We start from the raw sequence: 104694 nt of genomic DNA, 5'->3' as shown, positions 1-104694 counted from the left end.
GCGGGGGGCAACGGGGTCGAGGTCGATCGCTTCTGCCGGACCTCGCTTGCCGACATCTACGCGATCGGCGACTGCGCCTCGCACGAGAACGACTTTGCCGGCGGCCAGCGGATCCGGCTCGAATCGGTGCAGAACGCCAATGACCAAGCCAATGTCGTGGCGAAGGCGATCATGGGCGATCCGCAGCCCTATCATGCGGTGCCGTGGTTCTGGTCGAACCAGTATGACCTCAAGCTCCAGACCGTGGGCCTCTCGATCGACCATGACGCGGCGATCGTGCGCGGCGATCCCGCGACGCGCTCCTTCTCGATCGTCTATCTGAAACAGGGCCGCGTCATCGCGCTCGACTGCGTCAACGCCACCAAGGACTATGTCCAGGGCCGCAAGCTCGTCACCGAACGGCTGTCGCCCGACGCCGCGAAACTCTCCGACGTTGGCGTGCCGCTCAAGGAACTCATTGCCGAGTAGGCACGCTGCGTCAGCGACGCCCTTCGATATAGTCGTTAAGCACCTCGTGGAAACGCCGCACGCGTCCCTCCTGTCCGCTCAGATATGGGTCTGAATAGCCCCGCGAGTGGAAACCCTGCTGCTGCGCCACCGCGACGCCGAGATCCTGATCGATGAAATCGCCGAGATGATGGCCGCCCTGGCCGTCTCCATAGGTCGAGACCTCGTGCTCGGCCTCCTCATAGGGCCGCATGCCATAGACCGTCGCGACCTCGTCGCGTCCCTCAATGCGCGGGACCATGTACCAATAGTCGAAGGTGCACCATTCGGGGTCGGTCGCGAGCGGTTCGGTGCGGAAGAAATGGACGCCGTCGGGCGTGCCCGTGATCGTCACGTTGGGGAAGAGCGTGTTGGTGGAAGTAATCGGTCAGCTCATCGTCGAGCAGCCGGTCGAAATAGCGATGGCCGCGCTCCGCACCCAGCCGCCTTTTCGCCTCCTGCAGCGCGCGCCGCCCCTCGCGTGATCGCCCCTCGAATTCGGCGGGATCGAGTCCCCAGTCGGCGAGCATCATTTCCCATACCGGTTCGACCATGTTGGGGAAGTCTGCACGCATCGACGGCTGGCCCTGCTCGATCATGCGATTGTGGCCGGCGGGGAACATGTCGAAGACCGTGTTCCTGTAATCCTCGTCGATCATCTGCCGCATCTGCGGATGCACCGTCGGCAGGTGGTAGCTCTCGTTGAAATTGTCGGGCGAGAATTTCCAGTTGGTGTTGACCGTGACCGTCTTCCACACGACGCGGACGAGATCGTCCATGCCGCGCCCGGCGAGCAGCTCGGGCATGGGGTGGAGATAATCGGCGAGCGGCTTGGCCTCTGGGTCCATCGAGTACCAGACGAAGCCGCCCCAGCTGGCGCAGGGAATTTCCTTGAGTTTGAGCTTGCCGCAAGGATTGCCCTGCGGAAAATCGTCGGGGTCCTGCGCATCGAGCAGCACGCCATCGAGGCCCCAGAGCCAGCCGTGATAGGCGCAGGAGAGCCCGCGCGCGACCGCGCCGGCATCGGTCCAGACGAGCCGGTTCCCGCGATGCTGGCAGCTGTTGTAGAAGGCGCGCACCGATCCGTCCTGCTGGCGGACCAGCACCACCGATTCCTTCAGGAAATTGTGGACGACGAAATCGCCCGGCTCCTCGAGCTGCGCGAGGCGGCCGCCGACGTGCCAGACGCGCGTCCACATCCGGTCCCATTCGGCCTGCGCCCAATCGCGCGAGTAATAGCGTTCGGACGTGATCGGATCGCCGCGAAGCGCGATCTGCCCGCATTCGGGGACGACGGGATAGGTGCTTGTCTGTGGCGGTCTGGTCTGCAGCATGTGCCTCTCCATCCGGGCGGCTGACGCAAAACGCCGCGCGAATTTCTTATCGGCGCTGTCCCTTGTCCACAAAACTGGCGGAATCCGCAGCTTTCGCTGCGTTCCTATTTATGACAGCTGTTTTAAATAGATCGATTCCACAGGAGAGTGACGATGGACATTGCCGAACGGCCCCTCGCCCGAGGTGAAGCGCGCTGCCCCGGTGCGCCGAGCGTGCAGGACGTGATCCGCGCCGATGCGGACGCCGAGCGCCAGCCCGCATCCTATCAGATCGAATCCTATCGCTTCCTGGGCGACCGCGACATTCCGTTCGAGCGCTATGCCAGCCCCGAATTCTTCAAGGCCGAGATGGACCTGATGTGGCCGCGCGTCTGGCAATGGGCGTGTCGCGAGGAGCACATCCCCGAGGCGGGAGACTTCTATGTCTATGACATCGGCCCCTATTCGCTGGTGATCACGCGAAGCGACGATGGATCGATCAAGGCCTATTACAACGCCTGCCTGCACCGCGGCACCAAGCTCAAGCCCTCCTTCACCCAAGGCTGGAGCCCAAAGCTCGCCTGCCCCTTCCACGGCTGGACCTGGAGCCTCGAGGGCAAGCTGGTCGATCTCCCCTGCGCGTGGGATTTCCCGCATGTCGACCGGGAGGAATTCAGGCTGCCCGAGGCGCGCGTCGGCGCATGGGGCGGCTTCGTATTCGTGTGCATGGACGAGGACGCGCCGTCGCTCGAAGAGTATCTGGCGCCGCTCCCCGAGCATGCGGCGCATGCCGAACTCGAGGACCGTTATGTATCGCTCCATGTCCAGAAGGAGCTGCCGTGCAACTGGAAGGTTGCGTCCGAAGCCTTCCTCGAATCCTATCATACGCATGTGACGCACCCGCAGCTCCAGAACGGCACGGGCGACATCAACACGCAGTACGACACATTCGGCCCGCACATTAACCGGCTGATCAGTCTTGCCGGCGTGGCGAGCCCCTATAGCGGCGATACCGTGTCCCAGCAGGAAATCCTCGACACGATCGTGCTGGGCGATCGCAGCGCGGTGGGCGACGCGCTTACGGTTCCCGAGGGCGTTTCGGCGCGCAAGGTGATGGCCGATTATTTCAAGTCGGTGATCAAGGCGGGCGGCAAGGACCTCGACGACCGCAGCACCTCGGAGATCATCGATACGGTCGGCTATTTCGCCTTTCCCAACGGCCACTTCTTCCTCGCCCCGTCGTTTCCCATCATCTACCGGTTCCGCCCCCTGGGCATGGATCCGACCAGGGCGCTGTTCGACCTGCTGCTGCTCGCCCCCCTGCCCCCGGGCGGACGGCCCGAACCCTATGAACCGGTGCGGATCGGGATCGACGACAGCTATTCGAGCGTGCCCGGGGTCGATCTGAGCCTCGGCGACATTTACGACCAGGACACGGGAAACATGGGCTGGATGCAGGAAGGCATGGGCGCCGCGAAGAAGAAGACCGCGACATTCTCCAACTATCAGGAATCGCGCATCCGCCACATCCACCAGACGCTCGATACCTATCTTGGCCTTCAGGGCACGCCGCTCGCGGCGGAATGAGCCATGCCGCTGATCGTCGATCATGAAGCGCGCCGGCGCGAAGTGGGGGCGATCGCGGCGCGACTGATCGCGGCCTCAGGCCTCGAGGGCGTCACCGTCCGCGATGTCGCCCGGATCGCGGGGTTCAGCACCGCGATCGTCTCGCACTATTTCGAGAACAAGCGCGCGTTGCTGCTCTTCGTCTATCGCATGGCGATGTTCGACACGATCGCGCGCGTGCAGCGTCGGCGCGACGCAGGCGCCGACCTGCAGAAGTGTCTCGAGGCGATCCTGCCCCTCGATCGCGACCGGCGCGACCGCTGGAAGATCTGGTTCGCCTTCTGGGGCATGGCGATGGAGGATCCGCAGTTCATGGCGGAGCAGCAGCAGCGCGGCCGCGAGGCGCGGCTGATGATCGTAGACTTGCTGGAAAGCGCGTCGGATATACCGGCAGCGTCGCCCGACGCGCGCGACATGCAGGCGCGGCGTCTGCTTGCGGTGGTAACGGGCCTTTCGGGTCAGGCGACCTATGACCCCGCCGATTGGCCACGGGCGCGCCAACGCGCGCTGCTGGCGGCGGAGATCGAAGCGCTCGGCTGATCGATCTCCCAAACCGCCACACACTCCCCGTCAGAACGAGAATTTCGCGGTGACGCCATATTCGCGCGGGTTGAGGTAGCTCACCAGCCCGCCATAGCCGACATTGTCGAAGACACTCTGGATATAGCGCTCGTCGAAAATGTTGCGCGCCCAGACCCCAAGCTCCCAGCCATCGCCGCCGACAAGGTCGATATTGGCATCGACCAGATGCGTCGACTGAATCCTGGAGCGCGGCGAATTGTCGATCGAGGATAGGAACTTGGAATCGGTGTAGCTGTAGAGCGCGTGCAGCCGGATCGAATTGTCGCCGCCGACCGGAAATTCGTATGTGAAGCCCGCAGTGGCCGCCCATTTGGGCGAGTTCTGGAGCGGATTGCCCTTCAGATCCTGCGGGATGCCCGTCGGGTTGGCGGGGCTGACGGTAAAGGGGCTCGTATAGATGAATTCCTCATATTGCGCGTCGAGATAGGCGAGCGAGCCCGTCAGCGTCAGACCGTCGACGGGAAGCGCGGTCAGCTCCGCCTCGAAGCCCTTGATCTCGGCCTTGCCCGCGTTGAGGATGGTGTTCCCCTGCACCGGCAGCCCCGTGACGGGATCGTTGACGAAATAGATCTGCGCGATCTGGAGGTCGCGATAGTTGGTATAGAACCCGCCCAGGTTGAAGCGCACCCGGCGATCGAAAAGGTCGGTCTTGATACCGAGCTCGAAGGTGTCGACTTCCTCGGGATTATAGGGGCCAAGGTCGGACGCGATGCCGATGCGCCCCGTGAAACCACCCGACTTGAAGCCGCGCGCCCATGAGCCGTAAAGCAGGATATCGGACGTCGCCTGATAGTCCGCCCCCAGCTTCCAGCCCACCTTGTCCCAGGATTTGGTGCCCCGCGGCGGTGCAACGCCGCCCAGCGACACATTGCCCGTGCCGTCGAAATCGGTCATGCCGCTCAGATTGATCGAATTGAGCGTCGCGGCGAGCATCGACGTCTTTTCATGCGTGTAACGGATGCCGCCCTGCAGCCGCAGTTCGTCGGTCACGTTCGCATAGACCTGAGCAAAGCCCGAAAGCGACCAGTTGTCCTGATCCTGCGTGTTGACCTGGAGCAGGCCGGGCGCCGCGAACTGGATGCGGAAATCCTGTTGATGCGTGTAGTGCGTCTTCAGGTAAAAGCCGCCGAGGATCACGTTGATCGCGTCGGTGATGTCGATCGCGGAGCGAAGCTCCTGGCTGAATTGCCATCCCTTGGTCAAACGGCGCGTGTCGTCGAGGAACACCGGGGACTGATCCTGATCGGTATATTCGAAGACACGGAAGTCCTTGTATCCCGTGATCGAGGTGAGATCGCCGACACCCGAGCTGCGCCAGTTCATCGTCAGCGTCGCGCGATAGGTATCGAGATTGCTGATGTCGGGAACCGTGTCATTGGCGGCAAGCAGCTTGTCGGTCGCCTTGCACGGCTGGAACCGCGAAGGACAGGGGTTGGGGTATCCCTTGATGTCGGGCGGGACGAACAAGTTCTCGTCCGGATATAATTGGGTCGCGTCTCCATCGGTTGGATCGAAGGTGGGCCCAACCTCGGCGGGCGATGCGCCGATCTGGAACACCGGTGCGCCGTTGCGCCCCCTCGTATATTCGCCGATCAACGTGGCGTCGAAATCGGCGCTCGGCGTCAGCTTCAGATAGCCGCGAAAGATCGTCGTGTTGCGGCGGCCCATATCGCTGCCGTTGACGACGTTGGTGAAGAACCCGTCGCGCTGGTTGTGCGAGATCACGAACTTGGCCGCGAGAACGTCGTTGATGATCGGGAGATCGAAGGCGCCGGCGGCGTCGAAACGGCGGTAGTTGCCGATCGTCGCCTCGAACTTGCCGCCGAGCTCACCCGTCGGCTGCGCAGTCACGATGTTGACCACGCCGCCCGTCGTGTTGGCCCCGAACAGCGTGCCCTGGGGCCCACGCAGCACCTCGATGCGCTCGATATCGTAGAGGTCGACGAGCGCGCCCATCGAGAAGAATTGCGGCACGCCGTCATAGACGATCGACACGGTGTTCCCCGCATAGGGATCGGGTTCGACGACCCCGATACCGCGGATGCTGATGACTGCGGAATTGGGGGTGTTGGAGAAGTTGTTGAGCTGGATGTTGGGGATGGTGCCGTTGAGGCCCTGCAAGGTCGATGCATGCATGGATTCGATCGCAGAGCCGTCGATCGCGGTGACCGAGATCGGCACCCTTTGCAGGCTTTCCTCGCGCTTCTGCGCGGTGACGATGATGTCGCCGAGCCCCTCGCTCGCCTGGGGCTCCTCGGCCGGTGGCGGCGGCTCTTCCTGTGCGTAGAGCGGGGTAGCAAGGACCAGCCCGAGCGCTCCGCTCGAAGCCAGTAATCGCGTCATCGTCAACACGCAGCGCGCCATTTTATCCTCCCCAGAATGCCGGCAGCAGCCGGTTCTGTTCTGACCGGCTTCCCGGCCTCTCCCACGGCGACGCAGGATGCAGTCCAGCGTTCCGCCGGGCACGATGCCGCGGACGGTGAGCTGCGCTCCAGCACCACCCAAAGTGAATTTCGCTGCCGTCAGGCAGCCGTCTCTCCATGCTTTGATCCTAGGAGCGGGTGCGGCAACAAGGCACCTGTCATTTTGCGTAGGAGCCGCTTACGTAGCGGCGCCGGAGCGTGTGCGCGAATGCAGGCGCGGGGAAATATCCCCCGCTCTGTGGAGCAATTCCATGCACCAAAGACCGCGGGCTGACCCGGCAGCTCAGCGCACAATGATCGGATCACCGCTCCACGGCATGATCGGCCCGGCGTCGCGTGCGCGATAGGCGTCGGGCAGCTCCTCGACCATATCCCAGCTGGCGCCAAGCCGGCCGAAGCCGACGCAGAACGCCACCCAGCAGCCGAGTTCCACGAGTTGGCCCTCGTCGAAATGCCGGCGCAATTCGTCATGCACGGCGTCGTCGATCGACAGATGATCGGTTGCGAACCGGTCGGCATAGTCGAGCGCCGCACGCTCCGCCGCGGTCAGATCCGGCGCCTCGGCCGGCCGTTCGAGCGAGCATACCAACGCCTCGTCAACCCCATCCTCGACCGCGTCACGATAGCGGATCGCCATGCAGCTGCGACACTGGTTGTGCCAAGCGATGCGCAGCCGGACGAGCTCGATCAGCCGTTCGGGCAGCGTACGATCCTGCTTGAGCCCCGCGCCGAGCGCGACAATGCCCTTGGCGATCGCCGGCCGGTGCGCAAACATCCGCATCGCGCCCTGTTCGAGCGGCGTAGCCTGATCGGCAGCGAAGACGGCGCGCAGCTCGGCATCCCAGTCGGCAACGTCGAGCTTGGCGATCCGGCTCACCGGCGGCCTTCGATATAGTCGTTGAGCACCTCGTGGAAGAAGCGCACGCGCGTCTCCTGCCCCGACAGATAGGCGTCGCGATAGCCGCGCGAGTGCATGCCGCGCTGCTGGCCGTCGGCGAGCATCATGTCCTGAAAGACGATCTGCCCCTCGAGTTCGGGGATGCCCTTGCCGTTGTCGAAGTCGCGGTGATCGAACTCGGCCTCGCGGAGCGGCTTGGGGCCCGCCATGATCGATTCCACCTCGGTCTGCCCCGCTACGGGATAGGCCATGCACCACAGGTCGAAGGTGCATTTGTTGGGATCATCCCGATGCGGCTCGGTCCGGAAGAAAATGAGATTGTCGGGCAGGAACGACAGCGTGACGTTCGGGAAGATGACGGTGTGCGGGCTGTCGGTCAGTTCTTCGTCATCCAGATGCTCGTAATGCACATAGCCCCGTTCCTTCCAGAGCCGGCGCTTCGCCGCCTTCAGGTCGAGCCAGCCCTGCATCGTCTTGGTCTCGAAATCGGGATAGGCTTCGGGATCGATGTCCCATTCCCTCAGGATGAAGTCGAAGGGATGCGGCACGCCCTCGGGCAACCGGTCGGACAGCGAGGGGCGCATCGGCTGGACCGTCCGGCCATGGCCGCCCGGATACATTTCGTGGCGCGCGGTATCGACGTCCTGGTCGATCCAGGGCGGCACCTGCGGATGTGCGGTGCGCGTGTGGTAGGATTCACTGAAATTGTCTGTCGAGAATTTCCAGTTGGTGTTGAGATCGATCTTCATCCACAGCACGCGGACTGCGGTATCCATCGGATAGTTCTTGTAGATCTCAGGGATCGGATCGAGGAACTCCATCAGCGACGGCGCATCGTCGCTCATCGTGTACCAGACGAAGCCGCCCCAGGTGTCGCAGCGCAGCTCGCGCAGCTTCAGCTTGCCGCACGGATTGCCACCCGGGAAATCATGCGGGTCCTGCGCGTTTCTGAGAACGCCGTCCTTGCCCCACAGCCAGCCATGATAGGGGCACTGGAACCCCTGGCTCACGCTTGAGCTGTCCCAGACGAGCCGCTGCCCCCGATGGCCGCACGTGTTGTAGAAGGCCTTGATCGATCCGTCCTCCTGACGAACGCAGAAGACGGATTCATGCATGAAGTCGTGGACGATATAGTCGCCCGGCTCCTCGAGCTCGGCGGTCCGGCCGGCGACATGCCAGATCCGCGTCCACATATGGTCCCATTCCTTTTGCGCGAACTCCTTGGAGGTGTAACGGTCACCGGTGATCGGATCGCCGCGCAGATTGCTCGGGTCCCGCCCGTCCATGGTGAGCGGATGGGGAATCGGATTGTTCACGGCATCTCTCCGGGGGAAATGAGGTCGCGCCCATCTTGCTCCCGGCACGCATTGCGAAAAACTAGCGCTTCGGCCAGCGTCGGGCCTGCTGGTCAGGCGACGACCTTGCCCACGGCGCGGACGATCGCTGCCGTATCGAAATAATAGGGCGTGATGCCGCAGATCTTGTCGCCGCGCAGGTGAAAGACCTCGGCGACCTTCAACGCCATGCGCTCACCCGTCTGCCGGGCGGTCGCATGGATGGTGAGCAGCCCGATCGCGTTCGATTCCGAGACGACGATGTCGTGCATCTCGATCGAGGGGTCGTCCCAATAGCCGAAGACAACGGTGTAGAGCCGCTGAAGCGCATCCTTGCCTTCATAGACCCCGCCATAGGGCAGGCTGTCGGCCTCCACGATCCTGAAGTCGTCGGTCAGTTGCGCCTCGACCTCATCCCATTTGCCGACCGCGGTCAGCGCATAGAGATTCTCGATCCTTGTCCGGGTATCCAATCCACTTCTCCACCTAGAACTTCGCCGTGAGCTGAAGCTGCACCGTGCGCGGCAGCGTTCCGAAGCCGAGTTGGTCGGCATGCGCCGGAACAAGCCCGCCCGAGGCACCGCCCGTGGACGGCCCGTCGACCACGCCGGTCACATAGAACTCGTTGGTCAGGTTCTTGCCGATCAGCGCGACCTCCCATCGATCGTCCTCCGCGCCGAAGCGGATGCTCGCGTCGAACGTCACATAGCTGTCCTGGCGCGAGTCCGGATTGCCGAAGGCCGAGGCCAGATAGCTGTCGCTGTAGCGCATGTCTGCCGACAGCCCGAGCTTGAAGCCATTGCCGACGGTCGTGTCGTAGCTGGCACCGAACGCCCCGGTCCATTCGGGCGCCACCGACAGCGGTTTTCCGGCAAGATTCTGGCGCGTGAAGGTGCCCGAAGGCGTCGTCACCAGGACATTGCATCCCTCCGCCTGGCTTTGCCCCGCATAGCAGGGTGCATCGGGGAAGTCGGTGTAGCGCGCGCGGTTGTAGTTGATCGAACCATGCACGTTGAGGCCCTGAACCGCATGGGGCGCGTATTCCACCTCCACCTCCACGCCCTTGGTGCGCGCATCGGCGGTCAATGTCTGAAAGGCGAAGATCGGCGAGTTGAAGAAGTCGACCTGGAGGTCCTTATAGGCATAGGTGTAGGCACCGACGTTAAAACGGAGCTGGTTGTCGAGCAGCGTCGTCTTCACGCCGGCTTCAAAGCCACGCGCGTTTTCGGGATCGAAGGTAAGGTCCTCGAGCGGGGTCAGCGAAAACTTGGAGTTGATGCCGCCGTTCGAGAAGCCACCCGATTTATAGGCGGTCTTGTAGGCACCATAGACCAGGATGTCGTCGGTCGGCTTCCACGTGATCGTCGCTTCGGGCGACCAGTCGTTGAAGGTCTGGTTCGCGAACACCTCACCCAATCCGTCGGGATCGAGCTGATCGCGGAAGATGCCCGTCACACCGGGGTTATTATAGGGTTGGGTGAAGAAGCTGTCTTTGGTTTCGTGCGTGTAGCGAACACCCCCCGCAAGTTCGACGGTTGGAATCACCTTCCAGGTGACCTGGCCGAAAGCGGCGAGCGTCTCGCCATCGGTGAAACTCGTCTTGGTCGTCGCCAGATAGCGGTTCTGCGGCGACGCGGCCGAGTTTTCGAGGTTCGCGAACATGATGAATTGCTCGAAATCGCGGTTGGTTTTCTGGTAGAGACCACCGACCATCAGATTGATCGGCCCGTCAAAGGTCGTCAACGCGCGTAACTCCGAGGAAAAGGCATCATAGCTCGAATTCTCGGTTGCCCAGGTTCCTATAGCGCTCGACTGGAAGTCGCAGGCGCAGGCCCACCGGTTGTTGTTCCAGTTATAGTTGCTGACCGATGTGAGCGTGACGTCGTCCAGTTCGTAGTTGAGGTTCGCCGTCACGGCGAAGGATCGGTATGTGTTGAACAATTGTCCGTCGGACTTGGAGAACGGGAAATTCACTGCGATGTCCGACGGGATGTTGTTCTGGTGCGTCACGAAATCGCGCTTGCAGGGAAAGCCGTTAAGCTGTGACGATCCGGTCGGACAGTTAAAGGCGACATAGTTCCAGGACGAATTGTTGACGGTGTTGTAGTCGCCCGATGCCTTGAGCGTTGCGGTAAACCGATCATCGGGCTGCCACTTCAGCGTTACGCGGCCCAGAAACTCCTCCTCGCCCGGCGCCTCACGCGCCGCGGGCGAAGCGACATGGCCAACGGGCGTCGGCGGGCGGCCCGCAAGAATGTCCTGGATATCGACCGTAGCATAGGTCACCGGATCGGCGACATTGCGGTAGTATCCGCCGAACATCTTCGATCCGCGCAGCGCAACACGAAGCCCGAGCGTGTCGCTCAGCGGACCGGAGCCGATGACCTCGCCCTGGACCTGTTCCGACTTGAACTCGTAGGATGCGCGAACGCGCCATTCGAGTTCGTCGGTGGGATCGGCGGTCGTCAGCGAGATCACGCCTGCGGTTGCGTTCTTGCCGAAGAAGAGCGCCTGCGGGCCCTTCAAGATCTCCATCCGGTCGAGATCGAAGAACCCTTCCTGGATGATGCGACCCTGGCCGTAATAGACGCCATCGACGACGATCGCGACGGATTGCTCGATGCCGATCGACGTCGAGGACGAGCCAATGCCGCGCAGCGTCAACTGCGCGCCCGATCCGTTCGACGCCCGACCGACATTGAAATTGGGCGTGCGTGCTGCGAGCTTTTCGAGACTGCTGATATCCTGGCGATCGATCAGCTCGGCTGAAAGAGCGGTGACCGCAACGGGAATGTCCTGCACGCTCTCCGCGCGTTTGCGCGCGGTGACCACGATGTCGGCAACGCCGCCTTCGGCGGGCGGCTGCTGGGCAACTGCGTCAACGGGTGCAGGCGGTGGCGCGGTTTCCTGGGCTTGCGCCGGTGTCGCGATGGCAATCGACATGGCCAGCAGGCTGCACGTTGCCACCCGCGCCGTCACGAGAGACTGTTTGGTCATCTTTCAGGCCCCTCTATGCTGTCGCGCGCCGCAGCCGTGGATCCAGCCAGCAGTCGGACGACACTCCTTTTCCGCACAAGCCAATCGCTCCCCAATCGCGAAGGCTCGACACAATGCTTCATGCGCGCGAGACGACGGGTGCGTCACCCTGTGAAAAGATGCAGGTGTGAAGCACCGAGGCAGGGGTGAAAACAGCGCGATCCGAGTGCCGCCGGGATCCAGGGCACCACGCGAGAGGATGGGAACGATGGCCGGAGCAAGGCTCGAGGGAAGGATTGCGCTTGTTTCCGGAGCGTTACGAGGCATCGGCCGCGCCATCGCCGAATGCCTGTCCGCTGATGGCGCGACCACGATCCTCACCGATCTCGATATCGAGGACAGCGCCGATGTGGGTTCTGTCACCGAGGCTATCAAAAACGCCAGTTACATCCGGTTGGACGCGACATCGGAAGAGGACTGGCAGGCCGTCCGCAGCCGTGTGGAGCGGGATTTCGGCGGCCTCGATGTCCTGGTCAACAATGTCGGCGCCGATCTGACGGGCAAGGTCCAGGATCTCGCGCTGACCGACTGGCGGCGCCTCATGACGCTCAACGTCGACAGCGTGTTTCTGGGAACCAAGACCTTCCAGCCGCTGCTGGCGAAAAGCGGCGCGAAGACACCCTATGGTTCGAGCATCATCAACATCAGCTCGATCATGGGGCTGGTCGGCATGGGCGAGGTCTCCGCCTACAATGCTTCCAAGGGCGCGGTCCGGCTTTTCTCCAAGTCGAACGCGCTCGAATTCGCGGACGCCGGCGTGCCGATCCGCGTCAACAGCGTCCATCCCGGCTTCGTCGAGACACCGCTGCTGCACAAGGGCATGGAGCGATGGGCGGAACGCGACGGCACGATGACCGCGCAGCAGCTGATCGACGCAATGGCCGAGACGACGCCGATCAAACGGCTCGCGCAACCTGTCGAGATCGGCAAGGTCGTGGCCTTTCTCGCAAGCGACGATGCAAGCTACATGACGGGCAGCGAGGTCGTCGTCGATGGCGGCTGGACCGCGCGCTGACAGGAGAGGAACGATGTCGCCCTTCGATCTTTCAGGCACGGTCTCGCTCGTCACGGGCGCCACCGGCGGCATCGGCCGGGCGACGGTCAAGGCGCTCGCGGACGCCGGCTCTACCGTGATCGCCTCCGATATCGGACGTGAAGCCGCCGTCGAGGGCGCTGCCGAATACCGCCAGCTCGACGTCACCGACGAGAGTGGCTGGACTGCGCTGATCGGCAGGATCGGCGCGGACCATGGCCGGCTCGACAACCTCGTCAACAATGCCGGCATATCGGTCACCAACAGCATCGCCGAGACCAGCCTTGCCGAATGGCGCCAGTGCATGGCGGTCAATGTCGAGGGACTGTTCCTCGGAACCAAGGCGGCGGCGGAACTCCTCCGAACGAGCGGCGAAGCGCGCAAGGGCGGCTCTTCGATCGTCAACCTGTCATCGGTCGGCGGTCTCAAAGGCGCCGCCTTGATGGCGGCCTATTGCACGAGCAAGGGCGCGGTTCGCCTCTTCACCAAGAGCGCGGCCGCCGAATATGCGATGCTGGGCTGGCCGATCCGCGTGAACAGCGTCCATCCCGGCGGCATCGACACCGACATGATGCACACCATCTACGCCCGCTATGTCGAGGCCGGGCTCTTTCCCGACCTCGAGACCGCGCGCGAGATCGTGACCGCGGGCCACGCGATGAACCGCATGGGCGAACCCGAAGAAATCGCGGCCGGAATCGTCTATCTCTGTTCGTCCGGAGCCAGCTTCATGACGGGATCGGAACTGGTGATCGATGGCGGCATGACCGCAAGATAAAAGGGAACGGATGGGATGGCGGGCAAGCTTCAGGACAAGGTCGCACTGGTCACCGGCGGCACCAATGGCATCGGCGAAGCCGCGGTGCGCGGGATGGTGGCGGCGGGCGCCAAGGTCGTCTTCACGGGCAACAATGAGGATGCCGGCACGAAGATCGCGGCTGAGACGGGCGCGGTTTTCGTGCGGCACGCGGTGCAGGACGCCAAGGGCTGGGGGCGCGTGATGGCCGCGGGGCGCGACAATTTCGGCCGGCTCGACATCGCGTTCGCCAATGCGGGGGTCAATACCGGGGACAGCGATATCGAAACCATCGCGCTCGACGCGTGGAAGTCGATCGTCGACATCAACCTGACTGGCTCGATGCTGACCTGCCAGAATGCGATCGCGATGATGAAGGAGAATCCCGGCGGTGCGGGCGGATCGATCATCATCAACAGCTCGATCAACGGCATATTGGCGCTTGCGGGCGACGTTGCCTATTCGACCACCAAGGGTGCGCTCCGCCTGCTCGCCAAGTCGGTCGCGATCCATTGCGCGAAGAGCAGGCTCAACATCCGCTGCAACACGATCCATCCCGGCGTGGTCGAGACCCCGCTCATCAAAGGCGCGATCAACGGCGCCCCCGATCCCAAGGCCGCGCGTGCGATGCTGGAGAACATTGCGCCCATGGGACGCATGGGCGAGGCGGAGGAGATCGTGGCGCTCGTGATCTATCTGGCATCGGACGACGCCCGTTTCGTGACGGGCGCCGAGATGGTGATCGACGGCGGCTCGACCGCGGGCCTGCCCGGGGTCTGATCGCGATCAGACCCCCATCTTCTCCGACGCCGTCACGTCGTGGATCTGGACGTCGTTCGAAAACTTGCCCTCGAAGTCCGCGAGCAGCTTTGCGATCGACGGCAGTGACAGGTGCTTTTCCAGCGCCGCCCTGTCGCGCCATCCCTCAGCCGCCAGGATGACCCCCTTCTCCTCGTCCTCAAGCGCCATGTGATAGAAGTGACAGCCATCCTCCTGCCGCGATGGCTCTACGAGCGCCTGCAGCCGTGCGTAGAGCGCGGGCAGCGTTTCCTTGTCGGTGAAGATCTGGCCGGTGATGACGATCATGCTTTTGGCTCCCTCGATGACGTATCAGGTCTGGTGGATGATGTTGAAGACGCGGCTCTGGAGGAACCACTTGCCGTCGCGCTTGACGAGCTTGTCGTTGTAGCAGGCCCGCGCGCGCTTATCCTTGAGCGTCCCGGGTTCCTCATAGACTTCCGAAAAATAGGTGCGCGCGTCGGCGCGGTCACCATCGACCCTGATCGAGCCCACGCTGAGGATGAAGCTGAGCTTTGGATAGGCGGGCATCGCGCTCCGCCAGAGCTCGACAATGGCGGCCTTGCCATCGACGATGCCGAGTTCGGGATAGTGCGACAGGTCCCAATGGCTGTCCTCGACCCAGAGCGAGGCCCAGAGCGCCTCGTCATAGCGATTGACCGCATCGGCATAGGTTTCGAGCACCTCGCGGATCGCGACGCGATCTTCGAGCGGCCCCGTGAAATTGGCTGTCATGTCCCTCTCCGATGCTGTGTCAGACTTGAGGCTAGGGGCTTCGTTCGCGCGATTGACCTGCCGAAAGAGCGAGGTCAGCGATATTCGTCGCGCAGCAGCCGGCGCAGGATCTTGCCCGATGGATTGCGTGGCAGGCTGTCGCGGAAATCGACGGACTTGGGCGCCTTGTACCCGGCGATGCGCTCGCGCGCCCAGGCGATCAGCGCCGCCGGATCCGGCTGCTCACCGTCGACGGGAACGACGATCGCCTTCACCGCCTCCCCCCATTTCGCGTCGGGCACGCCGATGACGGCGACATCGCTCACCTGCGGGTGGCTGTAGAGCGCGTTCTCAACCTCGGCCGGGTAGACGTTCTCGCCTCCGGTTATGATCATGTCCTTGATGCGGTCGGCGAGGTAGATATAGCCGTCCTCGTCCATGTAACCGGCATCGCCCGTGCGCAGCCAACCCTCGGCATCGATCGTCTCGGCCGTGGCCTCGGGCCGGTTGTAATAGCCTGCCATGTTGGCGCTCGATCGCGACGCGATCTCGCCCACCTCGCCGCGCGGCACATCGTTTCCGTCCGCGTCGAGGATCTTCACCTCGACCCCGGGAAGAGGAATCCCGACGCTGCGCATCCGCTGGTTGCCTGCTGGATCATGATCCTCGGGCGGAAGCGCGACGATCGTTCCCGCGGTCTCGGTCATGCCGTACATCTGCACGAATCCGCAGTTGAAGACCGCGATCGCCTGGCGCAGCAGATCGAGCGGGATCGCCGACCCCCCGTAGCACATATATTTGAGGAAGCTGAAATCGGTGCCCGCCGCGTCGGGGTGCTCGCAGACGATCCGCATCGCGGTCGGCACCATCATGATCTTGGTGATCCCGTATCGCGTGAGCAGTTCGAGGACCTGATGCGGATCGAATTCCCGAACGATCACGCCCTTCGCGCCGTGCTGGAGCGTCCAGAGGCCCCATCCCGATCCGCTGATATGGAAATTGGGCATCGCGATCAGGCTGACATCCTCCGCGCTCCAGCGGTGCCATTCGGGAAGCTGATCGGGTGGCGTATCCGCACGCAGCGAAAGCAGGCTGCGATTGGTCAGCAGCGCACCCTTGGGATTGCCCGTGGTGCCCGAGGTATAGAGCTGAAGCACCGGCGCGTCATGCGCGGCGTCGCGGTGCGGGTCTGCATCGCTCTGTATTTTCCGCCAAGATGCGAAATCTTCGGTCGAGAGGATACGGTACCCCGCCGACGGATCCAGCCGATCGAGAAACTCAGGCTCCGCAAGAATGAGCCTCGGCGCCGAATCCGTGAGCACATAGGCGATCTCGGGCGGCGCGAGCCGCCAGTTGACGGGCACGAGCACCAGCCCCGCCTTGGCCGCGCCCAGCCAGTACTCGAAATAATGATCGCTGTTCTTGCCGAGATAGGCGACGCGTTCGTCGGGCTGCAGCCCCGCGGCGATCAGGCCCTGCGCCACGCGGTTCGTGTTGCGATCGAACATGCCGTAGCTTGTTTCGCGATCTTCGAAGATCAACGCGACCGCATCGGGCCGCTCGCCGGCGTGGGCGCGGATCATGTCGGCAAGGACGGGTTGCTCCATGGACGCTGCGCCTCTCCCTCATCGCGATGTCCCAGGGATACCGGAGACGCTGTCACGGCGCCCCTGTCAATTTGGATAAGTCCTCCGGCCACTGATGGAAACGCCAGTGCAGAATGCCGCGCCGCCGATTAAGCTGCGCCGAAAGCTGGAATGGAGACGGAAGATGGACCTGGGGCTCAAAGGCAGAAAGGCCGTACTCGTCGGCGCGAGCCACGGCATCGGGCTTGCAACCGCAAGGGTCCTGGCGAGCGAAGGCTGCGACATCGCGCTCTGCTCGCGCTCGCAGGATAGCGTCGACGCTGCCGTGGGTGCCCTTGGCGATTACGGCACGAAGATTTTCGGCGGCGCGGTCGACGTGACCGACGCTGCTGCCCACTCGGACTGGATCGGCAGCGCCGCCAGCGAGCTTGGTGGTTGCGACATCTTCATTTCCTTCACCTCGGCCAATACCGGCGTCGACGACGAGGCCGGCTGGCGCGCGGTCTTCGACGCCGACATCTTGCCGCTTGTGCGCGGCGTCCAGGCGGCATTGCCGGCGCTTCAGAAATCCGATGCCGGCGCGATCGTGACGATTTCCTCCACCGCAGCACTGGAGGAGTTCATGGGCCCCGGCGCCTATAACGCGCTCAAGGCGGCGGTCATCAACTACACCGCCGCGCTTGCCCAGAAGCTCGCACCCGAAGGCATCCGCGCCAATTGTATCTCCCCCGGCCCGATCGAGATGGAGGGCCGCGCCTGGGACCAGATCAAGACCGCCATGCCCGATTTCTACAAGGGCATATTGGGACAGATCCCGATGGGGCGCATGGGCTCGGGCGAAGAGGTCGCGCGCGCGATCGCATTCGTCGCGTCGCCCGCGTGCCGTTTCATGACCGGCGCCAACCTGCTGGTGGACGGCGGCTTCACCAAGGGCGTACAGTTCTAGCGGAGGGATGGAGATGGGCGACGAGCCGCAGAAGCGGATAAACTGCGTGCTGATTGCGGGCGGGCTTTACCACGATTTCGATTTCGCGCGCCTCGAACTCCTCAAACTGCTCGCCGAGGACGAACGGATCCGGACGCGCGTGTTCGAAGACTATACGAATATCGACGCGATCCGCGCCGCCGATTTCCTGATCACCTATACCTGCGACGTGATTCCCCCGCTCCACGTCCAGGAGGCGCTGCGCGATTATGTGAGGGGCGGCGGGCGCTGGTACGCGCTGCACGGCACCAACTCGGTGCTGCGCCTGTTCGACAACGGCCTCTATGGCAGCCCGCGCTGGGCGCCGCTCTTCATGGAAACGCTCGGAACCCAGTTCATCGCGCATCCGCCGATCGCGCCCTATCCTGTCACCGTCGCAGATCCGGATCACCCGCTCACGCGGGGGATCGAACCGTTCGAGACCACCGACGAGCTCTATCTGATGGAGCGGCACGGCGACCTCCATGTCCTGCTCAAGACCGAGTTCGGGGGGGAAGCAACGGGTTTCGACGAGGACCAATGGGCGCATGACGTCCACCCCGTGCTCTACATCAAGAAGCATGGCGACGGCGCGGTGCTCTACAACACGCTCGGCCATTGCCGCGGCCATTACGACATGCAGCCGCATCTCGAATTCTGGCCGACGGTCGATCGCTGTGCGTGGGACCTGCCGGTCTTTTACGATCTGCTACGCCGCGGCATCGCCTGGGTGAAGGAGCCCGCACTCAGCTGAGCGGCTTTACCGGAAGATGCTCCGCGCCCGGCGCCGCGTCGGGTACCGCGACCTCGATCCAGCCATCCTCGGTCTCGCGCCACGGAAAGAGCGTCAGCGACTTGTAATTGACGCCGCCCAGACTTTCGCCTGTGTCGAGCTTGAAGCGCGCGCCGTGGAGCGGGCACATAACTGATCCGCGACGAACCTTGCCCTCGGGCGCCAGCGCAGAGGCGGCGTGGGTGCAGCGGTTGATGAGGACATGCAGCTTGCCCTCCTCACGGCAGATGAAGACGGGCCAGCGGTTGACGATGAAGGGGAGCATCGCCCGCTCCTCGACCTCCGAGGCCTTGACCACACGATGATAGGTTTCGCTCATTCCGGGAAGATCCTGCCTCTTCGCCTCGTCTTTGCCTGCAGGCTGTCTTTTCTCCGGCCTGCCAGCAATTGATGCTTGTAATAGCTGCCCTTCATTGCGCGACCGACCATTGTCGCGTCCGGAGAACGAGAATGGCCGAGACCAACCGCTATTGGCAATTGCAGTCTTACCCCGAGGGCACCGACTTCGCCGCGTCGATCAGGCTCGTCGAGGAGCCGCTGCCCGAAATCGGCGAGCGGCAGTTGCTCGTGCGTAATCTCTGGCTCTCGCTCGACGCGGGCACGCGCATGTGGATGACCTCCAGGACCGACAGCTACATGGATCCGACCCCGCTCGGCAGCAAGGTGATCGGCTTCGTGCTCGGGCGCGTCGTTCGATCACGCCATCCTCGTTTTGCCGAGGGCGATCTGGTGCGCGCCTATGGCCAATGGGCCGATCATTCGGTGCTCTATCCCGATATGGGCGACATCTGGAAGCTGGAGACGATCCCCGACATGCGCCAGCATTTCGCGGTGCTCGGCCCCAATGGCTGGACCGCCTATGTCGGCCTGACCGAATATGGCCGTGTCCGACCGGGCGAAACCGTTCTCGTCTCGGCCGCCGGCGGCGCGACCGGGCTGCTCGCCGCCCAATTCGCGCGTGAGATGGGGTGCCGCGTCATCGGCATTGCGGGTGGCGCCGAAAAGGTCGAACTGCTGACGGGAAAATACCGGCTGGCCGCGGCGATCGACTACAAGCGCGAAGATGTCTCCGCGCGTCTGGCGGAGATCGCGCCCGGCGGGATCGACTGCTATTTCGACTGCGTTGGCGGGCCGATGCTCGATGCGGTGCTTCCCAACATGGCGATGAACGGCCGCGTCGCGGTCTGCGGGCTGATCTCGACCTATGACAAGGCGGAGCGAAAGGGGCCGGTCACGTTCGATCTCGTGCTGATGAAGCGGCTGACCATCGCGGGCTTCTTCTCGCCCGACTTCTATTTCCGCGGGGAGGAGGTCAACCGCCTCACCCGCCCCTGGCTCGAGACGGGCCGTGTCGGCATGGAGTTCGACGTCACCGAAGGGCTCGAGCAGGTGCTGGATGCCTATGGCAAGCTCTTCACGGGCGGGAACGTCGGAAAGACGATGGTCCACCTGACCGATTAAATTGCTCACACCGCGGATTCATGCTCCTCGACAAAGAAGTGCCGGTGCTTGGAGCGGTCAAAAAGCCGCTCCTCGTCTTCCGCAATTTCGGCGGCGATCTCAGATGACACCAGTCGCGCCATCGTCGCCTCGAAGGTGGCGCGATCGGGAAACCAGATCTCCATGATCACGTCATGCTCGGGCTCATCCTCCTGTCCGGTGAGCGGATTGGGAACCGGGAGCAGATAGCGTCGGAAATAGCGCTGCGCGGAACCCTTCAGATATTTGATCCCGATCCGGCTGTGATGCTGTTCATAGTAATCAACGAACGCCTCGCGGCTCATGCCGGGGCGGCGCTTCAACAGCGTCACGAACTTGAACATCAGTGCGTCCGCCCCGCCGAGAGCTGCACGTAGCGCCGAAGCTCCCAGTCGCTGTCGCCGAAGAGCGAGGAAAGCAGTACGACCCGCTTGAAGGCCTGGCCGACCATCAGCTCCTCGGTCGTGCCGATGCCGCCATGGAGCTGGATCGAATCCTCGCCCAACGCCACGGCGTTCTCGCTGATAAAGGCCTTTGCAGCTGCAAGCGTGTCCGGGTGCGCGGGATCGTCCGCCCCTATCGCCGCCGCGCGATAAAGCTGCGACCGGCTCAGTTCGAGCCGCGTGTAGTTGTCGGCCATGCGATGCTGGATCGCCTGGAAGCGCCCGATGGGCTGGCCAAACTGCTCACGCGTCTTCACATGCTCCAGCGTCGCGTCGAACATCATGGTCATCAGGCCGAGCAGTTCGGCACAAATCGCAAGCCGCACTTCAGCGAAGGTCGCATCAAGCGCGGCCTTGCCCCCGGCCATCGGTTCTGCCGCGACCTGCACCAGCGTGATGTCGCTCGCCAGTGAACCGTCGGCCAGGCGGTAATCCCGCCGTGTCAGGCCGTCCGCGTCGGCCGGGACAGCATAGAGTCCCAGAGTGCCCGTCTCGCACCTTGCCGATACTACGAACATGTCGGCGAAAGGTCCGCCCAGCACCATCTGCTTGGCACCTTCGAGCCGGGGAGAACCGCCATTGCCAAACGCTCTGGTTGAAACCGCGTCGAGGTTGAATCGCTGGCCGCGCTCCACATGGGCCATGGCGGCAAAGCCGCGTCCTTCGATCAGCCGCGGCAGCCATGCCGTTCGCTGAGCCTCCGTCCCGCCGCGCTCGATCAAACCGCCGGCGAGCAGCAGGACCGGCAGCACCGGCTCGGTCATCACCGCACGGCCCAGCGCCTCCATGACCGTGATAAGCGTGTCGCTCCCGCCCCCAAGTCCTCCAAGATCACTGGAAAAGGGAAAGGCGAGCAGACCGGTTTCGGCCAACAGCTGCCAGCCCTCGCCGGAGAAGCCCCTGGTCTCGCGAACATATTCCAGCCGCCGGAGGGGGTCGTACCGGTCGCTTGCATATCTGTCGAGGAGATCGCGAAGCAGCCGTTGCTCTTCGCTCAGATCAAAGTTCAAACGCCCTTCCCCTGGATTTCACCGTCTGCTGCGCAAGGTTCGCACTCCCACGATAGATAACCGGCCCGATTGCCGCAGAACGCCTGCGCTTTCCGCTAGTTCGCCGATTAGGGGGACTCGCGGACCTATCCTAATTGATAGGTTTGCGGCGCCTTGCCCCTACGGCGTCCTCGGAGTAGCTTCAGGATATGGAGAGAACAGGCGAAGCCAGGAGCGCCTGCGTGGATCGAGACGCAACAACAGAACAACAAAGCGCCGTTCGGATCAGCAGGACCGTTCCCACCGAGATCGCATGCGCGGCGGATATCCGCCCCGCGGCGGAGGCCCTTCGCGATATTGCACGGGAGCTGGGCAATTTCCGCGTCGCTGCGTGCGACAACATCGCATCAAAAATGCCGATGCACGATGCGGAGGGCAATATCCTCGCCTCCGACGTGTTCGGCTGGCCCGGCTCCAAGGAGCAATGGTGGAAGAAGCCCTTGCTCGCCCTCAGTTCACCGCTTCCGATCGCGTGCCGTTACGAAAGCGATCCGTTCTGGGCCAATGCGAAGGGCATCCATACCCGCGCGCCCAACCCCCTGCTCGAGTCGATCGACCTCACGCATTTTTCGGAGATGGTGAACGCCAGCACGGTGATCGTCGTGCCGATCCACCTGCCCTTCGGCCAGATCGGCGTCATCAGCTTTTCGCCGATCGATGATGGACGCGACGACCTGTCGCGCGAGTTCGAACTCTATTCGGACCAGCTCGAATATCATTCGCGGCGCTTCATCAGCGGCTATTCTCGCGTCACCTGTCGCAGGCCCTGGATTCCGAAGGACTGCCGGCTTTCCAAGCGCGAGGTCGAATGTCTCCGCTGGGCGGCGGTCGGCAAGACCGATGTCGAGATCGCGATGATCATCCGGCGGAGCTGCGCCACGGTGCGCTTCCACATTCACAACGCCGCGACAAAGCTGGAGGCGGTCAATCGCAGCCAGACGGTCTTCAAGGCGACCCAGCTCGGCTATCTGGGCAGCGTCGCCGTGATGCATTCGGCAACCGGGGGCATACCCGCCCACGCCTGAGCGCGGGCAACCTATGCTTTCTTACAGAAGAATTCGCAGGTGGCCTTTCCCATAGTCGATCGCACAGTATCGAGACGGGAGCAGTGTCATTTCCAACCATGTCGCCATTGCGAAAGGCGTGTTCGTCAGCAGCGCGGAACCGCACCTGATCGGCGGGCGCAATCGCGAGACGGGCAAGATCGTCTTTCCCTGCCCTGACGACAGCGAGCGGTTCGAGGAGGTTGCACTGCCGCGCCGGGGCCGGCTCTGGTCCTGGACCGTCCAGCGCTTCCGCCCCAAGAGTCCTCCCTATGTGGGGCCCGAGGAATTTGAACCCTTCGCGGTCGGCTATGTGGAGCTGCCGGAGAGCGTGATCGTCGAAACGCGGCTTACCAATGTCGACTTCGGCGATCTCAGGATCGGCATGGAGGTGGAAACCACGCTCCTGCCCTTTGCAACCGACGAACGGGGCAACACGCTCATAACCTATGCCTTCCAGCCCGCCGCGAGCGGGACCGTGTGATGGCGGACGTTTACATCATCGGCATCGGCATCCACCCCTTCGGCCGCACCGAGGGGCGCAGCGGACTGCAACAGGGCGCCTATGCGGTGCGCCAGGCGCTTGCCGACGTCGATCTCGACTGGCGCGATATCCAGTTCGGCTATGGGGGATCGGACGCGGCGGGCGCCGCCGACACGATCGTCAACGAGCTGGGCCTTACCGGGCTCCAGTTCATCAACGTCAAGAATGGCTGCGCAACCGGCGGGTCTGCGCTCTTCGGCGTCTATAGCGGCATCGCGTCGGGCCAGTACGATCTCGGCATCGCGATCGGCTTCGACAAGCATCCGCGCGGCGCGTTCAATGCGCTTCCTTCCGAATACAGCCTGCCCGACTGGTATGGCGAAACCGGCCTCATGCTGACGACCCAGTTCTTCGCCATGAAGCTCCAGCGCTACATGGAGATGCACGGGATCACCCGGACAGCGCTCGGCCGCGTCGCGGAAAAGGCGTTCTCCAACGGCGCCCGAGCCGAGCATGCGTGGCGCCGTGAAGCGGTCGGCCTCGACACCATCCTCGAAAGCCCGATGGTCAGCGATCCGCTATCGAAATTCATGTTCTGCTCGCCGGCCGAGGGCGGCGTTGCGCTCATCCTCGCCAGCGAGGCGAAGGCACGCGCGCTCGGCCGCGACCAGATTCGTGTCCGCGCGGCCTGCGTGCGCAGCCGGCCGCCCGGCTCCTTCGAGGTCTTCGCGCCCAGCCTCGATATCGAACGCGGGGGATCGTCGACAATCCTCGCCTCTCGTGCAGCGTTCGAGATCGCCGGGATCGGCCCTGAAGACATCGACGTGGCGCAGATCCAGGACACCGAGTCGGGCGCCGAGATCATGCACATGGCCGAAAACGGCTTTTGCGCCGATGGCGAGCAGGAGCAATGGCTTGCCGAAGGCCGGTCGAGGATCGACGGTGCCCTCCCCATCAACACCGATGGCGGCTGCCTCGCCTGCGGAGAACCGATCGGCGCATCCGGCCTGCGCCAGGTCTATGAAAATGTCGTGCAGCTCCGCGGCGCCGGCGGCGGACGTCAGGCGCAGAACAATCCCAAGACCGCCTACACGCATGTCTACGGCGCGCCCGGCGTCTCGGGCGTGACGATTTTGGAGCGTTAGGCGCGATGGAACTCGGATTCTCCCCTCAGGACCAAGCCTTTCGCGACGAGGTTCGCGCCTTTCTCGACGACAACCTGTCCGATTATCTCCGGGCGGGGATGGAGGCGACGCCGACGGTTTTTGTCGAACCCGATATCGGCGGCGAGTGGCAGCGCATTCTGAATGCGAAGGGCTGGCTTGCCTATCACTGGCCGGTCGAGTGCGGCGGCACCGACTGGACGCCCGTACAGCGCTATATCTTCGAGAAGGAATGTGCCCTGGCGGACGCGCCCGGACTACCGGTGCTTGGACTGAAGTTGCTCGGCCCGGTCATCTGCCGCTTCGGCACCGAGAAGCAGAAGCGGGAAATCCTGCCGCGTATCCTGAGCGGTGAGGACTATTGGTGCCAGGGCTTTTCCGAACCCGGCTCCGGATCGGATCTCGCGAGCCTCAAGACACGCGCGGAACGCTGCAGCGCTCACTATGTCATCAACGGCCGCAAGCTGTGGACGACACATGCGCACCACGCCACGCACATGTTCTGCCTCGCACGCACCGATCCGGACGCACGGCCCCAGCGAGGCATCAGCTTCATCCTGATCGATATGCGCCAGCCAGGCATCGAGGTCCGCGAGATCCGGGGGCTGGCGGGCGATCACGAAGTCAACGAGGTCTTCATCGACGACGCGGTCGCGCCGCTCGAAAACCTTGTGGGCGAGGAAGGCAGCGGCTGGACGATCGCGAAGTTCCTGCTGGAGAATGAGCGCGGCGGATCCTGCCATGCGCCCAAGCTGCTTTGCGATCTCGTCAAGATCCGCGAGGAAGCTGCACGTGAACCCGACGGGCTGGGCGGCGTCATGGCGCATGACCTGGCATTCATGACCGAGCTGGCGCGCACCGAGCTTCAGGCGCAGGCGCTCGAGACGACGGAGCTGCGCATTCTGGCGGAGCTTGCCAAGGGCCTGCCGCCCGGACCGCAGACATCGCTCGTCAAGCTCGTCGCCTCCAACCTGCGCCAGCGCGTCGACGGGCTCTCGCTTCGGCTGTTCGGCTATTCGGGGCTCGCGCTCGAGGGACAGCGCCCGCTCTATGGCAATGGAAGCCCTGAGCCGCTCTACAGCAAGGCCGCCCAGCTTGCTGCGCCGCGCTATCTCAACAGCCGCGCCTGGTCGATCTTCGGAGGGACCAACGAGGTCCAGCGCGGGATCATCGCCAAGACCGTGCTCGGACTATAGAATTGGTGGAAACGAGAAGACAATGACGACGGGAGAGAAACATGCAGCTCAGCCGTGACGCGCTGCTCAGGGCATACCGCCAGATGAAGACGATCCGCACCTTCGAGGACCGGCTGCATGACGAGATCCAGACGGGCGAGATCGCGGGGTTCACGCATCTCTATGCCGGGCAGGAAGCCTGCGCCGTGGGGGTATGCGAGCATCTGGGCCCGCAGGACTACATCATCTCCACGCATCGCGGCCACGGTCACTGCATCGCCAAGGGCTGCGACGTCCTCGGCATGATGAAGGAACTGTACGGAAGCCGCGAAGGCCTGTGCAAGGGGCGTGGCGGATCGATGCACATTGCCGATATCGAGGTGGGCATGCTCGGCGCCAACGGCATCGTCGGCGCGGGCGCCCCGCTTGCCGTCGGCGCCGGGATTACCGCGAAGAGCAATGGCACGGTCTCGATCGCCTTTTCGGGCGATGGCGCGTGCAACCAGGGGACGACCTTCGAGGCGATGAACCTTGCGGTGGTGCTCAAGCTTCCCGTGATCTTCGTGTTCGAGAACAACCATTATTCGGAGCATACCGGGGTCGCCTATGCGGTCGGCGCCGAGAGCATGGCCGCGCGCGCCGCGGCGTTCGGGATGCGCGCCGAAATGGCCAATGGCATCGATTTCTTCGCGGTCTATGACGCGATGCGCGAGCTGATCGAATATTGCCGGGCAGGCAACGGCCCCGCCGCGATCGAGCTCGATACCGAGCGCTTCTTCGGCCATTTCGAGGGCGACCCGCAACGCTATCGCGGCAAGGGCGAGCTCGACCGTATTCGCGAGCAGCGCGACTGCCTCAAGGTCTTCCGCGCCAAGGTCGCTGACGCCAAGCTGCTCGACGTCAGCGATCTCGATGCGGTCGACGAGGAGGTGATGGCGCTGATCGATCGCGCGGTTGCCGAGGCCAAGACCGCCGAAAAGCCGCGTGCCGAGCATGTCACCGAAGACGTCTATATCAGCTACTGAGCCGAGGGGATCGACAATCATGGCGAGCAAGATGATCCGCGAGGCGATCCTCGAGACGATCGACGCGGAAATGGCGCGCGATCCCAATGTGATCATGCTGGGCGAGGATATCGTTGGCGGCAACGGCGCGCCGGGCGGCCCCGAAGCGATCGGCGGGATCTGGAGCACCTCGACCGGACTCTGGGCCAAATACGGCTCCGACCGGGTGATCGACACCCCGATTTCGGAAAGCGCGATCATCGGCGCGGCGGCGGGCGCGTCGCTCACCGGCAAGCGCGCGATCGCCGAGATCATGTTCGCCGACTTCATCGGCGTGTGCCTCGACCAGATATGGAACCAGGTCGCGAAGTTCCGCTACATGTTCGGCGGCAAGACGCGTTGCCCGGTGACGATCCGGATGGTGTATGGCGCGGGCTTCAACGCCGCCGCCCAGCACAGCCAGGCGATCCACGGCATGGTGACCGCGATGCCCGGCCTCAAGGTCGTGATGCCCGCCACCGCCGCCGACGCCAAGGGGTTGCTGACCAGCGCGATCCGCGACGACGATCCGGTGATCTTCCTCGAGCACAAGGCGCTCTATGCCAACAAGGGCGAAGTCCCGGACGGCGAATATCTCGTACCCTTCGGCCATGCGCGGCAGGTGACGCAGGGAGACGACATCACGGTGCTCGCGACCGGGCTGATGGTTGGTTTTGCCGAAGCGGCGGCGAACAACCTCGCCGAGGAGGGCATCGGCTGCGATCTGCTCGACCTCAGGACCACGAGCCCGCTCGACGAGGAAGCGATTCTCGATAGTGTCGAACGGACGGGGCGGCTGATGATCGTTGACGAGAGCCCGCCGCGCTGCGGGCTCGCCGCGGACCTTGCGGCGCTGGTCGCGAGCAAGGCCTTTGCCTCTCTGAGGGCACCGGTCGAACTGGTTACCGCGCCGCATAGCCCCATCCCCTTCGCGCGCGAGCTGGAAGGCGCCTATCTCCCCTCAGCCGACAAGGTCGAGGCGGCGGCGCTCAAGCTCATGTCCTACAGGCGAGGATGACCGCGATGGCCAAATTGCGCGCGTTCACCATGCCCAAATGGGGCATCGAGATGACCGAGGGTGTGGTCGCCGAATGGATGGTCGAGGAGGGCAAACCCTTCAGCAAGGGCGACCTCATCGCGCTCATCGAAACCGACAAGATCACCAACGAGGTCGAGGCCGAATATGACGGCGTGTTCCCCCGCCTCGTTGCGGTGGCGGGCGAGACCTATCAGGTCGGCGACCTGATCGCGGTGCTCGCCGATGCGGGCGACACGCCCGATGCTGCCGAGGTCGACGCCTTTGTCGAGGGCTTCAGGCCCGCCGACACCAGCACCGCCTCGAAGGGCGGCAAAGGCAAGCCGCCGCCAAAGGCCGCTGAGCCAGCGCCCCCGCCTCCCCCGCCCGCGCCCAGGGTCGCGAGCATCCCCGACGACGCCAATATCAGCCCCGCCGCACGGGCGCTGGCCGAGGAACGCGGCGTCGATATCGCAGCGATCGCCGGATCGGGCCGCGACAGCCGGATCACCTATCAGGACGTGCTTCAGGCGACCCTGCCGCCGGTAGCGGCGGGCGGCGGCGAGCCCGTCGATATCAGTCCGACGGGCAACCAGCTCGACGGCTGCTATGCGAGCCCGCTCGCCAAGCGCCTTGCCGTCCAGCATGGCGTCGATCTTACGCGGATCAGCGGGACCGGCCCGCGCGGACGCATCTGCAAGGCCGATGTGCTCGCGCTGGTCAGGGAACCCGAGCCGGCCGCTGCGCCCGTGATAGCATTCGAACGCCCCGCCGCCGGCACCGCCGAAATCATCAAGATGTCGCCGATGCGCAAGGCGATCGCCAGGTCGCTGAGCCTCAGCAAATCGACGATCCCGCATTTCTACCTGCGCAGCCGGGTGCGCATCGACGCGATCCTCGGCCTGCGTGCACAGGCCAAGGCGGCGACGGGCGAGGCGCCCAGCGTCAACGACTATATCGTGCGCGCCTCGGCGATCGCGCTCGCGCGGCATCCCGACGTCAACGTCCAGGTCCATGGCGACGAGATCCACCGTTTCGGCAGCGCCGACATCGCGGTTGCGGTCGCGACCGACAAGGGGCTGATCACGCCGATCGTGCGGGGTGCGGACCGGCTTTCGGTCGCGGCCATCTCGCGCGAAATCAAGGCGCTCGCCGAGCGTGCGCGCGCGGGCAAGCTGCAGCCGGACGAGTTCCAGGGCGGCAGCTTCTCGGTCAGCAATCTCGGCATGTTCGGGATCGACCAGTTCGACGCGATCATCAATCCGCCGCAGGGCGCGATCCTGGCGGTAGGTGCGGGCACGCGCCAGCCGATCGAGATCGGCAACGCACTCGGCTTCGCGACGATGGTCGAGCTCTCCCTGTCCTGCGACCACCGGGCGATCGATGGCGCGGTAGGCGCGCAGTTCATGCAGACGCTCAAGGCCCTGATCGAGGATCCGGCACTGCTGACGGCGTGACGGGAGCCGGGCGGAACCTTGGTCGGAACCCGCCATCAGGGCGGAGGAAACCTGACAGCAGCTTTCCATACATCCGCTCCTTAAGGCCGATCGACCACTGTCGGCGACGGTGCAGCCGCTCGCAAGCCACCGCTGCGCTCTAAGCGGACATTTCAATGAATGTCCACGCAGCGCATGTCGGCTCAGCGTTGATGATCATGGCCCAAAGCATCGCCGCTCGTCGGTTGCGATGCGCAAGGGGACAAAAGGGAATAGGCAGGCGGCCAGCCGGGTTGTTTCCGCCCAAATTCTTGCGTGCGTCAATGCCGCCAAGTTTGAATTTCGGGTACGATCGACCTGGCGTTTCTTGGCCGAGAAGTCCGGGGTGGGCAAAGCCCACCCCGCGCGTCTTACAGACCGTCAAGGCCCTTGCTGACCAGCACGTTCACCGCAACGCGGCGGTTCTGTGCCTTGCCTTCGACGGTGGTATTGTCCGCCGCCGGGTCCGCTTCGGCCATCCCGGTGGGGGTCAGCATGCGATAGGGCTTCCAGCCGCAGGCCTGCTGAAGATAATTGACGACGCGACCGGCTCGCTTTTCGCTAAGCTCCTGGTTGAATTCCTGGCTTCCCGTGGAATCGGTGTAGCCAACGACCAGCAGCAGGGCGTTGTCCATCCCCTCCGCTTGGGTAGCCGCGGCGCAGAGATCGGCTTTCGCCTCAGCGGACAGCACCGCCTTGCCGGTGTCGAAGTTCACGTTCGTCGTGCTTTTGACATTGTACTGGTCGATATCACCCATGCGGCCGCGCAGCGCCTCTGTTGCCGCCGTCTGTTCGGCAAAGCGCTGGTCGGTGCCGTTATGGATCATCGTCGCGGTCTTGAGGTCCTTGTTCTTGAGAACGATCTGGCTCGCCACCAGGTCGCTGCCGCCCTGCAATGTATCGACGGTGACGGGCAGGCCGTTGAGCAGCGACGTTGCGGCAAGATTGCTGCGATTGAGGCCCAGGAATCCCCCGCTGGCCTTGATCCGGGTGCTGTCGTTGATGGCGATGATCGTCTTGGTGCCGTCGGCGGCCGTGACCTGCATCTTGTCGCCGCTGCGCGCGGAGATGATGCCTTCGACCTTGGGCCCCTTGGTCATTTCAGCCGCTTCGGGCGAAGGCTCGCTATATACGGTCGCCGAGACGTCGGCCTCGGGCGGGGCCTGCTCCTGCGCAGCCAGGCTGCCCGACGCTGTCCCGGCAAGCATGGCAAGCAGCAAGAGAACTCTTGGGCTTTTGGAAACGACATTCATTACGTTACTCCTTGTCAGCCCCCCCTCCATCTGGCTTCGTTATGATGTGCGGCATGTAGCCGTACCTGAGCACCATGGATTTCCGGCGTGTTCGGACAAACCTTTCGCGCAGATGAACAGGCCCGGTGACAGGCGCGGTTGTATGGTTAATTCGAGCGTGTCGTGCGGTGAACCGATCGGAGTGCGCCGTATAGACGAAGCTCATTCAGGTAAAATTGAGTATCCGCTTCCGCCCCATCTGAAACATTGGTCTGGCGCCGGCTTCGCGTGTGCTTTCGGTGAGCCCTGAAGCAGCCTTGAATGACCGGAATGTCGCGCCCAGCCGTCGTTGCGCCGAACGTCCGCAAGCGGGTCAAAGCCGCCAATGCTATCGATAGGTTCGATCGAGCCATTCGCGGCTGACGTGGAGGACCTCCGCGGCGCGCGCGTTCAGGTCGGGGAAGGCGTCACGCAAAGCCTTTGAGCGCTGCTCGATCGCGAAGGGCAGGCCGCTCGGCAGGACCGCGGCCAGCGCTTCCAGCGGCAAACCGCCCTCACCAAGGAACAGGCGCCCGTCGATCGCTTCCTCGAGAATCCCCGCCACGTCCGCCGGATCAGGCCCCTTGGCGGGCGCGTCGGCGAACTGGGCGTAGCTCAGCCAGCGCCGCGGTAGCGCGGCGATATCCTCGAGCGTGCCCCCCGAGCGGTTCCAGTGGAGGCTGTCGATGAGCAGCCCCGCCGCGGGCGAGTCCACCTGCTCGAGCAGTGCACTCGCCTCGTGGATCGTCTTCACCTCGGTGAACAGGCCGAATTCGAGGTTGATGCGGATGTCGTTGGCGCGGCCCTTTTCCATCAGCCGCCCGAGCTTGTCGCGCGTCGCCGAGCGGTCGGGATCGCTGCTGACGCACAGCACGTTGCGCGCGCCGAGCTCGGCGCCGATCTCGACGATGCGATCATGGTCGGGATTGTGCGGGCCGGGCTTGATCCACACCACCTCGACATCGAGCAGGCTCAACCCCGCGTCGCGCAACGCCGCCTTCACGGCGCGCGTCGTCTCCAGCGTCCACTGATCGGGCTCGATCCACATCCCGCCATAGTCGAAGCCCGCGCGCGCCGCGGCTTCGACGAGCTGGAGGGGAGTCGCTTCGGGCATGATGCCCGAGGCCATGGCGATCGGATGACGTTTCGCCATGCGTCAGGCAGCCGCTGCCGAGGTGGCGCGGATCACCGATGCCTCGATTTCCTCCTTGGTCGGATTGCGGCGCAGCGTGAGCCCACCGTTCACCTGCAGGTTCTGCCCGGTCATGAAGCACTCGTCGCTGGCGAGGAATACGCAGCCTGCCGCGATATCGTCCTTGGTGCCATAGCGTCCGAGCGGATAACCCGGGATGAAAGCCTCCATGACCCCGGGCACCGCCCCAGCCTCGGCGGTCATCGGCGTTTCGGTGACGCCCGGCGAGATCGAGTTCACGCGGATGCCGCGATCGCCGAACTCGTTGGCGACGCAGCGGACGAGATGATCGGTGCCCGCCTTGGTCGCCATATAGGCATAGTGGTCGTGGAACTGGATCGTGGCGGTCGCCGAGCTGATCTGGATGATCGAGCCGCCCTTTTCCATCGCGGGGATGAGCGCCTGAAAGAGCTGGAACGGTCCGCGCAGCTGGAGCGCGTACATCCGGTCGAGCTCGTCGTCGGTGGTCTCGAGGAAGGGCTTGAGCAGCCCCCAGCCCGTGGCGTTCACCGCGATGTCGAGCCCGCCGAGCTTGCGGCTCGCCTGATCGACCATCGCAAAGATGCTGTCGCGCGCGGTCATGTCGCCCTCGACCGCGACGCCGCCGATCTCGCGCGCAAGGTCTTCGAGCACGTCCATGTGCCGCCCCGCGACCGCGACCTTCGCGCCCTCGGCGGCGAGGCGGCGCGCGATCACCTGACCCATATTGTCGCGCCCCGCGGCGCCGACGACGAGCGCCTTCCTGTCCTTCAGCCGATCCATCGCCCCTGCTCCTTCTCAGACATATTCGCTGGCCAGCGGCACGCGGCGCAGCGCCTGTCCCGCGGTGATATCGATGCGCTGCCCCGTCACGAAGGCCTCGTCGCTCGCGAGCCACAGCGCGACCTCGGCAATGTCCTCCACGGTCGGGAAGCGCCCGAGCGGCATTTCCTTGATGAAGGCGCGGGTAACGGCCTCCATCGCGAAATAATCCTCGGTCATCGCGCTCTTGGTGAAGCCCGGGGCGATGCTGTTGACGCGGATATTGCGTTCCCCCAGCTCGTTGGCCGCGATCCTGACCGCGACATCGGCCCCGCCCTTTGCCCCGGCATAGGCGGCATAGCCCGGCGCCTGCGCGAGCACGGTCAGCGAGGACGTGGTGATGATCGAACCGCCGCCGGTCATCGCCGCGGCCATGTGCTTCATGAACAGCACCGTGCCGACGAAGTGCACATCGCTTGAAAGTTTGAGGTTCTCCGGCGTCGATTCAAGGATCGTTTCGCTGACCGGAACCCCGGCGTAGTTCACCGCAGCATGGAGCCCGCCATAGGTATCGACCGCGGCCTTGGCGAGCGCGGCAATATCCGCCTCCTTCGTGATGTCGCACCCGACACCGATGCCGCCGAGCTTCTTCGCGATCTCCTCCACCGCCTCCTTGCGGCGCGCGGCAAGGACGAGCTTCGCGCCTTCCCCGGCAAAGCGCCGCGCGGTCGCCGCGCCCATGCTGCGCTCGTCGGATGCGCCGAGAATGACGGCGACCTTGCCCTCGAGACGTCCCATAGCTGCTCCTCTCTTGCCGCCCGGGGCGGTCAATATTGCTCGTTCCTCAGGATCGTGAACTTGCGGCGTGAAAAGCCCCAGCGGCCGTCGCGCTTGCGGTAGCTGTCTTCATAGGTGCCGAGCACGCGGAGTTTCTTGCCGTCGGCAGTCTCGGCGGTCTCGCTGGTATAGGAACGGCCCTCGGCGCGATCGCCGCTGACCGTCACCGACCCCTGTGTCACGCGCATCACGACGAAGGGGAAGCCCTCCATCGCCGCCTTCCACGCCGCGACGATCGCGTCCTTGCCCTTGACGGGTTCGGGATCGAAGAGGAACCATTCGGCCTCCTCGTCCCACGCGCTGCCCCAGAGTTCGGCGTCGCGCCGGTTCACGCCGTCGCCATAGCGGGCAAGCACGTCATTGATGGCGACGCGGTCCTCCCATTCGCTCATTCGATTTCGCCGTGAATGCCGCAGGCATCGTTGAGCAGTTCATGGAAGCGCTGGATCCGCTTTTCCTGCCCGGAGATGATCCCGCCCTTGTAACCGAGGCTGTGCAACCCCTGCTGCTGCCCGACCGCAACCGACATATCCTGGTCAGCGACATAGCCGAGCGTCGCCTCGCCATAGATCACGGTCTCCCGTTCCGCATGCGCGAAGGGGCGCACGCCCACCGGCGTCACCACTTCGGTCCGGTCCTTCGCGGGCGGCATCAGATACCAGTGATCGAAGATGCACTGTTCGGGGTCGGTCGGATGCGGCTCCGAACGGAGGATCTGGAATCCGTCGGGGCTCATCGTGATCGTGGTGTTGGGCCAGAGCGTGTAGTGATAATAATCGGTCAGCTGGCTGTCGGTCATCGTGTCCAGATTGACGAAGCCGCGCTCGGGGCCAAGCCGCCTTTTCGCTTGCTGGACCGCGACCCGCGCCTGCGTCGCGCGCCCCTCGAAATCGGCGGGGTCAAGATCCCATTCGCGCAGCAGGTCGTCGAGCGGCGCCTGCATGGAGTCGGGGACGTCGAGCCGTTTGGAGGGATGACATCCCTTTTGCACCATCCGGTTGTGGCCAGTGGGATACATCTCGAAGCTGGTATCGGTATATTCGTCGTCGATGAAGCTGGCGAGCTCGGGATGCAGCGTCGGCAGGTGATAGCTCTCGTTGAAATTGTCGCGGATGATCTTCCAGTTGCAGGGAACGACGCAGCGCACGTCGAGCACCTTCTTCATCGTCTCCATCCGGTAGCCCTTGAGCTGGTCGGGCAACGGCGCGAGCCATTCGAGCAGGGGCTGCGCCGTCCTGTTCATGTTGAACCAGACGAACGGCCCCCAGGTCTCGCACGCGATCTCGGTCAGATGCGCCTTGCCGCAGGGATTGCCGCTGGGGAAATCCTCCGCGTCCTGAGCGAACAACAGCGTGCCGTCCCTGCCGTACTGCCAGCCGTGATAGGAGCAGGTGATCCGTTCGCTGCTGCCCATGTCGGACCAGAGCAACCGGTTTCCGCGGTGGATGCAGGCGTTGAAGAAGGCGCGGATCGAGCCGTTCTCCTGGCGGATCATGAGGACGCTGTCCCGCCCGAGATTGTGCGTGACCCAGTCGCCCGGCTCTTCGAGATCGGCGAGGCAGCCGCCGATGTGCCAGACCTGAGTGAAGACGTGCTTCCACTCGGCCTTCATCCATTCCGGCGAATAATAGCGCTCGCCCGTTATCTTATCGCCGCGGACCGGCGGGTCATAGGCTTCCAGTGTGCGGCCGAGAAAATGCTCTTTCGTCACGGGGTATCCTCTCGATTTCCTGCGCAAGGGAGTCGGTGATCCAGCCAAATCTACCGTGCTGTGCAGCCGAACAAACTCGGCTTTCTGCTAGTGCGACCTGTGCGAAATCGCAGGAGGTGACGGTGGCGTGGACGACTAGGATCGCGGCCGAAGGAGACGATCGATGGGATTGCTCGACGGAAAGGTGGCGCTGGTGACGGGCGCGGCGCAGGGGCTGGGCGAAGCCGATGCGCGGTTGTTGGCGGCCGAGGGCGCGCGTGTCGTGCTGACCGACGTCAAGGCCGAGGTCGGGCAGCAGGTGGCCGGCAGCATCCCCGGTGCGCTGTTCCTCGAGCACGATGTGACCAGCGACGAGGGCTGGCAAACCGTCATCGCACGCGTCGACAAGGAGTTCGGGCGGCTCGACATTCTCGTCAACAATGCGGGAATGGTGCGCTTCGCCTCGATCGAGGACTGCACGCTCGCCGATTGGCAGCTGCACATGCGCGTGATGGCCGACGGCACCTTCCTTGGCTGCCATCACGCTATCCCGCTGATGGCGCGATCGGGCGACGGGGGATCGATCATCAACATGTCGTCGGTCGCCGCGATCAAGGGCGTGGGCGTGATCCCCGCCTATACCGCCGCCAAGGGCGCCATCCTCGCGATGACGCGCAGCATCGCGGTGCACTGTCAGGAAAAGGGCTACAACATCCGCTGCAACGCGATCGTCCCAGGCGCGCACGAGACCCCGATGACCGCGTCCGCGCTCGCCCAGCTGCCGCAGGGCGAGGCGGGGCTCGACCAGATCCAGGCGCACGGCCAGGGCAAGCCCGAGGATGTGGCGAACCTCGTCGTCTTTCTCGCATCGGACAAGGGCCGGCAGATCACGGGGACGCATATCGTCATCGACAATGGCGAGACGATGGGGTGATTGAAGCTTAGCCGGAGCCTAAATTCCTCCCCGAGCTTGTCTCGGGGAGGGGGACCGTCCGTAGGGCGGTGGAGAGGAAGGAGACCCGGTCAATGCCGCAACCTGCCCCTCCACCATGCTGCGCATGGTCCCCCTCCCCAAGCGAGCTTGGGGAGGATCTTATGGTCACCAGACGTCGGAGTTAGGCATTCACGCGCTTGAGGAAGCACTTGATCGCGCGCGCTGAAACGGAATCGCCGAGCTTGCGAGCATAAGCCCGAAAATGTCGGTCAGCGCGCCCTGCAACATAAGCAATGTGCCCGTCCGCGGCAGTGCGAGCGCAATCAAGAGGCCGGCGCCCACAACGATAAGGAGCAACGATCCCTGACCCGCAGGCTCGGATTTGCGAATTGCGCGGGGAGAAAACACGTTAACCATGACGAGGAGGATCGCCACCACTGCAAGGGGGAGGATTACAGCGATCCAATGCGGTTCGCGAATGTACCAAAAATATTGAACAAATGGCATCGCAAGGAAGGCGCTCGCCAACAGGTAATGGAACCAGCGCGCCGGCATCGTCTCGTACGCGTCCAGCGTAGACTGGGCTACGCGCACGCTTTTCCCGCTGACATCCGGATTACGCTTGACCTGCCGCGCATACACAACTGCCACCGCGATTGGTCCAGCGGTTGCTCCCAAGAGCCCCATCGTCATATCCGTCCCCCGTTATTGGGACTGCGATACCCAGAGAGTCATTTCTTAGTTGTTATCGCTGCCGAAAATCTACGTGAGTTCACCTCCTACCGGCTTTCCGCAATCACCCACTCGATCGCATTGCGCAGAATCTTCCGGAAATGCGGATTGTCATAGGCGGCCGGGGCGTCGCCGGGCTGGAGATAGACGAGCGGGCTGTTGATCGCGCGCTTCGCCCAGCCGATCAGGTTCGAACCCGGCGGGTGCGCCCAGCCCTTGTTGTCGTACATCCGCCCCTCGAGCGCCGCGGTGGCGCTGTAGAAACTGGCGGCGACGAACTCATGCGACGAGCGGAGCAGCGGGGTCACGTCACCCTCGAAGACCTCCGCGAGATAGAGTTCGTCGGTCATCGCGAAGCGCGGCGGAATGCCCGCCATCACGGGATGATCGGGGGCGACGTTGTTCGCTTCATAGTCCACCGCATGCGCATAGCCGCTGTCGAGCCGCTCCTCGCCGCGAAGCCTTGACGCGCGATAGAGGAAGCGGCCGCCGAGCCATTCGCCATATTCCGGCCAGCCGGGCCAGCCCGCGAGCGCGTGGTGGAGCGCGACGACGCCCTTGCCTTCGGTCAGCAGCGCCTCGAATCCCGCCTTGAAGGCAGGGTCGGGCTCGACGATCCCGGGCCTTTCGGTCGGATGTTCGAAGTCGAGGCCGGGCATGTCGTAGAGCACCAGCGCGTCGAAACCGCGCATGCCCTCGGGGTTCATCAGCAGCGCCGCCGCGGGCTGGTCGACCATCGTTGCCGAGACGCCGTCCATGTCCTGGAAGATCGCGTCGAACGCGCTGCGGTCGAAGGGATGGCCGCGCACCGCGACCAGCAGGCGCACCGCGGCGTGATGATGGATGATCGGCATCGCTCCTCTCCCTGCCGCCCAGCATATCGGCCGGCCCCGACGGACAAGCACCTAGCGGAAACGCAAGTCGCGCGCCCCATCCGCGCTCCATAGACTGGCAATGGGTGCGGGATTCTGTGCCGCAACGGAGAGCGATTGTGAACAAGCCAGTCCAGATGCCGGTCATGCCACGCGACGGATTGGCGAGGGCCGGGGATCCGATCAACCCATGAGCGGTGACGCGCTCACCATCGCCGGGGTCGCCGATCTTCAGGCCATCCGCACAAAGCTGGCGCAGCACAGCCGCGGCATCGATCGCACCGATTTCAACCTGCTCGCGGACTGCTATCACGCCGACGGGACGGTCGATTACGGCTTCTTCAGGGGTTCGGCGCGCGAATTCGCGGAGATCCTGGTGAACGCGCAGCGCGGCCAGCCGGTCACGCTCCATCGCACCTCGCAGATGTGGATCAGGCTCGACGGCGAGCGCGCGACCTCGGAAAGCTATGTCGTCGCATATGCCCAGAGCCCCGATGCCGACGGAACGGTGAAACAGCGGCTGATCTGTGGGCGCTATCTTGATCGCCACGAACGACGAGACGGCGAGTGGCGACTGGCGCACCGCACCTATGTGCTCGATGCGAATGCCAACTGGCCCGGCGAATATACGCCGGGCCCGCCCGGCCCGCTTGCGGCACATGTGCCGCAAGGCGGACAGGGATCCGCCGATGCCGGTTTGGCGCTGCTGGCGCTCGCAAGCGCGCAAAAGGAACGAATTTCAGAAGGAGAAAGCGGGATGCGGAACGAACTTCCCGATCCGGCGACTGTCGAGGCCGTACTTGCGAAACAACAGATCGCCGATCTGACCATGGCCTATTGCCGCGGTGTGGACCGCGCCGACGAGGCGCTGCTCAAGACGATCTTCCACGACGAAAGCACGGTCGTGAGCGGCGCCTTCAACGGCAGTGGCCAGGACTTCGCGACCGAGATCTGCAAGATCGTGAAGGCCGTCTTCAACCAGACCTTCCACAGCATCGCCAACCAGTGGGTCGAGGTGACCGGCGATACGGCGGCGGGCGAAACCTATGTCGTCGCTGTCGCTACTATGACCGAGGAAGACGGCACCCGATCCGAGATGCTGACGGGCGGGCGCTATATCGACCGGTTCGCGAAACGTGACGGCACATGGAAGATCGCGGAACGCAGCTTCGTCATGGACTGGAGCATCAAGCAGCCAAGCACGCAGGTGATGGACGAAGGCATGTATTCGGCGCTGGAACTCCAGGGCAAGCAAGGGCCCGACGATCCGGTCTACGGCATGTGGCACTGAAGGGCATTTCGAGGAGAAAAACGGGACATGGCCTTCGACCTTGAACGCGAGGTTCGCGACCTCGCCGCACGGCGCGATATCCAGAAGGCGATCTTCGCCTATATGCGCGGACAGGACCGGCTCGACTGGAAGCTGCAGCGCAGCGCCTTTCACGATGATGCCGATGTCGATTGCGGGCTGCTGCGCGGCGGACCCGAAGCCTATACCGACTTCGCACAGGGCTTCCTCGCCGATCTCGTCGGCAGCCAGCATGTCGTGGGCCAGGTCGATCTCGAGGTTGATGGCGAGCGTGCGACGGGCGAGGTCTATTTCTTCGCCTGGCACCGCGTCGTCGAGGACGGCGCGGACAAGGATCTGCTGATGGCGGGCCGCTATGTCGACGAGTATGAATGTCGCGGCGGGAAATGGGCGATTTCGAAGCGCCGCGAGCTGATCGACTGGGCGCGCACCGATCCCGCATCCGACGACATCCTGAAGCAGATGAACAAGATCCATCTCTCGGGCCGCAAGGGTAGCGATTTCAGTCAGACGCGCGACTGGGCGTCGGGCACCTCGGGGCGCTGAGTCGATGCCCGCCAACCGCCGCTTCGTCCTGATCGCCCGGCCGGGCGGGCTACCCAAGCCCGGCGATTTCGAGCTGCGCGACGAACCGACGCCCGAACTGGGCGACGGCGAGTTCCTGATCCGCAATCACTATGCGTCGCTCGACCCCGCGATCCGCGGCTGGCTCGACGACGCGCCGAGCTACCTGCCCCCGGTCGCGCTGGGCGATGCGGTCCGCGCGACCACCGTCGGCGTCGTCGAGGAGAGCAGGGCAGAGGGCTTCAAGCCCGGCGACTGGGTGATGGGGCTCAACAAGATCGAGCATTATTCGGTGGCGCAGACGGGCGGTTTCACCAACCCGATCGACGTCGATGCGGTCCCCGAGGTCACCAATTATCTTTCGGTGCTCGGCGCGGTCGGCCTCACCGCCTATTTCGGTGTCAATGAGGTGCTGAAGCCGCGTGCGGGCGAGACATTCCTGATCAGCGGCGCAGCGGGCGCGGTCGGCTCGCTTGCGGGGCAGCTCGGCAAGCTCGCGGGCGCGCGCGTCATCGGTATTGCGGGCGGCGCGGCGAAATGCGCGCGCTTGACGCAAGACTACGGCTTCGATGCGGCGATCGACTATCGCGGCAAGGATGTCGCCGCGCTTGCCGCCGCGATCGCCGAGGCAGCGCCCGACGGTATCGACCTCGTCTTCGAGAATGTCGGCGGCATTGGGCTCGATGCCACGCTGCTCAACATCAACCGCGAGGCCCGGATCGGGCTGTGCGGCCTGATCTCCGAATACAACACCGGGCATTACGGCACGCGCAATCTCTGGCAACTCATCGTCAAGTCCGCACGTATCCAGGGTTTCCTGATCAGCGACTACCTCCCGCGCTTCGCCGAGGGCGCGGCGGCGATGGCGAAGCTCGTCTCCGAAGGAAAGCTTCGCTTCGACGAGCATGTCGAGGAGGGGATCGACAATGCCCATGCCGCCTTCATGCGGCTGTTCGAGGGCACCAACCAGGGCAAGCTGATCCTGAAGCTCGTTTGAAAGGGATTCGATGCGCGGACTGAAGGGCAGGATCGCGGTCGTGACGGGCGCCGCATCGGGCATCGGCGCGGCGATCATGCGGCGATTGAGCGAAGACGGCGTCAATGTGATCGCGGTCGATCGCAACGAGGGCCCCGGAATCCAGCTTGCGATCGACGTTTCCGCCGAGAATGCCCCGGTGCGCATAGCCGCGCTCGCCGAACAATCGGGCGGCTGCGACATCCTCGTCAACGCCGCGGGGATCAGCGCCTTCGGACTGTTCGACGACCCCGACCAGACGCTCTGGGACGACACGCTTCGCATCAATCTCGACGCGGTCGCACGGATCACGCGCGCATTGCTTCCACAGCTACGCGCTTCGGATCAGGGCCGCATCATCATGATCGGATCGACCTGTTCGCAATTCGCCTCACCCGGGCTCTCGGCCTATGTCGTCTCCAAGCACGCGATCCTCGGCCTCACCCGCGCGCTCGCCTCGGAGCTCGGCAAGGACGGGATAACCGTGAACTGCATACAGCCGGGCGCGATCCTGACAGGCATCACCGGCCCCGTCTTCGAACAGGATCCGTCCTTCCGCGATTATTGGACCAACAAGGCCGCGCTCGGCCGCATCGGCACCCCCGACGACATCGCGCCGCTCGCCGCCTTCCTCGCGAGCGAAGAGGCGCGTTTCATCACCGGTCACGGCATCTATGCCGACGGCGGGGCGATGCAGCAGAATTAGGGCGCTAAGTTCAATTGGAAGTCGTGGAGCAACTCATATCAGCCCCTCCCTTTCAAGGGAGGGGTGAAAGGGAGGTCAGCGATCGGCAAAGAGCAGCCGCGTCGGCGCGCAGGATCGGGTAGCGGCCATCGCGACCGGCATCGCGCGATAGGCATCCGAGAGGAGCTCGACGCCGTAAAGTCCGTCATAGCCGCTGGCGTCGAGCGCATCGAGAAAGGGCAATAGCGGGAATTCGCCTTCCCCCGGTGCGACGCGGCAATTTATCGTTTCCTGCAAATAGTCCCCCCGCGCCTCGATCGGGCCGTCATCGAGCTCCACATGGTTGACGATCCCGCGCGGCAGCGCCGCGATGCCTTCCATAGAGATCCGTCCGCGCATGACGTGCCAGATGTCGAGCAGCAGCCCGCCATTGGCCCTTCCCGCACCCTCGACCACCGCGCGACCCGCCTGGAGCTCGCACAGGTTGGACGTCGGGAACAGCTCGATCGTGACCGCTGTGCCCGCCTCGGCCGCCTCGTCGCATAGCCGTGCGAACTCCTCGATCAGCCGGTCCATGGGCCAGGTCGCTCCGGTCAGGTCCCCCGCGACCTTGATGTGCCGCACGCGCAACTTTTCGGCGGCGTCGAGCAGGATACGCCGCTGCACATCGGAAACGGTGCGGCGCTCGCCGTCCGCGAACCAGTCGAGCAAGACCTCCAGTTCGCGGTGGACAAGGCCGTTGCTGTCGAGGATCGCGTTGATCTCCGCTGCGCCGTGCCTTTCAAGCAGGTGCTGCACGTCCTGCACGCCCAACCCGATCCCGCGATAGCCCGCATCCGCCGCGGCACCGGCGCGCGCGGCAAGCGAGTGGGGGCTGACCGTGAATTCGTCGAAGGGGCCGATATTTCCCGCCAGCGTGAAATAGGTGGCGATGAGTTCGGGCCTTGCCATCGGCTAGCGCCGGTCTTCGAGGATGATGTCGGCCGCGCGCCATGCAAGCGCCATTGCGGGCGCATTGGTGTTGCCGGTCACAGGCCCGGGCATTACCGAACAGTCGACCACGCGCACACCTTCGACACCGCGCACCCGCAGGCGCGGATCGACCACGGATGCCTCATCACCCCCCATCCGGCACGTGCCGGTGCCGTGGAGCCCGCAGGTGGAAAGCGTCCGGAAGCTTTCGAGCAGCGCCTCGTCGCTGCGTACCTCGGCGCCGGGGAGCAGCTCGGCCGCGATCTCGCGCGCCAGCGACGGCTGCGCCATGAAGCGGCGCATGTACCGGATCGAGGCGACCGCGGCCTCCTGGTCGGCAGGGGTGGAAAGCCAGTTGGGCGCGATCGCAACCCCGCCTTGGGGTTCGGCCGACCGGACATGCACCGAGCCCTCGCTCTCGAGCCGCAGCAACTGGCCATAGATCGAGATGCCGGGCTGGCGATCGATGTTGTTGAGCGGCACGGGGTGATTGTCGTCGCTCAGCGCAAAGGTGTAGCCGCCGAGATAGAGCTGCAGGTCGGTGCGGCCGTCAGGGTGCGCCGCATTGACGAACGCGCCGACCTCGAAGGGGCCGGTCGCCAGCGCGCCGCTGCGCGTCAGGTAATATTGGAGGGCCGAGCGCGCGAGGCCGATCCCGAAGAAGCTGCGGTTGATGCCGTCCTGGCGCTTGAGCCTGTGAGGCATGGCATAGGACAGGTGCTCGCGCATCCGGTTGCCGACATCGGGGCTGTGCGCAACGGTCGCGAGACCGAGGCCCGAGAGCAGCGCGCCGTCGCCCACGCCCGAGCGCTCGAGGATCTGCGGGCTTTCCATCGTCCCCGCCGCAAGGATGACCTCACCGACGCAGCCGACGTCGCCGTTGATCGCGCCGCTCAGCGTCACACCCGAAGCGCGGTTGTTCGAGAAGCGCACGCGCCGCGCGATCGTGTCGGTCACGACGTGCAGATTGAGGCGCGATCGGGCTGGCTTCAGAAAGGCCGTGGCCGAACTCTGCCGCCGGCCGTGGCAAATATTGTGGCTGTAATAGCCGACGCGTCCGCCCGTGCGGCTGTTGAGATCTTCGGTCTCCGCAAGGCCGAGCTCGACGCCCGCGGCGATCATACGGCGTGTCAGCGGGTAACGGAAGGTCCCCGGCACGACATGGACGGGGCCACCGCTGCCACGCGTCGCGCTCGCGCCGAGGGCATGGTCCTCGATCGCGCGGAATGCCTCGGTCATCGCGTTGCCGTTCCAGCCGGTGCAGCCCATCGCGCCCCAGGCGTCGTAGTCGGCGGGCTCGCCCCGGCTCCAGATCATGCCGTTGATCGACGAGGATCCGCCGATGCCGCGTCCCCTGATCCACACCTCGTGCGCATCCTCGCCGGCGCGGCGTGGCTGCTCGACCTGATAGGCCCAGATGTGCGCCGGATCGACCACCAGCTTCGCGACGCCCTTGGGCATATGGATCCAGCGGCTCGTGTCCGGCCCGCCCGCCTCGACCAGCAGCACGCGGTTGCGCGGATCGCGCGACAGCTTTTCGGCGAGCACGCACCCCGCCGAACCCGCGCCGAGGATGATATAGTCATATTCGCCTGCACAGTCGGCGCGTTCGCCCACCAGCCTCTCCCGCGATATCGCTTTTCTGCCCAAACCATCGCGGCCGCCGAACGCCCGGCCTACTCTCACTTGCGCTAGAATCGCGCACCGCTCGCCTAGCCATTGTCGCAGCTGGCGCCGGACAGCCGCCTTCTTCAATATCGCTGCATGAATACGCCGTTGCCCCCTTTTCCGGGGAGACTTGAGGGCCGGATTGCACTCGTCACGGGGGCCGCGTCGGGCCTGGGTGCCGCAATCGCGACCCGGCTCGACGCCGAGGGGGCGCACGTCATCGTTGCCGACATCGATGAGGCAGGAGCCCGCGCGCACGCGGCGACGCTCAAACATTGCAACCACGCCATCGCGCTCGACGTCACCGTATCCGCGCAGTGGCAATCCGCGATCGACGAAATCGCCGAGCGCCACCGCCGGCTTGACGTTCTGGTCAACAATGCGGGCATCACGACCATGGGTTCGATCGAGGTGCTCGACTATGCGGCGTTGCGCCATGAGCTCGACGTCGATGTCGGCGGCGTGTTCCTCGGCTGCCAGCACGGCATTGCGCTGATGAAGGAGACAGGCGGCTCGATCGTCAACATGTCGTCCGCGGCCGGCCTCAGGGCCGATCCCGACCTTGTCGGCTACAATGCGGCGAAGGCGGCGGTTGCGCTTATGACGAAGTCGATCGCGCTGCATTGCGCGCGGGAGCGTTACGGAATCCGCTGCAACAGCGTCCATCCGGGCGCGATCCGGACGCCGATCCTCGACAAGGTGCTGGCGCAGGTCGAGGATCCCGAGGCGACGCTTGCCGGTTTCATGGCGGCGCATCCGATCGGCCATCTGGGCCATCCCGACGATATCGCGGCGATCGTCGCCTATCTCGCATCCGACGAGAGCCGCTTCGCGACGGGTGCGGCGTTCAGCATCGACGGGGGAATGACCGCGCTGTGAGCGCATTTCGCGCACTGTGGCACTTTCGCCGCATGCGCGCGCCGATATGCCCGACCTACGCAAAGTCGCAGGTCGTTTCGGCCGTGCAGAACATCTAGATTCGCACGCGGAACATGCGTTCCTGACAGAGCCTTGGGAAAACGCCCGGGCCAATGGCTTGGAGGGGAATGTGGGGAAGATTCTGATGAAGCGCCCGATCATGCTCGCACTTGGAACAGGCACGCTGTGGGCGATGCCCGCCATGGCGCAGGACACCGCCGAGCCCGCGCAGCCCGCGGCGGCACCCGAGGCACCGGAAGAAGTCGGCGTGGCGGATATCATCGTTACCGCGCGCCGTCGCGATGAAACGCTGCAGGACACGCCCGTCGCCATCACCGCGATCTCCCCGTCCCAGCTGGAAGGCGCTGCCGCCCTCAACATCGGCGACCTGCAGGGTGCGGCACCCAACGTGCTCATCACCGTCCAGTCGACAGGCGCATCCACGGCCAACATCTCGATCCGCGGCATCGCCTTCGCCGATGTCGACAAGTCTTTCGACCCCGCGGTCGGGGTCAACATCGACAGCGTCTATATCGGCACCTCGACCGGCCAGATGCTCGATTTCTTCGACATCGAATCGATCGAGATCCTGCGCGGCCCGCAAGGCACGCTGTTCGGGCGCAACACGATCGCGGGCGTCATCAACGTTCGGCGCACCCGTCCCACCGGCGAATGGGGCGGCAAGTTCGAGGCGGGGATCGCGAACTACGACCTGTTCACCGGACGCGCCGTGGTGAACGTGCCGATCGTGCCCGAGGTTCTCGCCGCGAAGTTCTTCGAAATGCACAGCGACGGATCGGGCTATTACAAGCAGCTCGGCACCGGCAAGTATCGCGGTGCATCGAACAGCGAGAATTTCGGCGCAAGCTTCCTGCTCACGCCCGGTGAAAGTTTCGATGCGCTGCTGACGCTCGAAAAGCAGGTGCAGGATTTCGATCCGGTCAATGGTTCGCTGACGCGCACGGGCGACGTCTTCTGCCCCCTGCTGCCGATCTGCGATGGCAGTATCACCGATGACATCTATACGGTCTTTCCCGTCAATCCGACGATCGGCCGCTATCGCGCGCCTGCCGCCACGCTGGAGATGAACTGGGACACCGGCCCGGTAAAACTCACCTCGATCACCTCCTATCGGGAATCCAAGGAGCTTCAGCAGCAGGATTTCGCCACGGGCGGCCTCTATCTGGCAAACCGTCGCCAGAAATATCACCAGTTCAGTCAGGAGCTTCGGGGCGCCGGCAACATTGGCGACAGCTTCGATTATGTCGCCGGCCTCTATTACTTCGACAGCAAATATAACCTCATCCAGAACACGACCGTCTTCGGCGGGCCGACGCCAGAGCAGGATACGACGGGAAGATCCGAATCCTATGCCGCCTTCCTCGACCTGAACTGGGAGGTCTTCGAGGGCGTCCGGCTTTCGGGCGGCGGCCGCTATACCCATGACAAGAAAGAGATGCAGACGACGCTCGAGGGCGTCTTTGTCGGGCCCAATGCCAGCAAGAGCTGGAGCAAGTTCACGCCCAAGGTGGGGATCGACTGGCGCCCGAGTGACGACCTCATGCTCTATGCCTCCTGGTCGCGTGGGTATCGCTCGGGCGGCTTCAACGGCCGCGGTCTCTCGCCCATATCGGCGACGACGCCCTATGATCCAGAGACCGTCGACTCCTATGAAGTCGGCCTGAAGAGCGAGTTCTGGGACAACAAGGTCGCGCTGAACATCGCGGGCTTCTACACCGACTACAAGGATATCCAGCAATCGACCACGATCACGCTTGCGGGCGGCGTCGGCAACGAAACGATCGTCACGAACGCCGCGTCGGCCAAGATCAAGGGTATCGAGGCCGACCTTACATTCCAGCCGGTCCGCAACCTCATCCTGCGCAGTTCTCTGGGCTATACCGACTCGAAATTCGGCGGCTTCGTGACCAGCCAGCCGGTCGCCGGCTTCACTTTCCCGGTCCAGTTCGATCTTTCGGACGTCGATCTGATCTATGCGCCCAAGATCACCTGGTCGATCAACGGCGAATATACGCTGCCGGTCGATTTCGGCCCGTTCGGCGGCGACATCAAGTTCAACGCCGGCTATCGTTACCTTGCCCGCTACGACCAGCAGATCGCTGCCGACCCGGCGACGCCGATACCCGCAGGAACCACCGCGGATACGGTCATCATCGTCGATCGCAACGACCCGCGGCTGCGCTCGGACAAGCAGAACCTGCTCGATGCCAGCCTTTCATTCATCTGGAACATGAACAGCGCGGGCGCCAAGGGCCGGCTGACTATCTTTGGCCGCAACCTGCTCGACGATCGCGGGCCCAACACGGCCTTCACCGTTGCGGCATTCCCCACGCTCTGGGCCTTCGCCGCGGCACGCGAGCCGCGGACCTACGGCGCACAGCTCGGGTTCGAGTTCTAGCAGGCGCCGGGACGCCTCTCCTCCCTGGGGCGGTCGGGCTATCCCGGCCGCCATTTTTTGATGAAAGGAGAGGGTTCGCGGAGGCCGTAATCGGCCCAATTTCAGCCCCTCCCTTGAAAGGGAGGGGTGAAGGGTGGCCTCCCACCCCATGGTGACGTTCGCGCCTACCTATGCGCGTGTCGGCAGGGCGCCCCCGGCTGCGGGCGCCGCCCCTCCAGCAATCCCGACGATCACGCGTTGATGTATTTCATCAGCGTGTTCTGGAACTGACGGAGCTGGATCTCCTGATAGTTCGCCAGATTGACCTCGTTGTTCTTCGAGGCCTTCAGCCCCTCCTGAACATAGGGCAGGTTGTCCATGTCCTGTTCGAACACATCGCCGAGGATCTTGCCAAGTTCGGTCGCCTCGGTCCATTTCTGTTCCTTGGTCAGGAACCTCATCGGAACCGAGCGGGGCCTTTCCTGCCCCGGCGGCACGCGCGTCAGGACGCGGACCTCCATCAGCGTGTGATCCTGATCGGGCCATGGCCGCCAGCGATAGACGAGATTGGGCTGGAATCCCGCCCAGGGGCTGAAATTGGGGAAGACGTCGTAGAGGATCGCGTCCATCATCTCGCTGTCCGACGCGAAGCTGACGTCGTGGCCGAACATCTTGCTCGTCGTCTCGCGCAGCTTGGCGCCAAGCGCGGCGCGCGCGGTCGCGCCTTCGGGCACCTTCACGTCGAAACCGTCGCCCTCACCCTCGTAATTGTCCGTGGAACGGCCGTTATATTTGACGAACTCGTCGACGATCCATTGCTGTTCCCTGCCCTCGGGATCGAGATGGGGAGACATCACGCCGAAGGGCGTGACGGTCAGGTTCACATTGTCGCCATAGATATTGTAGAGCGAGTTGCAGTCACCCGTGAACGGCAGCAGCTGGGGATGGGTGATGACGGTGTGCCAGCTCTCCATAAAGGCTTCCATCACCGCCTTCCAGTTGGCGGGGATCACCTTGCCCACCCACACCGCGGTCACGCATTCCTCGTGTTTCCAGCGTTTGAAATGCTCGGGCAGCGGCGCGAGATATTCCTCGAGCGTCGGGCCGTCCGCGCTTTCACGGATGAAGATATAGCCGCCCCAGCGCCCCACCTGCGCCTCGGGCAGCCGCATCTTCTCATCGGACAGATGCGCGAAATCCCAGCGACAGGGCATCCCCTTCAGCGTGCCGTCATTGTTCCAGGTGAAGCCGTGGAAGGGGCATTGCAGTTCGGCGGTCCAGCCATCCTCGGTCTTCAGCTTGCGGCCGCGATGGAGGCAAACATTGTAGAAGGCGCGGATCGAGTCATCCGCCTGGCGGACGAGGATGAACGAGCGGCCGACATTCTCGTAGACCACATAGTCGCCGGGCTCGGGCAGTTCCTCCTCGCGCGCCGCGAATTGCCAGACCTTGGGCCACATCTTCTGCTTCTCGAGCTCGAAGAAGGCGGGGTCGGTGTAGCGCGAGGCAGGAATCGGCTCGGATCCCAGATTCTCGTAGACGTCCTGATAGAGGAATTCGGGAACGGGATTCGTGTCCGCAAGCGCCATATCGCGGAAGCTCGGACCCGGGCACCGCGCCAGGGGTTCGCCTTTGATTGCCGGATCGCGGTCGGCCATATGATGATTCTCCTCTGCCTTGACGGCAGGTTAGCCGATTCAATTTGCCTTCGGACCTATGGAATGCGTCAGGCGATATCCCAGTCGAGCGGCAGGCTTTCGACGGTGCCGACGATCCCGCCGTGCATCCGGACCGGTCCGTCACCAGCATAGCGGAAACGCGGAATTCGGGAAAACCACTCGTCCAGCGTTATCAGGATCTCGGTCCGCGCAAGATGCGCGCCGGGGCAGCGATGCGGGCCGTTGCCGAAGGTGGAATGCGCCCCGTCGCGCCGGTCCAGATCGAGGTCCATCGGACGGTCATTGGCGGCCGGGTCCAAGCCGTGGGCCATGGTAGGCATCGCGACGACATCGCCTGCACGGATGGTGACGCAATCCACGAAAATGTCCTCGCGTGCCACGCGCGCGATCGAGACCACGGGAAAGCGGCGAACGATTTCCTCGATGATGCCCGCACGGTTCTCCATCGCCGCGATCCGCGCCTGCACGTCGGGGCGCATCGCCAGATAATGCCAGACGAAGCCCAGCAGGTTCACCACCGTATCGAGCCCCGCGATCAGCACCTGGACCGCGAGCTGGACCGCACGCTCCTCGGAGATCGGCGCACCCTCGACCTCGCCCCGGAGCAGGTCGGAAAGCAGATCCTCGCCGTCGCCGCCGCTGCGTGCGCGGACGATGGGCAGCATGTAGCCGGAGAGCAAAGCGGTGGCGGCCTCGAACGAAATCTCGGGATCGGGCCGGACGATCGCGTCGCACCAGCGCTTGAGTCTCGCGGTGTCGTCCTGCGGCAGCCCGACCAGCGACATGAAGATGCGGATCGGGAAGATGCTGCTGTACTCGGCGATGAAGTCGCAATGGCCGCGGGCAGCGAACTGCTCGATGAGATCCGCAGAAACCGCCCTGATCCGCTCCTCGATCCCGCGCACGGTGCGCGGCGAGAGCGCACCGTTCAGCAGCTTGCGATAGGGCGTGTGCTCGGGTGGATCGAGCGTGGTGGGGACGAGGTGATGATGCTCGGCGGTCGACCGCGGCACGAACAGGATGCGGTTCGAAAGCCGCTCGGGCTGCGCGAAGAATTCGTGGAGCAGCGCGCCGTCGGTCACGATCCAGTGACCCTCGTTGCGGTCGGTCCAGACCAGGCTGAACGCGGTCGACGACACCAGCGCGTTCCAGCTTTCGTGGAATCCCTGTGCCAGCCCCGGTGGCGCGTTCACGTCGAAATCGACGACGCGCTCGGCGGGGACGTGCGCGGGGCGCAGCATGCTATTGCGCCGTCAGCCCGCCATCGACGACGAATTCGGCGCCGGTGATGTATTTGGCGTCGTCCGAGGCGAGAAAGGCGATCATCGCGCCGATATCGTCGGGGTCGCCGAGGCGGCCCATCGGGATCGCCGCCTCGATGATGTCGAACTGCTCCTTGTTGTCGGCGATCGCGACCTTCTGCATGTCGGTCCAGATCGAGCCCGGATGGACCGAGTTGACGCGAATGCCCTCGCGCGCGCATTCGAGCGCGATCGACTTGGTCATCATCCTGACCCCGCCCTTGCTCGCCGAATAGGCGCTGCAGCCGGGCACGCCGATCAGCCCCGCGACCGAGGACAGGTTGACGATCGACCCGCCGCCGCCCTGCTTGCGCATCTGGTCGATCCCCGCCTTGCAGCCGAGATAGACGCTGTCGAGATTGACCGAGAGCTGACGCCGCCAGTCCGCGGTCGTCATCTCGCGCATCATCTTGAGCACCGCGATCCCCGCATTGTTGACGAGGATGTCGAGCCGCCCATAGGCCACGATCACGGCGTCGATCACCGCGCGCCACGCCGCCTCGTCGGTCACGTCCTGCGCCATCGCCTGCGCCTCGTTCCCGGCCGCTCTCAGTTCTTCAGCGCGCCGCGAGACGGTTTCGCCATCGATATCGGTGAGGAAGAGCCTGGCCCCCTGCCCCGCCATCTTGCGCGCGGCGGCAAAGCCCAGTCCCGCTTCCGACGCCGCGCCCGTCACCAGCGCCACCTTCCCGCCCAGATCGATCATTCTCCGCTCCCGGATGCCGTGATGATGGCCGGAGGAGACGCGCTCGCCCGCGCGCGAACAACTGGCGCTAGTCAGAGGATGGGATTGGCGCGGGGCATCCTATTGAGGGCATTCGGACGAGCTGCGCGAAGCGGCCGCCAAGGAGAGACAGGATGAGAGATTTCGACGTGATCGTGCTTGGAACGGGCGCCGCGGGGCTGACCGCCGCGATCGCCGCGCACGAGGGCGGCGCGCGCGTAGGTGTGTTCGAAAAGGCCGACACGATCGGTGGCACTAGCGCCTGGTCGGGCGGGCAGCTCTGGATCCCCAACAACCCGCACGAACGGGCGCTCGGCAAGCCCGACAGCCGTGAGGAGGCGCTCACCTATCTGATGGCGCTGTCGCACGGCCTGATCGATCAGGAAATGGCCGAGACCTATATCGATTCGGGATCGGAGATGATCGGGTTCCTCGAAGAGCGAACGCCCGTCCGCTTCGTCTCGGTGCCCGATTTTCCCGACTATCATCCCGAATTCCCCGGCGGAAAGCCCGAGGGCGGCCGAACGCTCGAATGCCCGCCCTATCCCTATGGCGAACTTGGCGAATGGCGCGACCGCGTGGGCACCTCGCCCTATTATCCCGATTTCACCTACACGATCGGCGAAACCACGCTCGGCCAGTCGGTGCCCACGCCCGCGTCACCCGAGGAGAAGGAGCGCCGCCGCGCCAATGACGAGCGGGGCATGGGGCTGTCGCTTGTGGGACGGCTGCTCAAGGGCTGTCTCGACCGCGGGATCGAGCCGCGCATGGGCTGCCGCGCGACCGAACTCGTTATGGAGGACGGCGCGGTTGCGGGCGTCGCCTTCGAGGGGCCCGACGGCAGCTTTGCCGCGACGGCGCCCAACGTGATCCTCGCGACCGGCGGTTTCGAGTGGAACAAGGACATGATCCGCGCCTTTACCCGCGGTCCGCTCACCCATCCCGTCTCGATCAAGACCAATACCGGCGACGGGCTCAAGATGGCGATGCGCGTGGGCGCGATGCTCGGCAACATGCGCGAAGCATGGTGGATGCCCGTGATCGAGGTGCCGACCGACATCAACCCGATGGGCCGGCAGCTGCTGACCTACGAGCGGACGATGCCGGGCGCGCTGATGGTCAACAAGCGGGGCCGGCGCTTCACCAACGAGGCGTCCAACTACAACGCCTTCGGCGCGGCGTTTCACGAGCAGGACGTGACGCATTTCGAATATGCGAACCTCCCCTGCTGGCTAATCTTCAACCAGGACTTCTACGCCAAATATCCCTTTGTCGGCGGGCTGAGCGACGAGTTCGCGAGCGGCGCGCGCCCGCCGCAATGGATCGCACATGGCGAGACGCTTGCCGAGCTGGCGGGCGTGCTCGGGATCGATGCGGACGCGTTCGCCGCAACCGTCGCCCGCTTCAACGACAATGCCGAAAAGGCGGTCGATCCTGATTTCGGGCGCGGCGAAAGCGCCAATGACCGGTGGTGGGGCGATCCCGCTTTCCGCGGTGATCCTCGCGCAACGCTCGCGCCGCTCGGCGCCGGTCCCTATTATGCGGTCGAGGTGAAGAGCGGCTGCCTCGGCACCAAGGGCGGCCCACAGACCGATACGGAGGCGCGTGTGCTCGATGTCGACGGCGATCCGATCCCAGGTCTCTATGCCGCGGGGAATGTCATGGCCTCGCCGATGGGCATGACCTATGGCGGCGCGGGCGGCACGCTGGGGCCGGGCATGGTCTTCGGCTATCGCGCCGGCCGCCATGCCGGGACGCGGGTCGCTGCGCCGATCGCAGCCACGGCCGATCCGGCTTAGTCGTGGCTGGCACCAATCGGTGCATAAGGCTGGCACGGCGTCCCGAGGGGCTGCCGCAGCCGCGGGATTTCACGATCGAGGAAATGCCGCTCAAGGCGCTCGAAGACGGTGAATTGCTGGTGCGCAACCGCGTCTTCGCGATCGATCCCGCGATCCGCGGCTTTCTCGACGACCGGCCGAGCTACCTCCCGCCCGTCGCGCTTGGCGAGACGGTGCGGGGCATGGTGCTGGGCGAAGTGGTCGAAAGTCGGCTCGACGGTTACGCGCCCGGCGATATCGTGCGCGCACTCGCGGGCTGGGAAGATTTCAGCACGATGCGCGCAGGGGCCATCGGTCTGGAAAAGTGCAACATCGCCGATCGCGACCAGCTCTCGCTTTATATGGGGACGCTCGGGCCGTCGGGACTCACCGCCTATGTCGGGCTGTTCGCGATCGGCCAGATCCAGCCCGGGGAAACCGTCGCGATCAGCGCCGCGGCGGGCGCGGTCGGCAATGTCGCGGGGCAGATTGCGAAGCTCAGCGACTGCCGCGTCGTGGGCGTGGTCGGGTCGGAGAGCAAGGCAACGCTCTGCCGCGAACTTGGCTTCGACGCCGTGGTCAACTATCGCGCCCGGGGCGATCTCGGCGCCACGATCGAGGTAGCCGCGCCCGAGGGGATCGACGTCTATTTCGACAATGTCGGGGGCGAGATCCTTGACGCGATGCTCCCCCGCCTTCGCGAGCATGGCCGCGTCGTCGTGTGCGGGATGATCGCCAACTACAACAATGCCGACGATCAATACCCGATCCGCAATCTCTGGCAGCTGCTCGTCAAGCGCGCGACGATGCGCGGCTTCCTGACCTATGAACATCCCGAGTTTCTGGGGGAGGCGCAGACGCGTATTGGGGACTGGGTGCGCGACGGAAAACTGCGCCCGCTCGAAAATGTGAGCCACGGGCTCGAAAGCGCACCTGCCGCGTTCATCCGGCTCATGAGCGGCGAGACGACGGGAAAGACGGTGGTTTGCCTCGATTGAGGCCGAGAGGAGATACGAGGATGGGTTTCCACGAAACGCTCGGTAACGAAGCCGCGAAGATGCTCGAGTTTGTCGAGACCGGTACCACCGACAGCGCCGCCGAGCCGATGGAGGTGCCGGCATCGGTCTATCTCGATCCCGACCAGTTCGCCCTTGAGATGGACCGCATCTTCCTCAAGATGCCCATCCTTGCCGCGCTGTCCGCGGAAATCCCGCAGCCAGGTGACTACAAGGCGTTCGAGCTGATGGGAAAGCCCGTGCTCGTCACCCGCAAGAAGGATGGCGAGGTTGCGGCGATGCTCAATGTCTGCGCGCATCGCGGCATGATCGTGGTGCCCGAGGGCTATGGTAGCGGCCGCCGCTTTTCCTGCCCCTATCACGCCTGGACCTATGGCAATGACGGAAAGCTGCTTGGCGTCTCCGACTCGCAGAAATTCGGCCCCGTCTGCAAGGAGGAGCGCGGACTGACGCAGCTACCCTGCGTCGAGGCGGGCGGTATCGTCTGGATCGTGATGACTCCCGGCGAGACGATCGACATCCGCACGCATCTCGGCGGGATGCTCGACGATCTCGAGGCCTATGAGCTCGACAAGTGGCATTTCTGCGGTGGGCGCCAGATCCACGGCGCGAACTGGAAGATCGCCTATGACGGCTATCTCGAAGGCTATCATTTCGCGGCGGCGCATCCCAATACGATCCACCCGCGCACCTTCAGCAACATCATGAACTTCACCGCGCTCGGGCCACATATGCGCGTCGGCTTCCCGCAGGTGAGCATCAAGGAAGCGCTGGGCGCAATGCCGCGTGAAATCTGGGGCGAGCATGAGAATGAGGGTTATGACTTCGTCCGGACGATCTTCCCCAATGTCAGCATCTTCTTCGCGCCCGAGATCACGCAGGTCGCCCAGCTCGTGCCCGGCCCGACGCCCGACAGGAACACCACCAACCTGCTCTTCATCCGCCGCGATCCGCCGCGCAGCGAGGAGGATGCCGCGGCGATCGAGGGGATGATGAACTGGCTCCGCGACGTCGTGGACACCGAGGATTATGGCGTGGGCCTCAAGGTCCAGAAGGGGCTGGAATCGGGCGCGATCAAGTCGGTGATTTTTGGCCGCAACGAGCGTGGGAACCAGTATTTCCACAAATATGTCGACTATTGCCTGAGCGACGATCCGGCGAAGGCGCCGCCCGAGCTCTGAGCCGGATGTTCCGCGGCTATCCGGTCCGCCAGCTGGCCTATGCGGTCGATGACGTGCGCACCGCCGCGCTCGCGCATCATCGGCTTTACGGCTCGGGCCCCTATTTCGTCGCGGAGCATATACCGCTGCGCACCAGCCTCTATCGCGGCCGCCCCGCGCCCTTCGATCACAGCTCGGCCTATGGCCAGTGGGGCGAGCTGATGATCGAGTTCATCCAGCAGAACAATGACGGCCCCTCCGCGATCCGCGACATGTACGCGCCCGGCGAGCAGGGCTTTCACCATGTCGCGCTGATCGTCGACGACCTGGCCCAAGCCCGTGCGCATTTCGAGCGCGAGGGATTCGGGGCCGCGCTCTATGCTGAAATGAACGACGGTTTCACCTTCATGATGATGGACGCGGTCGCGCGCTACGGCCACATGATCGAGCTCTACGAGGGCGTGCCCGTGCTGGCCGGCTTCTATGACATGGTGAGGCAGGCGGCCGCGGATTTCGACGGCAACGATCCCATCCGGACGATCAGCTTTTCCTGAGCCTTTTGAAGCGGTCATCATGGTTCCTCCCCGAGCTTGTCTCGGGGAGGGGGAGTTGGGGAATGGGCGTGCCGCCAGCACGCCCATTTCCCCAACTCGCGTAGCGCGGTGGAGGGGAAGGAGGCGCGCTTGATGCCGTACCTTCCCCTCCACCATGCTTCGCATGATCCCCCCCAAGCGAGCTTGGGGAGGATCTTAGGTTCACGACCTAGCGATATTGCTGGTTGATCGCCCGGCCCGCCCGGCGGACTCTCCGGGTCAAAGGCGCGGTTGCGCGCGCCGCGAGAGGATCCGCCATGACCGATATCACGCAAGCCCAGCGGGAGCATTTTCCGGGCCAGACCTATCAGGACATTGCCCGCGCCGATGGCGATGAGCTGCCGCCCCAGCTGGCGATGCAGCGCAATCCCGAGCAGTCGACCGCGGACATTCCCTTCGAGCGCTATACCAGCCGCGCGTTTTTCGACCTCGAGATGGAGAAGATGTGGCGCAAGGTCTGGCAATTCGCGTGCCGCGACGAGCATGTGCCCGAGGTCGGCGACTATTATGTCTATGACATCGGCCGGCGCTCGCTGATCGTCACGCGGACCGAGGAGGGCCTTCGCGCCTATCACAACAGCTGCCTTCATCGCGGCACCAAGCTCAAGCCCTCGGGTAGCAACGGCTGGAGCGCCGCCATCCAGTGCCCCTTCCATGGCTGGACCTGGAACCTCGACGGCACCATCAAGACCATCCCGTGCGAATGGGAATTCCCCCAGCTCGACAAGGCAAAGGCCTGCCTCCCCGAAGCCCGCGTGGAGAGCTGGAACGGCTTCATCTTCGTCAATTTCGATCGCGATGCCCGCCCGCTGATGGACTATCTCGAAGTGCTGCCCCAGCATTTCCGCGACTGGGACCTCTCCAACTGGTATGTCCACACCCACGTCCAGAAGCGGCTGCCGGGCAACTGGAAGCTGTCGCAGGAGGCCTTCATGGAGGCCTATCACACCCCCGTCGCGCATCCCGAGATGACGCATGTCGTGAGCGACCACAACATGCAGCACGATATTTTCAGCGACCATATCAGCCGCGATCTCTGCGCGATGGCGAGCCCGAGCCCGACCTCGACGCTCGAGCAGAGCCAGCAGGACCTGCTCGACAAGATGCTGGTCAGCGATCGCTCGACGGTGGGCGAACGCTCGGTCGTTCCCGAGGGCAAGACCGCCCGTTGGGTAATGGCCGAACAGCTTCGCCGCCAGATGGCCGATGAATACGGCCTCGACTATTCGAAGCGCTCGGTCCCCGAGATGATCGACTCGCTCAAATACAATGTCTTCCCCAACCTCTTCATCTATCCGTCGGTCGGGCTGCCGCTGATCCAGCAGTTCCGCCCCGATGGCGACGATCACGACCGCTGCCTGTTCGACCAGATGGTGCTCCGCCCGAAACCGACCGATGGCTCGCATTATGACGTCGCCGAGGTCGTCCGGATCGAGGAGAACCAGTCCTACACCGAGGTGGAGGACATGGACCCCTTCCTCGCGCACGTCCTCGACCAGGACACCGACATCATGCGCTGGCAGCGCGAGGGGATGTACGCGAGCGAAAAGGGTGCGGAGACGCTGTCCGTCTATCAGGAGTCGCGGATCCGCCATCTCCACCAGACGCTCGACAAATATCTGAACGCCTGACGGGCCGGGAGAACAAGGGTGAACCAGTTCCAGGGTGTCCACCATGTCGCTGTGTCGGTTCCCGACATCGACAAGGCGCGCGAATTCTATCTCGACCTGCTGGGCGCGAAAGAGGTGTCGCAGGCCGAATGGGATGAGGGAAATGCCTTCATCAACGAGATCGTCGGCCTGCCCGACTGTTCGGGACGGCAATTCATGGCGCGGCTGGGCAACGCCTATATCGAGGTATTCGAGTATCTGACCCCGCGCGCGCCCGCACAGGATCCGATGCGGCCCGTCAATCGCTTCGGCTATACGCATTTCGGCCTTCAGGTCAGCGACATCGACGCGATCTATGACCGGATGCGCGCCGCGGGGATCACCTTCCATTGCGCCCCAAAGCATTCGGGAGGTCCCGAAGAGGAAGGCGGCCGCAAATTGGGATTCAAGTCCACTTATGGGCGCGATTTCTTCGGTAATGTGTTCGAGTTGCTCGAAATCAACGAAAACAGCGCGATCCAGCCGCTGTGAGCAGCACACCGATCCCCCCGACAGATCCGGTCGAGGCCAAATTCGATACGATCGCACGGGGATTCGCCTTTGCCGAGGCGCCCCGCGTCGGCGATGACGGCACCGTCTATTTCAGCGACCTGACCGGAGGCGGCTATCATCTCTGCGATCCGCACGGGCGCATGCGCAGCGTCGTGCCCGACCGCATCTGGATCGGCGGCGCGGTGCGCGACGAGAGCGGTGCGATCCTGTGCGGCGGCAAGGGCGGTCTCGTGTCGATCGATCCGGCGACGGGCGAGAGACACACGCTGCTGAGCGAACTGAATGGCGCGCCGATCATCGCGGTCAACGATATCGAGGCGGATGCCGGGGGCGGCATTTTCGGGGGCACGATCGATTTCGGTGCGGTGTTCGAGCGCGGCGAGCTGCCCTCGGGCGGGCTGTTCTTCCACCTCGCCCCCTCGGGCGAGGTCCGCATTTTCCGCGATGACATGGTTGCGCCCAACGGCATCGGCTTCAGCCCCGACAACAGCCTGCTCTACCTTGCGGAATCGACCGTGGGTGTCTGGGTCTGGCGGCTGGGCGAGGATGGCATGCCGCACAGCCCCGAATTGTTCGCGGCGATCGAGGATTGCGACGGCCTTGCGGTCGATGTCGAGGGCGGTGTCTGGGTCGCCTGCTGGCAGACTGCCGAGTTGCGCCGCTATCGGCCTGACGCAAGTCTCGACCGGCGCATCGCCCTTCCCTTCCCGAGCGTCACCAGCCTTGCCTTTGGCGGCGCTGACTCGTGCGATCTCTATGTCACGACCGGCAGCGACGAGTCGCATCCTGACGTCGGCGGCATGATCAGGCTGAGAAGCGATATCGCCGGGCTGCGGCCATTCTGGAGCCGGATTGCGGGGAGCAGCGGTCATGGATCTTGAACTTGCGGGCAAGCGCGTCGTGGTCAGTGCCGCCACGCGCGGTGTCGGGCGCGCGATCGTCGAACGCTTTCTCGACGAGGGGGCGACCGTGGCCTTTTGCGGTCGGCGCGCGCACGGCGGCGAGGCCGATCCGAGCGACCCCGACGTGCACGTCAATCCGCTTCACGGCGAGGGCGTCGAGGAAGCAGTCGAGACGCTGGGCAAGCGCGGCACGGTCTATGGCGCAGTGGTCGATTGCGGCTATTACGATCAGGTCTTCCGCTGGGTCGAGAGCGCGGCGGAGCAGATGGGTGGGATCGACATCGTCGTCTCCTGTGCCAGCGCGCTGGGCGGGATCCCGCGTTCGCCCAAAGGCTGGGACATCAACTACAATGTCGATCTGAAATCGGCGGTCGCGATGTGGGACGCGGCCTATCCGCATCTGAAGGCAGCCGCACCCGCCGCCTTCGTCCAGCTCGGCACGATCACCGCGTTCGAGAACCACACCTTTGTCGGCAGCGGTTTCAGCTATGGCGCGATCAAGGCCGCGCTCATCAACTATGCCCATCAGCTCGCGCTCGAGCATATGGGCGAAGGCATCCGGTGCAACTGCGTCTCGCCGGGCCCGATCTACCTGAAGGGCGGCTCCTGGGACTATCTCGAAAAGGAACTGCCCGACTATTACGCCACCAACATCGCGCGCCAGCCTTCGGGCCGCTTCGGCAGGCCCGAGGAGGTGGCCGACGCGGTCGCCTATCTCGCTAGCGCGCGCGCATCCTGGATCACGGGCGTCAACCTGACCGTCGATGGCGGCTTCACGCGCAACGTGAAATACTGACGATGGCCGGGATGCTGAACGGCAAGACCGCGCTCGTGACCGGCGCCTCGCGTGGGATAGGCCGCGCGATCGCATTGCAGCTGGCCGGGGACGGGGCGCTCGTGGCGGTGCATTACGGGTCCGATGCCGCGTCGGCAGGCGAAACGGTTGCGGCGATCGAGGCAGGCGGCGGTACCGCCTTTGTGGTGGGCGCCGATCTGTCGCAGGAGGGTGCGATCGTGGGGCTGGTGGACGGGCTGGACAGCGAGCTCGCGTCGCGGGGCGCAGCGGGGCTCGATATTCTCGTCAACAACGCTGGCGTGGGCACGATGGCAGCGCTCCGCGAGACCGACGCCGGGACCTATGACCGGCTCTTTGCGGTCAACGTGCGCGGCATGTTCTTCCTGACGCAGGCGGTGGTGCCACGCCTTCGCGACGGCGGGCGCATCGTCAACCTGTCGTCGATGGTGTCGCTGGCGGCGTATCCCGGCTGCATCGCCTATGCCATGACCAAGGCGAGCGTGAACGCTTTCACCCGGTCGCTTGCGGCCGAACTCGGCAAACGCGGCATTACGGTGAACGCGGTCGCCCCGGGGGCAACCGCCACCGATTTCATCGCGTCACTCATCGATGCCGAGGGTTTCAGGGAAGCGATCGAGGCGCATACCGCGCTGGGCCGCATCGGCGAGGCCGGGGACATAGCCGAGGTCGTTGCGTTCCTCGCCTCGCCCGCCGGTCGCTGGCTCACGGGTCAGGTGATCCAGGCGAGCGGCGGAATGCATCTCTAGGCCCGACTAGCTTTTGTAACAGGCGCGCGTTTGTTCGCTTGCCGCGGCTGCAGCACAGGGTTCTATTCTTCAGCAGAGGTCGTCCACGCGATACGCGAGCACCAGGCCATGACAGACAAAGCCAGCTTCGATCCGGTTGCCGAATGGCAGAAACTCGTCAGCCAGTGGGAAAGGCAGATGAACGATCTGTCCAACCAGTTCAGCGGCAAGGAAGAATTCAGCCAGTCGATGAACCAGACGACACAGCTGTCGCTGCTCGCGCAGAAATCCTTCGGCGAATATATGGAGAAGTTCCTGACCACGCTGCACCTTCCCCATGAGTCGCAGATCCGCGACATCGCCGAACGGCTCGACCGGATCGAGGAGAAGCTCGACGGTTTGCTGGCCGCACGATCCGAGGGGACGCCGGCAGAGCGCCCGCCGCGCACCCGGCGTCCCCCTGAAGCGCGATGACCGACCAGCGCGGCGGCCTGGACGACGTTGCGGACCGCGTCCGTCTGGAGATCGATCGCGCGATACGGCGCAACATCAAGGGTTTTGAGTTCCTTGCAGCGCCCAAGCAGGACGTGGGCGCGATGGAAAAGGACGTTCTCCTGCGCCGCGGAACCCTCGCCTTCTATCATTATCGTCCGGTCACCGACGAACTCTATCGCGTGCCGGTCCTCCTCGTCTCGCCCACGTCCAACCGGGGCTACGTCTTCGACCTGGCCAGGGGCCAGAGCTTCGTCGAGTTCCTGCTGAAGCACGGCTACGACGTGTTCATGATCGACTGGCTCCCGCCGCGTCGTGAGGAGTCGACGCTGAAGCTCGAGGACTATGTGCAGCGCATGCTTCCCGAGTGCCTCGCGCTGATCAGCGAGGTCACGGGGGAGCCGGACGTCACGCTGCTCGGCTACTGCATGGGCGGGACGCTTGCCGTCATCCATGCCGCTATCGCCGAGCCCGACTCGATCCGGAATCTCGTCCTGTTCACCACGCCCGTCGACTTCGAACATATGACGCTGTTTCGCGCCTGGGCCGATCCCAGACACTTCGACGTCGATCGGCTCGTCGACACGATCGGCAACGTGCCCGGGGAATTCATTCTCGGAGCCTTCGACATGATGCGGCCCGCAAATCGCACCGCGGGAAGGCTGCAGCTCTGGACCAACATGTGGAACGATGAGTTCGTGAAGTCCTATCGGATGTTCGATCGCTGGTCAGCCGAGACGCTGCCGCTGCCAGGGGAATATTTCCGGCAGACGACGAAGGAATTCCTCTGGCGCAATTCGCTGTGCAGGAACGAGCTCGTCATCGGCGGCGAACGGATCGATCTCGGCCGTATCACCGCGCCGATCCTCAACATCATCGCGCAGCATGATCACGTCGTGCCCCATCCAGCCGCGAGCCCGCTGAAATCGCTGGTATCGTCGGACGACTATGAAGAGATCGTCGTCAAGGGGGGGCATGTCAGTGTCGTCGCCGGCCCGGCGGCGGTCAAGCGACTTTGGCCATCCATCGATGCCTGGCTTGGCAGGAGATCGGTATAATGAGCGGCTATCTAAGTTTTCCCCGCGTCCTTCCGCATAAGGAGCTGAACGTCGTCATCCGCAAGATGACCGCTGCCGATGCGCAGCCGGTCCTCGATTTCGCGGCACAGCTCCCCGTCCACGATCTGCTCTTTCTCGCGCGCGACATTCGCAATGCGAAGGTCGTTTCCGCATGGATCGACGAAATCAACAATGGAACGATCCACACGTTGCTCGCGACACGCGAGCGCGAGGTCGTCGGGTGCGTAGCGATCGTTCGGGATCAGTTGAGCTGGTCGCGACACGTTGGCGAAATCCGCCTACTGCTCAGCCCCGAAATGCGCGGCAATGGCCTTGGTCGGCTGATCCTTCAGGAGGGATTTGCGCTGGCCCTCGCGCTCGATCTCGACAAGCTGACCGCGAAAATGACCCCTGACCAGCTGAGCGCGATCGCGCTGTTCGAGGAAATGGGGTTCCGGCCCGAGGCGCTGCTGCGCGATCATGTCCGCGACGCGAATGGCAACTCGCACGATATCGTGGTCTTCAGCCTTTCGACCGACCGCAGCACCGCGCAGCGTGAAGTCTATGGCATGGGCAATCGCCCCAACTGATCCGGCGCCTCACGCGCCGACGAACAGCGGCCTGAGTGTCGCCGGCGGCACATAGGGTTTCCATTGGCCTTCGGGCTGCGCCAGCCGGTCCGCGACGACGTGGAATACCGCCGGATTGACGACCATGCCGATATGGCTCGAATGCACCTCGACATTCTCGACCAGCGGCGCAGGTCCGGCCTGACAGTTTTCCCAGGGGACCATGCCGTCGCTGCGGCTGAAGATCGACGTCGCGGGGATGCCCAGCGGCATATGGCCACGCGCAAAGCGGCTGCGGGCCGCCTCGCCGTTGACGTCATTGCCGGTCAGCTGCTCGTAGAGCAGGCGGATCCGGTTGGCTCCCGGGTTGCCGCCAAAGGGACTGGCGAGCGTGATGACCTGGCGCACGTCCTCCGGATCGCGCCGCGCGGCTTCGCGCGCGATCACGCCACCAAGGCTCCAGCCCACCAGGCTTACCGTTCTTCCCGTTGCGTCGCGAAGATCGCGAATCCGGCGGGCGACGCGTTCGCCGTCAGCACCAGTCGTCCGATGATCGAGATTCCATCCCAGGCCCCAAGGGTGAACATCGTGGCCGAGTTCTTCAAGAAACTGGCGAAGAAGAAAAGTCCAGTTGTCGTCGGTAGCAAATCCCGGCAGCACAAGCACGGGATGCCCATCGCCCCTGGCGAGATCGTTCGACGAAGCGCCCAGGATCATGAGCGACATGGCCTCGAACGGGCTTCGCAGCAGCTCCATCGCCGTCAGGAACATCGACGGGGGCTGTATCCCGCTTGCGTCGCCTCGTGTCGCCATTCGAGCCATTCCCGGTGGCGATCGTGCAGTGTCGACCGCCTTCGGTTTCCTTGGACCACAAAGCCCGTGACGTGGCAATCATTCCTGAGGACAAGGACGAACTGTAATCTTCCCAAACTCGCACTGGCCGGGTCGGCGATGCATCACCGCCGCCCTTCCAGATAGTCATTGAGCACCTCGTGAAACCGGGCCACGCGCGTTTCCTGTCCACTGAGATAGGCGCTCTCGAAAGCCATCGAGCGAAGGCCACGCTGCTGGGTTTCGGCGAGCGACAGATCCTGCGTGAGGAAATCGCCCTGCGCTATTTGCGCCTGATAATCGGCAAAGTCGCTCGTATCATGCTCCGCCTCGACATAAGGGCGCATGCCGTAAAGCGTCGCCACCTCGGTCGCGCCGTCTACCTCGGGCACCAGATACCAGTAATCGAAGGTCGACCAGTTGGGATCCTCGGCATCGGGCTCGGTGCGGAAGACGTGCAGGCCTTCCGCGGTTCCGGTCAGCGTCAGGTTGGGGAAGAGCGTGTGATGGAACTGGTCGGTCAGCTCGTCGTCCATGAGCCTGTCGAAATAGGCAAAGCCGCGTGACGGCCCCAGCCTGCGACGGGCCTGCTGCAGCGCCGTGCGGCCCTGCTGCGCGCGGCCTTCGAAGTTGGCAGGATCGATCTCCCACTCGCGCAGCAGCTCCGCCCAGAGCGGCTTGACCTGTTGCGCGTCGGGATAGCGGCTCGACGGCTGGAGCTTCTCGATCATGCGGTTGTGGCCCGCGGGGTACATCTCGAAGATGGTCGTCGAATAGTGGTCGTCGATCATCGGCTGGAACTGCGGATGGACCGCGGGGATATGATAGGCCTCGTTGAAATTGTCCGAGGCGAACTTCCAGTTGGTGTTGACGCGGAGCGTGCGCCAGACGACGCGCTTGTAGTTCGCGAGGTCGCGGTTGGCGAACAGCTCGGGGATGGGCTCCAGATACTCCAGCAGCGGCGCGGCATTGCGATCGAACGACCAGAAGATGAAACCGCCCCATGTCTCGCAGCGCAGCTCGCTCAGGCGCAGCTTGCCGCAGGGATTGCCCTGCGGGAAGTCCTCGGGATCCTGCACATGGCCGAGGCTGCCGTCGATATTCCATTGCCAACCATGATAGGGGCAGGTGAAGCGGGGCACGCTGCCCTCCGCCGAGCTCACGAGCCGGTTTCCGCGATGCTTGCAGACGTTGAAGAAGGCGCGGATCGCGCCATCTTCCTGCCTCACCATGACGACCGATTCATGCCTGAAATTGTGGACGATGAAGTCGCCCGGTTCCTCGAGCTGGGCCTCGCGCCCGCCGACGTGCCAGACGCGCTTCCACATGTGCTCCCATTCGCGCTCGGCGAACTCCTTCGACCAGTAGCGGTCGCCCGTGATGGGGTCGCCGCGCGCCACCGGATATTCGGCCAGAGGTGAAGTCGGATAGGTGGCCCGGATCGGGGTCGGATCATTCATGTCGATCTCCTGGATACGGAGGATCAGCGGTCGCTGTGTATTTCGGCGAGCGATGCTGGCAGCGGCATCATCGCGAACATCGAATAGCGACTGGCCTTCCAGCCCGCGCCGGCCCGTACGGCATCGAAGATATAGCACACGTTCACATGAACGCTGTTGCCGTCCTTGGCATGGCCCAACCCGATGACATAGGCGCGCATCGACGCGGTATCGCCGTCATAGCGGTCGAGCCTGAAGTTGGTGATGTAATGCGCGTGGTGCGACATATCGGCGAACACGGCCTCGTAGAATCGCCGCATGTCGCCATGGCCGTTCATCAGCGGAAGGCCGATCGCGGTGAAATCGAGGACCGCATCTTCGGTGAAGAGATCGAGCAGGTCGTCGACGTCCTCGAGCTTGTCCACAGCATAGCAATAGGCGGTCATGAGATCCTGAATCGCGAGACGATCCTCGATTGGTGCTATTGTCATGTGGCATCCTTGGTGGCTCCGTATTGGTGCAATCGCACTATTTTTAGACGGTGCCTACTAACGATAATGTCAGGGGTTCTCCAGCAGGCGGCTGACTCCGCCGACGATGAAGGTCTCGAGATCGTCGCACAGCGAAACCACCCCCTCGGGCGTCGGTTTTCGACCTGACCGTGCGAAGATTGCATCGATGTTGACGTAAAGGCTCAGCAGGCTTGCCTCGATCAGCTGAAAGGCGGCCTCGATGCGGTCGGCGGGCAAGGCGGGATACAGCCGTGCCAGCCAACCCGTGCTGATCTCGTTGAGCGGCTTGAAGGCTTCGGCGTGCCTGGCAACATAATCGGTCTGGCTGAAACTTATCGTGCTCAGGCCCAGCATCTTGAGATAGCGATGTTTGCCCGGGTCGCTTCCCGTCAGCCAGTCCCGGGAAATGGCAAGGATCGCGCGGACGACGGCCTGAAGGTCAACCGCGCCGGTCTCGTCGAGGCGTTGCAGCGAAGCCAGAGCGTCCGCATAGCCCCCGATCACTTCGGGAAGGCGTCGTTCGAGGACGCTGACGAACACGTCCTCCTTCGAAGTAAAATAGTGCTGGAGCTGCCCCATCTGCACGGACGCTTCCTGCATGATCTGCCGCAGCGAAACGCCATCATAACCCCGCTCCGCAAACTGGCGCTCCGCCGCGTCGAGGATCATCGCGCGGGTGCGCTCACCCTTGGCCGTAAATTGCCGGTCCGCGACCTTCGAGCTCGTCGGCAGCACTCTGTCCAATATCCCGTCCTCGACTGACCCCTCGCTCAATATCCCAAACCGACGACATGGCGCCAGCTGCCTGGCAAGGCGTAGGACCGGCGGGTCATCCGCGCTGCCCCGCGGAGGCGGCGGCGAGCGCCGCAAGCGTCTCGAAATGTTTCGCGCGCTCGCCGGCATGCGCCGACGCCGCAGTTCCCCGGATGGCGCGCCCCTTGATGCCGTGGAAGATCGCGGCGAGGCGGAACAGGTTGAACGCGATGTAGAATTCGAAATCGGGAATCGCATCGCGCCCGGTGCGGCGGCAATAGGCCGCGACATAGGCCTGCTCGGACGGGATATTGAGCGCCGTCAGGTCGGCGCCCGCGAGCCCCGCGACGATATCCGGGGGCATGCGGTACATCATCGCGTGATAGGCGAAATCGGCGAGCGGATGGCCGAGCGTCGAGAGCTCCCAGTCGAGCACCGCGATCACCCGGCGCTCTCTGGGATGGAAGATCATGTTGTCGCAGCGGAAGTCGCCATGGACAATGCGCGTCTCGTCACCATCGTCGGGGATGTTCGCGGGCAGCCACTCCACCAGCCAGTCCATATGCTGATCACGCCCGGCATCACCGTCCTCGAGATATTGTTTCGACCAGCGCGCGATCTGCCGCGCGAAATAATTGCCCGGCTTGCCATAGTCGCCCAGCCCGATCGCATCGGGGTCGATCGCATGCAGCTGAGCGATCGTCTGGTTCATCGCGTCGAAATACGCTGGCCGCTCCGCGCGCGGGACGTCGGGGAACGTCGCGTCCCAGAAGATCCGCCCCTCGACCATGTCCATGACGTAGAACCAGCTGCCGATCACATCGTCATCGGTGCACAGTCCGTGGACATGCGCTACGGGAAATCCGACGCCGCCCAGCGCGGTCAGCACGCGCGCCTCGCGATCGACCGCGTGCGCGCCCTTGAGTGTCGGTCCCGGCGGCTTGCGGCGCAGCACATAGGACCGGTGAGGCGTCACCATCTTGTAGGTGGGATTAGACTGCCCGCCCTTGAACTGCTCGAGCGCGATCGGCCCCGCGAAGCCGTCAACATTGGCACGCATCCATTCTGTCAGCCGTTCGATATCGAGGCTGTAGCCCTCGCGCACTGCCGTGGTCCCGATATTGGCATGCTCGCCGGCGGTCATGACGGGCGCTCTGCCTTCCAATCGCGCCTGATCTTCTTGGCGAGCGACCATTTGTGCACCTCGGTCGGACCATCATAGATGCGAAAGGCGCGGATCTCCCGGAACACCTGCTCGACGATGGTGTCGCCCGAAACACCCGTGCCCCCCATCACCTGAACGCAGCGGTCGGCGACGCGCATCAGCGCTTCGCTGGCCGCGACCTTCGTCATCGAGCTTTCGGCGGTCCCCAGCGATCCGCTGTCGAGCACATCGGCGCACCAGTCGATCATCAGCTCGGCCTGCTTGAGGTCGATCAGGTTCTCCGCGAGCATGAAGCCGACGCCCTCATGCTCGATCAGCGCCTTGCCGAAGGCGTGGCGCCGGCAGGCATAGTCGGTCGCGATCTCGTGCGCGCGCGTCGCCGCTCCATGCCAGCGCATGCAATGCGACAGCCGCGCCGGCGAAAGGCGGACCTGCGCGTACTGGAAACCCTCGCCGCTCGCGCCCAGCATCTGGTCGGCGGCCACGCGCAGGTTGTCGATCGTGATCACCGCATGGCCACCCGGCATCGAACTGTCGATCGTGTCGAGCACGCGCTCGATGCGGATCGCGGGGTCGGGCAGGTCGACGAGGAACATGCAGGCTCCATCGTCCGCTTTTGCCATCACGATACCGACCTTCGCGCCGTCCGCCCCCGTGATGAACGCCTTGCGGCCGTTGATCACCCAGTGATTGCCGTCGAGCCGGCACGTAGTCTGCATCATCGAAGGATCGGAGCCCGCGCCGCCGTCCGCGGCGGGCTCGGTCATGAAGAAGGCCGAGCGCGCGCGTCCTTCGACAAGCGGCGCGAGGAAGCGCGCCTTCTGCTCCGGCGTCGCGACCTTGCCGAGCAGATACATATTGCCCTCGTCGGGCGCCGCGGTGTTGACCGCCACGGGCCCCAGCGGCGACAGCCCCGAACGCTTCAACACCGTTGCTGTCTCGCGCTGGCTGAGATGGCCGCCGTCCGCCATGATGTGGGGTGTCAGCACGCCCGCCTCGCGCGCCCGGCCGCGAAGCTCCTCGACGAGCGATTCCGCCGGACCGTGCGTGCCGCACCGCGGATCCTTTTCGTAAGGCACCACGATCTCGCGGACAAAGGCCTCGACCCGGTCTGCAATCGCGGCGGCGCGTTCCGTGCCCACGCCGCTCATTTCGGCGCCATCCGGATCGCACCGTCGAGGCGGATCACCTCGCCGTTGAGCATCGGATTGGCGATAATCGCCTCGATCATCTGCGCAAACTCCTCGGGCGCGCCGAGCCGGCTCGGAAAGGGAACCTGCTGGCCAAGCGAATCCTGCGCTTCCTGCGGCAGGCTCGCGAGCAGCGGAGTCAGGAAGATGCCCGGCGCCACCGTCATGACGCGAATGCCATACCGCGCGAACTCGCGCGCGATCGGCAGCGTCATGCCGACGATGCCGCCCTTTGAAGCCGAATAGGCCGCCTGGCCGATCTGCCCGTCGAACGCCGCTACTGAGGCAGTGTTGACAATCACCCCGCGCTCCTCGCCCACCGGATCGGCATCGGCGATCCGCGCCGCGAATTTGGAAAGGACGTTGAAGCTGCCGATCAGGTTGATCGTGACGATCTTCGTGAAATCGGCAAGCGGCAGCGCACTGCCGTCACGCCCGATCACCTTGGCGGGCGGCCCGATGCCCGCGCAGTTGACGAGGATGCGCGCCTTCCCATGAAGCGCTTGGGCCTCGACAATCGCAGCTTCGACCGCTGCCTCGTCGGTCACGTCCAATGCCGCGAAATGGCCGCCGATCGCCTTCGCCTTGGCGGCCGCAAGCTCCGCGTTGAGATCGAAGATCGTCACCCTGGCACCAAGCCCGGCGAGTCGCTCCGCCGTGGCCCCGCCAAGGCCCGAGGCCCCGCCCGTCACGATTGCCGCCAATCCATCGATTTTCATGTCTTCCTGTCCCCTTCGGAGATCGCGTCCGCGCCGGACAATCATGGGGAAACCGGCATCTGCCAACTATGAGATCGATGAGCCCCCGCCGCACGGCGGCGAGCGTTTGACAATGACAATTCTATATGACTTATATGATAAATAAATTGGAGAGGGATCGTCATATGTTGAGAGGACTGATGGGCGCCGCGGCGCTCGCGTTGCTGGGATGCGCGACATCTCCGTCGATCGCGGCACCCGCCGGGCAATCGCCCGCGGCGAGCGATTCAGCCTATCTCTTCGCGCACATGACCAAGGAGCGCTACGGCGTGCTCTATTATTCGGTCAGCCTCGACGGACTTCACTGGACGCAGGTCAATGGCGGGCGCCCCGTCTCAGAGGACTATCACGGGCACGCATCGATCGCGCAGGGCGGCGACGGTCGTTACTACCTCGTCGGCAACAAGAGCGACGATGATCCCGAAATCCGCTTCTGGGTCTCCGATGACCTCGTCAACTGGAAGCCCTTCGGCACCTATCGCCCCGATCTCCGCAAGGCCGTGGGCCAGCCAAACGCCCTACAGCGGATCGGCGCGCCAAAGCTCTATTATGACAAGCCCTCGAAGCAGTTCCTGCTGACCTGGCACACGCCCAATGTGCCCGGGTCGGACGAGGATCCCGAGCGATACTGGGCGAGCCAGCGCACGCTCTATGTGGTGTCGAAGGACCTTGTCCGGTTCGACAAGCCGCCGCGGCGCCTCTTCTCCTGGGATATGGCGACGATCGACACGATCGTTCAGCCCAATCCCGAGGGCGGTTATTGCGCGATCATCAAGGACGAGCGCTACCCCTCGTACAACTGGATCACGGGCAAGACGATCCGCATCAGCTGCGCATCTGACATGCTCGGTCCCTATCCCGAGCCCGGTCCGCCGCTCAGTCCCAATTTCCGGGAGGCGCCGACGATCATCCGCGCACCCAACGGCGCCGACTGGTATCTCTATTACGAGCAATATGCGGGGACGAGCTATGGCCTCTCGATGGCGCCGCGCCTCGAAGGGCCATGGTATCAGGTGTCGGGAAACAGCGGCGTTCCCGAGTGGAACCGCTTCGAGATGCCCGCGGGCCTTCGCCATGGCTCGATGATCGCGATCTCGCGCAAGCAATATGACGCGATCGTCGCGGCCTTTCCGAACAGGTGACCATGATGCGACTTCCGCGATCCGCCCTTGCCCTCATCGCCCTCGCCAGCGTCGCGGCGATGCCACCGGCGGCTCATGCGCAGGCCGACTCCCCGGCCCGGCATTTTCGCAACCCGCTACTCGATTCCGGGCCCGACCCTTGGGTGACGCGCGAAGGCGACCAGTATTACTACATGCACACGCTGGGCAACGCGCTCGCCATCTGGAAGACCCGCGACATCGCGGACCTTGCCAATGCCGAACGCAAGACGGTGTGGACGCCGCCGAAGACGGCGCCCAATGCGATCTCGATCTGGGCGCCCGAGCTCCATCGCATCGATGGCAAATGGTATATCTATTACTCCGCCGCGGAGAGCGGCCATGACGATGACGCGCATCGCGGCGTCTTCGTGCTCGAAAACAGCGCCGACGATCCGCTCGAGGGTACATGGATCGACCGCGGCAGGGTCAACACGCGCCATACCGGCATCGATGGCACCACCTTCACCTATGGCGGCAAGCGCTACTTCGTCTATTCGCCCTATGTCGGACCCGACAGCGTTCTCTCGATCGCACGGATGATCAATCCCTGGACGCTTGACGGCAAGGAAACCATCATCGCCCGCCCCGATCTGAAATGGGAACGTCAGGGCGGCCGCCAGATCCTTGAAGGTCCCGAATTTCTGCCCGGTCCGAAGGGCGACCTCTTCCTCACCTATTCCGCCAGCGCCTGCTGGTCCGACGACTATGCGCTCGGCCTGCTCCGCGCACCGGCGGGAAGCGATCCGCTCGATGCGGCGTCCTGGACGAAATCGCCGAAGCCTGTCTTCGCCAAGGCGCCCGAGAACAGCGTCTACGCGCCCGGCCACAACGGCTTTTTCACCTCGCCCGACGGCAAGGAGACCTGGATCATCTACCACGCCAATCCGGGGCCCGACATGCAGTGCACGCCAAAGCGCTCGCCCCGCATCCAGAAGGTCGAATTCGACGCCGCAGGCGCACCGGTGTTCGGCAAACCGGTCGGCCCCAGGGAACCGCTTCCGCGCCCCTCGGGCAACTGAGCCTGGCTTCCGGTCAGGCCCCGGCGCGCAACGCGGCCACGAATGCCTGCGCATTGGCCCGCACGATCGCCGCATCGATGCCCGCACTGTAGAGCGCCGAGCCGAGACCGAAGCCGCTCGCCCCCGCCGCCGTCCAGCTGTGCATCGTGTCGGGCGTGATCCCGCCCACCGCGAGAACGGGCATGGCGGCGGGAACCACCGCGCGCAACGCCTTCAGCACGCGCGGGTTCGCAGCCTCCGCAGGAAAAAGCTTGAGCGCGTGCGCGCCCGCATCGATCGCGGCGAAGGCCTCGCTTGGCGTCTGGAAACCCGGGAGCGAAACCAGCCCGTCCTGCGCCGTCTTCGCGATCACCTCGACATTGGTGTTGGGCGAGACGATCAGCCGCCCGCCCGCATTACACACCGAATCCACCTGGCCCGGCGCCAGTACCGTACCCGCGCCCACCAGCGCGCGATCGCCGATCCTCTTCGCGAGCGTCTCTATGCTGCGCAACGGATCGGGTGAATTGAGCGGTACCTCGATCAGCGTGAAGCCGCTTTCGACCAGCGCATCGCCGACCGCTTCGATCTCGTCGGGCCGCACGCCCCGCAGGATCGCGACCAGCGGACAGGCTTCGAACGCGCGCTGGAAATCGGCAAGGATGGTCATGGCAATTTTCTCCAGATTTCGACGATGCCCGCGACGAAGGCGGCGTGGCTGTCGATCAGATGCGGTGTCCCGCCACAAGCGTTGATAGCGGCGCCATAGAGAGCGCCGAGACCGGGATCGGCGAGCAGATGGACATTGCCGCCCGCGACGCCCTGCCGTGCTGCGACATCGGCGCCGATGAGCAGACCGCTGATGAAGGCGGCGCCCCGCCCGGTTGCCGCCTGCCCCAGCACCGCCGAGGCGCGCACGCCGAAGAGTGACGCGAGAAGATCCCCGCGCCGTGCTTCCTCGACACCCGCGAGAAACTCGGCATTGGCAGTGACGGGGCCATCGAGCTGCGCGGCCAGCAGACTGTGCGCCTTGAGCAGCGCGAACAGTTCGCCCGTCATCGCGGTCGTGAAATGTTCAATCCGACGGTCCCGGATCCACGCCCATTTGCAATGCGTACCCGGCTGGCAGAGCAATGCGTCGTCGGGCACCATCGCGGCGGCAGCGGCGCCGAGCAGTTGCACCTCCTCCCCCCGCATCACATCGGCCCGACCATCCACAAGCGTGCTGACGCCGGGCACGATCGCGACCGTACCGGGCTCGACCCAGACCGCCGCACGCGCCAGGTCATCGATCGTCGCGGGGCAGCCGACATAGGGCACCTCGTGCCAGCCGCGATTGGAGCCGACCATCCCCGCCATCAGCATCGGCCGTCCGCCATAGCGCGCGCGCAACGCCGCCGCCTCCGCGGCGAAACCACCTGCGCCGACCGCCAATATGCCGCGATCGTCGCGCGCGGTCTCGACCACCACGCCCGCCGTGTCGATCAGGTAGGCGCGCCGGTTGGTCGTGCCCCAGTCGACCGCGATGAATTCGCCCGTCACGACTTGTCGCCCCCCTTCACCACCAGGTTGCGTAGAGTGCCACGAGGATCGCCACGACACCGACCGACGCGATGTTGAAGCTCGACGAGGTCACGAAGCTCACCCCCTCGGTCGTGATCAGGTTGCGTTCGGCGCGCGCGGGCCTTGCGAGCGAGACGATCACCGCAAGCGCGAGCGCCGCGAGGAAGACGACCCCCATGCGGTCGAGGAACGGCAGATCGGGCCACCATGTCTTCAACAGATAGGAGAGCGCGACCGACGCCACCGCGGCCGTGATCGCGCCCGCTTCGTTCGCCTTCTTCCAGAAGAGTCCGAGCAGGAAGATCACGGTGATGCCCGGCGTGAAGAAGCCCGTGAATTCCTGGATGAACTGGAACGCCTGGTCGGACTTTCCAAGCAGCGGACGTGCGACGATCATCGCGATGACGATCGAGACCGCCGCGGCGCACCGCCCGACGAGAACCAGGTGCTTCTCGCTACGGGCGCTTCCTTCATGCTCTTCCACGCGGCTCGGCTGGTGGCGAAACTTGGCGTAGAGGTCGAGCGTGAAGATCGTCGCGATCGAATTGATCTTGGAAGCGGTCGACGCGATGATCGCGGCGATGAGCGCGGCGAACACCAGGCCGAGGATGCCGCTTGGCAGCAGGCGCATCATCGTCGGATAGGCCTGGTCGGGCTTGGCGAGATCGGGCGCGAGCAGCACCGCCGCGATGCCGGGCAGCACGATGATCACGGGCATCAACAGCTTGAGGAAGGCGGCGAATACGACGCCCTTTTGCGCCTCCGACAGGCTCTTCGCGGCGAGCGCGCGCTGTATGATATACTGGTTGAAGCCCCAATAGCTCAGATTGGCGATCCACATGCCCCCGATCAGCACCGAGAGGCCGGGCAGATCCTTGTAGAATGGATTGTCGGGGGTGAGGATCATGTCGAAATGATCGGGCACGCGCGCGGTCAGGATCTGGAAGCCGCCAAGGATGCCGGCATCGCCGCCGATCTCGCTGAGCGTGAGACCGGATACCATGAGACCCCCGAGCACCAGCAGCGTGACCTGAACGATATCGGTCAGCGCGACGGCCTTCAGGCCGCCATAGAGCTGATAAAGCAGCGCGAATGCGCCAAGCGCGACCAGCGCGACGTCCTGATCGACGCCAGCAACCTGATTGACCGCGATCGAGCCGAGCCAGATGATCGATGTGAGGTTCACGAACACGTAGAGGATCAGCCAGAAGATCGCCATCAACGTGCGGATCGACGGGCCGTAACGCTGCTCCAGAAACTGGGGCATGGTATAGATCTCGTTGCGCAGGAAGATCGGCAGGAAGAACTTGCCCACGATCAGCAAGGTCAGCGCAGCCATCCACTCATAGGAGGCGATCGCAAGCCCGATCGCGTAGCCCGAGCCTGACATGCCGACGATCTGTTCGGCCGAGATGTTCGCCGCGATGAGCGAGGCGCCGATGGCCCACCAAGGGAGCGCCTTCGAAGCGAGGAAATAGTCGGTCGAGTCCTTCTGGTGCCCCTGCTTGTCCCGCGAAACCCATTGGGCAAGGCCGAAAATCCCGATCGCGTATACGCACACAACGATCAGGTCGATCGTGGCCAGTTTCATAGTCATCCTCCCTCGGCGCGCAGCCTGCTCCACCGCCGTCCCGCGGGAAGCCTGCACCACATTAATCATTTATAAGATTGATCAGACTTGTCCACCGAATCCGTTGCTGTAAGATCGGATTTGAAATGGCCTTGCCGCATCCGCGCTTCCCTCGAAGGAAAATGTCGGGCAATCGCGGCCAGCGCAATAATGGTTGCAAGTCTTTGCTGAAGCGTGGGAGGACAAGTGGTGGTTGACGGCGATCCGGCGGATATGCGCACGCAGCTTGGACGCAATCTCACCCACGGCCTGCTCGATACGCTGGGGCGCTCGATCGTGATCGGCGCTTATGACGACAAGCCCTTTCCTACCGAAGCCGAACTCGCCAAGCAGCACGGCATCAGCCGTTCGGTGACACGCGAGGCGGTCAAGATGCTCACCGCCAAGGGTCTGCTCAGCGCCCGGCCGCGCCAGGGCACGATCATCCAGCCCGTGAGCGCGTGGAACCTGTTCGATACCGACGTGCTGAAATGGCTGCTCGAGCGGAAATTCTCGATCGACCTTCTTCGGCAGTTCAGCGAGCTCAGGATCGCCATCGAGCCGCAGGCCGCAGCACTCGCGGCGGCGCGCGCGACCGATAACGAGCTTCAGGCCATTTCTGCAGGGCTGCAGCGCATGGAAGCCGCCGAGGAAGGCCTGGACGACCCGCTCGAGGCCGATATCGCGTTTCACGTCGCCATCCTGCGCGCGTCGGGCAATCCCTTTTACGCGCAGTTCCGCGACGTCGTCAGCACCGCGCTCAGGACATCGATCCGCTTCACCAACCGGATGGCCGGGCGCACCGCCAATATCGTGGAACACGCCGCGGTACGCGACGCGATCGTCGCCCGCGACATCAGGGGGGCGCACGCCGCGATGGAACGGCTCATCGGCGATGTGATCGATCTGATCGAGACCTCGGAAGCACCTGGTACCGCGCGTTAGAGCCTGACCGAAACGCAGCGCTCCCCGGACAAAAGGATGCGCGGACGGGCAAGCCCATCCGCGCAACAGGGGCGGAATATCTTTCCGCCGGGGGAGAGGATGACCGAAGACGCGACCCCGCTTCGGCCATCCACCACTCAGAACTTGGCCCGAACGCTCATGCCGTAGAACGTGTCGTCGACGCGAATGTCGTGGGGGAATGCCTTGCTGTCGAAGTAGCTCAGATACTTCCCGCCAAGCACGTTCACGCCGTCGACGCTGACTGCGATCTGCGGGGTGATGTCGTAGGATACCGAGAAGTCGAGGCGGCCATTGGCCTTGACCTTGTTGAACCAGGGGCCATCGCCGGGCGCCAGCAGCCCGTTGCCGCCGAACTGGAACTCGTCATAACCCGAGCGCCACGTATAGACGACGCGCGCAGTGAAGCCATATTTCTCGTAGAGACCGCCAATATTGTAGCTGTACTTGGACACGCCGAGCAGCGGCTCGCCCTCAAGCGGATCGTCGGGGGTGGTGATCTCGCTGTCCGCCAGCGTGAAGTTCGCCAGCATGCCCAGACCATCGAGGCCTTCAGGCAGGAAATCGAAGAACACCTGCGAGCTGAGCTCGAGCCCCTTCAGCTTCGCGCCACCAAGATTGCGCGGGCGGCTGATGTTGTAGATGATGCCGTCGATCGTTTCCTCGGCGGAGTCCGTGACAATGCGATCCTTGATCTTGCGATAGTAGAGCGCCGCCGAGATATAGCTGCTGCGGCCGAAATAATATTCGAGCGTCGCATCAAACGCATCCGATTTTTGCGGTCGGAGATCGGGATTGCCGCCACTGCCGTTCGGCCGGATATTGGCATTGATGGGCACCTGATAGGTCAGGCCCGGATTGAGAGAGCCGAAAAAGGGCTGCGCGATCGTCTTCGCATAGGTGAAGCGAAGCTGCAGTTCGGGCATCAGACGCACGCGCGCGCTGGCATTGGGCAGGATGTCGCTGTCGCTGCTGCTACGCGTGACGGGCGTCAAAACCCCCGGCGGGTTGGGATTGCCCGGCGTTGCGGGCGGCGTTACGATACCCGTGCCCGAAATCGTGCGATCGGTGCGCGTCAGGCGCGCGCCGACAAGGCCGTCGACGGTAATGCCGCCACCGAGCTCGAACTCGTACTTGGCCTGCCCGTAAACCGCATAGGTCTTCTCGCTTGCGTCATAGTTGCGCGCCGGATCGAAGGGCGGGTCGCCCGCGGTGCCGCCGTAGAGCACGCGCAGGTCGTCGGTGTTGTTGCGCAGATAGTCCGGATCGGGCGTGTACCACCGCGCGCCACCGTTGATGAACGGGATCGATGCGGGTGAAAGGATGAGGAAGTCGGACGGCAGTCCGGCCGAGGCCACGGGCGTGTTGGCGGGCGCGCGCGGCCCGCCGGGCGCATTGGACCGGAAGTGCGCACTGCGATCCCCATAGCGCATGCCGAACTGGAGCTGGCTGACGAAGCCGTCCAGATCATAGGCCCCATCGACCTTGGCCGCGAACAGCGAGCTGTCCGACTTGTTGATGTCCTGGAACAGGCTGTTCGCGAGCAGGAAGCCGTCGGGATTGCCCAGCGGATCGCCGGGCATCTCGGTCGTGCCGTGGCCATTGTCGTCGATCTGGATGTTCACCTGATCGATCTGCTTGCGGATGTCGACGATGATGTTGCGATTGCTGTTCTTCGACTTCACATAGGACAGGTCGAGGTCGATATGAACCGCGTCGCTGTTGTAGCGCGTGCCGCCACCGAACACGAAGGTGTCGGTCTTGCCCGTCTTGGCCTGGGTACTGGTCAGCCCGGCGACGTTATTGAAGGTCGCGGATTCGCCGAAGCAGAGATTCTCTCTGGGGTCACCGGGGTCATTGGGGTCCCCCGGAGTGCCCGGGTCGCCACGGAAGCCGGCGCCGTCAACGGGTGCTTCAAAACAGTTGTTGCCGGCGACGGCGTTAGTGATGCTCTGCGCACCGAAGATGTCGGAGAAGATGAAATTGGTGCTGAACTTGGTGCGATAGCCGGCATAAAGCCCGTCAAGATAGACTTCGAGTTCGGGCGTGGGCCGCCACTGGAAGGCGCCATTGACCTGGGGCCGCTGATAGCTGCCCGTGTCGGTCAGGCCGCCGACGCAGGTCGGAAGCACCATGTTCGCCGCGCCCGGCGGGCCGTGGTTCGACGAACGCGGATCGCAGTTGAAGGAGATCGGCCGGTTGAAGTGCTGATCGGAATAAGAGGCGTCGAGAAGCACACCGAACTCGCCACCCGAGCCTTCCCAGCGGTGCGACACCAGCGCACCTGCCGTCCAGCTGAACTTCTCCACTTCGGTGCCATAGAGCCCGCGCACGTTCGCGGCGATGGTCGTCCCATCCTCGAAGTTGAAGGGCTTGTGCAGCTTCAGGTTGATGACGCCGGCGACGCCCCCTTCGATCAGGTTCGCTGAATTTGACTTGTACACATCGGCGCCCGCGAGCGCTTCTGCCGGCAGGTCCTGGAATGCGAAGCCGCGGCCGACGCCGGTAAAGATCTCGCGGCCGTCGAGCGTGGTCAGAATGTCGCCGATACCACGGATAAGGGGGGTGGTGATTTCGTTGTTGAAGCCGTTGACCACCTGAATGCCCGGCACGCGCTGGAGCGCGGCGGCAACCGTGGTGTCGGGGAACTTCCCGATGTCGTCGGCGACGATCGCCTCGATAACCTGGTCCGAATTGCGCTTGAGTTCCTTCGCCGCCTCGAGGCTGGCGCGCTGGCCGGTGACGATGATCTCGTCGGCCTGCGGTTCGTCAGCGGGGGCCTCCTGCGCATAGGCACCCTGCGCGCCTGCGAGCAAGGCCAGCAGCGAGCCCGAATATAGAATCCGCTTCTTCAACGACATTTCCCCTCCTCCACGATTCTGATGCGCTGGCGTTCCAGCTTCCACGCCACAAAAGCACAACGCTTCATGTCTGACAAGTATTATTTGTATGATAATTATGCGGGACAAAAAAACGCACATCGCCACCGCCGCTTTCGCCGGGAAGGGACAGCCTCCTGCCCCTCCTCGGACTCGCGCAGCGAAAGTCAGCGCGGGGGCACGACTCCCTTGGGCGCCGCGGTCAGCGAACGGATCAGGTCGACTTCCGCCTTGCGGTACGGCGTGCCGTCGTTGCGCAATACCTCATGGAACCAGATGGTCGGCTCGTCATAGGTATAGGGCTTCTTCCAGCTGTCCCACGGCATGCGCGTCTGCGACTTGCCGTCGACAAAGCCCCAGTTGATCATCGCGACATTGTGGCGCTTGCCGATCGGCATCGAGCCGTCGAAGGTCGAGCCGTTGCCGCGCGCCATATATTCGGTGCACAGGATCGGCCGGCCATAGCCCTGCAGCTGTTTCACGCGACGCTCGAAGGTCTCGGGCCAGTTATAGTCATGGAACGAAATGACGTCGGACTGGCTGGTCTGGATCTTCTCGATCGCATCGAGCCTGTCCATCGACGACCAGTCGTCATGCTCCCACACGCCGCTCGTCAGCGGCTGGACGGGATTCTTGTCGCGCGCCCAGGCAAAGACGTCGTCGAGCAGTTCCTCGATCAGCTTCTGCTTGCCGACATGCTGGGGATAGTTGCCGCCGCCGCTGTTGCTGGGTTCGTTCCAGACGTCCCAGGCGAGGATCCGCTGGTCCTTGGCGAAGGTACCGACAACATCCTCCACATAGGCGCGCAACTTGGGATATTGCGACTTGTCCTCGAGCCGCGCGCGGCCCGGCGCCTGGACCCAGCCCGAATTATGCACGCCGGGAATGGGCGGATGCTGGGGGCCGAGTTTGGGTTCGGGATCCCAGCAGCTGTCGAACAGCACGAACATCGGCTTGATGTTGTGCCGCGCCGCGATCTCGAGGAACTGGTTGATGCGATGCTTCAGCCCCTTGGCGTCCTGCTCCCACAGCATGTTGTGGAGGTAGACGCGCATCGTGTTCATGCCCATCGCCTGCGCCCAGCCGAGCTCCTGGTCGATCCGCTTGGGATCGAAGGTGTCGGCCTGCCACATCTCGAGCTGGTTGATCGCGGTCGAGGGATTATAGTTGGCGCCGACCAGCCAGGGCTGCTTGTCGTACCAGCCATGCGCCTGTTCCTTGGTCCAGATGTCGCGTGCATGCGCGGGCGTCATGGCCAACAGGCTCGCGCCCGCGACCAGCGCGTATATGAATGGGCGTGCGGCGTTCATCGTATCCTCCCTGATGTTTTCTGCGTACGGCTTCAGCGCTGCCCGGTGGACAGGCGATAGATGATGGTGTTGCGATAGGTCTGGCCCGGATTTAGCCGCGCGGACGCGAATGCGGGATGGTTGGGCGCGTCGGGGAAGAGCTGCGGTTCGAAGACGACCGTATCGCCCTGCCGATAGGCCTGCCCCGATTTGCCGACGACCTTGCCGTCCAGGAAGTTGCCCGAATAGAATTGCAGCCCCGGCTGGTTCGACCAGATCTCGAAGGCGCGGCCCGACACCGGATCCGAAACCTGCGCCATCAGCTGCGGCTTGGCGACCGGCGCCTTGCTCATCACGAAATTGTGATCGTAGCCGCGTCCAAAGACGATCTGCTCGTCGCGCGTATCGCGGACGCGCGCGCCCACCGCCATTGGCTTGCGGAAATCGAAGGGCGTTCCCTCCACCGCCTTCAGCTCGCCCGTCGGGATGAGCATGACGTTGACCGGCGTGAAATGGTCCGCAGGGATGGTGAGGACATGGCCCATCGCGCCCGCCGCCGAACCTTCGCCCGCCAGGTTCCAATATGCGTGGTTGGTGATGTTGACGACGGTCGAGCGGTCGGTTGTCGCGCTGTATTCGATCGTCAGCTGGTTCGCCTCGTCGAGCGAATAGGTCGCCAGTACCGTGAGCTTGCCCGGATAGCCCTGATCGCCATCGTGGCTGACATAGCGCAGCGTGACGCTCGCGGCCTTGCCCCTGGTGACCTTGACGACGTCCCACAGCACCTTGTCGAAGCCCGCGGTGCCGCCGTGCAGCGCGTTGGCGCCCTCGTTCAGCGTGGTCTGGTATTGCTTGCCGTCGAGCGAGAATTTGCCTTCCGCGATGCGGTTGGCGAAGCGGCCGACGGTGGAGCCGAAATAGTCGCGCTTCTCGACATAGCCATCGAGCGTCGGATAGCCGAGCAGCACATCGGCCTTGCGTCCCTCGCGGTCGGGCATCTCGAGCGCCTGAAGCGTCGCGCCATAGGCGATCACACGCGCAGACACGCCGTTGCCGTTGGTCAGCGTCACCGCCTCGACCGCACGGCCATCGGGCAAGGTGCCAAAGCTCGCGCGCTGATAGTCCGCGGCAATCGCGGGCGCGGCGGTCGCGAGCGCCACGGCGGTCAGTGTCGTCGTGGCTGCATTTTTCAACATCGGCGCGGTCCTCTCCTCGTGTCGGCGGCTGTCGATGCAGCCTGTCGCAATATCAGTCAGTTCAGCATTCAGGGGCTATCCGCCAAAGCTGGCGGGCGGGATGCCCGTCACGCCCGGGTCGACCTCGAAAAGCGCGCCCGCCAGCGCTTCGTCCTCGCGCCCTTCGGCCGCGGAGGTGACGAACAGCCGGTCGAGCGCTTCGCCCGCAAAGGCGCAGCTCGTGACCTGCGATGCGGGCAGCGTGATGGCGCGTTCGCGGATGCCTTCGGGGGAAAAGCGGCTGACGCAGCCCGCGCCCCAATGCGCGATCCACAGCCCGCCCTCGGCATCGACGGTCATCCCGTCGGGCACGCCCCATTCGGGTTCGAACGCGATGAACGGCTCGCGGCTACCCGCGACGCCCGCCTCATCGATCGCGAACCGGTAAACAACACGCAGATGCGAATCGGCGTGATAGAGGAAGCGCCCGTCCGGACTGAAGGCGGGGCCGTTGGTGATCGTGTATCCCGTGTCGACGGTGTGGCAGCTGCGATCCGTATCGAGCCTGTAGAGCGCGCCGCTCGGCTGGTCCGCCGCAACCGGCATGGTGCCCGCCCAGATCCGCCCCCGATCATCCGCCTTCGCATCGTTCATGCGGTTGCCCGGCAGGCCAGGCTCGGGATCGACGATATGCCGGACGGTGAAGGGATCCAGCTCGAGCTCGGCAAATCCCGTGCGAAGCCCGACGATGAAGCCGGGCGCGTCGCCCCGCTCGATCACCCAGCCGGTCATCTCGGGCATCGTCCAGCTTTGCACCGCGCCATCGGCAAGCGACAGCTGATGCAGGCGGCAGCCTAGGATATCGACCCAGAACAGCGCATTGTGCCGTCGCGACCACAGCGGGCCTTCCCCCAGCCGGTCGCGCCCGTCGCGTTCGATGACGCGCACGTCGGCCATCAGTGGCTGTCGCGGGGAATGCCGCGCGTCTGCGCGATGCGCTGATATTTGACCGCGGGCTCGAGCACCGCGCCGGTATCGAACTGGCCGACGATGCCACGCTGGATTTCCTGCCAGGGCGTCTGCGAGGCGGGATAGCGATAGCCTCCCTCCGCCTCGAACGCCGCACGACGCTCGGCCAGCTCCGCGTCCGACACGAGCAGGTTGGCCTCGCCGCGGCGAAGGTCGATGCGGATGCGATCCCCCGTCCTGACCAGCGCGAGTCCGCCGCCCGCCGCCGCTTCGGGCGCGGCGTTGAGGATCGAGGGGCTGCCCGAGGTGCCCGACTGGCGACCGTCGCCGATGCACGGCAGCGTATCGATGCCTGCGCGGATCAGCGCGGCGGGTGGGCGCATGTTCACGACCTCGGCGCCGCCGGGATAGCCGATCGGCCCCGTCCCGCGGATGACGAGCATCGTCCGCTCGTCGATCGCGAGCGCAGGATCGTCGATGCGCGCGTGATAGTCTTCGGGCCCGTCGAAGACGACGACACGCCCCTCGAACGCTTCGGGATCGTCAGGATCCGAGAGGAAGCGCGCGCGAAACGCGTCCGAAATGACGCTGGTCTTCATGACCGCGGCGTCGAACAGGTTGCCGCGCAGCACCGAAAGGCCGGCGGCCGGCTTCAAGGGCGCCTCGAACCGCCGGATCACCTTCTCGTCCTCGATCCCGGCGTCGCGGCAATTGTCGCCGATCGTCCTGCCGTTGGCCGTCAGCGCGCCCTCATGGATCAGCCCCTGCCCGATCAGCTCGGACACGACCGCGGGCACACCGCCCGCGCGGTAATAATCCTCGCCCAGATATTCGCCCGCGGGCTGAAGGTTGACGAGCAGCGGAATGTCGTGGCCAAAGGTCTGCCAGTCGTCGACCGAAAGCTCGACCCCGATATGCCGCGCGATCGCATTGAGATGGATCGGCGCATTGGTCGAACCGCCGATCGCCGAGTTGACGCGGATCGCGTTGATGAACGCTTCGCGCGTCAGGATGTCGGAGGGCTTGCGGTCCGCCAGCACCATTTCGACGATCTGCTTGCCCGTCAGGTACGCGCATTCCTGGCGGTCGCGATAGGGTGCGGGGATCGCGGCCGAACCGGGGAGTGACATCCCAAGCGCCTCGGTCAGCGAATTCATCGTCGTCGCGGTGCCCATGGTGTTGCAATAGCCCGTCGACGGCGCCGAGCTCGCCACCAGCTTGATGAAGCCCTGATAGTCGATCTCGCCCGCGGCGAGCATCTGCCGCGCCTTCCAGACGATCGTGCCCGAACCCGTGCGCTCGCCCTTGTACCAGCCGTTGAGCATGGGGCCGACCGACAGCGCGATCGCGGGGATGTTCACCGTGGCCGCCGCCATCAGGCAGGCGGGCGTGGTCTTGTCGCAACCGATCGTCAGCACCACGCCGTCGAGGGGATAGCCGTAAAGCACCTCGACCAGCGAGAGATAGGACAGGTTGCGGTCGAGCCCTGCGGTCGGGCGTTTGCCCGTCTCCTGGATCGGATGCGTGGTGAACTCGATGGGAATGCCGCCCGCGTCGCGGATGCCCTCGCGCACGCGTTCGGCCAGCACGATATGATGGCGGTTGCAGGGGCTGAGGTCGCTGCCCGTCTGCGCGATGCCGACGATCGGGCGGTCGGACTGCAGTTCCTCGAGCGTCAGGCCGAAGTTCATGTAGCGCTCGATGTAGAGCGCGGTCATGTCGGGGTTCGCCATGTCATTGAACCAGGCGCGCGACCGAAGGGAGACTTTTTCACTCATGCTGCCGCAGGCTCCGCGCAAACTGGCATGATCATGCTCGCTTTCGGAGCGCGTGCCACGACTTTCATCCTACCCCCTTGGCGACGCGCCGGCCGCCATTCTGATTGTTTCAAACCTGCATAACGGCTTCAATGCATGTGCGGCCACGCGGTTTCCCACTTGATAGCAACCCGAATGGCAAATATAAAGCATATATATCAGATAATAAAATCTTTCAGGATTTTTAGAAGAAATCAACGTCATGGATAGGATACCGAGAGTGCCAACCCCCATGCCTTATATGTCGCACACTGCGATCGCCCGCCCATGAGCCCTACACGGATAGCGCTGGTCGGGATCGGCAAGATCGCCCGCGACCAGCATGTGCCGACGCTGGCCGCGAGCCCGGATTTCGAGCTGGTCGCCGCGGTGACGCAGCACGCTCCCCCCAAAGGCGTGCCCGGCTTCGCCACGATCACCGAGATGATGGCGGCGACGCCCGATGTCCAGGCGGTCTCGATCTGCACGCCGCCGCGCGGCCGGCTCGCTATCGTCACCGAAGCGCTCGAACACGGTCTTGACGTGATGATCGAAAAGCCGCCCGCGGCGACCTTGTCCGAAGCCGAATCCTTCGCGGCGCTCGCGCGCGGGGCCGGCCGGGTCTTCTACGCCACCTGGCATTCGCGCGAGGCCGCCGCGGTCGAGCCCGCCCGCGCGTGGCTCCGGGACCGCACCATCCGCCGCGTCGCGGTCAACTGGAAAGAGGACGTCCGCGTCTGGCACCCCGGTCAGGAATGGATCTGGGAACCCGGCATCGGCGTCTTCGATCCCGGCATCAACGCGCTCTCGGTGATCACGCACATCCTGCCGCGCCCCGTCATGCTCGAGCGCGCCGAGCTGCGCTTTCCCGCCAATCGTGGAGCGCCGATCGCGGCCGACCTTGCCTTTATCGATACTGCGGGCGTCCCGATCGACGTCGCCTTCGACTTCGACCAGCGCGGTCCCCAGACCTGGGACATCGATGTCGAGACCGACCAGGGGCACCTCAAGCTGTCGATGGGCGCCTCGCGGATGGCGGTCGACGGCGTCGCGGTCGAGGTTGGCGAGGAACCCGAATATGCACGGCTCTACCGCCATTTCGCGCGCCTGCTCGCCAGCCGCCAGAGCGACGCCGACCTCACGCCCTTCCGCCTCGTCGCCGACGCCTTTCTGCTGGGGCGCCGCACCGAGGTGCAGCCCTTCGACTGGGAAACGACATAGTTGCGGACATTTCTCCGATCGGCGCTGCGCGTTACATTTGACGCAGCAAATCAGTTGCGCGTACATCCCCCAAACTCGCAGAGTGAAGGAACAGAAATTGAAACTCGCACCGATCGCACTCGCCATTGCTCTGGCCGCCCCGTCAGCAGTGCTCGCACAAACTGCACCCGCGCCAGCGCCCAAAATGGATTGCTGTGAGAAGATGAAGGCAGAGGGCAAGAAGTGCTGCTGTGACGACATGGACAAGAAAGACCATGGCGACAAAGGTGGCGCGGAAGGCGCTACCCACCACGACCACTGACACGATCGGGAGGGGAGCGAAGCAGGGCGCTCCTCTGCCAACGTCCGCTAACCACCCCATAACGGAGGTGGGAACCGCAACTAGCCCTTGGACGCGAAAGCGCCGCAAGCGACTGTCGAAGAGGCAGCGCGCGCTGGCTGCCCGCCTTCAAACATCCGCGTCGTCGGGAACCACAGCGGTCGTCTCGATCTCGATCCGCGCCTCGGGTTCGACGAGCGCTACCACCTGCACCACCGCCATGGCGGGGAAATGGCGGCCGATATGCGCGCGATAGGCCGCGCCGATCGCGGCCAGGCTGGCGACATATTCGTCGCGATCGACGACATACCAGGTCATCCGCACGATATGCTCGGGGCGCGCGCCGCCTGCCGCCAAAATCGCGACGGTGCTCTGGAGGATGCGTTCGAACTGGCTCGCGAGATCTGGGCCGACGAAGCGTTCCTGCTCGTCCCAGCCGACCACGCCGCCGGTGAAGATCATCCGTCCCCGCGCCATCACGCCATGCGCATAGCCCCTGGGGCGCTGCCAGCCCTCGGGCAGCAGGATGGTGTTGCTCATGCCTTCCCCCCATCGCCGGCGCGCGCCGCCGCGAGATGCTGGCGCGCTATGATCATCTTCTGGACCTCCGACGCGCCCTCATAGATGCGCAGCGCGCGGACTTCGCGATAGAGCGCTTCTACGGGGACGCCATGGACCACCCCCTGCCCGCCGAAAATCTGCACCGCGCGATCGATCACGCGCTGCGCCGCTTCGGTAGCGTGGAGCTTGGCCATCGCCGCCTCGCGCGTGGTGCGCGCGCCCTGCACGTCGCGCGCCCAGGCCGCGCGGTAGATGAGCAGCGCCGAGGCGTCGATGTCGAGCGCCATTTCGGCAAGCTGCGTCTGCACCACCGCGTTGTCCGAAAGCCTGGCGCCAAAGAGAATGCGGTTTTCTGCGCGCGCCGTCGCCTCGTCGAGCGCGCGGCGCGCGAAACCGAGTGCCGCAGCGCCCACGGTCGGGCGGAAGATATCGAGCGTCGCCATCGCAGCGCCGAAGCCGCCACCGGCCTCGCCGAGCCCCGCGCTTGCAGGCAGGCGCATCGCGTCGAAGCGCAAGGTCGCGAGCGGGTGCGGCGCGATCACGCGGATTCGCTCGGCAATCGTCAGCCCGGGCGTGTCGGCGTTGACGATGAACGCCGAAATGCCGCGTGCGCCCGGCGCCTCGCCGGTGCGCGCGAAAAGGACGTAATAGTCGGCGATGCCGCCATTGGAGATGAAGGTCTTCGCGCCATCGATGACATAGCCGCCAGCGTCGAGCCGCGCGCTCGTCTCCATCGCTGCCACGTCCGATCCCGAGGCAAGTTCGGTCAGCGCAAAGGCAGCCATCGCTTCGCCCGAGGCCACCCGCGGCAGATAGGCCGCCTTCTGCTCCGCCGTGCCGAACAAGGAGATCGTGCCCGAGCCGAGCCCCTGCATCGCAAAGACGAAATCGGCGAGACCCGAATGGCGCGCCAGCGTCTCGCGGATCAGGCACAGCGAACGGACGTCGAGCGTGTCATGGACGCCCCCAAAGGCGCGCGGCACCGCGTAGCGCAACCAGCCCCCCGCCGCGAGCCGCGCGAGCAGCCGGCGGCATTCGGCGTCGACCTCGTCTTCGCCATGCGCCGCCGCCAGACCCTCGGCGACGCACCAGGCATCGAGATCAGCGGCGAGGCGCCGGTGCGTGTCATCGAAGAAGGGCCAGTCGAGAAAGCTGGTGTCGGCCATCTCAGTTGCCCTCGAACACGGGCTGGCGCTTTTCGGCAAAGGCCTCGAAGGCGCGGCGGAAATCCTCGGTCTGCATGCAGATCGCCTGCGCCTGCGCCTCCATCTCGATCGCGGTCTCGAGGCTCACCGCCCATTCGACATTGAGCTGGGTCTTGGTGATGCCGTGCGCGAAGGTGGGGCCGGTGACGAGCAACGTCGCGGTTGCACGTGCCTCATCGAGCAGCGTCTCGGGCGAAACCAGCCGGTTGTGGAAGCCCCAGCGTTCGCCCTCCTCGGCGGTCATCACGCGCCCGCTGAACAGCAGTTCGGACGCGCGCCCCTGACCGATGATGCGCGGCAGGATCGCACACGCGCCCATGTCGCATCCCGCGAGCCCGACGCGCGTGAAGAGGAAGGCGGTCTTTGTGCGCGGCGTCGCGATGCGGATATCCGACGCCATCGCGATGATCGCTCCCGCGCCGACGCAGATCCCGTCGATCGCGGCGATCACGGGCTGCGGGCAGTTACGGACGGCCTTGACCAGATCGCCCGTCATCCGCGTAAAGGCGAGCAGTTCAGGCATCGCCATCTTCGTCAGCGGACCGATGATCTCGTGCACGTCGCCGCCCGAGCAGAAATTGTCGCCCGCGCCGTGGATCACGACCGCCTTGACCGCGGGCGCATAGACGAGCGCGCGGAAGGTATCGCGCAGCTCGGCATAGGATTCGAAGGTCAGCGGGTTCTTGAGCGCGGGCCGGTCGAGCGTGATCGTCGCGATCCCGTCCGAAAAGGCCCAGCCGAAATGCGCGGGCGTGAAGGTCTCAGGATTCATCGGTGCTCCTCTCCGGGGTTTTCCGCGGCTATCGATGTCTTCAATGCGCCGAGAAGATCGAACAGCGCCTCGCGCTGCGTGCGGTCGAGCCCGGCAAGCATCGCGTCGATCCAGCCGTGATGGACCTCGGCCAGCTCGGCGAAATGGCGCCTGCCCTCGGACGTCAGCCGAACGATCGATGCGCGATGGTCGGCGGGCGAGGAAGCCAGCACGACATGCCCGTCGCGCTGCAGCGTCTTGACCAGCGCGGTCACATTGCCGTTGGACACGAGCAGCGAACGCGAAAGCGCGCCCATCGTCATCCCCTGCGCATTGCGGTCGAGCGCCGCCAGCACGTCGAAGCGCGGCAATGTGGTGTCGAAGCGGTCGGCCAGCCGCCGTTTGACGCGCTTCTCGATCACCGTGGTGCATGACAGCAGCCGCAGCCACAGCTTCACATTCGACCGGTCGGCGAGCGCACCGTCATGCTTCTCGCGGATGCCGGCCATGCTCACATCACCTCTCCGCCCGCGACCGCGATCGCCTGGCCCGTGATCGAGCGACTCTCGGCGCGGCACAACCACAGCGCGCTCGCCGCCACCTCTTCGGGCTGGATCAGTCTGTGCTGCGGGTTGAAGCGCGCCAGCTCGGCGCGCGCCTCTTCGGCGCTGCGCCCCGTCTTCCCGGCGATGCGCGACACCGCGTCGGCGACGATGTCGGTGTCGGTAAAGCCGGGGCACAGCGCGTTGACCGTAGCAGGGGTATCGGCGAGCTCGAGCGCGAGCGAGCGCGCAAGCCCCAGCGCACCGTGCTTCGCCGCGGCATAGGCTGCGCTATAGGCATAACCCTTGAGCGCCGCGGTGCTCGCGATGATGACGATGCGCCCCGCCTCGGCAGCGCGGATCTCGGCGAGCACGGCTTGGGTGCAGTGGAACACAGCATCGAGGTTGACCGCCATCATCCGGCGCCAGCCCTCGGCATCGAGCCGCGCGAAAGGCCCCGATTCCGCCGCGCCCGCATTGTTGATGAGGATCGTGACCGGCCCGTGGACCGCGCGTGCGCCCACCAGCGCAGCATCGACCTCGGCGCGTTGCGTCACGTCGGCAGTCGTGAAATGCGCACCCGTTTCCCGGGCAACCTCGCGGAGCGCATCGACGCGCCGCCCGACCAGCGTCAACTTCGCCCCCTCGGCCGCGAAGCACCGCGCGATCGCAGCGCCGATCCCGCTGCCCCCGCCGGTGATCACCGCGTGCTGGCCCGTAAGCGCGCTCATGCGCGGATCTCCGCCTGCTGTTGCTCGGCCTGGCGCTGCAGGTTGCGCGCCAGCTGCTCGATCCCCGCCAGATAGGGCGGCGGCACGACGACGCCGCGATAGCCCTGCTGCGCCGCCGCGCGCAGCGTCCACATCGGGTCGATCAGGTGCGGGCGCGCCAGCGCGACCAGGTCGGCGCGGCCCGCGGCGAGGATCGAATTGACATGGTCGGGCTCGAAGATGTTGCCCACCGCCATCGTCGCGAGCTTGGCCTCGTTGCGCACCTTGTCCGAAAAGGGCGTCTGGAACATCCGGCCATAAACGGGCTTCGCGCGCGTCGAGGTCTGGCCCGCCGACACGTCGATCAGGTCGCACCCCGCCTCGGCAAAGGCGCGCGCGATCGCGACCGCCTCGTCGGGGGTCACCCCCTCGTCGCCCACCCAGTCATTGGCCGAGATGCGCACCGACATCGGCCGCTCCGTGGGCCAGGCCGCGCGCATCGCGGCGAAGACCTCGAGCGGGAAGCGCAGGCGGTTCTCGAGGCTCCCGCCATATTCGTCGTCCCGCCGGTTCTGCAGCGGCGTGATGAACGCCGAGAGCAGGTAACCATGCGCGGCATGCAGCTCGATCATGTCGAAATTGGCGGCGAGCGCGCGCTCGGTCGCGGCGACGAACTGGTCGCGGATGCGGTCCATGTCGCCGCGCGTCATCGTGATCGGCCGCTGGTTGTGTTCCGACCACGCCACCTCCGACGGCGCCAGCAGCGGCCAGTTGCCCGCCGCCAGCGGCACGTCCATCCCTTCCCAGCCGATCCGCGTCGAACCCTTGGCGCCCGAATGGCCCAGCTGCATGCAGATCTTCGCGGCGCTGTTGGCATGGACGAAATCGGTGATCCGTCGCCACGCCGCCTCCTGCGCGTCCGAATACATCCCCGCGCATCCGGGCGTGATCCGCCCCTCGGGCGAGACGCAGGTCATCTCGGTGAAGACCAGCCCCGCACCGCCCTGCGCACGCACGCCGTAATGGACGAGGTGGAAGTCCTGCGGCATGCCGTCAACCGCCGAATAGGTGGCCATGGGCGACACGACGACGCGGTTGGCGAGCGTCATGTCGCGCAGGCGAAAGGGCGCGAACATCGGCGGCGCGGCATCGTTGGCGGGCTTGCCCGTCGCACGCGCGCGGAACCAGCGCTCCACCCCCTCGAGCCAGTCGCGGTCGCGCGCGCGCAGATTCTCGTGGCTGATGCGCTGGCTGCGCGTGAGCAACGAATAGGCGAACTGGATCGGCTCGAAATCGAGATAGCGGTCGAGCGTCTCGAACCATTCGGTCGAGTTGCGCGCCGAATTCTGGAGCTTGAGCACCTCGACGGTGCGCTCGGCCTGGTATTCCTCGAGTGCCGCCGCCCGCGACAGCCCCGGGCGATTGAGCACCTCGGCAAGCTTGATCGCGTCCTCGAGCGCCAGCTTGGTACCCGATCCGATCGAGAAATGCGCGGTATGCGCGGCGTCGCCGAGCAGGATCAGCTTGTCATAGGCCCAGCGCTCGCACAGCACGCGCCGGAAATTGAGCCAGGCCGCCGACCCGCGCAGGTGGCCTGCGTTGCTCATCAGCCTGTGCCCATCGAGATGCCGCGCGAACAGCGCCTCGGCAAAGCGGCAGGTCTCCTCCTGGTCCATCGCGTCGAGCCCGAGCCCGCGCCAGGTTTCCTCGGAGCATTCGACGATGAAGGTCGAGAGCGCGTCGTCGAAGCGATAGGCGTGCGCCCAGACCCAGCCATGGTCGGTCTCTTCGAAGGCGAAGGTGAAGGCCTCGAACGCTTTTGTCGTCCCCAGCCAGACGAACCTGTTGGCGCGCGTCTGGATATCGACCCCGAAATGCTCGGCATAGGCGTCGCGCAGCTTGCTGTTGACGCCATCGGCGCCGATGACGAGGTCGTAATCGGCGTAGTCGGCAAGGTCCGCGCCGAACTCGTGCTCGAAATGCAGCCTGACACCGAGTTCGCGCGCGCGCTCCTGCAGGATCTGGAGCAGCCGTTTGCGCCCGATGCCGATGAATCCGTGCCCCGAGGATCGGATCGTCTCGCCGCGGATGCACACCTCGATATCGTCCCAGTGCGCGAACTCGCCGATGATCGTCTCGGCGCTCACCGGGTCGCTGGCACGCAGATTGCCCAGCGTCTGATCCGAAAACACGACCCCCCAGCCGAAGGTGTCGCCCGCCTTGTTGCGTTCGAACAGGTCGATCTCATGCGCCGGGTCCGCCAGCTTCATCGAGATCGCGAAATAGAGTCCGGCGGGTCCGCCGCCGAGACAGGCGATGCGCATGGCGTCTCTCTCCGATTATGTTTTAAGCTTAAAATTACTTTGCGCACCTGGCAAGCTCCGACGGGGCGCAAGAGGCAATTGCTTTAAGCTTAAATCAAATTAAGCTGGGCAGCCCGTTTTGCGGAGAGGATGCATGGAGAGCGACCCGCCGATTTTCGCCGACGATTTCAACATGGCGGACCATTTCGTCTTCGCCAATGTCGAGGCGGGACGCGGCAACAAACCCGCGATCCTGTTCGAGGACCGCGTCATCACCTATGCCGAGGTCGCCGAGAACGTTCTGCGCGTCGCGCAGCGACTGGTCAGCGAGGGGCTGCTTCCCGAACAGCGCGTGCTGCTGTGCATGCGCGACTGCCCCGAATTCGTCTATGCCTGGTTCGGCGCCCTGAAGGCGGGCGCGGTCGTCACCCAGATCAATCCGCTGCTGCCCGAGGCGGACTACCGCTACTATCTCGGCTATGTGAAGCCGCAATTCGCCTTCATCGACGCCGCGAGCGTCGAAGCCTTCGGCGCGGCGGCGGCGGACACGCGGCACTGCGACGCCGGCCGCAACATCATCACCGTCGGTGCAGGCTTCGACGCCTGGCTCGCGCGCGACGTCGCCGCGGACGTGCAACTCTGGCCGACGCGCAAGGACGATCCCGCGGTCTGGCTCTTCACCAGCGGCACGACCGGCCAGAGCAAGGGCGCGGTCCATTGCCATTTCCATTTCGCCTACAACGCCGAGGTCTATGCGCGCCGCTTCATCGGCATGCGCGAGGACGACGTCACGCTGTCCGGCCCCCGGCTGTTCTTCGGCTATGCGACGGGCACCAACCTCATGTTCCCCTTCGCGATGGGCGCGACCACGATCCTCTCCTCCGAGCCCCCCACCGCCGATGGCCTTTTCGCCTTGATCGAACGCCACCGGCCGAGCGTGCTCACCAATGTGCCGACGCTGATCAACAAGATGCTCGAGGCCGCGGGCGACGCGCCGCCCGACCTGTCGAGCCTGCACTTCATGTGGAGCGCGGGCGAGGCGCTGCCGCTCGAGCTCCACGAGCGCTGGAACCGCGCCTTCAACGTCCCGATCATAGACGGCATCGGCAGCGCCGAAAGCTTCCACATCTATATCAGCAACCGCCCCGGCGACATCCGCCCGGGAAGCCTCGGCAGGCTCGTCCCCGGCTATGAGGCGCGCCTCGTCGACGATGCGGGCGAGCCCGTGCCTGCCGGCGGCGTCGGCACGCTGTGGATCGGCGGCGATTCCGCGGCGCTCTATTATCATGCGGCCTATGCCAAATCGAAGGAGCATCTGCGCGGCGGCTGGATCGTCAGCGGCGACAAGTTCCGCCAGGATGAAGACGGCTACTGGTATTATGAAGGCCGCGGCGACGATCTCATCAAGAGCGGCGGCATCTATGTCAGCCCAATCGAGGTCGAGAACTGCCTTGCGCGGCACGAAGCGGTCCGCGAATGCTGCGTCTTCGGGCGCAGGGACAAGGCCGGCCTCGAAAAACCCGTCGCGATCGTCGTGCTCAAATCGGGGATCGGGCCGTCGGAAGGGCTCGAGGCCGAACTGATCGCCTTTTCGCGGCAGCATCTCGCGCGCTACAAGGTGCCGCATCATGTGCTGTTCGCCGACACGGCTCTGCCGCGCAACGACCGTGACAAGATCGACAGGAAGATATTGAAGGCACGCTATCAATGAAACTCGGCACGCTTGCCTGGACCGCGATCCGCGACGCGCTCGACAGCGGCCGCCCCGTCGTCGCGATCCTGCCCTGCGGCGCGGTCGAGGCGCATGGCCCGCACCTGCCGCTCGAGACCGACGTCATCATCAGCAACGGCATGGCCGATCGTGCCGCCGCAAAGCTGACGGCACGGGGCATTCCCGCCTTCGTGCTGCCGCCCCTCGCCTATGCGCCCGCCGAATATGCCGCCGCATTCGCGGGTACGATCTCGATCGGCAGCGCGACCGCCGCGGCGGTACTCCGCGACATCGCGCAATCGCTCCGGCGACAGCGCTTCGCGTGCCTCGCGATCGCTAACAGCCATTTCGACCCCGCCAATGTCGCGATGCTGCGCACCGTGGCTTCGGAGATCGCCGGCACCGGCCTTGCAGTCGCCTATCCCGATTTCACCCGCCGCAAGCTCGCCCAGCAGCTCACCGACGAATTCCAGTCGGGCGCCTGTCACGCCGGCCAGTTCGAAACGAGCCTCGTAATGCGCGATCAGCCCGGGCTCGTCGATGACGGCAAGCGCCGGGCGCTCGAGGAAAATCCATCGAGCCTTGTCGACGCGTTCGCGCGCGGCGCAAAGACCTTCGCCGAGGCCGGCGGCCCCGATGCCTATTTCGGAACCCCGCAATCCGCGACCCCTGCCGAGGGCGAGCAAAGTTACGAGATCATGGCCGACCTGCTCGTCGAGGCGGTCGCCGAGGCGCTCTCCGCACGAGACACGTCTCCCCGCTAGTGCACCGGGTTCAGTGCTCCTGCGAAAGCAGGAGCCCATCTGTCCGGACGACGTGTTGTTTACAGCATGGGCTCCGGGTCAAGCCCGGAGCACGGATATGGATCAGATTTAGCGCACGCCGCTCTAGATCGGTGGCGCGATACCGCCGCTCAATGTCCCGCCGATTGCGAGAACAGGTTGATCACCACGACCCCCGCGATGATCAGCGCGACGCCGGCAAGCCCCGCATGGTCGATCTTCTGTCCGTAGAGCGCCCAGGCGACGCCCGTCACGAGGATGATCCGCCCCCCGACCAGATCGCATAGGATATCCCGACCGGGATCGTCTTCAAGGTCAGCGACAGCGCGTAGAAGGCGATGGCATAGCCGATCGCGACCACCACGCTCGGCCCGATCCGCGTGAACCCCTCCGACGCCCTGAGCGCCGAGGTCGCTACCACTTCGGCGACGATCGCGATGGCCAGACAGACATAAGCGTTCATGCCCACCCTTGAAGCAGCCGCACACGCCCCCGGCAAGCCGCTGCGTCTTTATGGGGGCTGTGCCGGGTTTCACGCCGACCGCCCGGAAAAAAGGGCCGGCTGGTTGGGCCGGCCCTTTACAGTCATGAACGTAAACAGGCTGCGCCGTGCCTTACATCTTGAACGTGGCCTTGGCGTACAGATAGCGGCCATTGAGATCATAGATTGTCGGATCGAAATTGTTGATATCGCAGGTCACGCATCCGGGCGCCGTGGTGTTGAAGATATTGTTCACGCCCAGCGCAAAGCCGAAATCCTTGTCCTCGCCCACCGTCAGGCGGAGCTGCACGTCGGTGTAGAAACGGTCTTTCATGACGGTCCCGCCTCTTTCTTCGAGCTCGGAAACGTAACGACCGGTCAAGGTCACGCCAAAGTTGTCCTTGTCCCAATCGATAATCCCGATGGACTTCCACTCGGGGAAGCCTTGGGACGGACTGCCCCGTTCGGTCCCCTCGCGGCTGATGACCTGGGTACCGCCGGCAATAGGCAGGACCTCGTCAAAGTTGAACAGGAAGGTATTGTTCCAGGTGAAACCGAACCGGCCAGCGCCTGTCTCCCCGGAGCGATAGGTCAGGTTGACATCGAGGCCGTCGGTGTTGATTCCCGCGATGTTCTGGAGCACGCCCACGACCTGCGTGAGTTGTCCGCCGCCGGCACGCGTCACCAGCGCGCAAGCCGCCGGGTCATTGCTCACCATGCAGTTGGTGACCGTGACATTCGCATTGACCGCCTGGATCGCGCCCCTGACCTTGATGTCGTAATAATTGGCCTCGAGCGATAGGCCGGGGAGGAAGGAGGGACTGTAAACCCCGCCAAAGATCCAGCTCTCCGATGTTTCGGGCTCAAGCTCCTCGTTGCCGCCGACCAGGACAGAGATTTGCGGGTTGGCCTGTTGATAGCTGCCGTTTGCCGGGACGCCGGCGGCAATGCAGTTCGCACGCACCGTAGCGTCATTCTGGAAGTTGAGGGGCGCGGTGGTATCGGCATGCGACGAGCAGGGGTCGTCAAGCTGCTGGTCGAAGCGCGATTGCGTTCCGAACAACTCGCCGATCGAGGGCGCGCGGAAACCCTCGGCATAGGAAGCGCGCAGGCGCAGGTCCTTGATCGGTTTCCAGTTGACCCCGCCCTTGAACGTCCATGTCGAACCCGAGGTCGAATAGTCGGAGAAACGCACCGCTCCGGTCAGTTCGAGCAACTGGAAGAATGACGTGTCGGCCAGCACAGGCGCATTGAGTTCGGTATAGGCTTCCCAGACCGAATAACTGCCCCGCGTCGGCTGCGCTGGGATATCGGAGCTGAATCCGGCGGCGACGATCGGGTCGGGATCGAAACGGCCCTTGAGGTCGCGATATTCCATGCCGGCTGCGATGCCGAGATTTCCGCCCGGCAGCGCGAACAGGCTGCCCGTCACGTTGCCGGTAAAATCCCACAGCTCGTTGTCGCTGCTGTCATGCTGTTCGTAGGTGACGAAATTGATCATCTCAGGAGTGATCGATCCGGCCCCGCCGAACAGGTTGAAGGGCACGCAGGGATTGGTGCAGTTCGCGATCGGGCCCAGGGCCTGGCGCAGAAGGCCCGAGTTTATGTTCCCGAACATCGTCTGATCGGCCTTGTTCTTGCCGTAGGCGGCATTGACGTCCCAGTACCAGTTGCCCCCGCCGATATCGAATTCGCCATCGAGTGTCGCGACGCCGTAGAAGGTCTCCACGCTCTGGTGGAACCGGCGCGGACCGCCTTCGACAAAACGGCGGAGGATGAAATCCATGTTGGAAGCATCGAGCGTGACGCCGAAGGGATTGAACGGGTTGGTTGCATCGACCGTGATCGCATCGAGCACAGGCGTAATGCCCGCCGCAGGGCCAATGCCAAAGGGCAGCGGTGCCGCCTGGTTCTTGGATTTGCGCTTGTTCCAGATCCCCTTGACCGAAAAATTGATGGCGTCCGAGATCTCGTAGCGCAGATTGCCAAAGACCCCGTATCGCTCGACCGGGATCTGGAGAAAGTTGAACGGTCCAAAATTGAATCGGTCGTCAGGGCTGACGAACGGGCGGAAATCGGCGGGTGTAGTGGCGCGGCCGATTACCGGAGCATTGAGCGTCAAGTCGGAACGGTCGCCGGGGCCGTTGCCGAAGATGGAATAAAAGCCGTTGGGCAGGAAACCCGAACAGCCGCCATCGGCGCAGGTGTTCGAATAGGGCGCGGGGAAACGAGAGATATCCCTTGCGCCAGCCGAAACACCATCCTGCTTCACATAATTGCCGCCAACGACGATTTGCAGCGGACTGTCGCTGCCGTTGCCCCAACTGAGCTGGACATTCTGGGTAGCTCCGTCGCCCCGGTCGTACAGACCGGCCTGGGCCGTGGCCATCAGGCCGGCCTGCTGCTTCTTGGTGATGATGTTGACCACGCCCGCGATCGCATCGGAGCCATAAATCGACGACGCGCCGTCCTGCAGCACCTCGATGCGTTCGATGGCGCTTTCGGGAATGGAATTGAGGTCGGTTGAGCCCGGCACGCCGCTCGCCGATGCGCCGTTGACGTAGCGAATGCTGTCCACGAGCACGAGCACACGCCGCGAGCTGAGATAGCGCAGGTCGATCTCGGCGGCGCCGGCACCCACGCCGCCGCCGTCGGGCGGATTGCCGAGATTGCCGCTGTTGTTGAACTTGCCGTTGAGGCCACCGCCCGAGCTTGGCAAGCGTTGAAGCACATCGTTGACCGAGTTGAGGCCCGTCTTTGCGATGTCTTCCTGATCGACGAAAACGATCGGCGCATCCTGCTCGAGCGGGCTGCGCCGGATGCGCGACCCCGTGACGACGATATCCCTCTCGTCCGACGGCGCGGCGGCCTGGCTGTCAGAGGGGACGTTGGACTGTGCCCGGGCGGGCGCCCCTGTGGTGAAACCGGCGACAAGTGCCAGCGAGGCGCAGGATACCCAGAGATGATCTGATAGTTTCGACATGGCTTTCCCCTGACAAAGCATGCAGCGCGGGATCGCAATGTCGCGTCTCTGCGCCATCGACGCCAGATAAAGCACACGCCAACTGGCGGAGCCAATTGGAAACCCGACACGAGATCATTTTGTCGGAACTTGTTGCATCCGAGATACACGTCAATTTATCTGTGCCGGATCATGGGCGGAACGCCAGTTGAACAGGAAGCAGCGCGCGATTCCGCCCCTCGCCTGCCCCGGACCTGTCCTACATGCACCCTTGCTGTCATGCTCGCCGCGAACGCGATTCGCCTCGCGCAGCGAACGCCGGAAATACATGCGCATATGCGCGAGCTTCGCGAAGTTGTGTGAAGTTTGGCCGCCGTTGGGCGTGGACAGGCGCGGGCGCCTCGCCCATAGCCGGCGGCGAAAGGACGGGTGCAAGGGCATGACGAGGATCGGGATCTACGGCAGCGAAGGGCGGATGGGTCAGGCCATTCGCGAGGCGATCGAAGCGGCCGGCGCGGGCTATGCGGGCGGGGTCGATGCCGGGGGCGATCCGATGACGCTCGCGCGCGATGCCGATGTGCTCGTCGATTTCTCGGTGCCTTCGGCGCTGGTCGGCAATCTCGGCGCCGCGGTCGCGGCAGGCAAGGCGATCGTCGTCGGCACCACCGGGCTCAGCCCCGACGATCTCCAGAATATCGACGATGCGGCTCAGCATGTGGCGGTGCTCCAGACGGGCAATACCTCGCTTGGCGTCACCCTGCTCTCCGCGCTGGTGAAGCAGGCAGCCGCCCGGCTTGGGCCCGACTGGGATATCGAGATCGTCGAGATGCACCATCGCCACAAGATCGACGCCCCCTCGGGCACCGCGCTGCTGCTCGGCGAGGCCGCAGCCCAAGGTCGCGGCGTCGACCTCGCCAGCCACAGCGACCGCGGCCGTGACGGACAGACGGGCGCGCGCAAGGAGGGGCAGATCGGCTTCGCCGCACTCCGCGGCGGTTCGGTCGCGGGCGATCACATGGTGATCCTCGCGGGCAATGGCGAGCGGATCGAGCTTGGCCACCGCGCCGAAAGCCGCGCGATCTTCGCGCAGGGCGCGGTCAAGGCGGCGCTGTGGCTCGCGGGCAAACCCGCCGGGCGCTACCGGATGGCGGACGTGCTCGGGCTGTGAAGAAGGCTGACGTCATCGAGTTCTTCGCGCGGCTGGCCGAGGACAACCCCGCGCCTGAGACCGAGCTCGAATTTGTCAACGACTATACGCTGCTCGTCGCGGTCGTGCTCTCGGCGCAAGCGACCGATGTCGGCGTCAACAAGGCGACCAGGCGCCTGTTCCAGGAGGTGCAGACCCCCGAGGCGATGGTCGCTCTCGGCGATGAGGGGCTGAAGGAGCACATCAAGACGATCGGCCTGTTCAACGCCAAGGCCAAGAACGTCATCGCGCTCTCGGAGCAGTTGATCGCCGAGCATGGCGGCCAGGTGCCCGCGGATCGCGACGCACTCGAAAGGCTGCCCGGCGTCGGGCGCAAGACCGCCAACGTCGTGATGAACTCGGCCTTCGGTGCGGAGACCTTCGCGGTCGACACGCACATCTTCCGCGTCGGCAACCGCACCGGCCTTGCCCGCGGCAAGACCCCGCTCGCGGTCGAGATGACGCTGGAGAAGGTCGTCCCCCAGCCCTTTCGCCTCCACGCGCATCACTGGCTGATCCTCCACGGCCGCTATGTCTGCAAGGCGCGGACGCCCGAATGCTGGCGCTGCAAGGTCGCCGATCTCTGCGCGTTCAGGCCCAAGTCATCTGCGCCGAAGCAGAATCGCGCAAAAGCCAAAGGAGAACTGTGATGCGCGCGCCCATCGTCGTTGCCGCCCTCGTCCTTCTCGCGGCGAGCGGATCGGTCGCTGCCAAGAAGGATCGCAACGCCGTGCCCGAGGCGAAGCCGACGGGCGAAGCGGTAAGCTGCATCCCGATCATCCAGATCCAGAACACGCGCGTCCATGGCGACAAGGTCATCGATTTCCACATGCGCGGCGGCAAGGTCTATCGCAACGAGCTCCCCCATGAATGCGGCTCGCTGGGTTTCGAGGAGCGCTTTTCCTACAAGACCTCGCTCAGCCAGCTCTGCTCGACCGACATCATCACCGTGCTCCGCAGCCCATCCACCATCCAGGGGCCAAGCTGCGGCCTCGGCAAGTTCCAGCCCGTCGACATCGCCAGGAAGTGATCGGCCGCGGCACCACGAAACCCCTCGCCAAGCGCAACCGGCTTTGCTAAGCGCGCTTCACACGCTGCGAAGCGCCACGCACCCATAGCTCAGCTGGATAGAGCGCTGCCCTCCGAAGGCAGAGGCCAGAGGTTCGAATCCTCTTGGGTGCGCCATTCTCGTGCAAAACTGGGCACCCCTTTGCGGGTGCCCGCCGCAGTTGCGACGACGGCGCGCTCCAGCGCCTTGCGAGACCCACGGATGTGGATCTGTTCATCCTCAACGACGACCTGGTCGATCAGAAGCCGGGCGTACCTGTCGGGATTTGCGCTCCCCAATTTCTTCTTTCACGTCACGACTGCCTACGCGATCCTCCGCAATGCTGGTGTGTCCCTGGGAAAGCCGGACTTCCTTCAGCACCTCGGACCACCAACGCAGGAAGGCTAATCCAGACACGTCTAGGTGAGCCAAAGTGAGTGAATCGCCGTTCTCTCTTACGGCAGAGGGGAAAAGTGTGTGTCAAAACCTGCACCAAAAGCACGCGGGCGAGGCGCGGGGACCAGCGCGGAATGCTGGTGAGAGCGAAGTGCCTTCTGGCCGGAAGCAGACGATCTGCTTTTGGGGCTGCCGGACCGACGGCCTGCCGATCACTCGCTAGAAGCGCTCACTACGGCGACAAGAATGTCGAACCGCGCACGATCGTCCTCGCGACGTCGATGGCGCTCTGGACCAGGTCCTCGTCCGCTAGCTCTCCGGCGCTCCAGAAAGACAGGGTTCCACGAAATCCGAAAGCGAGCCGCCGGGCCAGCACCGCCAGATCAGCGTTTGCCTCTTCGGGGAACGCGGCATCCCCGGGGGCCAGCGCCAATAACCACAACGCCGTGGAGCCCGCCAACGCGGCGCCTGGCGCCGGGCCCGCGGTTCCGATCCAGCCCATCACCGCCCGATTGACGACGGCTTCCTCGAGCATTCCCTCCGCGGCGATCCTCACCGCCAGCGCCACCCGGTCTTCAGTCTGCGCTGGGCGAGTCTGCGCTCGATAGCGTGCAGCCATCATCTCGATGCGTCGCGCGGCGAGCGCATGCATGATCGCCGCCTTGCTTCCGAACTGGTTGAACGGCGTCGCGAAACTGACGCCGGCCTCCGCGGCGAGGTCACGCATCGAGAATTCCGCCTTGCCGTCCCTTAGCAGCCGCTCGGCTGCGTCGATTACGCGCTGGCGTACGGGCTCACCGCGAGGTGCTGGCTTGGGCGATGGGGTCTTGCGCGGGGGCATATGGTTATCTATATCATGATATAGTTATTTATCCTTCTCTGGAGTTAGACCATGTCAACGACCAGCCCCAAGCACTTCCTCATCACTGGTGTAAGTTCCGGCTTGGGACGAGCGTTCGCCCAAGCTGCGCTGGACGCCGGACACACGGTGACCGGCACGGTCCGGAAGGAGGAGGATGGGCGCCACTTCGGGGCGCTGTCTCCCGCTCGCGCATTTCCGCTCCTCCTCGATCTCACGCGTATCGACGCCATCCCGAACGCTGTTGCGAAGGCCGAGCAGGATGCAGGACCGATCGATGTCCTGGTGAACAACGCGGGCTACGGTCATGAGGGTATGCTTGAAGAGTCTTCGATCGAGGAGCTGGAGCGGCAGTTCGCCACCAACGTCTACGGTCCCGTCGCGATGATGAAGGCGGTCCTGCCGTCAATGCGCGAGCGCCGCTACGGTCGCATCGTCAACGTCACATCGATGGGCGGATTCATCACCATGCCGGGCATCAGCTACTATTGCGGCAGCAAGTTCGCGCTGGAAGGAATCTCGCAATCGCTGGCGGCCGAAGTCGCGCCATTTGGAGTGCGCGTCACCACCCTGGCCCCGGGTCAGTTCCGGACGGATTGGGCGGGGCGATCGATGGACCGGGCTCCTCGAAGCATCCCCGATTACGACCTTTTGATGGATCCACTGCGGAAAGCCAGGAAGGCCAAGAGCGGCAATCAGCCGGGCGATCCGCGGAAGGCCGCCGACGCCCTGCTGGCCATTGTCGAAGCCGCCGACCCTCCGGGCCGGTTGTTCCTGGGGGAAGATGCGCTGGCACTGGCAAGACAGCGCCTCGCCGATATCGCTACCGAAATGACGCAGTGGGAAGAAGTCTCCCGTTCGACGAGCTTCCAGCCCGCCTGACCCATCGCGTCGTCCCTTTTCAGCGATCGCCGCTGCCGGCGGCGTATCGCCTTGCTTGAACGGAAGGATTCCCATGACCTCTTCAAATGCTGCGTCGGCGGACAAGCTCTGGCTCCTGCGCTATTATTTGATCCGCACGATCTTCTCGATCGGCTGGATCGCATTCGCGGTCGCGCTCGGCCGGGAAAGTCCGTCTGCAAGCCTGGTCCTCCTCATCCTGTATCCCGTCTGGGACAGCGCCGCCAATTTCGTCGACGCAAGACGCAGCGGCGGTTTGAGATCGAACCCTACGCAGGCTTTCAACATCGTCGTAAGCGCCGGCGCGGCGCTAGCGGTCGCGATCGCCGCCCGCCTCGATTCGAATGCCACAATCGGTGTGATCGGGGTCTGGGCGGGACTGTCGGGTATCTTCCAATTGGCTACCGGCATACGACGTCGCCGCCTGGCGCCCGGTCAATGGCCAATGATCATCAGCGGCGCGCAGTCCGTGCTGGCGGGCGCATTCTTCGTGTTCCAGGCGACCGGCGCCCTCCATCGCCTTTCGGCGGTCGATGTCGCGCCATATGCGGGGTTCGGCGCGCTCTATTTTGGCCTTGCTAGTGCCATGCTGTGGCTCCGTGGCCGCCGCAGCGCCGAGCTGGCGATCTGATAGGCCAGGCATCTCCTTTCACGCGGCTCGGTTAATCAAATGGTCCGATACCGTTGCGATGAACATGCGGAGACGCTGAAGACGCCGGAGGTCCCGGTGATATCCCATCCATATGTCTCGGGCCGGCGGCGCCGCCGGCAGGTCCAGCCTGCGGATACCCGGGATCTGATTGCCGACCACGCGAGGCAGGACGGCGATGCCGACCCCTTGTCTGCACATGCGCGCCTGGACGTTGCGGTTGTTCGATCGCAGGACCGGTTTCGAGTTGGGGAAATTCTCGATCAGCCAGGCGATATCGGGGAACTGCCCGGTCGACGTATCGTGGGTGATCAGCCGGAAACCGGTCCCGTCGCCAAATTCGGGATCAGGCGACTCCTCGGCGATGTAGACGCCATATTCGAGTCTGAAGAGCCGCCGCTGCACGACATCGGCCGTGTCGAACGGAACGATCCGAAAGGCGACGTCGGCCTCCCGCTGGGCGAGGTTGAAGAGGCGCGTGCCGGTCAGGATTTCGACATCGACATTGGGGTAGGCGGCTGAAAAATCCGCAAGGATCGGAGGCAGGACATAGGCCCCGAACCAGTCCGCTGACGAGATTCGCAGGCTGCCCTGGAGGTTTTGCTGCTGGCCCGCAAGCCGGCGCTCCATGGCCAGCGCACCTTCTTCCATCTGCTCGGCCAAGGGGATGATCCCTTGGCCCTCTTCGGTCAGCACCAGGCCGTCAGCAGTGCGCTGGAAGAGCGCATAGCCGATTGCCTGCTCAAGGGCGCGCAGACGCCTGCCGACAGTCGGATGGCTTGTCTGGAGAGCGCGGGCCGCGGCTCCGAGCGTGCCCGATCGCGCAATGGCCAGAAAGACCCTGACGTCACTCCATTCCATCGAGACCCCGAACAAAAATGAACAGCGAAAGTACAATCTCGTCACTTAAAGAACAAATCTAAATGCCCTAAATCCCAGCGACCGTCTGACGGTTCGTGGCCGCAACGGCCCGGCGTCAGCGACAAAAGCTCGGAGATGAAGAATGAAAACCTGGCTCATCACAGGCTGCTCGAGCGGCTTCGGCCAACGGCTCGCGCTCGCCGCGGCACGGCGCGGCGATCGGGTCGTCGCGACGGCCCGTCACGTGAAAGCGATCGAGGAAATGGCTGAACCTTTCGGCGATCGCATGATCACCTTGCCTCTCGATGTGACGGAGGCAGGAGCAGCCAAGGCCGCGGTCGATAAGGCGGTCGAGACGTTCGGCGGGTTTGACGTGCTCGTGAACAATGCCGGCTACGGACTGTTCGGCGCGATCGAGGAAGGCACGCCCGAAGAATATCGGCCGATGTTCGAGGTGAATGTCTTCGGCCTGATCGAAACCACCAGGGCCGCACTGCCCATCCTGCGACGGTCGGGCGGAACGATCGTCAACATGTCGTCCGGCGCGGGCATCGCCGGCAGCGGCGGCGCGGGCTATTACAACGCCGCCAAGTTCGCCGTGGAAGGGATTTCCGAAGCGCTCGCCGGCGAGCTGAAACCGTTCGGCATCCGCGTGCTGATCGTCGAACCCGGGCCGTTTCGTACGGATTTCCTTGGCCGTTCGATCACGCTGGCGGCCAAGGAGATGGCGGAATATACCGCGACCTCGCGCAGGCACTATCGCGAGACCAACGACGGCAAGCAGGCGGGCGACCCGGACAAGGCGGTCGCGGTGATCCTGCGGGCTGTCGACGCCGATGATGCCCCGCTCCACCTGCCGCTCGGCCTGGTCGCGCATGAGATCGCCGAGCGGAAACTGGCGGCCTTTCGCAGCGATATCGACGCCTGGCGCGATCTCACCATCGCCACCGATTTCGACCGACCCTGAGCGCTGGCCGCGAGCTGCGTCTCAACCTCGGCACCTGACTGGAGGGCAATCATGATCGCCATGTTGACCGGATTTACCCAGCAGATGGTGCCGGCGAATGGCATCAGGATCAATGCCGTCACCGGCGGTTCTGGCCCGCCGATCCTTCTGCTTCACGGCTGGCCGGAGACATGGTGGGAATGGCACGTTGTGATGCCGCTGCTGGCCGAGCAATTCAGCGTGGTGGCTATCGACCTGCGCGGCGCCGGCTTTTCCGACTGTCCGCAGGGCGGCTACGACAAGGCGACAATGGCGCGCGACGCGCATGAAGTGATGGTTGCCCTTGGGCATGAACGCTACGCGGTATGCGGACATGACATCGGCGGAATGGTCGCCTTGCCGCAGGCCGCCATTCATCGAACTGCAGTTACCCACCTGGCTGTCCTCGACGTTCCGCTTCCCGGCTGGAGCGGATGGGAGGCGACGACCGCTAGGCTCTGGCACTTCGGCTTCCACATGAACCGGGACCTGCCCGAGCGGCTCATCCACGGCCGTGAATATGATTATGTTTCGACCTTCATGGCTGAGCGGTTTTACGACCATAGCGCCTTCAACCCCGCGGATGTCGAGATATACGCCAAGGCCATAGCGCTTCCCGGCCGCACGCGCGGCGGCATGGAATGGTACCGCACGCTCGACGCCGATCATGCGGCCGCGCTCCGGTACAAGGAGCAACCGCTCGAGATACCGGTGCTGGCTCTCGGCGGGGATCAGCGTTTCGGGGCACAGATGGTGCCGATGCTCAAGGAATTCGCCACCAACGTGACCGGCGGCCCGATCGCGCGCTGCAGCCACTATGTCGCGGACGAGCGGCCCGATGAAGTCGCAGCCGCCCTGATCAAGTTCCTCGGGGCCAACTGAAACTCTCCCCGCTCGTGAGCGGGCGGATAGAATGAATTGCAAGGAGACTGTCATGACTGCACCCGTCATTCGCGGCGTCAATCATATCGGCATCACGGTGCCCGACATCGAAGCAGCAAAATCCTTCCTGGTAGAGGCTTTCGACGCCCAGGTGATTTACCAATCCTTCGGACCGCAGGACCCGCCGCGGCAGGGACCGGAGTTCGAGCGGGCCGTTGGCGCTTTCCCCGGAACGGTCGTGCACGCGCAGGCGATGGTCAAGATCGGGACCGGACCCGATATCGAGCTCTTCGAAATGCACGGTCCCGAGCAAGCTCAGCCGATCCGGGCGAGCGACTTCGGCATCACGCACTTCGCGCTCTACACCGACGACATCGACGCATCGGTCAAGCGCTTCGAGAAAGCGGGAGGTACACCTCTAACCGCGCCGCGAGCGATCCCGTACGACACCGAAAAGGGTCCTGGAAACAAAGTCTGCTACTGTCGCATGCCTTGGGGCACGACGATGGAACTCATCACCACGCCGGACCGCATGGCCTATCATGACCAGACGGCCCTGCGCAGGTGGCAAGACGAAGTTTGAGCAGGACGCAAAAAAGAGGACCTACCTGAGCGACGGAAATGGCGCTTTGCGGCTACTTCCGAACCTCGCCATTAGCGAGCCGTCTGCTTATGGCAATTTTCGACCGAGGACGTGTAAAAACGCGGATTTCGAGGTGCGACGATTGTCATACGAGGCAATCGCACTGCGGAGAGATAAATCG

General features: G+C 64.4%; 101 protein-coding genes, 1 tRNA gene and 1 pseudogene. 52 read left to right on the top strand and 51 right to left on the bottom strand.

From position 1 onward, the window contains the following. Positions 1-468 (top strand): oxidoreductase C-terminal domain-containing protein (locus AC3WJD_RS07075; RefSeq protein WP_492745792.1); only part of this gene is annotated, 468 nt, incomplete at its 5' end. A gap of 10 nt (positions 469-478) precedes the next feature. On the opposite strand, the gene AC3WJD_RS07070 is transcribed toward AC3WJD_RS07075, so the two are convergent. Next, on the bottom strand, positions 479-841 hold the full coding sequence (locus AC3WJD_RS07070; RefSeq protein ID WP_492745790.1) for an SRPBCC family protein: 363 nt from the start codon (positions 839-841) through the stop codon (positions 479-481). Further along, entirely contained in the window at positions 732-1820 is a 1089-nt protein-coding gene (locus AC3WJD_RS07065; protein WP_492745788.1) for an aromatic ring-hydroxylating oxygenase subunit alpha, read from the bottom strand. The genes AC3WJD_RS07070 and AC3WJD_RS07065 overlap by 110 nt, the downstream gene beginning before the upstream one ends. 153 nt (positions 1821-1973) lie before the next feature. Between AC3WJD_RS07065 and AC3WJD_RS07060 the strand changes: the two genes are divergently transcribed. Then, the gene (locus AC3WJD_RS07060) at positions 1974-3386 is read left to right on the top strand and encodes an aromatic ring-hydroxylating oxygenase subunit alpha (protein WP_492745786.1); all 1413 of its coding nucleotides are present in this window, start codon (positions 1974-1976) and stop codon (positions 3384-3386) included. 3 nt (positions 3387-3389) lie between these two features. Further along, complete coding sequence (locus AC3WJD_RS07055) at positions 3390-3965, top strand: TetR/AcrR family transcriptional regulator (RefSeq protein ID WP_492745784.1); 576 nt, start codon at positions 3390-3392, stop codon at positions 3963-3965. Between the two features lie 30 nt (positions 3966-3995). Here the strand turns inward: AC3WJD_RS07055 and AC3WJD_RS07050 are convergent, their stop codons facing one another. From AC3WJD_RS07050 to AC3WJD_RS07030, 5 genes are all read right to left on the bottom strand, one after another. Beyond that, the gene (locus AC3WJD_RS07050; protein ID WP_492745782.1) at positions 3996-6371 is read right to left on the bottom strand and encodes a TonB-dependent receptor; all 2376 of its coding nucleotides are present in this window, start codon (positions 6369-6371) and stop codon (positions 3996-3998) included. Between the two features lie 342 nt (positions 6372-6713). After that, positions 6714-7307: a carboxymuconolactone decarboxylase family protein gene (locus tag AC3WJD_RS07045; protein WP_492745781.1), complete on the bottom strand. Its 594-nt coding sequence runs from the start codon at positions 7305-7307 to the stop codon at positions 6714-6716. Then, a complete protein-coding gene (locus AC3WJD_RS07040; protein ID WP_492745779.1) occupies positions 7304-8644 on the bottom strand; it encodes an aromatic ring-hydroxylating oxygenase subunit alpha in 1341 nt (446 codons plus the stop codon). The genes AC3WJD_RS07045 and AC3WJD_RS07040 overlap by 4 nt, the downstream gene beginning before the upstream one ends. A gap of 92 nt (positions 8645-8736) precedes the next feature. Further along, positions 8737-9135, bottom strand: a complete 399-nt coding sequence (locus tag AC3WJD_RS07035; protein WP_492745778.1) for a nuclear transport factor 2 family protein — start codon at positions 9133-9135, stop codon at positions 8737-8739. Between the two features lie 13 nt (positions 9136-9148). Next, on the bottom strand, positions 9149-11659 hold the full coding sequence (locus tag AC3WJD_RS07030) for a TonB-dependent receptor (protein WP_492745776.1): 2511 nt from the start codon (positions 11657-11659) through the stop codon (positions 9149-9151). 247 nt (positions 11660-11906) lie between these two features. On the opposite strand from AC3WJD_RS07030, the gene AC3WJD_RS07025 reads away from it, so the two are divergent. From AC3WJD_RS07025 to AC3WJD_RS07015, 3 genes are read left to right on the top strand one after another with little or no spacing between them, the layout of a single operon-like run. Further along, positions 11907-12713: an SDR family NAD(P)-dependent oxidoreductase gene (locus AC3WJD_RS07025; RefSeq protein ID WP_492745775.1), complete on the top strand. Its 807-nt coding sequence runs from the start codon at positions 11907-11909 to the stop codon at positions 12711-12713. A 13-nt stretch (positions 12714-12726) separates the two neighbouring features. Continuing rightward, positions 12727-13509: an SDR family NAD(P)-dependent oxidoreductase gene (locus tag AC3WJD_RS07020; protein WP_492745773.1), complete on the top strand. Its 783-nt coding sequence runs from the start codon at positions 12727-12729 to the stop codon at positions 13507-13509. A 15-nt stretch (positions 13510-13524) separates the two neighbouring features. Further along, positions 13525-14307 carry an SDR family oxidoreductase gene (locus AC3WJD_RS07015; protein ID WP_492745771.1) on the top strand — a complete coding sequence of 261 codons (783 nt, stop codon included), beginning with the start codon at positions 13525-13527 and terminating at the stop codon, positions 14305-14307. Positions 14308-14313: 6 nt separating this feature from the next. Here the strand turns inward: AC3WJD_RS07015 and AC3WJD_RS07010 are convergent, their stop codons facing one another. The 3 genes from AC3WJD_RS07010 to AC3WJD_RS07000 all read right to left on the bottom strand — a co-directional run bounded on the left by AC3WJD_RS07010 (position 14314) and on the right by AC3WJD_RS07000 (position 16646). Beyond that, positions 14314-14613: a putative quinol monooxygenase gene (locus tag AC3WJD_RS07010; protein ID WP_492745769.1), complete on the bottom strand. Its 300-nt coding sequence runs from the start codon at positions 14611-14613 to the stop codon at positions 14314-14316. A gap of 24 nt (positions 14614-14637) precedes the next feature. Further along, positions 14638-15060 carry a nuclear transport factor 2 family protein gene (locus AC3WJD_RS07005; RefSeq protein WP_492745767.1) on the bottom strand — a complete coding sequence of 141 codons (423 nt, stop codon included), beginning with the start codon at positions 15058-15060 and terminating at the stop codon, positions 14638-14640. 74 nt (positions 15061-15134) lie between these two features. Then, the gene (locus AC3WJD_RS07000; RefSeq protein ID WP_492745766.1) at positions 15135-16646 is read right to left on the bottom strand and encodes a fatty acid--CoA ligase; all 1512 of its coding nucleotides are present in this window, start codon (positions 16644-16646) and stop codon (positions 15135-15137) included. 163 nt (positions 16647-16809) lie between these two features. On the opposite strand from AC3WJD_RS07000, the gene AC3WJD_RS06995 reads away from it, so the two are divergent. Continuing rightward, positions 16810-17571 carry an SDR family NAD(P)-dependent oxidoreductase gene (locus AC3WJD_RS06995; protein WP_492745764.1) on the top strand — a complete coding sequence of 254 codons (762 nt, stop codon included), beginning with the start codon at positions 16810-16812 and terminating at the stop codon, positions 17569-17571. A 13-nt stretch (positions 17572-17584) separates the two neighbouring features. Further along, on the top strand, positions 17585-18343 hold the full coding sequence (locus AC3WJD_RS06990) for a ThuA domain-containing protein (RefSeq protein WP_492745763.1): 759 nt from the start codon (positions 17585-17587) through the stop codon (positions 18341-18343). On the opposite strand, the gene AC3WJD_RS06985 is transcribed toward AC3WJD_RS06990, so the two are convergent. Continuing rightward, positions 18336-18701, bottom strand: a complete 366-nt coding sequence (locus tag AC3WJD_RS06985) for a Rieske (2Fe-2S) protein (protein ID WP_492745761.1) — start codon at positions 18699-18701, stop codon at positions 18336-18338. The genes AC3WJD_RS06990 and AC3WJD_RS06985 overlap by 8 nt on opposite strands. Before the next feature lie 131 nt (positions 18702-18832). Here AC3WJD_RS06985 and AC3WJD_RS06980 point away from each other — a divergent pair, with 131 nt between their 5' ends. Beyond that, positions 18833-19843: an NADP-dependent oxidoreductase gene (locus AC3WJD_RS06980; protein ID WP_492745759.1), complete on the top strand. Its 1011-nt coding sequence runs from the start codon at positions 18833-18835 to the stop codon at positions 19841-19843. A gap of 5 nt (positions 19844-19848) precedes the next feature. Here AC3WJD_RS06980 and AC3WJD_RS06975 read toward each other — a convergent pair whose 3' ends face one another. Together AC3WJD_RS06975 and AC3WJD_RS06970 are read right to left on the bottom strand one after the other, a co-directional pair. Beyond that, positions 19849-20205, bottom strand: coding sequence for an EthD domain-containing protein (locus AC3WJD_RS06975; protein ID WP_492745757.1), 357 nt, complete (start codon positions 20203-20205; stop codon positions 19849-19851). Then, complete coding sequence (locus tag AC3WJD_RS06970; RefSeq protein WP_492745755.1) at positions 20205-21314, bottom strand: acyl-CoA dehydrogenase family protein; 1110 nt, start codon at positions 21312-21314, stop codon at positions 20205-20207. The genes AC3WJD_RS06975 and AC3WJD_RS06970 overlap by 1 nt, the downstream gene beginning before the upstream one ends. 221 nt (positions 21315-21535) lie before the next feature. On the opposite strand from AC3WJD_RS06970, the gene AC3WJD_RS06965 reads away from it, so the two are divergent. From AC3WJD_RS06965 to AC3WJD_RS06935, 7 genes are all read left to right on the top strand, one after another. Then, positions 21536-22378 carry a helix-turn-helix domain-containing protein gene (locus AC3WJD_RS06965; protein ID WP_492745753.1) on the top strand — a complete coding sequence of 281 codons (843 nt, stop codon included), beginning with the start codon at positions 21536-21538 and terminating at the stop codon, positions 22376-22378. Between the two features lie 118 nt (positions 22379-22496). After that, the gene (locus tag AC3WJD_RS06960) at positions 22497-22880 is read left to right on the top strand and encodes a Zn-ribbon domain-containing OB-fold protein (RefSeq protein ID WP_492745751.1); all 384 of its coding nucleotides are present in this window, start codon (positions 22497-22499) and stop codon (positions 22878-22880) included. Further along, positions 22880-24025: a thiolase family protein gene (locus AC3WJD_RS06955; RefSeq protein WP_492745749.1), complete on the top strand. Its 1146-nt coding sequence runs from the start codon at positions 22880-22882 to the stop codon at positions 24023-24025. The genes AC3WJD_RS06960 and AC3WJD_RS06955 overlap by 1 nt, the downstream gene beginning before the upstream one ends. Positions 24026-24030: 5 nt before the next feature. Then, positions 24031-25239 (top strand): acyl-CoA dehydrogenase family protein, encoded by a 1209-nt coding sequence (locus AC3WJD_RS06950; RefSeq protein WP_492745747.1) that lies wholly within the window; start codon positions 24031-24033, stop codon positions 25237-25239. Between the two features lie 41 nt (positions 25240-25280). Next, a complete protein-coding gene (locus AC3WJD_RS06945; protein ID WP_492745746.1) occupies positions 25281-26243 on the top strand; it encodes a thiamine pyrophosphate-dependent dehydrogenase E1 component subunit alpha in 963 nt (320 codons plus the stop codon). A 19-nt stretch (positions 26244-26262) separates the two neighbouring features. Further along, positions 26263-27279 carry an alpha-ketoacid dehydrogenase subunit beta gene (locus tag AC3WJD_RS06940; RefSeq protein WP_492745745.1) on the top strand — a complete coding sequence of 339 codons (1017 nt, stop codon included), beginning with the start codon at positions 26263-26265 and terminating at the stop codon, positions 27277-27279. 5 nt (positions 27280-27284) lie between these two features. Beyond that, positions 27285-28733: a dihydrolipoamide acetyltransferase family protein gene (locus tag AC3WJD_RS06935; RefSeq protein ID WP_492745743.1), complete on the top strand. Its 1449-nt coding sequence runs from the start codon at positions 27285-27287 to the stop codon at positions 28731-28733. 389 nt (positions 28734-29122) lie between these two features. Here AC3WJD_RS06935 and AC3WJD_RS06930 read toward each other — a convergent pair whose 3' ends face one another. The 6 genes from AC3WJD_RS06930 to AC3WJD_RS06905 all read right to left on the bottom strand — a co-directional run bounded on the left by AC3WJD_RS06930 (position 29123) and on the right by AC3WJD_RS06905 (position 34503). Beyond that, entirely contained in the window at positions 29123-30004 is an 882-nt protein-coding gene (locus AC3WJD_RS06930) for an OmpA family protein (RefSeq protein WP_492745802.1), read from the bottom strand. Positions 30005-30371: 367 nt separating this feature from the next. Then, a complete protein-coding gene (locus AC3WJD_RS06925; protein ID WP_492745742.1) occupies positions 30372-31175 on the bottom strand; it encodes a sugar phosphate isomerase/epimerase family protein in 804 nt (267 codons plus the stop codon). Positions 31176-31178: 3 nt separating this feature from the next. After that, positions 31179-31976, bottom strand: a complete 798-nt coding sequence (locus AC3WJD_RS06920; protein WP_492745740.1) for an SDR family NAD(P)-dependent oxidoreductase — start codon at positions 31974-31976, stop codon at positions 31179-31181. A 15-nt stretch (positions 31977-31991) separates the two neighbouring features. After that, the gene (locus AC3WJD_RS06915; RefSeq protein WP_492745738.1) at positions 31992-32753 is read right to left on the bottom strand and encodes an SDR family NAD(P)-dependent oxidoreductase; all 762 of its coding nucleotides are present in this window, start codon (positions 32751-32753) and stop codon (positions 31992-31994) included. A gap of 29 nt (positions 32754-32782) precedes the next feature. Further along, positions 32783-33184, bottom strand: coding sequence for a nuclear transport factor 2 family protein (locus AC3WJD_RS06910; RefSeq protein ID WP_492745736.1), 402 nt, complete (start codon positions 33182-33184; stop codon positions 32783-32785). Beyond that, the gene (locus AC3WJD_RS06905) at positions 33181-34503 is read right to left on the bottom strand and encodes an aromatic ring-hydroxylating oxygenase subunit alpha (protein ID WP_492745734.1); all 1323 of its coding nucleotides are present in this window, start codon (positions 34501-34503) and stop codon (positions 33181-33183) included. Before AC3WJD_RS06905 ends, AC3WJD_RS06910 begins: the two co-directional genes overlap by 4 nt. Positions 34504-34666: 163 nt before the next feature. Between AC3WJD_RS06905 and AC3WJD_RS06900 the strand changes: the two genes are divergently transcribed. Then, positions 34667-35416, top strand: a complete 750-nt coding sequence (locus AC3WJD_RS06900) for an SDR family oxidoreductase (protein ID WP_492745732.1) — start codon at positions 34667-34669, stop codon at positions 35414-35416. Between the two features lie 189 nt (positions 35417-35605). Here AC3WJD_RS06900 and AC3WJD_RS06895 read toward each other — a convergent pair whose 3' ends face one another. Both AC3WJD_RS06895 and AC3WJD_RS06890 read right to left on the bottom strand, forming a co-directional pair. Beyond that, positions 35606-36109: a hypothetical protein gene (locus AC3WJD_RS06895; RefSeq protein ID WP_492745730.1), complete on the bottom strand. Its 504-nt coding sequence runs from the start codon at positions 36107-36109 to the stop codon at positions 35606-35608. 86 nt (positions 36110-36195) lie between these two features. Then, positions 36196-37002, bottom strand: coding sequence for a ThuA domain-containing protein (locus AC3WJD_RS06890; RefSeq protein WP_492745728.1), 807 nt, complete (start codon positions 37000-37002; stop codon positions 36196-36198). Between the two features lie 208 nt (positions 37003-37210). Between AC3WJD_RS06890 and AC3WJD_RS06885 the strand changes: the two genes are divergently transcribed. From AC3WJD_RS06885 to AC3WJD_RS06870, 4 genes are read left to right on the top strand one after another with little or no spacing between them, the layout of a single operon-like run. Beyond that, positions 37211-38311, top strand: coding sequence for a nuclear transport factor 2 family protein (locus AC3WJD_RS06885; protein ID WP_492745726.1), 1101 nt, complete (start codon positions 37211-37213; stop codon positions 38309-38311). A 27-nt stretch (positions 38312-38338) separates the two neighbouring features. After that, positions 38339-38875 carry a nuclear transport factor 2 family protein gene (locus AC3WJD_RS06880; protein ID WP_492745724.1) on the top strand — a complete coding sequence of 179 codons (537 nt, stop codon included), beginning with the start codon at positions 38339-38341 and terminating at the stop codon, positions 38873-38875. Positions 38876-38879: 4 nt separating this feature from the next. Beyond that, entirely contained in the window at positions 38880-39890 is a 1011-nt protein-coding gene (locus AC3WJD_RS06875; protein ID WP_492745722.1) for an NADP-dependent oxidoreductase, read from the top strand. Between the two features lie 10 nt (positions 39891-39900). Next, a complete protein-coding gene (locus AC3WJD_RS06870) occupies positions 39901-40614 on the top strand; it encodes an SDR family NAD(P)-dependent oxidoreductase (protein ID WP_492745720.1) in 714 nt (237 codons plus the stop codon). A gap of 75 nt (positions 40615-40689) precedes the next feature. On the opposite strand, the gene AC3WJD_RS06865 is transcribed toward AC3WJD_RS06870, so the two are convergent. Beyond that, positions 40690-41544 (bottom strand): sugar phosphate isomerase/epimerase family protein, encoded by an 855-nt coding sequence (locus AC3WJD_RS06865; protein WP_492745718.1) that lies wholly within the window; start codon positions 41542-41544, stop codon positions 40690-40692. A gap of 3 nt (positions 41545-41547) precedes the next feature. After that, positions 41548-43182, bottom strand: a complete 1635-nt coding sequence (locus tag AC3WJD_RS06860; RefSeq protein ID WP_492745716.1) for a GMC family oxidoreductase — start codon at positions 43180-43182, stop codon at positions 41548-41550. 159 nt (positions 43183-43341) lie between these two features. Here AC3WJD_RS06860 and AC3WJD_RS06855 point away from each other — a divergent pair, with 159 nt between their 5' ends. Together AC3WJD_RS06855 and AC3WJD_RS06850 are read left to right on the top strand one after the other, a co-directional pair. Further along, positions 43342-44112, top strand: coding sequence for a glucose 1-dehydrogenase (locus AC3WJD_RS06855; RefSeq protein ID WP_492745714.1), 771 nt, complete (start codon positions 43342-43344; stop codon positions 44110-44112). Positions 44113-44296: 184 nt separating this feature from the next. Next, entirely contained in the window at positions 44297-46570 is a 2274-nt protein-coding gene (locus tag AC3WJD_RS06850) for a TonB-dependent receptor (protein ID WP_492745712.1), read from the top strand. Between the two features lie 230 nt (positions 46571-46800). Here AC3WJD_RS06850 and AC3WJD_RS06845 read toward each other — a convergent pair whose 3' ends face one another. The 3 genes from AC3WJD_RS06845 to AC3WJD_RS06835 form a co-directional block, all read right to left on the bottom strand. Continuing rightward, complete coding sequence (locus AC3WJD_RS06845) at positions 46801-48207, bottom strand: aromatic ring-hydroxylating oxygenase subunit alpha (RefSeq protein ID WP_492745711.1); 1407 nt, start codon at positions 48205-48207, stop codon at positions 46801-46803. Positions 48208-48275: 68 nt separating this feature from the next. Next, positions 48276-49469: a cytochrome P450 gene (locus AC3WJD_RS06840; RefSeq protein ID WP_492745709.1), complete on the bottom strand. Its 1194-nt coding sequence runs from the start codon at positions 49467-49469 to the stop codon at positions 48276-48278. A 1-nt stretch (position 49470) separates the two neighbouring features. After that, the gene (locus AC3WJD_RS06835) at positions 49471-50235 is read right to left on the bottom strand and encodes an SDR family NAD(P)-dependent oxidoreductase (RefSeq protein ID WP_492745708.1); all 765 of its coding nucleotides are present in this window, start codon (positions 50233-50235) and stop codon (positions 49471-49473) included. A 152-nt stretch (positions 50236-50387) separates the two neighbouring features. On the opposite strand from AC3WJD_RS06835, the gene AC3WJD_RS06830 reads away from it, so the two are divergent. From AC3WJD_RS06830 to AC3WJD_RS06775, 12 genes are all read left to right on the top strand, one after another. Continuing rightward, entirely contained in the window at positions 50388-52052 is a 1665-nt protein-coding gene (locus AC3WJD_RS06830) for an FAD-dependent oxidoreductase (protein ID WP_492745706.1), read from the top strand. Positions 52053-52054: 2 nt separating this feature from the next. Further along, a complete protein-coding gene (locus AC3WJD_RS06825; protein WP_492745704.1) occupies positions 52055-53068 on the top strand; it encodes an NADP-dependent oxidoreductase in 1014 nt (337 codons plus the stop codon). Positions 53069-53088: 20 nt separating this feature from the next. Further along, positions 53089-54267, top strand: coding sequence for an aromatic ring-hydroxylating oxygenase subunit alpha (locus tag AC3WJD_RS06820; protein WP_492745702.1), 1179 nt, complete (start codon positions 53089-53091; stop codon positions 54265-54267). Positions 54268-54272: 5 nt separating this feature from the next. Then, complete coding sequence (locus tag AC3WJD_RS06815; protein WP_492745700.1) at positions 54273-54800, top strand: VOC family protein; 528 nt, start codon at positions 54273-54275, stop codon at positions 54798-54800. Positions 54801-55096: 296 nt separating this feature from the next. Further along, positions 55097-56470, top strand: a complete 1374-nt coding sequence (locus AC3WJD_RS06810; protein WP_492745698.1) for an aromatic ring-hydroxylating oxygenase subunit alpha — start codon at positions 55097-55099, stop codon at positions 56468-56470. 18 nt (positions 56471-56488) lie between these two features. Next, entirely contained in the window at positions 56489-56980 is a 492-nt protein-coding gene (locus AC3WJD_RS06805; RefSeq protein WP_492745696.1) for a VOC family protein, read from the top strand. After that, positions 56977-57882 carry an SMP-30/gluconolactonase/LRE family protein gene (locus AC3WJD_RS06800; protein ID WP_492745694.1) on the top strand — a complete coding sequence of 302 codons (906 nt, stop codon included), beginning with the start codon at positions 56977-56979 and terminating at the stop codon, positions 57880-57882. The genes AC3WJD_RS06805 and AC3WJD_RS06800 overlap by 4 nt, the downstream gene beginning before the upstream one ends. Further along, positions 57872-58699, top strand: a complete 828-nt coding sequence (locus AC3WJD_RS06795; RefSeq protein ID WP_492745692.1) for an SDR family NAD(P)-dependent oxidoreductase — start codon at positions 57872-57874, stop codon at positions 58697-58699. The genes AC3WJD_RS06800 and AC3WJD_RS06795 overlap by 11 nt, the downstream gene beginning before the upstream one ends. A 2-nt stretch (positions 58700-58701) precedes the next feature. Beyond that, positions 58702-59466, top strand: coding sequence for an SDR family oxidoreductase (locus tag AC3WJD_RS06790; RefSeq protein ID WP_492745690.1), 765 nt, complete (start codon positions 58702-58704; stop codon positions 59464-59466). A 108-nt stretch (positions 59467-59574) separates the two neighbouring features. Further along, a complete protein-coding gene (locus AC3WJD_RS06785; protein WP_492745688.1) occupies positions 59575-59919 on the top strand; it encodes a hypothetical protein in 345 nt (114 codons plus the stop codon). Beyond that, positions 59916-60995 carry an alpha/beta fold hydrolase gene (locus AC3WJD_RS06780; protein WP_492745686.1) on the top strand — a complete coding sequence of 360 codons (1080 nt, stop codon included), beginning with the start codon at positions 59916-59918 and terminating at the stop codon, positions 60993-60995. Before AC3WJD_RS06785 ends, AC3WJD_RS06780 begins: the two co-directional genes overlap by 4 nt. Then, a complete protein-coding gene (locus tag AC3WJD_RS06775; RefSeq protein WP_492745684.1) occupies positions 60995-61585 on the top strand; it encodes a GNAT family N-acetyltransferase in 591 nt (196 codons plus the stop codon). Before AC3WJD_RS06780 ends, AC3WJD_RS06775 begins: the two co-directional genes overlap by 1 nt. A 9-nt stretch (positions 61586-61594) precedes the next feature. Here the strand turns inward: AC3WJD_RS06775 and AC3WJD_RS06770 are convergent, their stop codons facing one another. The 7 genes from AC3WJD_RS06770 to AC3WJD_RS06740 all read right to left on the bottom strand — a co-directional run bounded on the left by AC3WJD_RS06770 (position 61595) and on the right by AC3WJD_RS06740 (position 68173). Next, on the bottom strand, positions 61595-62377 hold the full coding sequence (locus AC3WJD_RS06770; RefSeq protein ID WP_492745683.1) for an esterase/lipase family protein: 783 nt from the start codon (positions 62375-62377) through the stop codon (positions 61595-61597). Between the two features lie 143 nt (positions 62378-62520). Continuing rightward, entirely contained in the window at positions 62521-63855 is a 1335-nt protein-coding gene (locus tag AC3WJD_RS06765; RefSeq protein WP_492745681.1) for an aromatic ring-hydroxylating oxygenase subunit alpha, read from the bottom strand. A 23-nt stretch (positions 63856-63878) separates the two neighbouring features. Further along, positions 63879-64325 (bottom strand): nuclear transport factor 2 family protein, encoded by a 447-nt coding sequence (locus AC3WJD_RS06760; protein WP_492745680.1) that lies wholly within the window; start codon positions 64323-64325, stop codon positions 63879-63881. A 69-nt stretch (positions 64326-64394) separates the two neighbouring features. Further along, complete coding sequence (locus AC3WJD_RS06755) at positions 64395-65081, bottom strand: TetR/AcrR family transcriptional regulator (RefSeq protein ID WP_492745800.1); 687 nt, start codon at positions 65079-65081, stop codon at positions 64395-64397. A gap of 94 nt (positions 65082-65175) precedes the next feature. Continuing rightward, positions 65176-66243 carry a phosphotransferase gene (locus AC3WJD_RS06750; protein ID WP_492745679.1) on the bottom strand — a complete coding sequence of 356 codons (1068 nt, stop codon included), beginning with the start codon at positions 66241-66243 and terminating at the stop codon, positions 65176-65178. Continuing rightward, positions 66240-67415, bottom strand: coding sequence for an acyl-CoA dehydrogenase family protein (locus tag AC3WJD_RS06745; RefSeq protein ID WP_492745677.1), 1176 nt, complete (start codon positions 67413-67415; stop codon positions 66240-66242). The genes AC3WJD_RS06750 and AC3WJD_RS06745 overlap by 4 nt, the downstream gene beginning before the upstream one ends. After that, the gene (locus AC3WJD_RS06740) at positions 67412-68173 is read right to left on the bottom strand and encodes an SDR family NAD(P)-dependent oxidoreductase (RefSeq protein WP_492745676.1); all 762 of its coding nucleotides are present in this window, start codon (positions 68171-68173) and stop codon (positions 67412-67414) included. The genes AC3WJD_RS06745 and AC3WJD_RS06740 overlap by 4 nt, the downstream gene beginning before the upstream one ends. A gap of 164 nt (positions 68174-68337) precedes the next feature. On the opposite strand from AC3WJD_RS06740, the gene AC3WJD_RS06735 reads away from it, so the two are divergent. After that, complete coding sequence (locus AC3WJD_RS06735) at positions 68338-69354, top strand: glycoside hydrolase family protein (RefSeq protein ID WP_492745675.1); 1017 nt, start codon at positions 68338-68340, stop codon at positions 69352-69354. Positions 69355-69359: 5 nt separating this feature from the next. Then, the gene (locus tag AC3WJD_RS06730) at positions 69360-70394 is read left to right on the top strand and encodes a glycoside hydrolase family 43 protein (RefSeq protein WP_492745798.1); all 1035 of its coding nucleotides are present in this window, start codon (positions 69360-69362) and stop codon (positions 70392-70394) included. Between the two features lie 13 nt (positions 70395-70407). Here AC3WJD_RS06730 and AC3WJD_RS06725 read toward each other — a convergent pair whose 3' ends face one another. Genes AC3WJD_RS06725 through AC3WJD_RS06715 form a run of 3 tightly spaced genes read right to left on the bottom strand, consistent with a single transcriptional unit; the run spans position 70408 to position 73527 of the window. Further along, positions 70408-71043 carry a 2-dehydro-3-deoxy-6-phosphogalactonate aldolase gene (locus AC3WJD_RS06725; protein ID WP_492745673.1) on the bottom strand — a complete coding sequence of 212 codons (636 nt, stop codon included), beginning with the start codon at positions 71041-71043 and terminating at the stop codon, positions 70408-70410. Next, entirely contained in the window at positions 71040-71915 is an 876-nt protein-coding gene (locus AC3WJD_RS06720; protein WP_492745672.1) for a 2-dehydro-3-deoxygalactonokinase, read from the bottom strand. The genes AC3WJD_RS06725 and AC3WJD_RS06720 overlap by 4 nt, the downstream gene beginning before the upstream one ends. Before the next feature lie 16 nt (positions 71916-71931). After that, complete coding sequence (locus AC3WJD_RS06715; protein ID WP_492745670.1) at positions 71932-73527, bottom strand: sodium/sugar symporter; 1596 nt, start codon at positions 73525-73527, stop codon at positions 71932-71934. A 252-nt stretch (positions 73528-73779) separates the two neighbouring features. On the opposite strand from AC3WJD_RS06715, the gene AC3WJD_RS06710 reads away from it, so the two are divergent. Further along, positions 73780-74490 (top strand): FadR/GntR family transcriptional regulator, encoded by a 711-nt coding sequence (locus tag AC3WJD_RS06710; RefSeq protein ID WP_492745796.1) that lies wholly within the window; start codon positions 73780-73782, stop codon positions 74488-74490. Positions 74491-74627: 137 nt separating this feature from the next. Here the strand turns inward: AC3WJD_RS06710 and AC3WJD_RS06705 are convergent, their stop codons facing one another. From AC3WJD_RS06705 to AC3WJD_RS06685, 5 genes are all read right to left on the bottom strand, one after another. Beyond that, complete coding sequence (locus AC3WJD_RS06705; RefSeq protein ID WP_492745668.1) at positions 74628-77369, bottom strand: TonB-dependent receptor; 2742 nt, start codon at positions 77367-77369, stop codon at positions 74628-74630. 185 nt (positions 77370-77554) lie between these two features. Then, positions 77555-78697: an endo-1,4-beta-xylanase gene (locus AC3WJD_RS06700; protein ID WP_492745667.1), complete on the bottom strand. Its 1143-nt coding sequence runs from the start codon at positions 78695-78697 to the stop codon at positions 77555-77557. 32 nt (positions 78698-78729) lie between these two features. Continuing rightward, positions 78730-79872, bottom strand: a complete 1143-nt coding sequence (locus AC3WJD_RS06695) for an aldose epimerase family protein (protein WP_492745665.1) — start codon at positions 79870-79872, stop codon at positions 78730-78732. Positions 79873-79947: 75 nt separating this feature from the next. Further along, complete coding sequence (locus AC3WJD_RS06690; RefSeq protein ID WP_492745664.1) at positions 79948-80808, bottom strand: SMP-30/gluconolactonase/LRE family protein; 861 nt, start codon at positions 80806-80808, stop codon at positions 79948-79950. Further along, positions 80808-82598 (bottom strand): IlvD/Edd family dehydratase, encoded by a 1791-nt coding sequence (locus tag AC3WJD_RS06685; protein WP_492745663.1) that lies wholly within the window; start codon positions 82596-82598, stop codon positions 80808-80810. Before AC3WJD_RS06685 ends, AC3WJD_RS06690 begins: the two co-directional genes overlap by 1 nt. Before the next feature lie 306 nt (positions 82599-82904). Between AC3WJD_RS06685 and AC3WJD_RS06680 the strand changes: the two genes are divergently transcribed. Both AC3WJD_RS06680 and AC3WJD_RS06675 read left to right on the top strand, forming a co-directional pair. Then, entirely contained in the window at positions 82905-83837 is a 933-nt protein-coding gene (locus tag AC3WJD_RS06680; protein ID WP_492745661.1) for a Gfo/Idh/MocA family protein, read from the top strand. Between the two features lie 97 nt (positions 83838-83934). Beyond that, complete coding sequence (locus tag AC3WJD_RS06675; protein WP_492745659.1) at positions 83935-84138, top strand: hypothetical protein; 204 nt, start codon at positions 83935-83937, stop codon at positions 84136-84138. 147 nt (positions 84139-84285) lie between these two features. On the opposite strand, the gene AC3WJD_RS06670 is transcribed toward AC3WJD_RS06675, so the two are convergent. From AC3WJD_RS06670 to AC3WJD_RS06645, 6 genes are read right to left on the bottom strand one after another with little or no spacing between them, the layout of a single operon-like run. After that, positions 84286-84696 carry a RidA family protein gene (locus AC3WJD_RS06670; RefSeq protein ID WP_492745657.1) on the bottom strand — a complete coding sequence of 137 codons (411 nt, stop codon included), beginning with the start codon at positions 84694-84696 and terminating at the stop codon, positions 84286-84288. Continuing rightward, positions 84693-85883 carry an acyl-CoA dehydrogenase family protein gene (locus tag AC3WJD_RS06665; RefSeq protein WP_492745655.1) on the bottom strand — a complete coding sequence of 397 codons (1191 nt, stop codon included), beginning with the start codon at positions 85881-85883 and terminating at the stop codon, positions 84693-84695. Before AC3WJD_RS06665 ends, AC3WJD_RS06670 begins: the two co-directional genes overlap by 4 nt. Before the next feature lies 1 nt (position 85884). Then, positions 85885-86694, bottom strand: a complete 810-nt coding sequence (locus AC3WJD_RS06660) for an enoyl-CoA hydratase family protein (protein WP_492745653.1) — start codon at positions 86692-86694, stop codon at positions 85885-85887. Beyond that, positions 86691-87182 carry a MarR family winged helix-turn-helix transcriptional regulator gene (locus tag AC3WJD_RS06655; protein ID WP_492745794.1) on the bottom strand — a complete coding sequence of 164 codons (492 nt, stop codon included), beginning with the start codon at positions 87180-87182 and terminating at the stop codon, positions 86691-86693. The genes AC3WJD_RS06660 and AC3WJD_RS06655 overlap by 4 nt, the downstream gene beginning before the upstream one ends. Positions 87183-87184: 2 nt before the next feature. After that, the gene (locus AC3WJD_RS06650) at positions 87185-87946 is read right to left on the bottom strand and encodes an SDR family NAD(P)-dependent oxidoreductase (protein ID WP_492745651.1); all 762 of its coding nucleotides are present in this window, start codon (positions 87944-87946) and stop codon (positions 87185-87187) included. Beyond that, a complete protein-coding gene (locus AC3WJD_RS06645) occupies positions 87943-90249 on the bottom strand; it encodes a bifunctional salicylyl-CoA 5-hydroxylase/oxidoreductase (RefSeq protein ID WP_492745650.1) in 2307 nt (768 codons plus the stop codon). Before AC3WJD_RS06645 ends, AC3WJD_RS06650 begins: the two co-directional genes overlap by 4 nt. A gap of 133 nt (positions 90250-90382) precedes the next feature. On the opposite strand from AC3WJD_RS06645, the gene AC3WJD_RS06640 reads away from it, so the two are divergent. Together AC3WJD_RS06640 and AC3WJD_RS06635 are read left to right on the top strand one after the other, a co-directional pair. Beyond that, positions 90383-91939 carry a benzoate-CoA ligase family protein gene (locus tag AC3WJD_RS06640; protein ID WP_492745648.1) on the top strand — a complete coding sequence of 519 codons (1557 nt, stop codon included), beginning with the start codon at positions 90383-90385 and terminating at the stop codon, positions 91937-91939. Then, positions 91936-92703, top strand: coding sequence for a creatininase family protein (locus AC3WJD_RS06635; protein ID WP_492745647.1), 768 nt, complete (start codon positions 91936-91938; stop codon positions 92701-92703). The genes AC3WJD_RS06640 and AC3WJD_RS06635 overlap by 4 nt, the downstream gene beginning before the upstream one ends. Positions 92704-92852: 149 nt before the next feature. Here the strand turns inward: AC3WJD_RS06635 and AC3WJD_RS06630 are convergent. Together AC3WJD_RS06630 and AC3WJD_RS06625 are read right to left on the bottom strand one after the other, a co-directional pair. Beyond that, positions 92853-93184: pseudogene (locus AC3WJD_RS06630) on the bottom strand (DMT family transporter). A gap of 151 nt (positions 93185-93335) precedes the next feature. Continuing rightward, complete coding sequence (locus tag AC3WJD_RS06625) at positions 93336-96185, bottom strand: TonB-dependent receptor domain-containing protein (RefSeq protein ID WP_492745645.1); 2850 nt, start codon at positions 96183-96185, stop codon at positions 93336-93338. A 418-nt stretch (positions 96186-96603) separates the two neighbouring features. Between AC3WJD_RS06625 and dapB the strand changes: the two genes are divergently transcribed. The 5 genes from dapB to AC3WJD_RS06600 all read left to right on the top strand — a co-directional run bounded on the left by dapB (position 96604) and on the right by AC3WJD_RS06600 (position 98806). After that, complete coding sequence (gene dapB / locus AC3WJD_RS06620) at positions 96604-97332, top strand: 4-hydroxy-tetrahydrodipicolinate reductase (protein ID WP_492745643.1); 729 nt, start codon at positions 96604-96606, stop codon at positions 97330-97332. Then, positions 97329-98000 carry an endonuclease III gene (nth, locus tag AC3WJD_RS06615; RefSeq protein WP_492745641.1) on the top strand — a complete coding sequence of 224 codons (672 nt, stop codon included), beginning with the start codon at positions 97329-97331 and terminating at the stop codon, positions 97998-98000. Before dapB ends, nth begins: the two co-directional genes overlap by 4 nt. Next, the gene (locus AC3WJD_RS06610; RefSeq protein ID WP_492745639.1) at positions 98000-98380 is read left to right on the top strand and encodes a hypothetical protein; all 381 of its coding nucleotides are present in this window, start codon (positions 98000-98002) and stop codon (positions 98378-98380) included. The genes nth and AC3WJD_RS06610 overlap by 1 nt, the downstream gene beginning before the upstream one ends. 78 nt (positions 98381-98458) lie before the next feature. Then, positions 98459-98535 (top strand) — tRNA-Arg (locus AC3WJD_RS06605). Between the two features lie 85 nt (positions 98536-98620). After that, positions 98621-98806 carry a DUF1993 family protein gene (locus tag AC3WJD_RS06600; protein ID WP_492745638.1) on the top strand — a complete coding sequence of 62 codons (186 nt, stop codon included), beginning with the start codon at positions 98621-98623 and terminating at the stop codon, positions 98804-98806. A 220-nt stretch (positions 98807-99026) separates the two neighbouring features. Here the strand turns inward: AC3WJD_RS06600 and AC3WJD_RS06595 are convergent, their stop codons facing one another. After that, on the bottom strand, positions 99027-99635 hold the full coding sequence (locus AC3WJD_RS06595) for a TetR/AcrR family transcriptional regulator (RefSeq protein WP_492745636.1): 609 nt from the start codon (positions 99633-99635) through the stop codon (positions 99027-99029). A gap of 51 nt (positions 99636-99686) precedes the next feature. On the opposite strand from AC3WJD_RS06595, the gene AC3WJD_RS06590 reads away from it, so the two are divergent. Both AC3WJD_RS06590 and AC3WJD_RS06585 read left to right on the top strand, forming a co-directional pair. Further along, positions 99687-100535, top strand: coding sequence for an oxidoreductase (locus AC3WJD_RS06590; RefSeq protein WP_492745635.1), 849 nt, complete (start codon positions 99687-99689; stop codon positions 100533-100535). A gap of 55 nt (positions 100536-100590) precedes the next feature. Next, entirely contained in the window at positions 100591-101184 is a 594-nt protein-coding gene (locus tag AC3WJD_RS06585) for a DUF308 domain-containing protein (RefSeq protein ID WP_492745633.1), read from the top strand. A gap of 18 nt (positions 101185-101202) precedes the next feature. Here AC3WJD_RS06585 and AC3WJD_RS06580 read toward each other — a convergent pair whose 3' ends face one another. Beyond that, the gene (locus AC3WJD_RS06580; protein WP_492745631.1) at positions 101203-102099 is read right to left on the bottom strand and encodes a LysR family transcriptional regulator; all 897 of its coding nucleotides are present in this window, start codon (positions 102097-102099) and stop codon (positions 101203-101205) included. 106 nt (positions 102100-102205) lie between these two features. On the opposite strand from AC3WJD_RS06580, the gene AC3WJD_RS06575 reads away from it, so the two are divergent. From AC3WJD_RS06575 to AC3WJD_RS06565, 3 genes are read left to right on the top strand one after another with little or no spacing between them, the layout of a single operon-like run. Continuing rightward, positions 102206-103030: an oxidoreductase gene (locus AC3WJD_RS06575; protein WP_492745630.1), complete on the top strand. Its 825-nt coding sequence runs from the start codon at positions 102206-102208 to the stop codon at positions 103028-103030. A gap of 51 nt (positions 103031-103081) precedes the next feature. Further along, positions 103082-103930: an alpha/beta fold hydrolase gene (locus AC3WJD_RS06570; protein ID WP_492745629.1), complete on the top strand. Its 849-nt coding sequence runs from the start codon at positions 103082-103084 to the stop codon at positions 103928-103930. A 52-nt stretch (positions 103931-103982) separates the two neighbouring features. Further along, positions 103983-104513, top strand: a complete 531-nt coding sequence (locus AC3WJD_RS06565) for a VOC family protein (protein ID WP_492745627.1) — start codon at positions 103983-103985, stop codon at positions 104511-104513. Positions 104514-104694: the final 181 nt, after the last annotated feature.

The organism is Sphingobium sp. FW306-1B-F04DB (assembly GCF_058781925.1).
Note: the sequence above shows the minus strand (reverse complement) of the source record. Positions and strands in the feature narration are given on the sequence as shown.

Coding starts and splice junctions, on each gene's coding strand:
- AC3WJD_RS07020 (WP_492745773.1), top strand. CDS start 12,727: ATGTCGCCCTTCGATCTTTCAGGCACGGTCTCGCTCGTCACGGGCGCC.
- AC3WJD_RS06980 (WP_492745759.1), top strand. CDS start 18,833: ATGGCCGAGACCAACCGCTATTGGCAATTGCAGTCTTACCCCGAGGGC.
- AC3WJD_RS06655 (WP_492745794.1), bottom strand. CDS start 87,182: ATGGCCGGCATCCGCGAGAAGCATGACGGTGCGCTCGCCGACCGGTCG.
- AC3WJD_RS06875 (WP_492745722.1), top strand. CDS start 38,880: ATGCCCGCCAACCGCCGCTTCGTCCTGATCGCCCGGCCGGGCGGGCTA.
- AC3WJD_RS06645 (WP_492745650.1), bottom strand. CDS start 90,249: ATGCGCATCGCCTGTCTCGGCGGCGGACCCGCCGGACTCTATTTCGCG.
- AC3WJD_RS06685 (WP_492745663.1), bottom strand. CDS start 82,598: ATGAGTGAAAAAGTCTCCCTTCGGTCGCGCGCCTGGTTCAATGACATG.
- AC3WJD_RS06895 (WP_492745730.1), bottom strand. CDS start 36,109: ATGACGATGGGGCTCTTGGGAGCAACCGCTGGACCAATCGCGGTGGCA.
- AC3WJD_RS06680 (WP_492745661.1), top strand. CDS start 82,905: ATGAGCCCTACACGGATAGCGCTGGTCGGGATCGGCAAGATCGCCCGC.
- AC3WJD_RS07015 (WP_492745771.1), top strand. CDS start 13,525: ATGGCGGGCAAGCTTCAGGACAAGGTCGCACTGGTCACCGGCGGCACC.
- AC3WJD_RS06725 (WP_492745673.1), bottom strand. CDS start 71,043: ATGACCATCCTTGCCGATTTCCAGCGCGCGTTCGAAGCCTGTCCGCTG.
- AC3WJD_RS06625 (WP_492745645.1), bottom strand. CDS start 96,185: ATGTCGAAACTATCAGATCATCTCTGGGTATCCTGCGCCTCGCTGGCA.
- AC3WJD_RS06935 (WP_492745743.1), top strand. CDS start 27,285: ATGGCCAAATTGCGCGCGTTCACCATGCCCAAATGGGGCATCGAGATG.
- AC3WJD_RS06775 (WP_492745684.1), top strand. CDS start 60,995: ATGAGCGGCTATCTAAGTTTTCCCCGCGTCCTTCCGCATAAGGAGCTG.
- AC3WJD_RS06880 (WP_492745724.1), top strand. CDS start 38,339: ATGGCCTTCGACCTTGAACGCGAGGTTCGCGACCTCGCCGCACGGCGC.
- AC3WJD_RS06930 (WP_492745802.1), bottom strand. CDS start 30,004: ATGAATGTCGTTTCCAAAAGCCCAAGAGTTCTCTTGCTGCTTGCCATG.
- AC3WJD_RS06845 (WP_492745711.1), bottom strand. CDS start 48,207: ATGGCCGACCGCGATCCGGCAATCAAAGGCGAACCCCTGGCGCGGTGC.
- AC3WJD_RS07065 (WP_492745788.1), bottom strand. CDS start 1,820: ATGCTGCAGACCAGACCGCCACAGACAAGCACCTATCCCGTCGTCCCC.
- AC3WJD_RS06890 (WP_492745728.1), bottom strand. CDS start 37,002: ATGCCGATCATCCATCATCACGCCGCGGTGCGCCTGCTGGTCGCGGTG.
- AC3WJD_RS06840 (WP_492745709.1), bottom strand. CDS start 49,469: ATGCTGCGCCCCGCGCACGTCCCCGCCGAGCGCGTCGTCGATTTCGAC.
- AC3WJD_RS06635 (WP_492745647.1), top strand. CDS start 91,936: ATGAAACTCGGCACGCTTGCCTGGACCGCGATCCGCGACGCGCTCGAC.
- AC3WJD_RS06780 (WP_492745686.1), top strand. CDS start 59,916: ATGACCGACCAGCGCGGCGGCCTGGACGACGTTGCGGACCGCGTCCGT.
- AC3WJD_RS06740 (WP_492745676.1), bottom strand. CDS start 68,173: ATGAAAATCGATGGATTGGCGGCAATCGTGACGGGCGGGGCCTCGGGC.
- AC3WJD_RS06850 (WP_492745712.1), top strand. CDS start 44,297: ATGAAGCGCCCGATCATGCTCGCACTTGGAACAGGCACGCTGTGGGCG.
- AC3WJD_RS06900 (WP_492745732.1), top strand. CDS start 34,667: ATGGGATTGCTCGACGGAAAGGTGGCGCTGGTGACGGGCGCGGCGCAG.
- AC3WJD_RS06815 (WP_492745700.1), top strand. CDS start 54,273: ATGTTCCGCGGCTATCCGGTCCGCCAGCTGGCCTATGCGGTCGATGAC.
- AC3WJD_RS06810 (WP_492745698.1), top strand. CDS start 55,097: ATGACCGATATCACGCAAGCCCAGCGGGAGCATTTTCCGGGCCAGACC.
- AC3WJD_RS06670 (WP_492745657.1), bottom strand. CDS start 84,696: ATGAGCAACACCATCCTGCTGCCCGAGGGCTGGCAGCGCCCCAGGGGC.
- AC3WJD_RS06660 (WP_492745653.1), bottom strand. CDS start 86,694: ATGAATCCTGAGACCTTCACGCCCGCGCATTTCGGCTGGGCCTTTTCG.
- AC3WJD_RS06730 (WP_492745798.1), top strand. CDS start 69,360: ATGCGACTTCCGCGATCCGCCCTTGCCCTCATCGCCCTCGCCAGCGTC.
- AC3WJD_RS06665 (WP_492745655.1), bottom strand. CDS start 85,883: ATGGCCGACACCAGCTTTCTCGACTGGCCCTTCTTCGATGACACGCAC.
- AC3WJD_RS06750 (WP_492745679.1), bottom strand. CDS start 66,243: ATGACCGCCGGCGAGCATGCCAATATCGGGACCACGGCAGTGCGCGAG.
- AC3WJD_RS06595 (WP_492745636.1), bottom strand. CDS start 99,635: ATGCCCCCGCGCAAGACCCCATCGCCCAAGCCAGCACCTCGCGGTGAG.
- AC3WJD_RS06785 (WP_492745688.1), top strand. CDS start 59,575: ATGACAGACAAAGCCAGCTTCGATCCGGTTGCCGAATGGCAGAAACTC.
- AC3WJD_RS06795 (WP_492745692.1), top strand. CDS start 57,872: ATGGATCTTGAACTTGCGGGCAAGCGCGTCGTGGTCAGTGCCGCCACG.
- AC3WJD_RS07025 (WP_492745775.1), top strand. CDS start 11,907: ATGGCCGGAGCAAGGCTCGAGGGAAGGATTGCGCTTGTTTCCGGAGCG.
- AC3WJD_RS06650 (WP_492745651.1), bottom strand. CDS start 87,946: ATGAGCGCGCTTACGGGCCAGCACGCGGTGATCACCGGCGGGGGCAGC.
- AC3WJD_RS06760 (WP_492745680.1), bottom strand. CDS start 64,325: ATGACAATAGCACCAATCGAGGATCGTCTCGCGATTCAGGATCTCATG.
- AC3WJD_RS06745 (WP_492745677.1), bottom strand. CDS start 67,415: ATGAGCGGCGTGGGCACGGAACGCGCCGCCGCGATTGCAGACCGGGTC.
- AC3WJD_RS07060 (WP_492745786.1), top strand. CDS start 1,974: ATGGACATTGCCGAACGGCCCCTCGCCCGAGGTGAAGCGCGCTGCCCC.
- AC3WJD_RS06570 (WP_492745629.1), top strand. CDS start 103,082: ATGATCGCCATGTTGACCGGATTTACCCAGCAGATGGTGCCGGCGAAT.
- AC3WJD_RS06870 (WP_492745720.1), top strand. CDS start 39,901: ATGCGCGGACTGAAGGGCAGGATCGCGGTCGTGACGGGCGCCGCATCG.
- AC3WJD_RS06985 (WP_492745761.1), bottom strand. CDS start 18,701: ATGAGCGAAACCTATCATCGTGTGGTCAAGGCCTCGGAGGTCGAGGAG.
- AC3WJD_RS06955 (WP_492745749.1), top strand. CDS start 22,880: ATGGCGGACGTTTACATCATCGGCATCGGCATCCACCCCTTCGGCCGC.
- AC3WJD_RS06710 (WP_492745796.1), top strand. CDS start 73,780: ATGCGCACGCAGCTTGGACGCAATCTCACCCACGGCCTGCTCGATACG.
- AC3WJD_RS06885 (WP_492745726.1), top strand. CDS start 37,211: ATGAGCGGTGACGCGCTCACCATCGCCGGGGTCGCCGATCTTCAGGCC.
- AC3WJD_RS06835 (WP_492745708.1), bottom strand. CDS start 50,235: ATGATCGATCTGGGCGGGAAGGTGGCGCTGGTGACGGGCGCGGCGTCG.
- AC3WJD_RS06865 (WP_492745718.1), bottom strand. CDS start 41,544: ATGGCAAGGCCCGAACTCATCGCCACCTATTTCACGCTGGCGGGAAAT.
- AC3WJD_RS06575 (WP_492745630.1), top strand. CDS start 102,206: ATGAAAACCTGGCTCATCACAGGCTGCTCGAGCGGCTTCGGCCAACGG.
- AC3WJD_RS06950 (WP_492745747.1), top strand. CDS start 24,031: ATGGAACTCGGATTCTCCCCTCAGGACCAAGCCTTTCGCGACGAGGTT.
- AC3WJD_RS06765 (WP_492745681.1), bottom strand. CDS start 63,855: ATGAATGATCCGACCCCGATCCGGGCCACCTATCCGACTTCACCTCTG.
- AC3WJD_RS06735 (WP_492745675.1), top strand. CDS start 68,338: ATGTTGAGAGGACTGATGGGCGCCGCGGCGCTCGCGTTGCTGGGATGC.
- AC3WJD_RS06715 (WP_492745670.1), bottom strand. CDS start 73,527: ATGAAACTGGCCACGATCGACCTGATCGTTGTGTGCGTATACGCGATC.
- AC3WJD_RS06705 (WP_492745668.1), bottom strand. CDS start 77,369: ATGTCGTTGAAGAAGCGGATTCTATATTCGGGCTCGCTGCTGGCCTTG.
- AC3WJD_RS06640 (WP_492745648.1), top strand. CDS start 90,383: ATGGAGAGCGACCCGCCGATTTTCGCCGACGATTTCAACATGGCGGAC.
- AC3WJD_RS06830 (WP_492745706.1), top strand. CDS start 50,388: ATGAGAGATTTCGACGTGATCGTGCTTGGAACGGGCGCCGCGGGGCTG.
- AC3WJD_RS07050 (WP_492745782.1), bottom strand. CDS start 6,371: ATGGCGCGCTGCGTGTTGACGATGACGCGATTACTGGCTTCGAGCGGA.
- AC3WJD_RS07030 (WP_492745776.1), bottom strand. CDS start 11,659: ATGACCAAACAGTCTCTCGTGACGGCGCGGGTGGCAACGTGCAGCCTG.
- AC3WJD_RS06995 (WP_492745764.1), top strand. CDS start 16,810: ATGGACCTGGGGCTCAAAGGCAGAAAGGCCGTACTCGTCGGCGCGAGC.
- AC3WJD_RS06975 (WP_492745757.1), bottom strand. CDS start 20,205: ATGTTCAAGTTCGTGACGCTGTTGAAGCGCCGCCCCGGCATGAGCCGC.
- AC3WJD_RS06565 (WP_492745627.1), top strand. CDS start 103,983: ATGACTGCACCCGTCATTCGCGGCGTCAATCATATCGGCATCACGGTG.
- AC3WJD_RS07005 (WP_492745767.1), bottom strand. CDS start 15,060: ATGACAGCCAATTTCACGGGGCCGCTCGAAGATCGCGTCGCGATCCGC.
- dapB (WP_492745643.1), top strand. CDS start 96,604: ATGACGAGGATCGGGATCTACGGCAGCGAAGGGCGGATGGGTCAGGCC.
- AC3WJD_RS06945 (WP_492745746.1), top strand. CDS start 25,281: ATGCAGCTCAGCCGTGACGCGCTGCTCAGGGCATACCGCCAGATGAAG.
- AC3WJD_RS06600 (WP_492745638.1), top strand. CDS start 98,621: ATGTGGATCTGTTCATCCTCAACGACGACCTGGTCGATCAGAAGCCGG.
- AC3WJD_RS07055 (WP_492745784.1), top strand. CDS start 3,390: ATGCCGCTGATCGTCGATCATGAAGCGCGCCGGCGCGAAGTGGGGGCG.
- AC3WJD_RS06820 (WP_492745702.1), top strand. CDS start 53,089: ATGGGTTTCCACGAAACGCTCGGTAACGAAGCCGCGAAGATGCTCGAG.
- AC3WJD_RS06700 (WP_492745667.1), bottom strand. CDS start 78,697: ATGAACGCCGCACGCCCATTCATATACGCGCTGGTCGCGGGCGCGAGC.
- AC3WJD_RS06610 (WP_492745639.1), top strand. CDS start 98,000: ATGCGCGCGCCCATCGTCGTTGCCGCCCTCGTCCTTCTCGCGGCGAGC.
- AC3WJD_RS06690 (WP_492745664.1), bottom strand. CDS start 80,808: ATGGCCGACGTGCGCGTCATCGAACGCGACGGGCGCGACCGGCTGGGG.
- AC3WJD_RS06990 (WP_492745763.1), top strand. CDS start 17,585: ATGGGCGACGAGCCGCAGAAGCGGATAAACTGCGTGCTGATTGCGGGC.
- AC3WJD_RS06925 (WP_492745742.1), bottom strand. CDS start 31,175: ATGGCGAAACGTCATCCGATCGCCATGGCCTCGGGCATCATGCCCGAA.
- AC3WJD_RS06910 (WP_492745736.1), bottom strand. CDS start 33,184: ATGAGCGAATGGGAGGACCGCGTCGCCATCAATGACGTGCTTGCCCGC.
- AC3WJD_RS06940 (WP_492745745.1), top strand. CDS start 26,263: ATGGCGAGCAAGATGATCCGCGAGGCGATCCTCGAGACGATCGACGCG.
- AC3WJD_RS07010 (WP_492745769.1), bottom strand. CDS start 14,613: ATGATCGTCATCACCGGCCAGATCTTCACCGACAAGGAAACGCTGCCC.
- AC3WJD_RS06915 (WP_492745738.1), bottom strand. CDS start 32,753: ATGGGACGTCTCGAGGGCAAGGTCGCCGTCATTCTCGGCGCATCCGAC.
- AC3WJD_RS06695 (WP_492745665.1), bottom strand. CDS start 79,872: ATGTTGAAAAATGCAGCCACGACGACACTGACCGCCGTGGCGCTCGCG.
- AC3WJD_RS07000 (WP_492745766.1), bottom strand. CDS start 16,646: ATGGAGCAACCCGTCCTTGCCGACATGATCCGCGCCCACGCCGGCGAG.
- AC3WJD_RS06770 (WP_492745683.1), bottom strand. CDS start 62,377: ATGGCGACACGAGGCGACGCAAGCGGGATACAGCCCCCGTCGATGTTC.
- AC3WJD_RS06590 (WP_492745635.1), top strand. CDS start 99,687: ATGTCAACGACCAGCCCCAAGCACTTCCTCATCACTGGTGTAAGTTCC.
- AC3WJD_RS06790 (WP_492745690.1), top strand. CDS start 58,702: ATGGCCGGGATGCTGAACGGCAAGACCGCGCTCGTGACCGGCGCCTCG.
- AC3WJD_RS06920 (WP_492745740.1), bottom strand. CDS start 31,976: ATGGATCGGCTGAAGGACAGGAAGGCGCTCGTCGTCGGCGCCGCGGGG.